Genomic DNA, 115,343 nt, shown 5'->3' with positions numbered 1-115,343 from the left:
TAAAAAAGCAAACTTTAATATTTTATAAAGATTTCTCTAACAAATCTTTAACACTTTCTTTACTTTACAAAGAACTTATCGCTTGCGGATATATATATGGTAGTAATACTAGTGTAGCATTAAACTTGGTGGATAAAGCAGATTTCTCACCAGAAGAGCTTTGTAAAATTAATCATCTTACGGCTTTATTGGTCGTGCATAATGCTTCTCAATCTTCAAACTCATTTATAGAAGACACTATTTCATTTTATAAAAAAATAAGCGCACATAAAAAAGGATTTCTAACTGAGGTAATAACGAGGAATCATACCACCGAAACTTTAGAAAAAATTATTCACAAGCGTATTCTAATAGATAATAACCTCATCGACAAAAGTTTTAATTTTTTTATAACTAATGCCTTGTTATTTATTGATGTGTTGGCTTATAAAGATTTTTTAATTGAAGGTACTATTTCTGAAGACGCCATAATTGAAAAGGAAAGTGCTATTGAAACCATTATTCTAAAAACTTTAAATGCCAAGTCGACAAAATCTAAATATGATTTGGGCTTAATTAACCTGTTCGAACAGTCTTTACGTTACCAACAAACAAAAAAACTTACTTACAGTCAGGCGATAGTTATCTTTAAAACCCCATTAGATAAACAATATCTTCTGGATTTAGCATGCATGGCAACATGGTCTGATAAAGACATAGACGACAACGAACGCTATTTTTTATTTCAACTATGTAAGAACCTCAATCTTAATAGCGAAGAGGTTATAAATGCAATGAAAACCATTACAGCCTTTTACACCGTTTATAAAAAGGATATTGTTTTATTGGGCTCTAAAAATATTGTAAAGTCCTTTTACAATAATTCCAGCATAATGGTGAAAAAGCTAATAACCAGAAATAGCAAGCGCTTATTAAAGGAATTATCTCAAAGTAAAGAGTTAATGCTTTTGTTAAGTAAATCGACCGTTAAAAATTTAACCAAAGAAGAGCAAAAGAAAGTTAACGAGCAATTACTTGATATTTTTAAAGCAATACCAAGTCTGGCTATTTTTTTATTACCTGGAGGTGCATTACTGTTACCATTGGTCATTAAATTTATCCCAAAACTATTACCATCTGCTTTCGATGATAATAGAATTGAAGATTAACGATTGCGAGATCTATTTGCTATGTAGTTATTAATAGCCTCTTTTGTAGTAAACCAATTTCTGCCCTCTTTATGCGCATCAATTTTACCTTGTCTTGCTAATAGGCTAACATATTCTTGACTATAGGCAACATCTGGCTCTTTAACAATATCTGAAATTACCCGATACTCCACATCATTATCTGGCAATGCTGTTAAATAAATGTTGGTTGTACGCTCAAGTGCTTGACACATAAGGAGCATAAGCTTACTGTAATTACCCTTATTAGCCTGATTTAAAGCTGCGTAGTATTTACTCCTGTCATTTTTTAAAATAATAGCAGGAGGAAAACCATGTTTCATAAGTAATAAATTCATGACTAATCGTACGGTACGACCATTACCATCGAAAAATGGATGAATATGTACAAACTGATGATGAAACACAGTAGCCATTTCAATACTATTTAATTGTAATGGATTAGTATTTACAAAATCTACTAATTCATCAAGTAATTGAGATACTTTTATAGCATTTGGAGGCACAAAATTTGCACCAGATATACGAACACCAGCATTTCTTAATCTGCCTGCAAAACCATCTTCTATGGTGCGTAAAACCAAACCATGTAAAGACAATATGTCTTTACTGTTTAATTTATAATCGGGCTTTACTAAAGTATATAAATAGTTAATAGCGTGCTCATGGTTTTTAGCTTCAAAATGCTCGCGAAGCGATTTACCTTTAATAGTAACACCTTCTTGTAAAACCATTTGGGTTTCCCGTAAACTAAGTGTATTGCCCTCGATACTGTTAGAGTTATAAGTCCATTCTATTAATAACGCCTCTCTAATCTTTAACAATGCAGCATTAGGAAACGGTCTTATTTTATTAAGGTGCAGCACCTTGTCTTCAAGACGTAAAAATGTACTGTTTAAATCTTCTCTGTATGTTGTATCTAAAACTTCCACTTAACAAAGATACAAATTTTTTGCAAAAAATCGGTTAACATAAAATAAATATCTATCCGATGTTAAGCTTATTCTAACCAATTTTTAAAGTCCTTAACGCGTTCTCTTGCCACAATAACCTCTTGCTCGTTATATGTATTAAGTTTTATTTGTAAACGGGAATTGGTATAACTTACCATATCTTTAATGGCTTGTATATTAACAAAAAACTTTCTGTTTATTCTATAAAATTGATCTGGTGCCAATTCTTTTTCAAGATTATCGAGTGTGGTATCTAACAAATAGTTTCTTCCTTCTTTTGTATATAAATATGTGCCTTTATTTTCACTGTAAAAGCATTCAATATCTTCTATATTTATAAGTTTTAAATGCTGACCAACCTTAACAGAAAACCGCTTTTTATAATCGCGTTCTATTGGGTTTACCAGCAGTTTTTTAATATCGTTAAAGTCAATAGTTACACTTTGCTTTTCGGGTAATCTGGTTTTAAATTTTAAAACTGCTTTTTCCAGCTCTTCATGATCTATTGGTTTTAATAAATAATCGATACTGTTAAGTTTAAAAGCCTGTAAAGCATACTCATCATAAGCGGTAGTAAATATTATAGCCGAAGTAATTTCTATAGCATCAAAAATCTCGAAAGACAATCCATCACTTAATTGTATGTCTAAAAATATTAAATCTGGATGCTCATGATTTTGAAACCATGCTATAGATTCTTCAACCGAATGTAACATGGTTTCGGCTTCAATTTCCAGCGCCTTTAGCATACGCTGTAAACGCCTTGCAGATGGTTTTTCGTCTTCTATTATTAATACTTTCATATTTTTACTTATCTATTGTTGACTACAGTCCAAATAACTCAGTTTACATTTCACTATTCACTAAAGAAACTATTCCCATCGTTTTTTATCATCGTCCATATACTTTTCCATTTGGCGTTTTTCCCAATCTTTTCCAAACAGCATATTCGAACCAAAAACTGCCACCCAATGAAAAAACAAACCAATGCCCCAAAAAATAGCCGTAGAAAAGGTGCCAAAACTAAAAAATGGCTCGTTAGATTTGCTTACTATCATAACAATAATAAAGATATTTACGCCTATGTAAACCATTAAATGCACATAAAAAGCCTTAATACTATCAACTCTTTTTTTGGCGCGTAAATAAGCTTCTTCTCTTTCAAATCGTTCAACCGAATTATCTTCATCCTGATAAGGTTCTATTTCGTAATTTTTCATGTGTGTTCTATTTAAATCGATTTATGCTTATTGCGTTCTTCTTCCATAAATTTTTCAATTTTACGTTGCTCCCAGTCACGACCTAAAACGCTATCATTTACAAATACCTTGTACGCATGGAAAGCGATACCAATTCCCCAACCAATGGCAGAGAACCAAAACCATTTAAACTCCCAATAGGTTCTGTAATTAATAAATATTAAAAAAGGAATAACTAAGCAATAGGATATTACATTATAATAAAATCCTTTTAGTTCTTCAACATGCTTTCTTGCTCTTACGTAGCTGTCGTCAAATTGTTTTTTTGGTAATTGTCTCATAACTGTTATTTGTTTTGTAAGCATTGGGATAGCAACATTAAACTTTGCTTTATCCTGTGTTATGCTTACTTTTTTGTTTGTTAATAATTGGTAGCGTTGCGTAATATTATTTAAGCCAACTCCACTACTCTTTTTTACAACCTGTTTGGTTTGCAAATTGTTTTCTACTATTAGGTTTCCCTCTTTTTCGTAAATTTTAATATGCAACGGTTTGCTTGCTGTTACAATATTATGCTTTACTGCATTTTCTAATAGTAATTGTAACGATAACGGCACGACCTTACTTTCGGGATTAATTGCCTGTTCTGGGATATCGAAAATAATACTGTCTTCGAACCTCATTTTTAATAAAGACATGTACGTTTTTGCAAATTGCAGTTCTTCGTCAACCGTTACTAAATCTTTGTTTTTTTGTTCCAATACATAACGATAGACTTTAGATAAGCTCGTGGTAAACTTCTGTGCGCTATCGGGATTTTCTTCTATTAAACTGGTTAATACATTTAAACTATTAAATAAAAAATGAGGGTCTAACTGGTTTTTTAATGCATCGAATTTCGCACTTGCCGTACCTGCTATTACTTTTTGCTCTTTTATTTTTCTTTTTTGATACCTGTTGTAAAAATAAATAACATGAAATATAACAACTATAGTCATGGTTATCCACAGACCAAACTGGTAGTTCGATAGTTTTTCGTTTGCAATAAAATAAGTAAAAGTATTACCGCTATAAACAACAGATGTAAATGCTCTTAACAAAAACAATCCAGAAAGTGTAATAACTACAGACCCGACAATGCCAATAACAATCCGTTTTAAACCATCGGTTTCTTTCCATTTTAACTTTTCAAGAAACCCAAAGTACCACATATTGCCAAATCCCAGAACGAAGGCATAAAGCTGGTAAAACCCGAAGTTAATTAAATAAGCTTCTGTAGATTTATCTTTATAATCATCAAAAAAAAAGGTACCAACTATAAAAACCAATGTTCCAATAATAAAGGAGACTATTACATTTTTTGCAGTGTTGTTCATAATATTAAATAAAGCTATTTATTTGTTACAGGATTTTATCATCTCTTCTGCACGCTCCTTTCCCCAATTAGGGTAGAATTGAGATTTTGGTTTAAAGTTAGCAAAAAGTTCTAAGGCTTTATTAAATTCCTTACAAAATGGTTTCGTGTCTTGTCCAAAATACCTGGCGCTTCCAATATTCCATTCGGCTTTATTTAACACCACTCGTGGATTTGTAGGATCTATTTTATACGCTTGCTCGTAAAACTGTGCCACTTTAGGCGCCAGTGTCATCCCATATTTCGCACCATCGCTTGCTACGTAAACCGTATGTAATAACGCCTGCATAACAAGAATTTCGGGATTGTTTTTAGAATTTGTGGTAGCATCGTTAATAAAATCCTGAGCGCGTTTTAATTGTGCATCTAAGGTTTTAGTGTCCTGCAATTTTGTAAAACCATCCAGGATTAAAATCTGCGCCGCATAATAGGATGGTAACCAATTGTCGGTTTCTGCACTGGCAATACGCTCGAAAAGATTTACGGCTTCTTCCGTTTTGTTTTCCTCCCACAGCGCAAATGCTTTTTGCATGCCTGTTTGATATTTGGTTTCGGTTTGCGCTTCAACTTGTGAGGTTAAAAGCATAATAATAAAAAGTGCTAATCTGTACATAATGGTTTGTTTTAAAGGTTAATATTTTGTGTAACATTTTTAGTATTTATAGTGAAAACTGCGTCATTCCAACTTGGTGGACCCATGGTACCACGTGCGTTGTTAGAACATCCGTAATCTTCTTTTGGGATACCTAAAAAATAGGTGTCGAATTTTTTGTTATCGTTTTCATCGTGAAATAATGAAATAGCATAATCACCAGCCTTAACATTTTTAAAAACAATACTTGCGCTATTTCCAGTTACCTTTTGCAGTTTTCCTGTTAGAGGTTTTTTTAAAAATTTAGCTTCGCTATCGTACAGACCAATAATTAAGGAACCTTCAATAACGTCTATATTAGAAATGTTTACTGTAATGTCGTGTTGCCCTGTTTGAGCTATTATATTTTGAAATGAAAATAAAAGTGCTAATACCAAAAGTGTACGTTTCATAGTAAGTGGTTTTTAATGTTACTACAAATATCCTTTACAAATACAGCTTTTTAAAAAGCGATGTACCCAATTGTCGATTTTTAATGCTGAAATGTAAATGTTTAAAATACGGCTGCATAAAACTGAAAAAAAATCCCAAACATTCCGCTTATTAAAAATTAAAAGCAAATAATTTTACTTAACTTTAAGCTGCTATTAATTTAACCCGAAAACCCGCAACAATGGATTTTACGCTTATCGTACAAACAGTTATTGGCATAACTATACTATTTCTAATACTTTTTAATGGGTATTTATACTTTAACGACATAGAAAACGACACCGTCAATTTTCTAATAAAAAAATGGGCTTATAATAAATACTTTTTTCTTACTACTGCTTGGGGTATTTTGGGTGGTCACTTTTTTTTAGGCACTCAAGTACCATTATTAGGACCAAACGCATGGCTTCCTGTAATTTTAGTTGTGGTGTTATTAATAGCATTACTTATTATTGGTTTAAGGCAAGACAAAGATTTTGTAATGAAACGTCGCATACAATTTCTCCTGCTTATTTTAGGAGCCGTTTACGGTCATTTTTTCTGGTCGCAACGTCATTTAGATTATTTAGATTTTTTTAATTAATGGCTATGCAAAACCTGGAAACCTATTTAGAAACCCATCCTAAACTTATACGCATTGTACAATACATCCTTATTGGTTTGTTTGTGGTGCTAATTGTTTTCGATATTATTTTGGCAGCTACAGATAATATTACCATTAGCGAAGTTATTAAAGGTGAAACCGAAAAAGCCTTTTTTGTCCTCACCTATTTTTGGGGCGTGGTTGCTATGAATTTATTTATAACCCGTAAAGGCAAAAAACGCATTCACGAAGTCGCAGGCACCATTATAATGTTGGTAATCGCTGCTATTATTTATTTCGCCAAATTAGGACCATTATTAATTGAGTGGGTTGCCGAAATTCCAAGCCGTCCAACCCAAAACGAAATACGTATAGCACATGGCATTTCTATGGCATTTGGAATGCTTATTGGCTATTTATTTTGGCGCCAGGATCATGTGGAATAGTGGTTAGCAATTTGTCCGTCTTAGCTTGTCGAAGACTTTTAAAATAAGTAGTTAAAGTAAAAACACTTACACAAGCTCAGTGAGAGATAACGCACTATTTGTATTTGTAACGCTTAGCGGAATATTTAGTTAAACATTAGCTAAAAAAAAGAAAACAAAAAATGAAAATAAAAAAATACAATATTATAAAACAGCTTATACTCGCAATAAGCTTCCTCTTGTTAGCCAATTGCAAAACCTATTTAGCACCAAGTTACGACCAGACTATTGTAGATAAATCTACCGAAGCCACCACCAAAACCTTTCAGTTTTTTGCTTCAATTGCTGGCGGAACCGACAAAACCAATTTTTTTAATCGTGAAGATACCTACAACGCACTTATTGGGCAGTTTGAAACCTTAAAACTCCTCGCCAAAGCACGACCAGTACCAAGCAATAAAACCACCCAAAACATAAACAAACTCTTAATAGAGAAAAACAAACCCACCAGCACAGACGATTACCCAAGTGCATTTGCTTTTAACCGTATTGTAGAAAATCTGGTAAAAATGAAAGAAACCGACCAGAAATCTGGATTAAAACCATTTGTAATACAAGCCTTTAAAGGTGAAATAACAATATTTCTCGACCAAGCCATAACCTACGAAAGCTTTTTAAAACGATAATTTTTTATGAATGCAACAACCGCCAACCTGTTAGACGATATTAAAAACGTCGCCTCCACTATATTAGAAAAAGACGTCGCTTTAGTAAAAGGCTTTAGCGAGCGCCAGGTAGAAGCCATTGCCAAGCAAACCCTGCTTATAAAAGGAGGTATTGCCACTGGCGAAATTGAAGACGACCTCATCGCTTTCTTCCTCGACGGGCTAAAGGCCATGGTAACCAATTTTGCAAACACCCTAAAAGGCATTTTAAAAGTAATTTTAGAAAAAATGTGGAATGGCATTGTAGCTGTACTTTACGAGGCTATTGGCTTGTTTCCTGTTTAAAAAAACAGGATTTTTCTCTGTTTTAAAAATACGTAATTTTACGTATTTGTTTTCTTACGTTTTTGGTTTAGATTGCATCTATATAAGATTAACGTTATTACTTAAAGCTCCTGTTTATGTTATCTTATATAATTAAATATTATTTTAAATAGATATTAGTATTAAATTAACCTAAACCATCCATCATGAAACTAAAACTACTATTTACTATTTTTATTTCAGTTACATATTCTATCTCAGCTCAAAATGTGCCGTCTTTTAAAATAACAGATAACCCAACAGAAGGTAAAATTTTTATTGCAGATTCAATAACTAAAGAAAACGGCAGAACTGTGCTTGATCATTACGAAACATTAAGCAATATTAGGATGAAAAGATTAGTGACCGCTAAAACAGAGCAACAAGATTCTTATAAAGAGGCACTATCTAAATTAAGTCAAAACGCTAGCAACCAATTAGACTTAACAGATTCTGAAATGAAAGCATTAGAAAAAACTTTAAAAAAGACAAAAGATTCAATTTCAAAATTAACACCAAAAATCGATTCGTTATCTAACGAGTATGTAAAAGAATATTTACAATATACTCCCTCTACTTATCTCACTTTTGGTCCTAAAAGAGCGAGAGCCGTTTTCGATATTCTTTATGATAATGGCGGAAAAAGATTTAAAATTCTAAATAATACAGGATTTAATATTGGCAATAATACTGGTTCTATTTACTCAGAGTTAGTAAGTGGTAACCTCTCCGTTTTAAGAGTTAGTTTGGGTACAATGATTTCAAGCAGCTCTACAGATAGCCTGGCAGTAGCTAAAGAAGAAGAAGCCTACCAGAGACTTGTTACCAATGGAGGTAATACCGTTTTAAGTTTCGAATATCCACTGGCATATATTCATTCCAGAAATAACCAATTTAATTTTGTTTCCAGAATTACAGCCAGAGGCACAGCCGATTTTCCAGAATTTGGTACAACCACAGAAGATTTTGCCGGAAGCGCAGCAATAGGCATTAATTTTTATGGAGATGCCGCCTTAACAAACAATAAATTAAGATTTTTTGGGACATTTAATTATAGCCAAATATATGGCACCAATGAATTTAATAATAATCTTGGCATTGAAAGTTCAGACTTTTCTTTTGGGCAATTAACATTAGGCTTAGTATTTAATGGTAACATTAAACTTTCCTTTATAATTACAACCTTAAGTTCTGAAGCCAGTTTAGAAAATAGAAATGTTATTGCTGGCGGACAAATACTGCATTAAATAACTATTTTTAAAAGCGTATTACAAAGCATTATAGAAAACTGCAGCATGGTATTGTAGCTATACTTTACGAAGCTATTGGATTATTTCCAGTTTAAAAAACAACCATTTTCTCTGTTTGAAAAATACGTAATTTTACGTATTTGTTTTCTTACAATTTTGAATTAGATTGCGAAATCCATTTTAATTGTAAAGTTAGTTAAGTTCAAAACAACAATAATGTTTTAACTGATAAAATTACATTACAGCAAATTTTTTTAAAAAACTATGAGTACACCTTTCGGCTCGGAAAAAATAATCACGCATAAAGTAAATGACGCTGAATTGAGTACTTTTTTAGTGGGTTTTGATATTAATGATGACGGAGAAATAGAGTATCGTTCGAAACCATTAATTAAAAAACTATCTGACGTAATTTATGAATTTGCTTTCGGCTTTCACGATGGAGAAGAAACTGCTAATAACGAAATATTAAGCAAACTGACTGAAGCAGCTAAATCAATATATAAAATTGATGCTTTCCAAAAAGTTAAAGACATATATGATAATGATGGTTCAATAGATGATGATGTAGAAGATAAATACTTAAGAAGAGGAGAATTTGGCGAATTAATATTACACCTACTTTTAAGAGATTTTCATAATTCCATTCCGTTATTATCTAAAATTTATTTCAAAGATTCTTTTGGGGCTACGGTTCACGGTTTCGATGCAATCCATATTGAGAAAAATTCAAAAACATTGTGGTTAGGAGAGTCAAAATTATATAAAAACGGGAAAGCTGGTATAAAAGCGCTTATACAAGATATTGATGAACACTTTAAGAGTGATTACCTGAATTCTGAGTTTCTAATAGTTTCTAAAAAATTAAAACATTTCGACAATATTCCAGAAAAGGATTATTGGTTGGACTTAATGAGCAAATCATCCAAATTAATTGACCAACTTGACTCTATAAACATTCCATTATTATGCACTTATGATTGTGAACTGTTTAATAAATATTCTGATGAAAATTGTGAGGATTTCAAAAAAGAATATTTAGCAGAAATGAATGAATTAAAACAATATTTTGATGATAATAACAAGCATCCTCTAAAAACAAAATTAAATATTATTTTAATTCTGTTCCCTGTTCAAAATAAAGTGGAATTAGTAAAAGGACTGCACAATAAGTTGTCTCTACTTCAAAAATTAGGAGAATGATTGACGAACTACTTTTAGCAATTCAGAGCAAAGAAAAATTTGATTTTGAGGAAACTTTTGAGGTTTACAAAAAATGTTCTCGACTAATTATCGACGACGAAACTTCTGCTCAAAAAATTATTGTGAATATTCTTGAAGAAAAAGAAAAATTTGAACCTGCATTAAACAATGTGCTTACCGACTTAATAGAAGCGGTCGGCTTTTACCCATATTTAGCTAAAGAAAATTTAGAATTAGATTCTACAGATTCGCTTATACGTCAGGTTTATCACCATTCCGACAACTTGGATAAATTTCTACACGAAGACCAAAAGCATCTTTTATCACTTTTAAACTCAGAAAAAAATGTTGTAGTTAGTGCGCCTACAAGTTTTGGCAAAAGCCTTTTAATCGAAGAATTTGTTGCATCAGATAAATTCAAAAATATAATTATTATTCAACCTACTCTGGCCTTGCTTGATGAGACAAGACGTAAGTTGAAGAAATATGATGAGAAATACAAGATAATAGTTCGAACCTCGCAAGAACCATCAACGGAAAAAGGAAATATCTATTTATTTACAGCCGAAAGAGTTAACGAATACAAGGAATTTCCTCACATTGATTTTATTATTATTGATGAGTTCTACAAATTGAGTTCGCAAAGAGATGATGAAAGAGCCGATTCATTAAACAATGCTCTTCATTATATTTTAAAAACTTTCAATAGTAAATTTTATTTATTAGGTCCAAATATTGATAATATTTCAGATGGATTTGTTGAAAAATATAATGCTGTTTTTTACAAAACTAAATCTTCGCTTGTTGATGTCAAGACAATCGACATTTACTCAAATCACAAAGAAAAATTCGACAAACCTCGAAAATTTAAAGAATATAAAGAGAAAGTTCTTTTTGATTTGCTTTTAGAGCATAAAAACAATCAATCCATTATTTATTGTTCATCGCCAAATAGAGTAAGATATTTATCTAATGAATTCTGTTCATATTTAATCGGTAAACTTGAAGATAATCAGAATAATGATTTCGACATTATACAATGGATAAATGAAAATATTTCAAAAGATTGGAGTTTGATTAAATTGCTTCAAAATAAAATTGGAATTCACGATGGTGCATTGCAAAAACATATAACATCTACGGTTATAGATTATTTTAATAAAGGAGAATTAAACTATCTCTTTTGCACCACAACAATTATTGAAGGCGTTAACACAAGTGCTAAAAACATAGTATTTTTCGATAAAACGAAAGGACTAAATACACTTATAGATTATTTTGACTATTCTAATATTAAAGGTCGAGCAGGTAGATTAATGATACATTATACTGGAACAATATTCAATTTCAATCCTGTTCCACCCAATGAACAAGTAATTATTGACATCCCATTTTTTGAACAAAATCCAAACTCTGATGAAGTGTTAATTAACTTGGAAGAGGATGAAGTTAAAAACCTTGATTCGGAACAATATGAAAGAATCAAACAAATTCCAACTGATGAAAAAGAAATCATTAAAAGAAATGGCGTTCAAGTTAACGGCCAAAGAAATATAATAGAAACCATTAGAGAAGATATAAAAACTAAATATGACCTAATAACTTGGACGAGAAACCCAAATTATGCACAACTCAATTATTGTCTGAACCTTGGATGGAAATTCTTAATGAAAAAAGGAGAATCAAAATCTCTTGGCATTGGAAGATTAGTTAATAAAACATTTAATTATGGCCTTCATCAAAGACTTGGTCGCTTAATAAGTTCAGATATTGAATACATAGTTGAGTGTGTAGAATATTATAATCAACACAAAGAAAATATTACTGATGAAATAATTAAGAATAAATTTTCTTTTGGCAAACGATATAATGATAAAACCGAATTAGAAATTATGGAGGAAGTTATTATGAATAACTTTCAAATTCAAAAACACTGGTTTCAATATAAAATTCCTAAATGGTTATCAGTAATCAATTCAATTCAAGAATTTGTATGTAACGAAAAAGGTATTAGAGCTGGTAATTATAGTTACTACACTAATTTAATTGAAAATGAATTTCTGAGAGAAAACCTTACAATTTTATCGGAATTTGGAATTCCAAGTTCTGCAATCCGTAAATTAGAAAAGCTAATTCCTTCTAATATAAAACAAGATGATGTAATAAAATTAATTAGAAATAATAAAATATATGATTCAGAAAGATTTATAAAGTATGAAAAAAATAAGTTAGAAGACGTATAGTGCTAATATTACGCACTTTAATATTATGATAATTCAACTTAAAATCATTCAACTGGTAACTTTAATCTTTAAAATAATTTGTCAAAAGAAACAAGACAGTATTAAGCTTATGTCAACACTAGAACAATATGCAAAAATAATTATAAAAAATTCCGAGGACTTTTTAGAAGTAAGTAAAGAGATTTCTATTTTTTCGGAAGACAAACTCCACTTGTTACCAAATCACTTTGATGATATTGTTAACTTATGTATGTTATGTTGCACAGGTAATTTAGAATTAGCTATTAATCTTAAAAACGCTACTAAAGCTGAAAGCGAATACGAAGAACGCTATCTTATAAAACAACTATATTTAATTGTTTACGAATTATCTACAACTTTAGATAAAAATTCTAAATCGATAAATAACTTACGTAATAATGACAATTTTATAGTATTACACAAAAAATTTAATAAAGAATTTAAAGCCTTTAAAAAAGAATATTCTTATCAGAATGAGTTACCAAAATTTAGAAACAATGCTGTAGCACATTTTAAACCTGACATACGGTATTACCATAAATTAATTGATGACATGTGTATTGATAAAAGTCTTGAAATGGCGCAAAGTTTTATGACTGTTTTATCTTCGCTTCAAAATGCTTTAACTCATTATTTTAATAACGTTATAAAGAATAATACTTCTAATAAAAAAAGCAAAATAGACTTTGCAAAGATGAGTCAAACAGAGAGCTTACAAGTTTTAAAAGACTTGAATAAAGGTGTATTTCCCTACAAATTATCCAACTGATTATCCGTTCCTTTTTCACTAATCGTCCAAAAGAAGCCTACAAAAAAGAACTGGTCTGCAGCTGGTTGTAAAGCGCGTCTGGCAAAATTATTATTTACATCTGGCGTATTGGCATATTGGTAACCGTTTATATTTTTTAAGCCCAAGACATTATTTACAGAGCAATAGAGAATTTTTTGTGGGCTTAATAAATAAGCCCAATTAAGACTTAAACTGTTATAACTTTTGGTTTTTGCATTTAAAAAACCGGCTTCGTTTGGGTTGGTGTAGGTTCTTCCAGAAGCAAAGGCATAGCTTAAACCTACCTGGCTTTTCCAATCGCTAATCCAGTATTTACCAACTACACTTAAATTGTGCGTGTTCGCAAAATTAGGCTGCGCTGCTGTTGGGTAGTTTTTATAATCGCGCTCAGTATCTAAATAGCTGTAACTTACCCAATAGTCTATATTTTTTATGCTTTTATTATCGCGATAAAAAAGGTCTAAACCTTTAGCAAAACCGCTTCCTAAGTTGTTATAATTACTATCAAAACCCGTAAACTGGGTATCGTACTTTACTAAATTATTGTAGTTTTTGTAATAGGTTTCGGCTCTAAAAAGTCTGCCGTCGTTATTATACTGGTAGTTTAAAATGTAATGCTGTGTTTGTTGTGCTTTTAAATCCTGCTCAAACTTTAAAATACTACTGTTTGGGTTTTGGTAAAAATCGCCATACGCTAAAGACACCTGGCTTTTTGCGCCTGTTTTATATGCCAGAGAGAGTCTTGGCGATACGGTTGCCTGGTTAAACAGTTCGCTGTATTCGGCACGCAAACCTGCTTTTAGCGCTAATTTGGTTGAGAAAATAATATCGGCTTCGGTAAACGCAGCAGTAATATTATTATTAAAACCGTAGTCTACAGATGGTACAAGTTCGTTTTGGAATGCTTCATTAAAATGGGTGGCAAAATATTCGGCACCAAAATGAAGTTTAAAACGGTTATTAAAGCTTTTACGCAGTTTCAGTTTGGCGTGTAACGAATTTTCGGTATCGTCTATGGCATTGGCATCAATAGCCATGTTGTTCTTAGCATGTGTAAAGCTTAAACCAGTATGTAATTTCCACTTTTTCTCTAAATTGGCACTATATGAACCGTTTAGATACAGGTTAGCATTTTTTAGTTTAAAACGTAATCCTTCTGGTAGATTTATATCTTCTTGTACGAGTTCAAAATTTGTAGCATCGAATGCAGAGTATAACTTAAGCAATCCGTTGTTGGTTTTGTATCTGTAAACCGCTTCACCAGAAATAGTTTCGAAGGGTTTTTTCCAATCGTTTCTATCTTTAAAAACGGCTAAATAAGGTGCCAAATTTATATACGAGGCATTTACACTAAACGAGCTTCGCTCCCACTTTTGGGTGTTACCAAGTGTTGCGCCAAGCGACATGATGCCAATATCGGTTTTATTTTGGTCGGGCTCGTCTATGGTATTTAATAGTAATACGCTGGATAAGGCTTGCCCAAATTCGGCACTGTAACCACCTGTAGAAAAGGTAATACCATCGAATAAAAATGGCGAATAGCGTCCGCGTGTTGGTGTGTTATTTGCAGAAGGTGTGTAAGGTGTAAACACACGAATACCATCGATAAAGATTTGGGTTTCTTCGGCTTCGCCTCCACGTACAAACAGTCTGCCATCTTCGGCAACCGTTGTCGTGCCTGGCAAGGTTTGTAATGCACCAACAAAATCGCCCAATGCACTGGCTGTGGTTACCACATCCATAGACGTTAGCGCAGAGACTTTACTATTATCGCCTGCTGAAAACGTGCCTGCCGAAAGCACCACAGCATCTAAAGCGCTAACATCTTCACGTAAAACAATGTTTAAGTTGTTTAATGTAGAACTATCACTTGTTATCTGGTAAGTTTCAAATGAAATAAAGGAAACGATTAAGGTTTGTGTGCCAGTTTCGTCGGTTTTAAATTGAAACACGCCTTGGGTGTTTGTAGTCGCACCATCGTAAGTACCTTCCAAATACACATTGGCACCTTCTATGGGATTGTTTTTGGCATCGGTAACTGTACCGCTAATGGTTTGTGCAGTAAGTTGAAAACTTAGTAATGTGATTAATATTGCGGTAAAAAACTTCATAATTGTTGGTTCTTTGTAATTGCTGGTTCAAAGATGCAACGGAAGCTTCTGTTTTAAAATTTGTTATTACCGAAGTGTGGTTTTCTTATGACGAATTGTTACTTGACTTAGTCTTGGTCTACCAACAGGCAGGTTGGTAATGCCGATAGCTAATCGGGTTTATTGTATGGTCTGATAATAAGTCGTGCAGCTTTATCGAAATTAATATAGTTATACGTCCAGTTAAAGAAGATAATAACACGGTTGCGAAAACCAACAAGCGACATTAAGTGAACAAACATCCAGATAAACCACGCAAAAAAGCCTGAAAACTTATAGTACTTTAAATCGACAACGGCTTTATTTCTTCCTATGGTTGCCATCGAACCTTTGTCTTTATAAACAAAAGGTTCCATAGGTTTCCCTGCAATTAATTTTAAAAGATTTTTACCCAATAATTTGCCTTGTTGTATGGCAGGCTGTGCAACTTGTGGATGCCCTTTTGGGAACGCTTCTGTTTCCATAAGGGCAATGTCTCCTAAAGCGAAAACATTATCAAAGCCTTCTACTTGGTTGAATTGGTTTACTTTGTAACGGTTGGAACGTTCTTGTAAAACCGAAGCATTTAAGCCATGTACAGGATCTCCAGTAACACCTGCTGCCCAAATAAGGGTTTCTGTAGCCAAAGTGAGTTTAGTATTTGTGGTTACCGTATTACCATCGTAATCGTTAACTATGGTATTACAATGCACTTTAACACCAAGATCTTTTAAAAACGCAGTTGCTTTTTCTGATGAATGTGTGCTCATAGGTGGCAACACACGATCACTACCTTCTAAAAGATAAATTTGCATCATGTTGGAATCTAAATCTCTGTAATCTTTTGGCAATACATTATTTTTAAGTTCTGCAATAGCTCCTGCCAATTCCACACCTGTTGGTCCTGCGCCAACAATAACAAAATTTAGTAAGGCTTCGCGTTCTTCTTTACTTGTGGCAATGGCTGCTTTTTCAAAATTTTGAAGAATTAAACTTCTAATATTTAAAGCTTGTGCCACCTCTTTCATTGGCATGCTGTAATGCTCTATTTTTTCATTTCCAAAATAATTGGTTTTGGTTCCTGTTGCCAGTACAAGATAATCGTAAGTAAGATTGCCAATACTTGTTTTTATGGTTTTTTGCGTTGCGTCTATGTGTTCTACTGTGGCTAAACGAAAAAAGGAATTTTTATGTTTTTTAAGAATTTTACGTAGTGGATAAGCAATAGAGTCTGGCTCTAATCCAGATGAAGAAACCTGATACAATAATGGCTGAAAAGTATGGTAGTTATTTCTGTCTAACAACACGACTTGTACCTTTTTATTTGCCAGTGATTTCGCAAGGTTTACACCAGCAAAACCACCACCAACAATAACAATTCTTGGGTGGTTACTTTTAGGGATATTCATAAAAAATAAGATTGAAATATGTTATACAAAGATACGCTATATTGCCACTAAAAGCTACAGTTTTACTTCTATAAATTACCACAAATGGAACCTTAATTTGCGTTAGGGATGGAAAGGTTTGTTTGAGCTCTTTTTTATTTTTCTTAAAAAAGCGAGCCTTGAGAGCCCGACTTTTTGCGATGCTGCAAGGTTTTAAAAACCTTGCTGTTATGAGAAAAAAGTAACGCCCAAAAATTTATTGTTTATTCTATGTAACATATCTTACATTTACACTACTTACATAGTAACCTAACCAAAAACATTGAATAAAGAATTAGAACATAGCTTTGTAGAATTGCTGGAGAAACACCAGAACATTGTGCACAAGGTATGCCGTTTGTACACGAATAATTACGACGCGCACAACGATTTGTTCCAGGAGATAACCATACAGTTATGGCGTGCGTACCCAAAATTTCGTGGCGACTCGAAGTTTAGTACCTGGATGTACAGGGTGGGCTTAAATACTGCGATTACATTATATAGAAAGTCGAAACGCACTATTAAAACATCAGAATTTGATGCGGTACAATTTAAAATTAGCGCAGTAGATTATGATGATACCGAAGAACAACAATTAAAGTTGTTGTACAGTGCTGTACACCAACTTAATGATATTGAAAAAGCACTTGTCTTTTTGTATTTAGAAGACAAAAACTATAGAGAAATTAGCGAAACAATGGGTATTACAGAGGTTAATGCTAGAGTGAAAATGAATAGAGTGAAAACTAAATTAAGAACCATTTTAAATCCGTAAGCGTATGGATGAATTAGAACTATTAAAGAAACACTGGCAAAAAGATGCTATAGCGGAAAAACAAATATCCTCTAAAGATATCTACCCAATGTTATGGAAAAAATCGTCTTCGATTGTTAAGACGTTATTTTATATAAGTATTGCAGAACTCATTTTTTGGGTTGCAATTACTTTTTTACCAAAGCTATCTGCTTCTTACAGAGCGCAAGTAGAGGCTACACAAATGAATGAAACCTTGTTAACCAGCTTAACCGTATTAAGCTTTGCTGTTATTATTGTGTTCATTTATTTACTGTATAAGGCTTACAAAAGCATATCGGTTACAGATAATGCTAAAAAGCTAATGGAGAGCATAATAAGCACCCGAAAAGTAATTAAATACTACGTTGGTTATAACCTTATTATGGCATTTGCTTCGATGATTTTAGGCTCTTATTATGCCACCAAAACCGACCCCAAATTAGGTGAGGTTATTACTAAATTAAGTACCAATGGTAAAATTGGGCTTGCCATAGGCATGTTACTTGTTACTGTTGTATTCGTGGTTATTATCTGGCTATTTTATAAATTAATTTACGGTATTTTATTAAAACGCCTTAACCGAAATTATAATGAGTTAAAGAAATTAGAGGTTTAATTATTAGCAGTTGGCAGTTGGCAGTTGGCAGTTATCGGTTATCGGTTATAAATAGTTGGTAATGTAGCTTTAATCACAGGTTGATTGTTTAATGAAAATTGTTCAATGATAATTGCTCAATGATAATTGCTCAACGAAAACACTAACTATCCAACCACTCACGTTGCTTGTTTAACGCTTCTTGTGCTTCTAATTCTTCCTGCGGAATAACCTTTAAAAATGATGGATGTTGCTCGATAGCATATTCAATTTTCTCAACAATACTTGCAATAGATTCGTTTTCGTAATCAATTTCTAAAGGCTTTTTAATTTCGAAAGACTGATAAACGTTTTTCTTTTTTACACGCAATCCTTTTTTATCGAAAGAGCGTCTAAATCCATCAATTACTATCGGCACAACAATAGGTCTATAATGTTTAATTATGTGCGCAGTTCCTTTTCTAATAGGCTTAAAAGGTGTTGTGGTACCTTGCGGAAAGGTAATAACCCAACCATCGTCCAAGGCTGTACTAATCATAGAAATATCACTCATTTTTACCTGCCTGTTTACATCTTGCCCTTTACTTCTCCAGGTACGCTCAATACTAATAGAGCCAACATAGGCTAAAATTTTAGGTAATATTCCAGAGCGCATGGTTTCTTTTGCGGCGACGTAATACATATTTAATTTGGGATTCCACAGGTAGCCAACATTTTTAATAGAATCGTCCCGACCACTTAAACTCGCATTAAACACATGAAACATGGCTACAACGTCTGCAAAATAAGTTTGGTGATTGGAAATAAATAAAACATTAGTATCTGGTAAATCCTTAATAATTTCGGAACCTTCAATTTGCAATTCGTTAAAACCCCGAAAGCGTCTGTGCGACAACACACCAAGAATTCTGATGAGCCATTTTTTTACAAATAATATATGTCCGAAAGGATTTCGTTTAAATAATCCCATAAATTTAAGTCTGCTTAGTATATACAAATGTAGGCAAATACAACTATTTTAGGGCAGAGTTTAACAAGTCTTTCACTTCACTTAGCATCATTGCTGTTGCTCCCCAAACCAAATGATTGTTTAAATTATATGCTGGAACGTTCACTTTTAATCCGTTAGAAGTGGTAACCAATTTCGTCGTTACATTTTTTTCGTTTAAAAAATCTTCAAGATTTATTTCAAGGATAGCTTCCACCTCTTTGTCTTCTTTTACCAAATGTGGCGTTTTATCTACATAACCAATAAATGGTTTTACATAAAAATTACTTGGCGGAATATACATTTGGGTGAGTTCCTTTAAAACGGTAATCTTATTCTGGTCCACGCCTATTTCTTCCTCTGTTTCTCGCAAAGCAGCTTGTTGTTCTGTTTCTTTTGTTTCTAATTTTCCGCCAGGAAAGCCTACTTGAGCAGAATGGACACCTTTATAGGTTTTTCTAAGAATAAGAATTAAGTGTGCTTCGTTATTAATATTAGGATAAAACAAGGCTAAGACTGCACTCTTTTTGGCTCTTTTTATACGTTCGGCTTGTAAAGTAACTAAATGTTCTCTGTAAGGAGGCGACATTTTAAATTGTGAGGTTTCGGCTGGCAGCGGTAAATTTTCTATTTTTACAATAGATTTTAAAAACGATTCAAATTTCATTTATGAGAATACTTCTAATACTTGGTATATTACTTTTATTTAATTGTGAAGATAAACAAACAAAAGTAAAAACTACCGACAAAAAAATAACTAAAACAGATACTTTAAAACCCAAACCTGAAGATAAAGTAGTAGAAATAGACAGTTCTAAACTGACATTAGAAGAACGTTACCTTCCTTTAAACGATGATAATGCTATGGACTTCTTTGCCGAATACGGCAAAGAGAATCCAGAAAATAAAGTGCGAATTTATACCAGATTTGGAAACATAGATTTACAACTTTTCGACAACACACAATACCACAGAGCTAATTTTATTTTTCTTACTAAAAACAAAATTTTTGATGGTACCCAGTTTCATCGTGTGGTAAAAAACTTTGTCATTCAAGGTGGCAACAGCGATGAGCGCGAGGTTGTTAAAAAACGCAGACGCATTGGCAGATATTTATTACCACCAGATGTAAGACATGGCTACAAACATAGACGTGGCATAATTTCTATACCAAGCGGTGAAATAGAAGATGCCTACAAATTAGCCTCGCCTTTCGAGTTTTTTATCACACAAACCAATCAGTTTCATCTCGATGGCGAATACACCGCTTTTGGCCGCGTAATTAAAGGTATGGACGTAGTAGATAAAATTGCAGAACAGGAAGTCGATACTGGAGATTGGCCTACACATAACATTTATATTAATAAAGTAGAGGTTTTAGATTAATATATAATATTTAATAGTAGTTGGCGGTGTTTAGTAGCTATTAACTAAAAATAGTGCAAGTAATTTTTAAAGCACGCAATCCACATTGTTTTTTCCATAGCCTTAGATCTACTCTGCAAATTCTAAAAAAAATTCAAAGCTAAACCGTTTTAATTGCCACTAAAAAACGATATCTTATTCCACTCTTTTAAACACATTAAAAAATGAAAAACATACCGCTTAAAAAACTTATTTTATTAAGCCTGCTAATTACAACATTTGCTTGTAAGCAAGACAAAAATCAAGATATTGAAACAGATACAAAAGCTATGAGCGATAATCCCTTATTAAAAGAATGGACAGGCCCTTACGAAGGTGTACCAGCTTTCGATACAATGAAAGTTGAGGATGTTAAAAGTGCCATAGAAATTGGTATGGCAAATGGTCTAAAAGATATAGAGGCAATAGCAAACAATCCAGAGCCGCCAACTTTTGAAAATACTATTGAAGCTATGGAACGTGCAGGAGAAAATTTAGATCGTGCATTTACTTATTATGGTATTTTTAGTAGTAATATGAGTTCTCCTGAGTTTAGAGATATTTCTAAAGCTTTAGCTCCGGAAATTTCAGAATACAATTCTAAAATCAGTCAGAACGAAAAATTATTTGCTCGTATAAAAGCGGTTTACGATGCTTCAAAACAAAAGCCATTAGCAGCAGACCAACAGCGTGTTGTAGATTTAATTTACAAGCGTTTTGAAATGAATGGTGCAGAATTAGACGAAGAAAAAAAGAAACGCTACGCCGAAATAAACAAGGAATTAGCATCACTTTACAGCGATTTTGCTAATAACGTGTTGCACGATGAAGAAAATTATATCACATATTTAACTGAAGATGAATTAGGAGGCTTGTCTGATGGTTTTATTAAATCGGCTGCAAAAATAGCAACCGATAATGGCGAAGATGGCAAATATGCCATTACCAATACGCGTTCTTCAATGGATCCATTTTTAACCTATTCTACAGAAAGAGATTTACGTGAAAAAGTCTGGGATAATTATTATTCGCGTGGCGATAATGGAGACGAGTTCGATAACAATCAGCTAATTGCACAAATTTTAAAATTGCGTCGTGAGCGTGTGGAGCTGTTAGGTTACAGTAATTATGCAGAGTGGCGTCTGCAGGATCGTATGGCAAAAACACCTGAAAATGCTATGAATTTAATGATGAAAGTCTGGCCTGCAGCTATTGGTCGTGTGGTTGAAGAAGTTGCAGATATGCAAGCCATTGCAGATAAAAATGGTGACGATATTAAAATAGAACCATGGGATTACAGGTACTATGCCGAAAAGGTAAGACAGGAAAAATATGATTTAGACAGTGACGAAGTAAAACAATATTTGCAGTTAGATAAATTAACTCAAGCCTTATTTTACACGGCTGAACAGTTATTTAACTACGAATTTAAACCCGTTGAAGAAGGTAGTGTACCCGTTTTTCATGAAGATGTAAAAGTTTGGGAGGTAACAGATAAAGCAGCCAATAAGTTAATAGGCTTGTGGTACTTAGATCCATTTGCGCGACAAGGAAAACGCTCTGGAGCTTGGGCTACTACATACAGAAGCCACACTACTTTTGATGGTCCTAAAACCGTATTAGCGTCTAACAATTCTAACTTTGTAAAGCCTGCACCTGGAGAAGCGGTTTTAGTGTCTTGGGATGATGCCGAAACCTTCTTTCACGAGTTTGGCCATGCGTTGCATTTCTTTTCGTCTAACGTAAAATATCCTACTCTTAATGGTGGCGTTCGTGATTATACAGAGTTTCAATCGCAATTATTAGAACGCTGGTTATCTACAGATAAAGTTATTAATCAGTTTTTAGTACACCATAAAACAGGTGAGCCCATTCCAAAAGCATTAGTAGAGAAAATTAAAAAAGCATCTACTTTTAATCAGGGCTTTGCCACAACAGAGTACTTAGCTTCTGCTTTAATGGATATGAAATTACACTTGGCAGACCCTAAAAATATAGATGTTGATGCTTTTGAGCGTGAAACTTTAGACGCCTTAAATATGCCAAGCCAATTACCAATGCGGCACAGGACACCACATTTTGGACACGTGTTTTCTGGCGAAGGTTATGCCACAGCTTACTATGGTTATATGTGGGCAGATGTACTTACAAGTGATGCCTCTGAGGCTTTTAAAGAGGCTCCTGGTGGTTTTTACGATAAAGCGGTTGCCAACAAATTAGTGAAATATTTATTTGCACCACGAAACGCTATGGATCCTGCAGAAGCCTACAGAAAATTTAGAGGTCGTGACGCAAAAATTGAAGCCTTAATGCGTGACCGTGGATTTCCTGTAACTACCGAGGAATAATTATATTTATTAGTAGCATTAAAAAAAACACCATTAGACTAACAATGTGTCGAAGAATTAGGTGTGCCATTTTACGCCCAACAATAAAATAAAATTTGCAGAAAAGATGAGTATTAAAATCGTGTTAATCTGAATAGAAGCTAAGTTCAATCGCCTTAATTAATGTAAATTGCAAACCTATTTAAAGGTAAAAGAATGCAAAACAATTCCATGCTAAAATATATAAAAGACGTATTAGAAAACATGCCAGATGGTTGGCTAAATCTAACAACCCACAGGTTAGACATTTACAACGAAAACCTGGCTAAAACTCAGTTTTTAGATGCGTTTACAGCCTTATATAATAACAATAATGCGCATGCATCTGCACTAAATATTTTACCAACGGCTTACGACTATATTAGATTGGGTCACCCGCTATCTTGTGTATTAGAATGGACCATTGGAAAATTAAACCAAATAAAAGCTGAAAACGTTATTAGTTTTTCTTCCCAAACCATTCCTGTTTTAGCCATTCTTAGAAACAATTTAATAGAAAATAAAAAAACTCAAATTTGTTTTACAGGACAATTACCTCACTTTTTTGATGCTGAAACACTAAAACAAATCTATGGTTACAATTTTACTTTAAAGCCTATTGAAAATACAGATGCTATTCCGGAATTTGACGGAAGCACTATTTATATTAATCAGCAAGATAATATAACCTTAGTCGATCTTGCTAATAACATCGATTTTTTCATCAATATTAATTCTAAATTCGGAAGCGTTTTAGTTGTAAATGGTGAGGAAAACGAATATTATGTTTCAGAAATTCAACATGTAAGACGACGAGAAACCATTGCAATGACACCCTTTAACTGTCTGTTAGTTTTAAACAAATTGGTTAATAATACTGCTTTCAATGCTAAAGAGGATGATGTAAAAATCAGCAAGGCTTCGGTTTTGGAGTCTATAAAGAAAATCACCGGAACACCAACCAAACCTATAGTAGGTTCGAGTGGGTTATCTGTGCAATATGCGATTATGATGGGATTAATTCATGACGCATTAGAAAATTATAAAGGAAAAGACATCAAGTTTATTGTACCACCTAATTGTTATGGCGGAACTAATGATCAGGCAAGACGTGTTGCTGCCTGCATAGATAATGTTGAAATAGTGGACTTACCAGTAGATGGTGATAATGATATGGTAAAAAGCATCGATAGTGTTTTAACCACCATCGCAAAACAAGATGCGATTCCTTACATCATTGCCGAAATACCTACTAACCCAAGAGTTGAAGTACCAAATCTTCAAAAATTGAAAGAGGTATTAAGCCAATCGCGCAAAACAGAAGCTGGCACAATTGCCATCGATCCTATATTTATTCTGGACCAAACGTTTTGCCCTAATATACAGTTTTTAGGAGCAGGCGAAATACTATCAACCGTTAGAACCATTTCCTATGCAAGTGGTTCGAAATTTCCAAGTGGAGGACAATGTACTGCTGGCTATTGTGTAGGCAACAGTAAAACTGAAGGGTTGATGCAAAAAATAGAGCAACATCTTCTACTCTGCGATAATGAGGCAACAAGCCTTCAATATAAAATATTAGCGAAGCAATTACCATCCATGACTCAAAGAATTAAGGATGCTTATATAAATACGCGAGAGTTTGTAACTTTTATACAGAAAACCTTACCAGAGGCGAAAATAAATTTTGTTTCAGAAGAACTTGCTAAGCAAGGTTTTACACCTTCTGTTTTTTCGTTAGATCTTCCCACCAAAGGGAAAACTGCGCAAGAAAAAGAAGCCTATAAAAGAGCTTTAAATCTTAAATTAATTAATTTAATGATTACCGAAATCCCTAATGAAAGTAAGTACTGCGTAAGCTACGGACAGTTAAAAGGGTGTTACTGGACAATACCTGCAACCTCAACGCAAGGCACAACTAAAGAAGGTGACAAAGATTATATTGTGCGTGCTTCATTGTCTCCCAACATAGATTTAGACCGTCATAAACAAGTGTTTTTAGATTTTGTGGAAAGTATTTAACTATGAATTAATCGTTAGATTATTTCATTTTAATAAATTCATTAATTTTTATATAAACTTGGTAATCGTAGTTTAAATTTTACGGCCAGAATACGTGTAATGATAACCACCAAGCCTGCGATAATAAATACAAAATTACCTTCTATTGGTAGACGTTTTATTATAAAATAAGCAATACCACCTAAAATACACGCAGTAGCATAAATTTCTTTTCTAAAAATTACAGGTATTTCGTTACACAAAATATCTCGAATTACACCTCCAAAACAGGCAGACATGGTGCCTAATGCGATGCAAATTATTGGGTGCAAGCCAGCCGAAATTCCTTTTTCGACACCTACTACTGTATATAAGCCAATACCAATAGTATCGAACAAAAATAACGACTTGCGTAAATAGTCTATACGACTTTTAAATAGAATTGCTAAAATGGTAGAAGCCAGTATTACGTAAACAAAAGTCATGTCTTTCATCCAGCTTACTGGTGTTTCTCCAATAAGCACATCCCTCAAGGTACCTCCACCGACTGCTGTTACAAAGGCAATAATTAAAATACCAAAGGCATCCATTTTTTTATTAAGAGCGACTAATACTCCAGAAATGGAGAAGGCAATGGTTCCTAAGATGTCGATGATGTAGAACATACTTTTTTTATTTGAGCTTTAAACGCTTTTTACGTTCTGCAACTACACTTAATTGATATTTTATTAGTATTTGCTATGGCAAAACATTGGTTCTCTTTCTTTACTTAATTAGATCCCAAAATAAATTTGGGATAAGCGATTCACACACGTTTTGCTATGCAAAACGTGGTTCTCTGCTTACATGTTTTGAGTATAGTAATTATAATCTTTAATTACTGTGTCTAAAAATACAATGGGTGTTTCAGTGGGTTCTATTGCCATTACTTCTTTTACTTTATTGCTTAATGAAATAACAACATTGTGGTTGCCTTTGCGCCTGGCATCATCATACAAATTTTTAATGGTTCGCATTTCGGCATCTTTAAATAAGGTGACCTGACTGTATTTAGGTACGTAGTTGGGCTCAATATCTCTAATAATGGTGTCGTTAATGGTAACTTTTCGTTTTTCGGAAATGACTGTGGTTTTTGCAGCTATATCACCTAAGCGTTGCCCATTCCCTTTCATTAGTATTAAAAAGGCTGCTAATCCTCCGGAAGTTAAAACCACATCAACTATACGTAAAATCCAGCGTACGAAATAGTTGGCGAAACTTGGTTTAGAACCATCTAAACGCACAACACGGGTTTTCATAGCGCTTTTTCCAATGGTTTGTCCGTTTCTAAATGTTTCCAGTAAAACATAATATAAAAAAGCTGGTAAAGACACTAACAAATAAATAGCCCAGGCATCTCCCATATCTAAGTCCAAAAGCACCAAAAGCATAATTGCCGAAAAGAGATAAGAGTAAATTATTAGAGTATCTATTATATATGCCCACATTCTATCCATTATGCCAGCAACATTTTGAACGATCCCAACATTTTGAGCGGTTTCTATTTGAAATTCTTTCATATTTTCTTTTCTTTGAAAGCCTAATAATATATAACATGCGCGAAGCTGCTTTCGTAAAGCAAAATAAAGATAAATGGTTAACATTTGAAAGTGTTCTGTCAAATAAAACAGTAATTGCTCCAGATGAACTTTCAAGTCTTTATGTTGAAATTACAGATCATCTTAGTTATGCGAAAACCTTTTATCCTAATAGTAATACCCAAATGTATTTAAACGGATTGGCTTCTGCAGCGCATCAAAAAATATACAAAACAAAAAAAGAGTCTAAAAACAGACTCATTACCTTCTTTTCTCACGAGTTTCCACTATTATTTAAACAACATCACCGCGAACTGTTAGTCTCATTTTTGGTCTTTTCATTATTTGTAATTATTGGTGCTTTTTCAGCAGCTAACGAAGGTGATTTTGTACGTGGTTTTCTTGGCGATGGTTATGTAAATATGACCTTGGAAAATATAGAAAAAGGTGACCCAATGGGTGTTTATAAAAAGCAAGGCGAATTTAATATGTTTTTGGGCATAACACTTAATAATATAAAAGTAGCCCTTATGGCCTTTGGATATGGCATTATGCTTGGTATTGGCTCTCTATTTATAATGATGCAAAACGGCATTATGCTTGGGAGTTTTCAATATTTCTTTTATGAACAAGGGTTGTTGTGGGAATCTGCCAGAACTATCTGGATTCATGGTACAATAGAGATTTCTGTTATCATTATTGCTGGTTGTGCTGGTTTGGTTTTAGGAAACGGTATTCTGTTCCCAGGAACTTATACGCGATTAGAATCGTTTACACGAAGTGTAAAAAACGGACTCAAAATTTTAATGAGTACCATTCCCTTTTTTATTATCGCAGGATTTTTAGAGGGTTTCGTAACACGACACACAGAAATGCCAGATTGGTTAGCCATATTTATAATTGTTAGTTCATTAGCGATTATCATTTTTTACTACGTAATTTACCCAATACAAGTCCATAAAAAAGAAACACTTAAAAATTTACAGGAAACACAAGATATTTAAACCCAAAGTCCATATGAAACAACTTATACAATTTAAAAAACAACGCGAACTAGGAGAAATGCTTAACGATGTTTTTGCCTTTTTACGTAATGAATACAAACCTTTTTTTACTCTTGTTTTACAAATTACATTACCTTATCTTATTCTATTCTTAGCTGGATTGGGTTTTGTGCTTTACACTTTTGGTGATTTTACAGATATTGCAATATATGGTGGCTCTTCTGCTTTGGAAAATGAAGAAATGAGTCTTTTAGTATTATTTGTGTCGGTGTTTGTATTAATAATTGCTGGTTTAATAATTTACGTATTAGCCTACTCTACAACGCTACACTATATTAAGTCGTACACCGAAAATAATGGTGTAATTAATGCAGACGCTATAAAACTGGACGTCAAACAATCGTTTTGGAGTTTTATTGGATTAGGTACACTTAAAATACTCGCTTTAGGCTTTGGTTTTATGCTCTGTTTTTTTCCTGGCATTTATTTAGTGGTACCAATGTCTGTAGTATTTTGCATCATGGTATTCGAGAAAAAAAGTGTTACCGACGCTTTTAGCGATAGTTTCAATTTTGTTAAAGACGAGTGGTGGATGACCTTTTTAGTTCTTTTTGTTGTAGGTATACTTGTTAGCATTATAGGAGGCGTAGTTAATCTTCCAGCTACCATTTATACGTATGCCAAAATGGGCATCTTTTCTGGAGAAATTGATCCAGCAGATAATCCTTTTAGTTTTTACAAAGACCCAATTTATATATTACTAAACTTAATAGGTTATGCCTTTAAGTTCTTTTTAAACTTTGTTAGCATTATAGTAGGTGTCTTTATTTATTTTAATATAAATGAAAAGAAAAACTTCTCAGGTACTTTCGAGCAGATTGAATCCATAGGAAAAACGGAAGTATAGCATGCACATACTAAGACTTCTTTTTCTATTTTTTTTTATAAGTAATAGTAGTTTTTCTCAGCAAGATTCGCTTGTTGTAGAAAAAACGGCGCCTTATATAGAAAAGCAAGATATTAAACAGGAAGATCTTAAAAAATACAAAAACAGAGATGCGTTTAATTATACCGAAAAACAAGCCAATGAAGATTCTTGGTGGGCAAAATTTAAACGCTGGTTAGGCAATGTGTTGCTACGTGCACTGGCTAAATTGTTTGGAATGGGCGCAGCCACAGGTATTCTTTGGTTTATGTTAAACATTTTACCATACATACTATTAGGTGTTTTAGTGTTTTTATTAATCAGGTTTTTCCTGAAAGTGAATAACAGAAACTTGTTTTATGGTGAACAAAATAAACCAATTATTCAGTTTACAGACGAAGAGCAGATTATTAAAAATGAAGACATAAATGCTCTTATTAACGAAGCTGTAAAACAAAATGATTATCGTTTAGCCATAAGATATTATTATTTATTATCGCTTAGAGTATTGACTGAAAACAATATAATAGACTGGCAACAACAAAAAACGAATGCCGATTATATTAAAGAAATTAAAACTAATACCATACAATCTCAATTTGAAAAAATAACCAGAATTTACGATTACGTGTGGTATGGTGAGTTTGAAATAGACGCGTTAAAATTCGAAAACTTAAAACTCAATTTTATAAACCTTAACAAACAAGTAAAACATTAATTTGGATAGAAAAGGTAAAATATACATTGCGTTTACAGCCTTAATTGTTGTGCTAATTATTATTTTAGAATATAATAAACCACAAGAGTTAAACTGGTTTCCAAGTTATGCAAAACACCATAAAATTCCATATGGCTCTTATGTTTTGCATGACCAGTTAGAGCGCCTTTTCACCAAAGATAATGTAATAGATATCGAGCGTCCTCCATTTGAGATTTTAGACGATGATACTGTAACTGGCACCTATTTCTTTTTAAACGGAAGCGTGGGCTTTGATAAGGCAGAACTTGATAGATTATTAAACTGGACCGCTCAAGGCAACACGCTCGCCATAGCCTCGGAAGAGCAATCGCAAAAACTGTTAGATACTTTAAATCTTAAAACTTCTGTAGTTAGTAATTTTAATAATTTCGATAATATTTTTAAGCTAAAGCTTAAAAATGAAACGTTAGGAAAAGGACAAGATTTCACCTTTAAAAAGGCGAATTATGTTAAGTATTTTAGTGCTATAGATACTTTAAAAACCGAGGTAATTGCTACAATTGCTAATGCTTCAGCAAATGATTCTATTAAAACGAAGCAACACATTAACGTTATTAAACAAGCTTTTGGTGATGGTGAGATTATTTTAAATTTGTTTCCGCAGGCCTATACCAATTATTTTATTTTAGAAGAACAGAATCAAAATTATACAGCTGGCTTGCTTTCATATTTAAATCCTGAAGAGCCTATTTATTTCGACAACCATTACAAATCAGGAAAAAAAATAGCGACATCTCCACTGTATGTCTTTTTAAAAGCTAAAGAGTTGCGTTGGGCTTACTATATTATGCTTATTGGTGCTTTATTTTATATTGTTTTTGAAGGTAAACGTAAACAGCGAGCTATTGCTGTAGTAAAACCATTAGAAAACCAAACGCTTAATTTTACACGGACAATTGCTAATATGTATTATGAAAACAGCAAACACAGCGACATTGCTGGACATAAAATTCAGCATTTTTTAGAATATATTAGAACTCACTTGCACCTAAATACAGACACCATAGATGACACTTTTTTAACTAATTTGGCGTCCAGAAGTAATAATACCGTTGAAGCCACAAAAACACTATTTCAACAAATTGAAGTAATACTTAATAATACCAACATCACTAAAGAAGCTTTAGTAAAGCTTAACGCTTCTATAGAAAATTTTAAAGCGAATAACACATGGAAAACCAAGATTTAGACTTTAATAACAGAATCCCACTTGAGGATTTAAAGAATGCAGTAGAAGCAATAAAAGCCGAGTTAGGCAAAGTTATTGTTGGGCAGCAAGAATTTATAGAACTATTAATTGTAGCCTTGCTTGCAGATGGTCATGTACTTATAGAAGGTGTGCCAGGTATTGCAAAAACAGTAACTGCAAAATTATTTGCCAAGGTTTTAAAAACCGATTTTAGCCGTATTCAATTTACTCCAGATTTAATGCCAAGTGATGTGTTGGGAACGTCGGTTTTAAATATGAAAACCTCAGAATTCGAATTCCATAAAGGACCTATTTTCTCGAATATTGTTTTAATAGACGAAATCAATCGTGCACCAGCAAAAACACAAGCCGCTTTGTTTGAAACTATGGAAGAGCGCCAAGCAACTATAGATGGAACCACATATCCTTTTCAAGCACCTTTTATGGTATTGGCCACTCAAAACCCAATTGAGCAGGAAGGTACTTATGCGCTGCCAGAAGCACAGTTAGATCGCTTTATTTTTAAAATAAAAGTAGACTATCCTACGCTTGAAGACGAGGTTAGAATAATACAAACGCATCATGATCGTAAAGGTGAAAAACCGCAATTGCTAATTGAGCCAATTTTAAATGCCGAAGAATTAGCGAATTATAAAACAAAAATTCAATCGGTTTTAGTTGAAGAGAAAATTATAAAATACATAGCAGAACTGGTGTCTAAAACCCGTAACCATCCACATTTATATTTAGGTGGTTCACCAAGAGCATCCATTGGTATATTAAATACAGCCAAAGCTTTTGCAGCGATTAACGGTCGTGATTTTGTAACGCCAGAAGATGTAAAAAAAGCATTAAAACCAATTTTAAATCACAGAATTATTTTAACGCCTGAACGTGAAATGGAAGGCATGACAACAGAAAATGTTGTGGATATGATTGTACAATCTGTAGAAGTGCCGAGATAATCTTAATAATTTAATTGAGATAAAATAAATGAAATTTATTAAATCGCTATACCTGCACAACGGTTTCTTTGTCTATTTGGCAAGTGCTTCAGTGTGTTTTTTATTATCGTATTGGATACCCATTTTGTTTCCAATAGCATGGATAATTACTATAGTGATTTCAGTTTTATTCTTAGTCGATTTACTACTACTCTATCGTTTTAAAAATCCTATTCAAGCACGGCGTTTACTTCCAGATAAATTTTCTAACAGCGACGAGAATCCTGTACCTATTACAATTACCAATTATTATCCTTTTAAAACAGGCATCTCGGTAATTGATGAGTTACCTGTACAGTTTCAAAAAAGAGATTTTGACTATAAGGCAACGTTGCAACCTAACGAGATTTTCGACTTTAATTACAGTGTAAGGCCTGTAGAACGAGGGGAATATTATTTTGGCCACTTAAATGTTTTTGCCTCTTCGTTATTACGCATTGTCAAGCGAAAATTTCAGTTTCAAAACGAGCAAATGGTAGCCGTCTACCCTTCTTTTATTCAGATGCAGAAATACGATTTTCTTGCAATGAGTAACAATTTAACTGCTTTTGGACTAAAGAAAATAAGACGTATAGGAAACACTTCAGAATTTGAACAAATAAAAGATTATATTCAAGGTGACGATTTTAGAACCGTAAACTGGAAAGCGACTGCCAAAACTGGTAAATTAATGGTAAACCAGTTTCAAGACGAAAAATCGCAACCCATATATTCTATAATCGATACGGGACGTGTAATGAAAATGCCTTTTAATGGTTTAAAATTACTTGATTATGCCATAAATTCTACCCTGGCATTTAGTAATGTGGCCTTAAAAAAGCATGATAAAGTGGGTATGCTAACCTTTTCTAAAACAGTAGATTCTTTTTTGCCAGCCGTACAAAAACTTACTTACCTTAACACTATTTTAGAACGTTTGTACAATATAGACACCCAATTTACAGATAGTGATTATGGTATACTCTATTCGCAAATTAAACGTAAAGTGTCGCATAGAAGTTTGTTGTTGTTGTATACCAATTTCGAACACATAAGTGCATTAAAGAGGCAATTACCTTATTTACAAGCCATTTCTAAAAAACATCTGTTAGTTGTGGTGCTCTTTAAAAATACCGAATTAGATACGCTTATATCTCAAGATGCAGAAGATTTACAAGCCATTTACCATAAAACAATTGCCGAGAAATTTTCTTTCGAAAAGCGATTAATGGTTAAGGAACTTCAAAAGCATGGTATACAAAGCATCCTTACAGCTCCCGAAAAACTTACGGTAAACACCATTAATAAATACCTTGAAATTAAAGCAAGAGGTTTATTGTAATTGGCGTTAACTGTATTTTATCTTAGGTTTTAGTATTTTAACCGCTAAAACTTCATTTATCTTTTAATTTTCTAATTTTTAATATATCTTGCTCTTGCTATTAATTAATTCAAATAAAACCCAATGAAACCTTTTAGCTATTTTCTTATTGCAATGGTTTTCTTGTTAAGTGTTCAAACATCAAACGCTCAAACAGTAAACAGCCCATGGACTACAAGTTTTGGTCCAAACGCAATTAATAATCCAGTTCGCGAACAGGAAGCTGGTTTAGGCCGTTTTAAAACCTGGAACTTAAATGCTGCTGGTTTTAGACTATCGGCAGGTCGCTTAATAAAAAATCGCATTAGTTTTGATGCTGTTGCTTCACTAAATAGTTTAGAAGAAAATTATCCTATGGAAGACACGCAAGACATAGAATTTCCATACATATCACTGGATGGTATGTTTAGGTATCAATTTACAAATGGTTTAAATATTATAGATCCTTATGCCACAATTGGTGGTGGTTACACGTGGTTAGATACTATTGGAGCTGGAACCATAAATGGTGGTATTGGTACCAACATCTGGATTGGCAATTCCTTTGGTTTTAATATACAATCCACTTATAAACATGCCTTCGAAGACTATGGCTTGAAACACTGGCAACATTCTGCCGGAATTATTTTCCGTTTTGGAGGAAAAGATACAGATAACGACGGTATTAATGACGATAAAGATGCGTGTCCAGAGTTATTTGGAACGTTTGAAACTAATGGTTGTCCAGATACAGATAAAGATGGTGTTATCGATTCTCAAGATTTATGTCCTAATGATTTTGGACCAGCAACTATGCGTGGTTGTCCAGACAATGATGGCGATGGCACACCAGATAAGTACGATAAATGCCCTAAAGTTCGCGGAGAAATTGAAGATGATGGTTGCCCGGTTTTCGATACCGATAAAGATGGCATTATAGACAGAAAAGATAAATGTCCTAAACAACCTGGACCTCCAGAAAATGCTGGTTGTCCTACACCACAACAAATACAACAACAAAACATTGCACAACGCCAACAACAAATTGAGCGTAACAATGCTATTAAAGCGCAAGTAAGTGCTGCTATAGAGGGTTTAGCTAAATCTATACGTTTTACAAATGGTAAGACAACACTAACGGCGTCAGACATGACTGTAATAGATGAGATTGCAAAAATTATGGTATTACAGCCTAATATGAAATTCCATATAGCAGGACATACAGATAATGTGGGCAGTAACGAAGTAAATATGACACTTTCTGAAAACAGAGCTATGGAAGTAAGAAAATATTTGATTTCTAAAGGCGTCAATGCCACAAATATTACTTCGCAAGGTTATGGTGAAGACAAACCTAAAGCAGATAATACTACTGAAGAAGGTAGATTTGCTAACAGGCGTGTGGAGATTTTTATAGTTAACTAACAGCTGGTCTCTTAAAAACAACAGTTGAGTACATTCTTTTAGTCTGTTTCTTAGTTAATTGTAATATTTGATATATCATTAACACCAAAAACATATTTAAATGAAAACACTTACAATTACTTTCGCCTTACTCCTTTCTTCTTTTTTGTTCTATGCGCAAGAAACCCAAACGTATGATATTACTGTAACTATAGATAATGTTAAAAATGACAACGGAAAAGTGCTGGTTTCACTTCATGATAAGTCTACTTTTATGACGCCCAAAAACATCCAGACCTCTGAAACTAAAATTGAAAACGGAAAAATTAAAGTAACATTTGAAGATGTCGTTCCAGGTACTTATGCTATTATGGCAATGCACGATGAAAACGATAATAAAGCCATGGATTTTGATACCAACGGAATGCCATTAGAAAATTATGGTATGTCTAACAATCCTATGAGTTTTGGACCTCCACAATATAGCGATGCTAAATTCGATTTAAAAAACGAGGATTTAGAAATGAATATAAGATTCTAAACAAATAAAAAAAAAGGCGACCAAATGGTCGCCTTTTTTTATTGCACTATATAAAAATTTAAATACTTTCTCCTAACCAGGCATTCATCATCCAAACTGTTTTTTCTTGTTCTGTTATAAAATCGCTCATCATCGCATTGGTACCCTCATCGTTTGCATCTCCAGATTTATCAAGAATTAAACGTTCCATTTCAAGCAATTCGGTTAAAGAATTTACTATCAACCTTACAGCCTCAACATCCTTAGATACGTTTTTCCCAACAGGTACTTTTGCTTGTTTAATATAATCGTCAAACGTATGTAATGGTGTCTCTCCTAAAGTAAGCACTCGCTCTGCTAACAAATCGACTTTTACATTAGCATCTGTGTAAAGCTCTTCGAACTTAACGTGTAAATCGAAAAAATTTTTACCTTTAATATTCCAGTGTATTCCTCTTAAATTTTGATAGTAAATTTGAAAATTTGCTAATAAGCCATTTAAGTCTTTAGCCAAATTTTTAGTTTTTTCAGTATTTAATCCTAAGCTATTTAAAGTCATAATATTGTGTTTTAATTAAAATTCTAAAACAAAAGTAGCCCGAAAATAAATGTTAATTATTATAAATTTTATTGATAGATTTTATATTTTTATAGTTTAAAACTATCGACATGACAATAACTCAATTATCTTACGTTTTGGCAGTTGCAGAACATCAAAATTTTACAAAAGCAGCAGAGAAGTGTTTTGTAACACAACCAACCTTAAGCATGCAAATTCAAAAACTCGAAGACCAATTAGATATCCTAATATTCGATCGAAGTAAAAAACCAATAGAACTAACAGAGGTTGGTAGAAAAATAGTTAGCCAAGCCAGAAATATAGTTAATGAATCTAATAGAATACAAGACATTGTAGACCAACAAAAAGGGTTTATAGGAGGTGAATTTAAATTAGGCATTATTCCAACAGTAATGCCCACTTTACTGCCCATGTTTTTAAAGACCTTTATTAAAAGGTATCCTAAAGTAAAACTTAGAATTGAAGAATTGACCACAGAGGAAATTATTACCAGAATAAACGATGGTAACTTAGATGCAGCTATTGCTGCCACGCCCTTAGAAAATGATACAATTAAGGAACGTGTACTCTATTTTGAACCTTTTGTAGCTTACATTCCGCAAAACCACCGTTTAAACAGCAAGAAAACTATTGATACTGCAGATTTAGACATTGATGACATGTTGTTATTAGAAGATGGTCATTGTTTTAGAGATGGTGTTATTAATTTATGTCGTGCGTTTAAAGATCATGTAGACGATAATTTTCAATTAGAAAGCGGTAGCATAGAAACTTTAATTAAACTCTCTAACGAGGGATTAGGCATGACCTTACTTCCTTATCTGCATACATTAGATATTAATGATAAAACTGTGGAGAATTTAAAATCTTTTACCGCACCTTCACCTGCAAGAGAGGTAAGTATTATTTATCATAAAAGTGAACTTAAAATGCAAATTATTGAAGCCCTTCAGGATGTGATTTCTGGTATTATTAGAGGAGCGATAGCGTTTCAAAATGTAGAAATAATTAGTCCGTTACCTAAATCTAAATAGATTTCAACCAAAAAAAAGCGACTATAAAGTCGCTTTTTTTTATTTATGATTTTAGGTAAATTAAACATTGATTTAAATTAGGGTTTTCATGCACTAAAGATTCTATATAAATCTTTATTTCTTCGATTTCGTAGGGTAATAATCGTTGAAGTGCTTTTTGAACCTCCTTACAAAACAAGTTAACATCAAAACTAACTTTATTTAATACAGTTTTGGTGTACTCGAACATTGCTCGTGCCATAATTAGTGTTGGGTTTAGTTATACAAAAGTAGATTTCAAGAATAGGCAAACGGTTTATAAATTCGATTAAATGTAGTGAAAATTTTAATTCAAAATGAACCGAATATAAAATTTAACAGTTAATTTATTCACAATTAACATAGATTAAAATCTGTTATCACCATCTAATAAATCTCCTAATCCTCCTAAAATACTGCCTTCTCCTTTGCTTTTCCCTCCTCTTGGTATGCTTGCTAACACACGACCAGCCAATCTACTAAACGGTAACGATTGTATGTAAACCGTTCCTGGGCCTTCTAGTTTAGCAAAAAATAAACCTTCACCTCCAAATACTGTGTTTTTAATACCTCCAATGAATTCTATATCGTAGTTTACGTTTTGCGTAAAGCCTATAATACAACCTGTATCTACACGTAGCGTCTCGCCTGCTTTTAGTTCTTTTTTAGCGGTGGTTCCACCTGCGTGGACAAAAGCCATACCATCTCCTTCTAATTTTTGCATTATAAAGCCTTCACCGCCAAACAAACCTCGACCAAGTTTTTTACTAAATTCTATACCTACACTTACTCCTTTGGCAGCGCATAAAAATGCATCTTTTTGGCATATAAATTTACCGTTAAACTCTGTTAAGTCAATTGGTATTATCTTCCCAGGATATGGAGAGGCAAAAGAGACATTGCGTTTACCGCTTAAATTATTATAGAAGGCAGTCATGAATAAACTTTCTCCTGTGAGAATGCGTTTTCCTGCTCCTAAAATTTTTCCTAAAAAGCCTTCGTCTTTTTTAGAGCCATCTCCAAAAATGGTTTCCATTTTTATACCATCGTCCATCATCATAAAGCTACCAGACTCTGCAATAACAACCTCTTGCGGGTCGAGTTCTATTTCGACATATTGCATTTCTTCTCCGTAAATCCTGTAATCTATTTCGTGTGCTGTCATAATATTCTGTTTATGAATTAAGTTTTTTTTATATGTTGTAGAAAATAAACAAAAGTTACACTTTTATTTTTTTTTAACTCTTAACGACCATTCAAAATTAAAAGTTGAAACAATTATACCGTTTTCGTCTGTACCAACAGATTGCATCCATACAGTTACACCTTCTCCTGTTTCAATAGTTTCTTTTAAAGCCTCATCTATTAAATACCCATCGTTACAGACAAATGTAATTCTTCCCGTTGCCTTTTTTGTAAATGTGGCGTTATTGGAAGTTACTAACATGGATACTTTTTTTCCGCTATCCTGAATTTTTGCCATCACTAATGCTCCAGTTACTAATTCTGCTGCCATACCTTGTACTGCCCAAAACATAGATTTAAATGGGTTTTGATTAATCCAACGGTGTTTAACAGATGCTGTACATGATTGCGCTGTTAATGCTGTAACTCTAATTCCAGATAGGTAAACCGATGGTAGTTTAAAAAGGTTAAAAGTGTTTATTTTACTTGGTGTAAGCTTCATATGGTTATTTAAATTTCGCCTAAATTATTGAAAATAATCGACAATTCAATATGTTAAAATATTGTTAAATTTTAGTACTATGCGTAACATAATACCTTTTTTTAGACATATATTTGTATAAGAAACTATTATATCCTTTTAACATGCAAGAAAATAACCACACCAACATTGCAACATTTATCCACTTATCAACCTTTTCAAGGTTTTTAATTCCTTTTGGAAATTTTATTGGCCCATTGGTTTTATGGATTACAAATAAAGATAAATCTCAATTTATAGATGTGCACGGCAAAGAAGCCATTAATTTTCAAATAAGCATTTTAGTATATACTATTGTTATTGGCTTATTAACCATTCCGTTTTTCGCTTTTAGTTTATTAAATGGTTTCGATGTTATGGATTTTAATCTTTTCGATGGTATTCAATTTAATATTAGCAAACCCACACCTCTATTTTATATTGGTGGATCATTAGGCTTTCTTGCTGTAATTGGTTTTATTTTAGAGATTGTCTTTATTATAAAAGCCAGTCTATCGGCCAGAGATGGCAAAATCTACGAATACCCATTAAGTATTAAATTTTTAAAATAAATATTCATCAATAATCAATCATAAAATGAACAGTTTAACACTATTAAATCGCTTGACAATATGAAGATAGAGAACACAAAAGCACAAATGCGTAAAGGTGTTTTAGAGTATTGCATCTTATCGGTCTTAAAAGACAAAGATGCTTATGTTGCCGAAATTTTAGGCACACTCAAAGACGCTAAGTTGCTTGTGGTAGAAGGGACTATTTACCCTTTACTAACACGACTAAAAAATGCAGGATTACTTAGCTACCGCTGGGAAGAAAGCACTTCTGGGCCACCAAGAAAATATTACGGCTTAACAGAAACAGGACAATTGTTTCTAAAAGAATTAACCACTACGTGGGACGAATTACAAACCGCAGTAAACATCGTTACACCATCAAAAAACAACACCAATGAATAAGACAGTCAACATAAATTTAGCAGGTATATTTTTTCATATAGATGAAGATGCGTACTTAAAATTGCAACGCTATCTTGAGGCTATAAAACGTTCATTTACAGATTCTCAAGGACGTTCTGAAATTATTGCTGATATAGAAGCGCGTATTGCCGAGCTATTTACAGAACGCATAATAAACGACAGACAGGTTATTGGCAATAAAGAAGTTGAAGAGGTTATTGCTATTATGGGACAACCTGAAGATTATCTTGTCGATGACGAAATCTTTGAAGACGAACCGCAACATAAAAACTATACGACTTCGCAAAGAAAATCTAAAAAATTATTTAGAGATACCGAAAACTCTTATGTAAGTGGTGTGTCTTCTGGATTAGGACACTATTTTGGAATCGATGCGCTTTGGATAAGAATCCTTTGGTTAGTATTAGTTTTTGGAGGTTTTGGTACAGGTATATTAATCTATATTTTACTTTGGATTTTAGTTCCGGAAGCAAAAACGACGTCGGAAAAAATAGTAATGACGGGCGAAAAAGTAACTATTTCTAACATCGAAAAAAAAATTAAAGACGGCTTTTCTCATGCTTCTGTAGATTTACAAAAAGCTGGAGATAAGTTAAAAGAAGGGTTTGAAAGTGCGAGTGACAGCATTTCAAATTCAGTAAAACATATAGACGTTAGTAAACAAGGTAGTAGAATTAAGTCAAGCTCACAAACGTTTTTCGATACGATTGCAGACATTTTTATGTTCTTTTTAAAGGTGTTTGCTAAGTTTATTGGACTAATATTAATGTTTACAGGAGCTACTGGTGCAATTGCTACAACTGTAGGGTTATTAATTAGTGCGTTTGGAGACTCAGACGCTGTAAGAATGAGTCCAGACTTTTTAGAATTAGCCAATACATCTGGAGTACCATTTGGTATTGTCGCTTTGTTAGGGTTTTTCGCATTGGTTATTCCGTTTCTAATGTTGTTCTATTTAGGGCTTAAAATTTTAATCAACAATTTAAAATCTATTGGTAATGTTGCAAAATTCACTTTACTTGGTGTGTGGCTACTTTCTATTATAGGCTTAGTATTCGTTGGTGTAAGACAAGGATTATCGTACAAGGACAAGGCTCAAGTGGTAAAAACCGAAAAGCTTTTAAATATAAAAGCGAACGATACTTTAACATTGTCTATGGAAGGTAACGATTATTACGCCGAAAATTTTAATAGATATTTCGATTCTTATTCTACTGGGTTTACTGAAAGTGGAGAGAAAGTTACCTATTCGCAAGGCATACGTTTAATTGTAAAATCTACAAAAGATAGTGTTGCAAAAATAAGAACCGTTGGCAGTGCAAAGGGTAACAGCTATAACACGGCAAAGGAAAGGGCAGAAAATATAGATTACAGTTATGTACTGGAAGGCAATTTACTTAAATTAAATAATCATTTTTTAATACCTAATAATAGTATTAAAAGGGATCAAAGAGTGGAAGTAACCTTGTATTTACCAGAAGGTAGTTTTTTAATAGCCGATAAAAACACTTATAAATACCACAGTAATCCTTCTGGTTATTACAACGATATTTTAGACCATGGCATGGAAGATCATTATTTAGAGGTAAAGAACAATGAACTGTATTGCAGTGATTGTCCTACAGAATCTGCGGATGATGACGATTTCACCATAGATGTAAATATAAATAACGACAATGCTAAACTAAAAATTAATACGGAAGGTATTGAAGCTTCTTCAAATAATAATGCCATTAAAATTGACGAAGATGGTGTTAATAGTAAAACTAACAATGTTGAAGTAAATATAGACGAAGACGGTATTAAAATAACTTCTGAAAAGGAAAAAGAATAGACAATATTAAATCATCAATCATCAAAAAAAACCAAAAATCATGATCACCATCGCAAAAATATTAATCAGCATAATAGTCTATATCTTAATGTAGCAACAGCAATTAAATAGTAACCAACCGTAAACCAACGCAAACTTTTAAAAGTTTGGGTTGGTTTTTGTTATATATTTGTTGTACAATTAATTTAAAGATTTCCGCTTTCTCGGAAAAATTATCTATGAAAACAAAATTACACTTATTATTTCTTACATGTTTAATTACCCTTTCTGGCTTTGCACAAAGTAGTGAAAAAGTAAAAGGCAGTAGAAATGTTACCACGCAAGTTACAGAGATCGAAGCATTTAACCGTTTAGTTATTGGTAACGATTTTAAAATTAACCTTAAGCAAGGCGTACTGCCTAATGTTGAAATTAGCACAGACGACAATTTGCACGAGCTAATAGATTTTAACGTCCAAGAAGGTAGCTTAAGTTTTAGAACCAACAAGGTTATTAGGTCAAGTAAAAAAATGGAAATTACAGTAACGTTTAGAGATTCTCTAAATATTATTGAATTAAAAGAAGATGCCGAATTAACCTCGCTAAGTACCTTAAAATTGAAAGATTTAATAGTTAGAACCAAAGAATCTTCAGAAGCGTATTTAACGGTTGAAGCAGAAACATTTGGTTACATAGCTGCAGGAAAGACTAAGGCAGAGTTAAACATAACTGCACAAGAAATCACAGTAGATTTAAGCGACAATAGCGATATTAAGGCATTACTAAATGCAGATAAAATAGAAATAGATATGTTGCAGCGTGCCGACGCAAGAATTGAAGGTGATACAAAAGAATTGATTATTAAAATGGATAATTCTACAGTTTTAAAAGCTGAAAAATTAACTGCTAAATTATGTAATTTAATTACAGAAGGTCGTGCAGATGCCCATATAGAAGCAAGTAAAGATTTAATTTTAGAGGCTTCCGGAGCGACAGAAACTTACATTTATGGTAATGCTAAAATTGAACTAAATAAATTTGAGGATGATGCTATTTTAAGAAAGAAATAAAAATCAGTTATCAGTTATCAGTTATCAGTTATCAAAACATAAAAAAATCCGAAACATAGCTTCGGATTTTTTAGTTTTTATTAAAAACCTTTATCTTCAAATAATCGAAAAGTATAATTAAATTGGTTATCAATTACATCAAACTCATAGGTATTCTTTTCTTTCTTTATTAAATATGGTTTACTTATGTATTTAATTAAAAACTCTTCCTTTATATATTCTGGTGTTGCAATAGCTTTTATATTATTTGAAATTATTAAAGAATCATTTAAAGTTATAAATCCTTTATAGTCTCTTATTTTATTAACTCTCATATAAACTTCATCTTCATATTTTAAACTAACTTTTTCATTGTTAGAAAATATAGAATACATTATAAATCCAATAAATAAGGTAATAAAAAAGCCACCAAATAGAATTAGGTCTTTAGCATTTTTACCAGTGATTTCATTATATTTCACATCAACAAAAGATTTGACTCTCAACTCTATTTTTCATTTTTTAAAACCCCAACCAGCGTTTGGATATATTCTACTAGCAACAATTTAAACCCTATGTTTTAGCTTGTTGTTCTCATTTAATTATATGTAGATGTACTAACTTCAAAAGTAGAATCTTTAGCTGCCAAATAACGTTCAGCATCCAATGCTGCCATACAACCTGTTCCAGCTGCTGTTACAGCTTGTCTGTAAACATGGTCTGCAGCATCACCACTTACAAAAACACCATCCACATTAGTTTTAGAGGTTCCTGGCTTTGCATTAATAATATATCCAGTTTCATCAAGATCTAAATAATCTTTAAAAATATCTGTATTTGGTTTGTGGCCAATAGCTACAAAAAATCCTGTAGCAGGAATGTCTTTTACTTCGTTTGTCTGGTTGTTTTTTACACGCACACCAGTTACTACTTGCCCATCTCCTAAAACTTCTTCAGTTTCAGTATTATATAAAATCTCGATATTTTCGGTATTTTTTACTCTCGCAGCCATAATTTTAGAGGCTCTAAACTCATCGCGTCTTACTAACATAGTTACTTTAGTACATAATTTAGATAGGTAATGTGCTTCTTCACAAGCACTGTCTCCTGCTCCAACAATTACAACTTCTTGATTTTTATAAAAGAAACCATCGCAAACCGCACATGCCGAAACACCACCTCCAAGTTTTAAGTATTTTTGCTCAGAGTCTAAACCTAAATATTTAGCACTTGCTCCGGTTGAAATAATAACGGTATCGCAGTGTATTTCTTTTTCCTCGTTCACCCACACTTTATGTACCTCTCCAGAAAAATCTACTTTGGTAATCCAACCATCTCTAACATCGGTTTCAAAGCGTTCTGCCTGTGCTTGTAATTCCATCATCATTGCTGGTCCAGTAATTCCCTCTGGATAACCTGGGAAATTCTCTACTTCATTAGTCGTGGTTAATTGTCCTCCTGGTTGTGTACCTTGATATAAAACTGGTTTCATATTCGCTCTGGCGGCATATATGGCTGCTGTATAGCCAGCAGGACCAGAACCTATAATAAGACACTTTACTTTTTCTATTGTATTAGTCATAAAATCGCTTTTTTAATAAGGCAAAAGTAAGTTATTTTTGAGTAAAAAATACGGATAAGTTATCAACAGCGGTTATAGATTTATAACAATTGTTTATTGCGGTGAAATATTGAAAGAGTCAAAAAAAAAAGTGTAAATTACACTTATATTTTAATTCTTAAACTTAACTTTATAAAAAAATTTGAAAATTAAATTTGAATGATGACGAGCATAGCAACCAATAAAAACGAAGTGATTTTATACTATAATTCTAACACCTCATTAGGCAAGCAAACATTACCCTATGTTGAGGATGCTGGAAAAGATATAAGAACAGTAGATATATCTAAAACAAAAGTAACTGGCACACAGTGGGCTGCAATAGCAGACGAGCTACAAATTAGCATAGCAGATTTAGTAAATAAGGAACACCCAGATTTTCAACAAAATTATAACGAGTCTACTAATTTGTCTCAAGACGATTGGATTAAAATATTAAACGCAAACCCAGAGAGTTTAAAATGTCCTATTCTTATTGTTGGTAATGTTTATCATTTAATAGAAACACCATCAAAAGTAGCGTCTTTATTAAAAGTAGAAGGCGAAAATATTGATGCACAAAATCCAGATTAACAATCTTAAACATATAATTATCCAACTCAAGTTTTTTTGCAACTAATGCATGCTTGACTACTAACAAAATTAATTTTCCCTCAACGAATTTCAATGGCAATTAACACGACCTTAAAACATGATTCTATAAGAGATTTAGTTCTCGAACTGTCTAAAGTTTTGAATACAGACCACGAAAAGGATAATAACGAGCTTTGCTTCGATTTGCCTAAAAAAATTGGTGACGGTTACTTTAGAGCTATTGAATTTGATTTTGGCGTTGGAATTATTTTAGCCGATTTTCTTTTAAAAGAAAAGATGACCTTGACTTTTGAAAAAGAAAAAATAAACCCATTAAAATTCTTTTTTAATCTCGATGCGCCTGTGAAGTTTTCTGGAAAAGAGAACAATACCAAATTAAACCGGTTAGAAAGTATTTTATTTAGCCCTGATAATTATGAGAATCAAAGCTTTCAATTTGAAAAAAATCAGCCAATCACATTTTTCTATGTACAAATAAACCGAAAATTGTTTGAAGCAAAAATTGAACAGTTTATAGGTGAAATTGATGAAAACTTAGAGGCACTTTTTAGAGATTTAAATGGTATTAATAAATTTTATTACAAGAGTTATTTTTCTCTTGATATTGCAGAATTAATAGAAGAGTTTAAAACCTGCGAGCTCACAGATTTTATGCAATCTGTTTTTTTAGAAGGCAAAACATATGAGGTCATTACAAAATATTTGCAACTCTATATAGAAAAAAATGTTGAGCATAATAACCATAAATTAATGAGGCAGTCTTCTATTACCAAAATAGAAAAAGCTGTTAATATTATAAAGAAAGAAGTAGATGTTAGACTCACTGTTAATGGTTTGGCTAAACGTGTGGGGCTAAATCAAAACACGTTACAAACAGGATTTCAGCAATTATTTTCGACCTCTGTTAACGAATACATACGAGACCATAAAATAGAATATGCTAAGGAACTTTTAGAAAATTCGGGCTTAAATATTACCGAAATAACTTATAAAATTGGCATAAATTCTCGAAGTTATTTTTCTAAACTTTTTAAAACCCGTTATGGATTAACTCCAAAACAATACATTACTCAATCTAGAAAAGGAAGTAACAAGTCTGCATAAAGCATTTAATTTTTCTTCTTTAACTCCCTATAAACACTGCTTTTTATTAAAGTTTTGAAACAAATTAACGCTTTTACGCATCAAAAAGCAACCAAAAGTGTTATACTATGTTTCAATTTTGTTAACCGATAAAGCAAAAAAAAAGTTCTTTTGTAGTAAAACCATTGACCATTAATTATATGGTTAAAATAAAATGATCACGCTATGAAAAACGTAACAACATTAAATACTTTTCCCAAACAAATTTTTAGATTAAAAGAATTATTAGGTGGTATTATAACGGAAGATTATGGAATTTATAAATTAGAGTTCAATAACACCTTTGGAAATGGTACCATTAAACATTATCCTTTAAGAGATGGGAATTCCGTTTTAGATTTTGATATTATTGTAAAGCAGGATTTAGTATTTAAAATTGGTGATAATGAAACCAACCTCTTGTATTTTGCCTATTGTACAGAAGGCATGTGCTATTTTAAGTCTGCTTTAAACGAAAAATACAATAGAATTGAGGAGCTTCGACCAAGTGTTATAGGTTGTTTCAAGGAAGACAGCAATCAACTAAATATTAAGAAAGATAAAAAATTTGTGTTCAACCTTATCGCTATAGACAAGGACAATTATTTTAATCGTTTTAGTAACAATGAAGATGAAAACTCAGGACAGCTTAAAAACTTACTTAAATCGTTCGAGATTTTAAATTCTCGTTTGTTTCAATGTACCTATAATTTAAAGATATCTGATTGTTTAAGAGTAGCAAGCACAACCTCACTGGATTGTTTGGTTTCGAATATTTTAAAAATAGAAAGTAGTCATCAAAAAGTTTTAGCGCTTCATATCAATCAATTTTTCAAAGAAGTAAATGAAGAGGTTTCCAGTGCTACATTGAGTAAATCTGAACTTCAGAAAGTTAGACAATTAACAGATTATATTACAGAATATCCAGAGGTACAGCATTCTATTGCCAGCTTATGTGGAAAAATATCCATGTCTCCAGCCAAATTACAAGAAGGCTTTAAGAGCATGCATGATACTACTGTTGCCGATTTTGTTAGAAATGTACGTATTGAAAAAGCCGAAAAATTACTGCTTGAAACCGATTTAAACATTTCAGAAATTGTCTATACTATTGGTTTGACGAGTAGAAGTTATTTTTGTAAAATCTTTAAAAAGAAATACGATTGTAGCCCTAAACGTTATCGGAAAATTATTAGAGCATCTACTAATACTAACTTTCAATCTCAAATTGTATAAAACGAAAAAGGATATCTTAAAAAGATATCCTTTTTTTAAATTAATTATTTAACCAACCGAAAATAATTAATTATCTTAAATCTTCTAAACCTTTGATAGTATTTAAACCGGTTTCGATTTTAGATTTTTGATTTTGCAAAATAGATTTTGTAGAAGATGGTAAACTTACATCTTCCATTACATCCTTATATTCGTCAATTGCTGCTTTTTCGCCTCTTATAGACTCTTCCAGCATGCTTTCTGCGTTATCTGCAGAAAATAAAGCTTTTGTATCCATCCATGCACGGTGCAAAGTACCTTTAACACTTCCGCCCTTGTCTACTTCTTGTCCAAAACTTCTAATTTCTGTTTTAAGTTCGTGTCCAAAATCGTAACGCTCCTGTGCTTTTTTATTAAAGTAACTCTTTAAACCAGCATGATCTGCATTTTCCGCAGCTTTTTTAAAACCTTTTTCTGCGTCGTACGTTCTTTCTAATAATTCGTTAAGTTTTTTTCCAACTTCTTCTGTGTAAGTTCCCATAATTTTTGTTTTTTGTTGTTAATATATACTGTAATGAAACTAAAAAATTCACTTCATCACTACTGTAAATATAACTTGTAAATAGGAGCTTATTTAGCTTGAAAAAATAGATTGTTTGCTCGAAAAATTACTAACGTTTTTAACATAAAACTTTGTTAACCAAAACGTTAAGATTTAACTAAAAAATCTGGAATAAATTGTGCTAACATCATGAGTAAAGCTTCTTCTGTTTTACTAAAATTATTATTTATTTGCTTTTTCGATGCCATGACATTAAAAGCCTTTTTTATAGCATTGTTTGTGTATTGCTCTGCAATTATAGGATGTACATAATATTTTCTACATACGTTTCGGGTGTTACCCAAAGCTTTTGCTGCAGCATCGTAAGCCAAAAGGATATTTTTCTCCTTGTCTTTTTTGTCTGAAGTTAGTCCTGAAAGAAATAGACTATCTAAAAATACTACCGATGCTGCCCAAGTTCTAAAATCCTTAGCAGTAAAGTGGGAATTGCAAATAGTATAAATATAGTCGTTTACCATACTACTATCTATAGTATGCTTAACTCCGTTTGCATCGTAATATTTAAATAATTCCCAACCTGGTAATTCTTGACATTTGTTAATTAAGTGCCTTAAACGCTTATTTCTTACACTTACAGAATGGGCTTTCCCTTTTTTACCAGTAAATTCAAACTTGATTTTATCTTTTGCAACATGCACATGTTTGCTTCTTAAAGTTGATAAACCATAGGTTTTGTTACGTTTTGCATATTGCTCGTTTCCAATTCTTATATGCGTTTCTTCCATAAGCTTTAAAACCAATGCCAGTGTTTTGGTTTTTGGCCAATTGGTTTGGTTTAAATCTTTGTCTATTTGCTTTCGAATACCTGGTAAAACTTTACCAAAACTTAACATTCTGTAAAACTTAGTCTGGTTTCTTATTTTGTTCCAAACCGGATGGTACCTATATTGTTTTCTTGCTTTTGCATCTCTACCAGTGGCTTGTAAATGTGTGTTTTCAAGGCTGGAAATATTAACGTCATCCCATGCAGGCGGTATGACCAAACCATCTATACGTTTAAGATCCTTTTTGTCTTTTAAGGGTTCACCATTATACTCGTAAATAAAGTGCTCTTTTTTTCGCCTTCTTTTAATTTTTAAGATGCGATTAGTGGCATAGATAAGATCCAGCTTCTCAATAGCAATTTCTGGAGCGCTCCAAAGCTCTTTTAAAAATTTATCGTTCTTAAAATTACTTTTTGCCATGTCTTAATTATCTATGCTTTTTAATATAATCTTGATACTCTTTAGACAATGAAGTTTTTTGATTGTCTGTTAACACCTTTCCCGCAAGTTGAAACACCTCATGTTCTTCCTCATCTAAATGATGCTCAACTTCATGCTGTAATTTTTTTGCAATTTTTAACCACCCTGAAGAATCGTAATCCATTTCTTCCAATTCGGCTAATAATTCATCAATTTCATGATGTTCTGCAATACTATGTCTTGCTTTTTCTTGTGTTAAATCATCGTCAATTAATGGTACGTAGAAAAAACGTTCTTCTCCGTCTTCATGTATTTCTAATTCATGTTTAACCGCCTTAAAAATCTCGTCTCTTTTTTTAGTATCTCCAGAGGTTTCCACTAACTTTTTTAATAAGTCGCGTTGTATTTCGTGATCTTTTCTTAGTGCTTCAAAAATATTCATATGTGTTGGTTTTATTAATATAATGTAAGAGTAAATATAGCAAATTAGAAAGCTCAATTTTAATTTCATAACTAAAATTAGTAATGCATTAACATAAAAAAATCGGCTTAAAGCCGATTTTTTTTGTCTGTAAATTGAAAACTAAAATTAGTCTTTATAAATTACTTTAGCATCTTGGATATTTGCTGTGGCATCATTCATTGTAGCAAAGTATCTGTTTTTTTGATTATATTTTCTATCTGGTCTCTCTCCAACAATATAATATCTAACATCCAATTCTGGTGCGTTTAATGTTACTTGATCCGAAACTCTCATTTTCTTATCTCCAATTTTAGTAGAAGTTGGCATTAATTCAGATATAACATATAAAGTAGAGCCCGTCGCTCTAATTTCTTTAATATCCATTTTATGTTCCATCCCTGTAACTTCAGATTCAACCATAAGAGTTTGTTCCATTTTTTCACCCATATCGTCTGGCATATCTACATCTAAATAAGGAACTTCTACTTCTGTTTCTTCCATTACGATAACAACTTTTGGCACTTTTACCATAGTGGTTTTCGTCCCTACGTTCACATCTGCCCAATCAACGTCGAATGTAGGTAATTGTCCTGCTTCTGTATCAATATCCACATCTACATCCATACCAGGAAGTTTTGTTTCTTTTTCTTGATCTACCTTACATCCCACTAAAATAATAGTTAAACATATAACGGCACTTAATAATAATTTTCTCATAATTTGTAATCTTTATAATTAGTTGATTTATGGTCAATATAAGGATATCAAATAGTTTTAATTGCCCCTATCCAATATAAAAATAGTTCTATGAAAACAAAAAAATCGGCTTAAAGCCGATTTTCATAAATTGTTATTTTTAAGTTTAGAATGCTACCTTGAAAATAATCGTTTTAGCAACACCACAGATCCTATTTTTCCAGCAACTTTAATTCCTGTTTGTATCCATTGTGCTGGCTGTAAACTTTCTTTCAAGTCACCCTGTACGGATTTTACTTCTTCTTTAGCTATTTGTCGCTCTAAATCCAGACGTTTTAAATCTATCTCGATATCTTTAAAATTATAATATACTTTTCTCATTATTTAAAAAATGTTTTAGAAAGTTCTTGTATAACTTTTGAATCGATAAAGCTTCTAAAGATAAAAAGTAGGAAAGCACATAAAATTAATATGACACCTACAATTACAAATCCTAAGGTATAATTATCTAACAAAGCACCAATATAAAAAGCAAGAGAAATAGCTAAAAAAACCATTCCCATTAAGAAAACACCACCTATTGCAACTGCCTTAAATATCATACTCACTGATATAGACAATTGTTGGAAGATTTTTAATTTATAAAAATCGTGCGATTTTCTTAAATATTCTTCAGATTTGTCGACTGCTTTGGAGGAAGCATCACTAATAGAATCAATTACAGACATATATTATGATGTTTTCTGTAATTTCTTATTTTTAGCTTTTAGTACTTCTAATTTCTTTTCTAAAGTAGTAATTACATCTTCAGCTTTATAACTTGCATTTTCTACAACAGACTCAATCTGTGATTCTAATGTAGCCTTTCCTGAAACTAACCCAGTGGCAATCTGATCTTTTAAATCAACCGCTCCAGTCGCTACTCTGTCTTTAGCTAAAAGCGCTTCGTCTGTTAATTTTCTTCTTGTATTACTACCTTTGTCTGGTGCAAATAATATTCCCAAAGTTGCTCCTATAGCAGAACCCAATAATAGGCCCAATGCTGTATTACTTGTATTACTCATAATTTTTTTTGTTTTAGTTGTTAATATTTGTTGTTGCTTAATATTTTTAAGACGTTAACTCTCTCACAAAGTTACAATATGCTTTCTAATTTAGTCTTAAAATTTACTTAAATGAAGTACTAAATCTTTGTTAATTCAATAATTAAAATGCTTTTTTTAAGAAATTTTATAGAAATTTATCAATGAAACATATAAATGATGAATAATATAACAACATATAATCCTTACAATGGTGCTCAATTAAATAAATATGAACTCTTTTCGAGCGAAAAAACACTATCGGTTTTAAATGCCGCCGAAAATACGTTTCATAATTGGAAATTAACACCAATAAAAAAACGCGCCAAATTAATTAGAAAAGTTGGAGATGTCTTAAATGAAAATTTAGAAAAGTACAGCGAGTTAATAACCTTAGAAATGGGTAAACCTATTACCCAGAGTCGTGCTGAAATTAAAAAGTGTATTTTGCTTTGTGATTTTTACGAAAAAAATGCAGCACGTTTTCTTGCCGATCAATTAATTGAAACCGAAGCTCAAGAAAGTTTTATCAGTTATGATCCCTTAGGTGTTATTTTAGCAGTTATGCCTTGGAACTATCCGTTTTGGCAGGTATTTAGATTTGCCATCCCAACACTAACTGCAGGTAATACGGGTTTACTTAAACATGCATCGAATGTTACAGGATGCGCCTTGGCCATTCAAGATGTTTTTGAGCAGGCAGGCTACCCTATAGGATGTTTTCAAACCCTTCTTTCAAATCATGATACTATTGAGGAACTTATTCAAAATGAAAAAATAAAAGCCGTATCACTAACTGGAAGCGAAAAAGCGGGTATTAGCATTGCTGGAACTGCAAGTAAGGTGTTAAAAAAATCGGTATTAGAATTAGGCGGAAATAACGCCTGTATTGTTCTAGACGATGCCGATTTAGATAAGTACCTGGATATCATGGTAAATGCGAGGTTCCAAAATTCTGGACAAAGTTGTATTGCGGCCAAGCGATTTATTGTTACAGAAGGTATTTACGAAACGTTTTTAAAGCGTTTTAAAGCTAAAGTTGAAAATTTAAAATACGACGACCCTTTAAAAGAATCAACCGATATAGCAACACAAGCCAGAGAAGATTTAGCCGAAGATTTACAGAAACAAATAAATGCATCTATTAAAATGGGAGCTAAAGTTCTTATTGGAAATAAAAAAGATAAAGCGTATTTTGCACCTACAATACTTACAGACGTTACCGAGGAAATGGCTGTATTTAAAGAGGAAACCTTTGGTCCTGTTGCGCCAATTATTAAAGCAAAAAACCTCGATCATGCAATTTCTATTGCAGCAAATAGCAAATTTGGCTTAGGCACCATGGTATTTACAAAAGATATAGAAAAGGCTAAACAAAAAATTATTGATGTTCCAGATGGCGCCTTTTTTATAAACGAATTAGTTAAGTCAGACCCAAGACTTCCATTTGGTGGCACTAAAGCATCTGGTTATGGTAGAGAGCTCTCTCAAGAAGGGATTCATGAATTTGTAAATATTAAAACAGTATATATTAATAAATAAAAACTAACATATTATTACTATGAGTTTAATTAAAGAAGAAGAAGAAGAAAAAAGAAGAGATTATATATTACAAAAAGATAAAACCACCAAAGGCGTATCTTCCTTTGTAATTATTGCATTAGTAATTTTAGTAATTGCGGTAATTGCTTCAGGACTATACTTTAAATGGTTTTAAAAACCACTTTAAAATAAAAAATCCAATCAAAAATTTTGATTGGATTTTTTTTGTCGGGGTGGCAGGATTCGAACCTGCGGCCTCCACGTCCCAAACGTGGCGCGATAACCGGGCTACGCTACACCCCGAAAACGATTATCTCATCTAAAAGCGTTAAATTTTAGAAGTGCAAATATACTTTACTTATTTAAATAACAAACTATTTTTATTGTAAATTGTAGAAAACATTTAAATCTAACAATGAAGACAAAAAAACTGACTTATCTTTTATTATTTTTAGTAACGCTTTCTGCATGTGCTCAAGATAAAAATCCTGTAAACAAAAAAAATTCGCACGAAGTTATTGTTCCAAATCTAACCAATCCTTGGGGATTTGTGTTTCTACCAGATAGTTCTATGTTAATTACAGAGAAAGAAGGCAAAATAATTCATTATAAAAATAAAATTAAAACAGAAATTAAGGGTTTGCCAGAAATATATGTTCGTGGTCAAGGTGGATTGTTAGATATTAATATTCATCCAGACTATAAAAATAATGGTTGGGTCTATTTCACTTATGCCTCACCAAAAGGTAAAAAAAAAGGAGGTAATACCGCTCTAATGCGAGCAAAAATTAGCAAAGATTCTTTAATTGAAAAGCAACTTCTATATAAGGCAACCCCTAATACCACCAAAGGGCAACATTTTGGATCACGCATTGTTTTCGATAAAGATGGCTATCTTTATTTTACCATTGGTGAGCGTGGTGAACGCGATGTCAACCCGCAGGACGTAACTCGTGATGGTGGTAAGGTTTATAGATTAAACGATGATGGTAGCATTCCAGAAGACAATCCTTTCGTTAATAATAAAAACGCAAAAAAAGCCATTTGGTCTTATGGACATCGCAACCCGCAAGGTATGGAATTACATCCCGAAACCCAAGAAATCTGGACACACGAACATGGTCCTAAAGGAGGAGACGAAATTAATATTATTACTAAAGGAAAAAATTACGGTTGGCCTGTAATAACCTATGGCAGAAATTATATTGGCACCAGTATTACAGATGAAACAAAAAAAGAAGGGATGGAGCAACCACTACATTATTGGACACCATCCATCGCGCCAAGCGGCATGGCCTTTATTTCCTCTAATAAATATGGTGATTGGAAAGGCAGCTTACTAGTTGGCTCCTTAAAGTTTAGCTACTTAGACCGTTGCGAATTAAAAAACGGAAAAGTAATTAAAGAGGAAAGACTTCTCGATACTATTGGCAGAGTGCGTTCCATAGAACAAGGACCAGACGGTTATATTTATGTTGGCGTGGAGAATTTGGGCATCGTTAAATTAATAAGGAATTAAAATTTATGAAACACATATTCTTCACTTTATACTTGTCTATCTTCATTCTTGCCTGTAACTCATCAGATAAAAAAACGGCAAATAAAAGTATGTCTTTGAGTCAGGAGTTTTCAGAAGGCAAACAAATTTATAACGACTTTTGCATGCAATGTCACATGGCCAATGGAGAAGGTGTACCAAAGGTGTTTCCACCATTAGCAAATTCCGATTATTTAGAAAATAAGAGAACCGAAAGCATAAAAGGCATAAAATACGGCATGTCTGGAGAGATTACCGTTAATGGTGTAAAGTACAATTCTGTAATGGCTGCACAAGGCTTAAGTGATGAAGAAGTTGCTCATGTAATGAACTATATTACAAACAGTTGGGGAAACAAAAACACATCGTTAATAACTGAGGAAGAAGTTTCAAAGATTGAACCTTAATCTTTTGTTTCAAATTCCTAAATTTGTGAGATTAAATTAAACACGTAATACATGTTAATAATAGGAATTGCTGGTGGTACTGGCTGTGGAAAAACAACAGTTGTAGAGCAAATAATGAATGAGTTACCAGAAGGCGAAGTTGGTGTTATTTCTCAAGATTCTTATTACAAAGACACGTCACATATGTCTTACGACGAGCGTGTTAAAATTAATTTTGACCACCCAAAATCCATAGATTTTAAATTACTAAGACAACATCTAACAGCGTTGAAAGCAGGAGAAAGTATTGAACAACCTGTCTATTCTTTTGTAGAACATAACCGGACTAAAGAAACAATTACCACGCATCCAAAACACGTGATGATTGTAGAAGGTATTCTTATTTTGAGCAAGCAAAAAATTCGAGACATGTTCGATATTAAAATTTTTGTGCACGCAGACAGCGACGAGCGATTAATACGCCGTGTAAGAAGAGATATTGCCGAACGTGGCAGAGATATAAACGAAGTTTTAACGCGTTATCAAGACACATTAAAGCCAATGCATCAACAATTTATAGAACCTATGAAAGAGTATGCAGATTTAATTATACCTAACAATAAATATAACACTGTCGCAGTTGATATTGTACGTACAATTATTAACGAAAAACTCACTTAATGCTTAAGTATTTTAAAAATATCTTTCTTATTATTTTTATAGCATTTGCTATATGGATGCTGTTTTTCGATGGGAATTCATTATTAATTCACAATGAACTAAATAACGAAATTGAAGCACTGGAAAATGAAAAAAAGTATTACAGAAAAGAAATAGTTAAAGACAATAAAGCCATTAAAGAGTTAAAAAAAGAAGAAGGTTTAGAAAAATTTGCACGGGAAGAATATTACATGAAACGTGATAACGAAGACATTTATATTATTGAATATCAAGACAGTTTAAAAGTGAGTGAAAATGAGTAAAAAACTATTTAACGATTTTGATAGTGTTTCTGCCAAAGCCTGGAAGCAAAAAATTCAGGTGGATTTAAAAGGTGCAGATTATAACGATACGTTAATCTGGAAGACGCCCGAAGATATTAATGTAAAACCCTTTTACCACGCCGAAGATTTTGAAAATAAATCGTTTTTTGAAGTCGATTCACAGCCATGGTTAATATGTCAATCCGTATTTGTTTTCGATGTTGTAAAATCGAATTTAAAAGCCATCGATGCCATTAATCGTGGTGCAGAAAGCTTGAAATTTATTATCCCAAATAAAGAGGTTTCCATTGCTGTTTTATTAAAAAATATAGATACTTCTGCTACTCCATTATATTTTGAACTGCAGTTTTTAGACTCAGATTATGTAAAACAACTTACGGCTATTTCCGCAGAGAGTAAAATTTATATACTTACAGATATTATTGGAAATCTTGCCAAATCTGGTAACTGGTTTAATAATATAAATAGCGATCATGAGCAATTAGATAAAATCACAACGTTTTCTAACCATACATTAAGTGTCGATTTAAGTTTATACCAAAACGCTGGAGCGACCATCGTGCAACAATTAGCATATAGTTTAGCACATGCAAACGAATATTTAAATTATTTTGAAAATAAAAAACCAATGGTTATCACTTTTAAAGTTTCGGTTGGTACAAATTATTTTTTCGAAATTGCAAAACTAAGAGCTTTAAGGGTATTGTGGAATACATTAGCCAGAGAATACAATATTATGGAAGATTGCCACATTATTGCCACACCAACAAAACGTAACAAAACACTTTACGATTACAACACCAACATGTTACGCACAACAACAGAATGTATGAGTGCAATTCTTGGTGGCGCAAACGCGGTTTGTAACTTGGCTTACGATACAATTTATCATAAAGACAACGAATTTGGAGAGCGTATTTCCAGAAATCAGTTGTTAATTATAAAACATGAAAGTTATTTTGATGCTGTAGAAAATGCTTCAGATGGTGCCTACTACATTGAAAGTTTAACACAACAACTTTCGGAAAAGGCTCTAACGCTGTTTAAAGACATAGAAAATAATGGCGGATTTCTTAAACAGCTAAAAGAAGGGTTAATTCAGAAAAAAATAAAAGAAAGTGCTGTAAAAGAAGAAGCACATTTTAATAACGGCGAAACAATTTTATTAGGAACCAATAAACATCCCAATAAAGAGGATAAAATGAAAGACCATTTAGAGCTTTATCCTTTTTTGAAAATGAACGCCAGAAAAACACTTATTGAACCTGTTTTAGAAAAACGATTAGCTGAAACTTTAGAACAAAACCGATTAAAAACAGAATAAATATTTTACAAATGAAAACAACTTTTAAACTTTTTACATTATTTATTTTAGTCACTTTTTCAAGTTGTGACAATGCTAAAAAAATGGAATATAAATATGCCGAAAGCCCTAAATTATTGGCTTGCGATTTCCCCAATGGCGATTTATTTAATGAAGCTGTCTATTCTTTTGAAAACGACATTATCAACCATTACGACAAGCAAAACAAAAATGTTACACGTGCGTATTCTAATTTTTTAAGTATGCGTTTAAGAAATAAGATGGATGTAAAAGAATTTGCAAGCGAACACAGTTTAAATCTTGCAAAAGCGCTAAAAACAGAGTCAGATTTGTGGACAACGAGTAATAATAATAATAATATCTCTTTAGACTACTCACACCCTATTATAGATTGTATTGCTAACAATATTAAAGACAAAGATGTTAAAACAACATATAACGCCTTATTAGCTACTAACAGTTTAAAGCCTGAATTAGTGCTACCGTTGTTAATAGGAAACTCAAGATCCATCCAAATAGATGGAGGCTTAAAATCTTATGTAGCACTCGATTTTTTCTATTCCAAATTACTTGATTTAAAATTAGAAGATTTAAAAAATCCAAATCCTGAAGAGCAACCAAACCCAGCAGAGCCTGCAATTAATGGTGTGGATATAAACAGAACGCCACAGCCAATAACTCCAGAACAAGATCCGCATGCGGGACATAATCACGATTAATGAGCAGAAAAAACCTTCAACATATCAACATAAAATCTGAGGCTAAAAACACAGGTTCAAAAAAAGCTAATACAACGTTAACAGCCGAAGATATTCCCGTAAAATCGAAGTATACTCAAGCCGATTTAGAAAACGTAGAGCACTTAGAATTCGTTGCCGGAATTGCTCCAAATTTACGTGGACCGTATTCAACCATGTATGTTCGCAGACCATGGACAATTAGGCAATATGCAGGATTTTCTACTGCCGAAGAAAGCAATGCGTTTTACCGTAGAAATCTCGAAGCAGGACAAAAAGGCCTCTCTGTTGCTTTCGATTTAGCCACACATCGAGGCTACGATAGTGATCATGAACGTGTGGTTGGTGACGTTGGTAAGGCAGGTGTTGCTATAGATAGTGTTGAAGATATGAAGGTGCTTTTCGACCAGATTCCGTTAGATAAAATGTCGGTTTCCATGACTATGAATGGTGCTGTATTACCCATTTTAGCCTTTTATATTGTGGCTGCCGAAGAGCAAGGTGTTAAGCCAGAAGCATTGGCTGGAACCATTCAAAACGATATTTTAAAGGAGTTTATGGTACGTAACACGTACATCTACCCTCCAACTCCATCGATGCAGATTATTTCGGATATTTTTGAATATACCAGTAAACACATGCCTAAATTTAATAGTATTAGTATTTCTGGGTACCACATGCAGGAAGCAGGTGCTACTTGCGATATTGAATTGGCATACACGCTTGCAGATGGCTTAGAATATATTAGAAAAGGTTTAGCCGCAGGAATGGATATCGACACATTTGCACCGCGTTTGTCTTTCTTTTGGGCCATTGGGATGAATCATTTTATGGAAATTGCTAAAATGAGAGCTGCCAGAATGTTATGGGCAAAATTAGTGAAACAGTTTAACCCTAAAAACCCGAAATCCTTGGCGTTGCGTACACATTGCCAAACCAGTGGCTGGAGCTTAACAGAGCAAGATCCTTTTAATAATGTAGCCCGAACCACGATTGAAGCTGCTGCTGCCGCCTTTGGTGGCACGCAAAGTTTACACACCAATGCCTTAGACGAGGCCATTGCACTACCAACAGATTTTTCGGCAAGAATTGCAAGAAACACACAAATATTTTTACAAGAAGAAACCCATATCACTAAAACTGTAGATCCTTGGGCTGGTAGTTATTATGTAGAAAAACTAACCCACGATATCACACAAAAAGCATGGTCGTTAATTGAAGAAGTTGAAGAACTTGGGGGCATGACCAAAGCCATAGAAGCTGGTATCCCGAAATTAAGAATTGAAGAAGCCGCTGCAAGAAAGCAAGCAAGAATAGATTCTGGCCAGGATATTATTGTTGGCGTTAATAATTATGTTTTAGACCAGGAAGATCCATTACATATTTTAGAAGTAGATAACCAAACCGTAAGAAAACAACAAATAGCTCGTTTGGAACACACTAAAGCCAATCGTGATAAGGAAAAAGTAAAGCAGGCATTAAACAATTTAACAGTAGCTGCTAAAACAGGTCAGGGAAATTTATTAGCTTTAGCAGTAATTGCAGCACGAGAACGTGCTACTTTAGGCGAAATTAGCGACGCTTTAGAAACTGTTTACGGCAGATATAAAGCGCAAATAAAATCATTTTCTGGAGTGTATAGTAAAGAGATAAAAAACGATAAGAGTTTTGAGAAAGCTAAACAATTAGCAGACCAGTTTGCAGAGCAAGATGGCAGAAGACCCAGAATTATGATTGCTAAAATGGGACAGGATGGTCATGATCGTGGTGCAAAAGTTGTGGCTACTGGCTATGCAGATGTTGGTTTCGATGTAGATATTGGCCCACTGTTTCAAACCCCAAAAGAGGCTGCCAAACAAGCGGTAGAAAACGATGTGCATATCTTAGGCGTGTCCTCTCTTGCTGCAGGACACAAAACCTTAGTACCACAGGTTATAGAGGAACTAAAAAACTATGGTCGTGAAGATATCATGGTGGTTGTTGGTGGTGTTATACCAAAACAAGATTACCAGTATTTATTCGATGCTGGTGCAATTGCCGTTTTTGGACCAGGTACTAAAATTAGTGACGCTGCGATTACACTTTTGGAGATTTTAATTGATTAGTTCTGGTTTTTACAATACTATTTTTTTATACAAATCAAATTTAAAACGATTTGTATCATAGAAGTTGCTACAATAAACATTATGAAAAACACTATCCCTTTATTACTTATTTTATTTTTTGGTCTTTCATATTCGCAAAATTCAAACAAAAAGGAAATGCTGTATGATGAAAATTGGAACTTGATAAAAATGGAGGAATTTAAAGAGAAAATAAAAGATAAAAAGTATGCTTATCGATTTGTTGAAAATGATACTGCATATCTTGGAAAAATTCTTCTTAAGGAAAAAACTGGGGAAATTACCGACAATGAAAGAACTTCACTTGTTAACTATTTGAGAAGTATTACTAAAATAGAAGTGGACTCTACTAAAAACATCGTTATAAATTTTTTCTTTAAACCCGAAGTTAAGCCAAATGGTTCGTGTATAGACCATTACACCTCTGATTATAAGTATAAAAAATATTTTAAAAAAAGTGGAAAGGATACTCAGTTTTTCATTACAGAAAAAGGTTATAATTACAAATCAAAAAATGTATTTGAAGACAAGGACAACTTTATAAGAGAATTATTTTTTAAGTATCATTTCACCTGTGGAAATTACATAATAATAAAAAACAATGGCAAATATTTAAGGAGATTTGGAGAATATAGACAGCACGAAATTATTGAAAAGATCAATTCCGAATGGGAAAAAATGTAGCTAATATCACGTTAGTTTGATTACAGCGAATTTAATAATACCAAAATAGTTGTTAGCTATCAAAACTTATTAAACAAGAAATACAAAACCTCTATTGAATTTTTTTCATACTTGTAACCTAAAACTAAGCGCTCTAACTTCGGAACAATTCTTGTTTCATTGCTTTTTATATCTCCTTAAACAATTTTTTCCTTAAATTGAAATTGAAAAATAACGACGACGATTATTAATAAACAATGAACTTAAATGTTATAAAACATACTAATCCATACGTTATAAGTTTACTTATATGTTTTAACTTTTGTTCTCTGTTTAAAAGTTTTGCCCAAGAAACTAATTTTCTAAAAGCGATAAAAAAGGATAGTGTTTTTATTAAAAAAGAATTTAATAAAGGGCAAAGGGCCTTAGAATTTAATGGCAACGATGGACCTTACATCATTAATGACACGTTATTATATAGCGTAAACACACAAAACAGACTTACAGTAACTCCTTTTTTTAACAGAGACTCTATAGCGGTTATAGTAGATAATAAGGCAAAAGATACCTTTTACATAGGCTTAGAGAAAGGATATACCACACCAAATACCGTTTACAGCAGTCATGATAAGGTGATGGTAATCTCGGATATCGAGGGCAATTTTAATGCCTTTTATAGTTTCCTGTATGCCAATAAAATAATTGACAAGAACTACAATTGGATTTACGGTAATGGGCATTTGGTTTTAGGTGGCGATTTTGTAGATAGAGGCACGAACGTTACACAAGTCTTATGGTTAATTTACAAGCTGGACCATCAAGCAAAAAAACAAAAAGGAACGGTACATTTTATTTTAGGTAATCATGAAATTCTTAACTTTTATGGCGACCACAGGTATAACGATAATAAATACATTAAGGTGGCACAAGAAATTAGCCAGATAGCAGATAAAAAAGAAGCCATTTCATACTTATACTCTAATGAGTCTGAATTAGGCAAATGGCTGGCCACAAAAAATGTGGTTGAAAAAATTGGCTCCTATCTGTTTGTACATGCTGGTTTAAGTACAGATATTTTAAGTTACAATATGGATTTAAAGGCAATAAATGAACGTATACGCTCCCGATTTAATGGTATTCAAGATCCTAAAGATAAAACTCTTAATTTTTTATATGGTGCAAAAGGTCCTTTTTGGTATCGCGGACTTGTAAGAAGCAGAATTCAATACGATAAAATAAAACTGTTTGAACTCGACAAAATTTTAAAGTATTACAATGCCGAAAAAATTGTAGTTGGCCACACACCTGTACCGGAAATCTCAACAGACTTTAATGGTAAAGTAATTAGAACAGATGTATTACATGGCTCCACAAAGTTTTCTGGTGAAACCAAAGGACTACTTATTGAGAAAGGAGTAGAATTTATTGTTGACGATACTGGTAATAAAACCCTTTTACAAAATAAACTATAGGCCATTAAAATGAGTGTCAAGAAAATGCAACCTGTCTTCTATCCACGATTTTAAATATGCATAATGTTCTTCGTTAGAGATTTCGTTTAAATGATTCTCTTTCCATATTAGATGCTCACGCTCATAAACCTTTTGGTTTGTAAACTTAGTATAGGTTTTATCTACTTTATCTAATAGCACATCAGTACTAAAAGCACTTGCTCTCAAGTCTGTCCATCTCTTCTTTAAAGCCTCTTTATAACCATTTGGGTTAAGCGCTATTAATCGATTAAAAAGCCCATTACCCAATACATCCTTGGTCATACGCTCGCGCTTTCCATCTTGAATAATACCCATAACGCCATCTAAATCCCAAGGTATAAAAAAGAAAGGTTCATCTTTATCGTACTTGCCAAGGTAGTAATTCTTGCCCATGTTATCTGTTGCTCTTACCATATTTATAAAAAGGTAATAATCGATAGCATTAGATAGTTTTACATGCTTTTCTATGTGTTGTAAAAACTCCTGATCTGTACCATTAACAACCAAATTTTGAAACGTTGCCAGGTTTTTAAACTCCGATGTATAGTTTATAAAAGGATATTCTGTACGCCAACCATTCCAGTGTGGGAAAAGATTATTAAACTCAGGCGATTTTGTAAAATCTGGTCCACCTTTGTATGAGTTTGCTTTATATAATTCGCCATAAATAGCATCATCAATATGCTTTTTTAACTTTAATTGCTTTCTGTCTACAGATTCAGATAATGCATAAAGCCCATAATATTCATTATTTTTAAAAACCTCAACATACTCCACTTCAAAACCGCTTTTAGCTTTAGGCTCTTTTTCGGCATAATAAGGTTGGTGTATTTTATTCCATATATTAGTTGAAAGCGTAGAGCGTAAGCGTAATGGTTCGTTATATAAACCATCAAGTATCCAATCGTCGTCGTTTCGCATACCTTTAAATTTAACATCTTTTTTTTCTTTAGAAATACTATCTGTCCAAAACTCTAAATCGAACGATTTTTTAGGAAAAGTCAACGATAAATTACCACGATGCCTCACTCCCATTGTGCTTTCTATAAATTCATTAGCATTAAAAAATGAAAAATAACCAGGTATTTTAGATTCATTATCCATAGCTGCACTATTTATGGTAATATGGATTAATGGCATTTTAGTAATATACAGCGTGTAATCGTCTCCATTAGTTACCGTATAGCTGTCTGTGTAAGACAGTGTATTAGCAGAATCTTTTATGGTAAAAACTTCATTAAATTTTAAACTTTTAATGATTTTACTATTGGATAATACAGAATCTAAATTCTTTTGGTGCCAAACAATAATTTTATTCTTTTTATCTATACCATAGCTGCCTTTGGCTGCGGTAATTTCCTGTGCAAAGCTAGTATCTCCGCAACATAAAAAACAAAAAGAAAGTAATGTAAATAATATATGTCTCATGGTGTCTGTAAACGCTATTAATTAAAATGTTAACCAAAATAACTGGTCTTAAGTTATTTATTAAATCAATTTCTATGCCTTAAATATATAAATGGCTTAATATCTAATCTCTCTAACAAAGATAAACATATAGTAGCTTCAAAAGCGTTCTATCTTAAGTTTAACCAACTGTTAACAACTTCATTTTAAAAACCCACTATTAATTGTATTTTTATAACTTTTAAAATCAAAATCATTTATGAATAAAATAAAAACCGATACCAGAAAGATAGAAGCTATTAGAAAAATTACATTTGCATTTCTAATTTTACTTTGTGGTTTTAATGCTTTCGCACAAAAGCAAGGGCAGATTTTTTGTGATGGTGATAAGAACGGAACATATTTCCCATTATTAGATTCAAAAAAATATATTATTTGGGGTAATACCTTTTATGTGGAAGAGATTATTGGAACCAAAACTAAAAATGGAAAAACCTATAAAGAATATTCTCAAACCTGGGAATCTGGAGATGTGGCAAACCTTTTATTAACAGAAAAAAATGGCAATATCCTTCAGTATATTGAAGAAAATGAGGAAGACAAACTAAGGTTACCTTATGATATTAAAGTAGGAAAATCCTGGAAAACAAATAAAGGATTAGTTGCTTATGAAATTACTTCACTTAAAGGAACACTTAAAACACCAGTTTGTAATTACAGTAATCTTTTAGTTTTAAAATCAAGTTTTCAAAATGGTGAATTTATATTTTATTATCAAAAAGGCTATGGTTATATAGGTGCAGCACAAGATGGTGAACTTATATCCTTTGTGGTGCCAAGAGATCCCAAAGAATTAATAGAAGAGTATAAAAACAAAACGAATTAGATAGTCTCTAAACATTAACCAACTGTTAACAACTTCCATTTTCTAAACCCATAAATAATTGTATTTTTACGACCGAACTTTTTTTATGTAGTTCACTATTAAAACCAAATCAATTAATGGGTAAAATAATTGCCATTGCCAATCAAAAAGGAGGAGTTGGAAAAACAACAACTTCCGTTAATCTTGCAGCTTCGTTAGGTGTTTTAGAAAAAAAAGTTTTACTTATAGATGCCGATCCGCAAGCGAATTCCACCTCAGGATTAGGTATAGATGTAGAAACTGTAGAGATTGGTACATATCAACTTTTAGAGCATAGTAATTCTGCTAAAGAAGCAATAGTATCGACCAGCACTCCTAATCTGGATATTATTCCTGCACACATAGATTTAGTAGCTGTAGAAATAGAACTGGTAGACAAAGAGTCTCGCGAATACATGTTAAAAAAAGCATTACAAGAGATAAAGGACGATTACGATTACATTTTAATTGACTGCGCACCATCTTTAGGCTTGCTAACTTTAAATGCGCTAACTGCTGCAGATGCTGTAATCATTCCTATTCAATGCGAGTATTTCGCACTTGAAGGTTTAGGAAAATTATTAAATACCATTAAAAGCGTACAAAAAATACATAATGCAGAGTTAGATATTGAAGGCTTATTATTAACCATGTACGATTCTCGTTTACGTCTCTCTAACCAGGTTGTGGAAGAAGTACAAAAGCATTTTAACGATATGGTTTTCGAGACCATTATACAGCGTAATGTAAAACTTAGTGAAGCACCAAGTTATGGCGAAAACATTATTAATTATGATGCCTCAAGCAAAGGTGCCGCAAATTATTTAAGTTTGGCAAAAGAAATTATTAATAAAAATTCCTAAACAATGGCGAAGGCAACAAAGAAACAAGCTTTAGGTAGAGGACTTTCGGCTTTATTAAAAGACCCGAGCAACGACATACAATCTGTAAAAGATAAGAACGCAGATAAAGTGATTGGTAATATTGTGGAATTAGAGTTGGGTAGCATAGAAATGAACCCGTTTCAACCACGTACCAGTTTTAATGAAGAAGCCCTTAGAGAATTAGCCTCTTCAATTAAAGAGTTAGGGGTTATACAGCCTATAACGGTAAGAAAATTAGGTTTTGAAAAATACCAGTTAGTTTCTGGAGAGCGTCGTTTTCGTGCGAGTAAATCCATTGGATTAGATACTATTCCTGCCTATATTCGTATTGCTAACGACCAGGAAAGTCTGGAAATGGCACTTGTTGAAAACATTCAACGCCAGGACTTAGATCCTATTGAAATTGCGCTGTCTTATCAACGTTTAATCGATGAGATTAATCTTACTCAAGAGCAAATGAGTGATCGTGTGGGCAAAAAACGTTCAACCATAGCCAACTATTTGCGTCTATTAAAACTGGATCCAATTATTCAAACAGGAATGCGTGATGGCTTTTTGTCTATGGGACATGGTCGTGCAATTATTAATATTGAAGATCAAACCGTACAATTAGATATTTACGAGAAAATTTTATCCAATAAATTATCGGTTCGTGAGACAGAAGCTTTAGTAAAAAACTACAACACTACAAACGAAGTAAAAATACCAGCGAAAACTGAAAAAGAAGAATTGCCAAAATTTGTTAAAAAAGGAATGGCTGCATTTTCAGAATACTTTGGGCATAAAATAGACGTTAAAGTATCCAGTAATGGTAAAGGAAAAATTACTATTCCGTTCCATTCTGAAGAAGATTTTAATAGAATTAAAAAGTTAGTCCAAGGTGACAAATAAATTTCTAATTATTGCTTGTTGTTTTCTTTTTTGTCTTTCTGCTTTAGCGCAAGAAAAAAGAGCCAAAAACGAAAACGAAAAAGCTAAACCTATAGAAAACGTACAGGAATTGGTTGTTGTACCAGCAGACACCTCTTTGGTACGCAAAGAAATAGACCCTTTGCGTCCAACAAAAGCCGCTTTCTATTCTGCCGTCTTACCTGGTTTAGGGCAGGCCTACAATAAAAAATACTGGAAAATTCCATTAGTTTATGCTGCTTTGGGTACAGGTATTTATTTTTATGTAGATAATAACAAGCAGTACAATCGTGTACGAGATGCATACAAACGTCGTTTAGCAGGATTTGAAGATGATGAATTTCAAGGTCGCTTAACAATCGAAGGATTGCAGGAAGCGCAAAAATCGTTTAGAAGAAATAAAGAATTATCTTTATTGATAACTGCTGGTTTATATGCTTTAAATATTATAGACGCCAATGTAGATGCGCACTTATTGCAATATAATGTAGATGATAATTTAAGCTTTAAACCACATTATCAAATCGATGAGTTCGATAACACAGGCAAAGTTGGATTAACCATGAGTTTTAAATTAGATTAGAATATTAACAAGATTTTCCGATGTCTCGGAAACTAAAATTTATAATGTTTGATGAAAATCGCTTTACTAGGCTATGGTAAAATGGGAAAAACAATCGAAGCTATTGCTTTACAACGTGGTCATGAGATTGTGTTAAAAACATCTGAAGCTGTAACTACAGGAATTGAAGTTGCAGATATTGCGATAGATTTTAGTGTTCCAGATGCTGCATTTCAAAATATCTCTAATTGTATAAATCATAATATTCCTGTTATTTCCGGAACCACTGGTTGGTTAGAAAAATACAATAACATTGTTGATTTATGTCATCAAAAAGAAGGTGCTTTTATCTATGCATCAAATTTTAGTTTAGGTGTTAATGTATTTTTCGAATTAAATAAAACATTAGCCAAAATGATGTCTGCCTTAAAAGACTACAAGGTTGATATCGAAGAAATCCATCATACCCAAAAATTAGACGCGCCAAGTGGTACAGCCATTACCCTCGCAAAAGATATTGTTGAAAACCACAACAGTTATAAATCCTGGCAATTAGATAGTGACGAAGAAAATGTACTTCCTATTACTGCAAAACGTATTGAACAGGTTCCTGGAACACATAATATTACCTACAAGAGTGAGATTGATACTATTAAGATAGAACACATTGCGCACAGTAGAGAAGGCTTTGCTTTAGGCGCTGTTGTTGCAGCCGAATGGCTCGTTGGAAAAACAGGAGTTTTTACAATGAAAGATGTGTTAAATATTGGTTAACTAAAAATAAAAATGTAACATTTGCTAATGGAAAACCTCCAATAGTAGATATTTAAAATAAAGATTATGACTGGAATACAATGGTTAATTTTTTTCTTGATTATTCAAATAATTCATGGTTTAGCCACTTGGAAATTATACATTAAAGCCGGACGCAAAGCTTGGGAAGCTTTTATTCCTGTTTATAATGCTGTTATTTTAATGAAAATAATTAACAGACCTTGGTGGTGGACTATCCTACTCTTTTTACCTATTGTTAACCTTATTATGTTTCCAGTAGTTTGGGTAGAAACTGCAAGAAGCTTTGGTAAAAATTCAAGATTAGATACCATACTTGCTATTATAACCTTTGGATTCTATAATTTTTATTTAAACTATGTTGCAGAGGTTAATTACATTGCAGACAGAAGTTTAAAACCAAGAAGCAGTGCTGGCGATTGGATTAGCTCCGTTTTGTTTGCCGTTGTTGCTGCTACTATTGTGCATACCTATTTTATTCAGCCATTTGTTATTCCTTCCTCTTCTTTAGAAAAAACACTTTTAGTTGGCGACTTTTTGTTTGTAAGTAAGTTTCATTATGGAGCGCGAGTACCTATGACGACTGTTGCCTTACCAATGGTACACGATTCCATTCCGAAAACTAAAATGAAATCGTATTTATTTAACGATAATTACGAAGAGCGCAATACCTCCTGGAAAAATAAATTACAACTCCCCTACATGCGATTGCCTGGTTTCGAAAAAATAACACGTAACGAAATTGTGGTATTTAATCAGCCAGCCGATACATTGCTGGATATGAACGATTTTAAACCAGACAGAAATTATTACAAACCTATTGATAAAAAAACAAACCTCGTTAAGCGTTGTGTTGGTGTAGCTGGAGATACTTTAGAACTAAAAGAGGGTTATGTATACATTAATGGTAAAAAGAATGTATTACCAGACAGAGCACGATTACAATTCTTTTACACGGTTAAAACAAATGGTGATATTAGACAATTATTTAATAAATATGAAATCACAGAAAGTAGCGGCTACGAGACCTATTACATAGAAAATAAGTATTTAGAAGATCCAAAACTACAAGATTTTATTAGCTCAAGTCAAGATATAGACTTAAAGATTATAAATAAGGATTCTGTTAAAACGGAAGTGTCTGGAAGAGTAACACCAAGGTTTTTTCAGCGTTTAAATATGTCTGTTGCTAAAACCAATTATATTGGTAATATGACGGAGGAGTTAGCTGCACAAGTCGCTAAAGATCCAAGTGTAATTTCTATAGAAAAAGTAAACTCTGAAACTACAGATACGCGTTTATTCCCACAGGATTCAGAATACAGTTTTACAGCCGATAATTTTGGACCTATCTACATCCCTAAAAAAGGAGAAACAATAGATTTAACGATTAAAAACTTCCCTTTGTACAAGCGTGTTATTGGAGAATACGAAAAAAACACCATAACTTCTCGAGGTAATCAGGTTTTAATTAATGGTGAAGTAGCAACAAACTACACCTTTAAACAAGACTATTACTGGATGATGGGAGATAACAGACAGAACTCTATCGATTCCAGATATTGGGGTTTTGTACCTTTCGATCATGTTGTTGGAAAACCTGTGTTAGTTTGGATGAGTTTCGACACCATTAAGAAAAAAATACGTTGGGATAGATTATTTACAACAGTTCATGGCAGTGGTAAAGCCACTTCTTTTTTAATACCTGTACTGTTATTAATTGGTGGTTTAATCGCATTTAATCGTTTTAGGAAGCGTAAGAAAAAGTCTGCTTAGCACGCTTTTATATATGAAATAGATTCCTCCTTCGCAGGAATGACAAAAGCAACAAATGAATATTCTAATCCACCCAACCTATTTCCCTACTATTGCTACTTTTATTGCTATAGTACATGCAAGCGAGGTGGTATTAGAAGTTCAGGATAATTATCAAAAACAAACCTATAGAAATCGTTGTTATATTTATGCGGCGAACGGGAAACTACAACTAAGTATTCCTGTAGTTTACAGCCAGAAGAACAGGCAAAAATACAGTGACGTTAAAATTGCCAACACTTATAATTGGCAAGATAACCATTGGAAATCTTTAGAATCTGCTTACAGAACCTCTCCATTTTTTGAGTTTTATGTAGATGAACTACGTCCGCTTTACACAGAGCATTTCGACACGCTTTTAGAATTTAATCTGAAATGTTTTGAGGTTATTTGCGAGTGTCTCCAGCTTGAGGTAAATGTTTTTAAAACCGAATCTTTTATAAAAGAACCTCAACACACTACAGACTTAAGAGGTTTGGTAAACGCTAAAAAGGAAACACCTGTAAAGGTTTTACCTTATACTCAGGTTTTTTATGGCAAATATGGATTTATAAATAACCTAAGTATTTTAGATTTACTTTTTAACGAAGGCACCAATGCGATTACTTATTTAGAATCGCAAAGTTTATTTTAAATGTTACAACACTTTATACATTACGGTATTCATTATTTGCTGCCTTTAGCAATAGCTTTAGTGTTTTATAAAACACAATGGAAAAAGGCTTATTTAATAATGATTTTAGGTATGCTTATAGATTTGGATCATTTATTAGCAACACCATTTTTTGAAGTGAACCGTTGTAGTATTAATTTTCACCCATTACACAGTTATTATTTAATTCCGTTGTATGTGTTTCTTATTTTTCCTAAGAAAACAAGATGGATTGGTTTAGGCTTAAGTATTCATATTTTAGCAGATGCTGTAGATTGCTGGATGATGAATTTATAATAATGATCACTGAAAATTGATGACTGACAACTAATAATTAAAGACTAACCTTAGTCATCACTGGATAATGGTCTGAATATTCTACATCGTAGGTTTTAAAACTATTAACTTGAAATGCTGGGTCAACCAATACAAAATCGATACGCATTGGAAAGAATTTAAAGTTGTAAGTACGCCCAAAACCATTTCCCGCAGCTTTAAACGTATCTTTTAAATCACCTTTAATATGTTTATAAACATAGGAAAATGCAGTATTATTAAAATCGCCACAAATAATCATTTTATAACGGCATTGCTTTTTATGAAGCAAAAATAATTCGGTTTGAAATTGCTGTATCTTAAAGGTTCGGCCAACACCATTAAAGAGCTTCTCGGATTCCTTTGTGGTTAAATTTTCAACTTTAGGATCTATGCGTAACGATTGCAAATGCACGTTATAAATTCTTATAGTATCTGTTCCCTTAACAATATCTGCAAAAATGGCATTGTTAAATGTGTTTGGAAATTCAATAGAACCAGAATTTACAATGGGATATTTTGAGAAAATGGCTTGACCGTACTTTTTATTCTCTCCCAAAAGCTTTTCATATTTATAATTATAAAAAGATAATTTTGTGCTTTCACGCGGATGGTATTCCTGCATAGACAATACATCTGGCGCTTCGGTTTTAATAAAATTAACCAATTTATCTTCGGTATCTTCCTCTGGAATCCACTTATAGAGATTAAACAATCTTACGTTGTAATTCATGACAGAGATATTATTTTTATCTTCTATCGTCTTTGATTCTGAAAACTTATATAAAGATCCAAACGAAAAATAACCAAGTGCTAAAACAATAAGTGACAGTAATAACTGCTTCTTTATTTTTACCAGCCAATACATAAAAAATAAGGTGTTTAATACAATTAACAGCGGTACACCTAAACCAAGAACAGAAAGGGCTGCGAAGGTTTTTGGAGGTAATAAGGGTAATAGGTAAGAGAGCAATAAAATAAACGCCACAACAGCGTTGCAGAAAAACATGCCTTTTTCAAAAAACTTTAGGTTTTTCATTATTAAACGTCTTATTTTCCTACTTTAAATAAAAACTCTTTTTCTGCTGCTGTTAAACTCTCGTAACCACTCTTACTAATCTTATCGAGAATAACATCTATTTTTTTCTGGTTATTAAACTCTTCAAATTCCCCTTTAGTGAATCCTCCAACTTTAGTTTTATCTTTATGTACCGTTTTAAGCTTTCCCTTTTTTCCAGATTTAAACCAGCCTGAAGCCGTATCTACTGTACGTTCAAAACCTTTTCCAATATCGTTTCCTTTAACTATTTGCTTGGCATAAATATAACCTAAAAGCGCTCCTCCTAAATGTGCTAGACTACCGCCTCCATTAGAACCAAAAAGCCCAATAACATCGAATAAAATAAGTACTGCACCAATGTGCCAGATTTTTATATTCCAATTAATTAAGCGCACTTCGTTGTTAGGCATATAAGTGCAAAGGAAAATAAACAACGCCCTAACCGCTGCACTCGCTCCTATTAAAGGAAAGTATTTGGTTGCAAAATAATCTGGAAAGAGATTAAAGAATAATAAATAAGCTAAACCTCCTGAAATGGCTCCTAAAAAGTAAATATTAATTGCCATTTTAGGTGAAAAAAGATTCATAAACAAGCGTCCGCAAAAATACAACCAAAGCATATTAAATGCTAAATGCAATAATTTATAATGCAAAAAAGAATAAGTTATAATTGCCCATGGCTGTAACAAAGCATCATAAAAATCTGGTGGCAAAACTAAATACGTTAAAACGCCTGTAATAAAGCGTTTAAAAATAAAGACAAACAGAAATATAGCCACATTAAACACTATGAGCTTTTCCAGTATGTTTAAATTGTTAAACTTGTATTTTAAACTTTCTATTTGGTTCATTTAATAAATTCTATACTTGTTAAACGAATTTTTTTTCCAATACCACATTATTAAAAAACCTATAACAGCACCACCAACGTGAGCCATATAGGCCGTATTACTTGGGCTAAAAAACGACTGACCAGTTAAAGCCGAAATAACATCTAATAGAATGATGCCTGGAATAAAATATTTTGCTTTTATTGGAATAGGAAGGAAGATAAGCATTAATTCTGCCTCAGGATTCATAACCCCAAAAGCTGCTAATATTCCCATAATACATCCAGAAGCACCAAGCATGCCTGTATTTGTAATAACATTCATATTAAATAATGCCGAAAAATTTGTTTCGGTTAATAAGCTTTGGCTAATATTATGTTCTGCTAACAACGGTAATAATTGTTTTTGTAATTGTGCTCCAGTGTAACTATTACCATCTCTAATATCGAAATTAACAATCTGGTCTATAAGGTTTTCAGATAAACCCAAATTAGAAATATCGCTCATTAAGGAATAATAATCGAAATAGTAATAACCCAATTGAAATAAAACAGCGCCAAGACCTGCAGCAAAATAAATAATTAAAAACTTTTTGCTACCCAAACGTTGCTCGACTGCGCTACCAAACATCCACAGTGCAAACATATTAAAAAGTAAGTGTGTAAAACCACCATGCATAAACATATGCGTAATAATCTGCCATGGTTTAAAAACATTACTTGTTGGAAAATGAAGGGCAAATAAGTTTCCAAATTGGTTTTCTCCAATAACAAGTGTTGCAACAAACATAATCACGTTAATGATCATTAAATGTTTTACTGTTTCGGTTATTTTTATCATAGTTTATGGCATCCCAAAAACATCAGGATTTTTTTAATTTTACACAAATTTTTTATCCAACTCATCTACCGTCATGGTTATAAATGTCGCTCTGTTAGTTGGTGAAGCATTGGGCTCCTTACACGCAAACAACGAATTTACCAAATGCTCCTGTTCTACAGTTGTTAAACTTTGTCCTGTTTTTATTGCTAAACTTTTAGCTAATGATTTTGCAAGCAAATCTGTAGCACTAAAGTTGCTGTCTGGCACCTCGTTTTCGACATCGCTAATTAATTGTTCTAAAATTATAGACACTTCACTCTCAGGTACGCTAACCGGAACTCCGGTGATTTCTACAAGTTCGTCTTTTATTGTTTGAAAAATAAAACCTGTATGCTCTAAATCGGTTTTAAGCTGATTGATAATTTCGATTTCCTGCGGTGAAAAATGCAACTGTAACGGAAACAACAGTTGTTGACTCATTGCTTCTTTTATTGTCATATTCTTCAGGAAATCTTCGTACAGCACACGTTGGTGCGCACGATGCTGATCGATTAATAGCAAACCAGATTTTATAGTGCTTATTATGTATTTATTATGAAATTGATAGGAGCTTTGCTTCTGCTCTACCTGATTGTCATTATTAAAAATGGAGGCATTTTTATGATCACTCTCAAAATGTACTTCGCCAAAATCACGTTGGTTTTCGTTACCCTTAGACTCTAAACCAACATACAAACCTTCCCAATTACCTGCTGTTTCTTTTCTGTACGAATTTGGATTGCTACTGCTTCTATTATCTGCCTCACTAAACGGATTAAAACTTCTATCTACTTCTATAGAAGGCATGCCTTTTTGTTTGTAGCTGTAAGGCGTATCGAGATTTGCATCGCGTTCAAAATCTAAAACTGGCGCAATGTTAAATTGCCCTAAACTGTGTTTTACTGCCGATCGCAAAATGGCATACAATGTATGCTCATCGTCAAATTTAATTTCAGTTTTGGTAGGATGGATATTTATATCTATGGTTTGTGGGTTTACTTTTAAATTTAAAAAATAGCTTGCGTGTGCTCCATCTTTTAATAAGCCTTCAAAAGCAGAACCAATAGCATGATTAAGATAGGCACTTTTTATAAATCTATCGTTAACAAAAAAGAACTGTTCGCCTCTGGTCTTCTTGGCAAATTCTGGTTTACCAACAAAACCCGATATCTTTAACACCTCTGTATCTTCTTCAACAGGTACTAACTTTTCGTTTGTTTTAGTACCAAAAATATTTACTATGCGTTGTCTATAATTACTTTCGGGCAGGTTAAACGTTTCACTTCTGTTATGAAACATAACGAAACTAATGTTAGGATGTGCCAGAGCCACACGATGAAACTCGTCTATAATATGGCGTGTTTCTACAGCATCCGACTTTAAAAAATTACGTCGTGCAGGAATATTAAAAAACAAATTTTTAACCGCAATCGATGAGCCTTTTGGTGTTACTACAACCTCTTGACTGTTAACTTGGCTACCTTCAATTTCAATACAGGTTCCAACATCTTCATTCTCCTGTTTCGTTTTTAACTCCACATGAGCAATTGCGGCAATACTTGCCAATGCTTCTCCTCTAAAACCTTTGGTATTGAGTTGAAACAAATCATCGGCAGACTTTATTTTTGAGGTAGCATGACGCTCGAAACTTAATCTGGCGTCTGTAACACTCATGCCTTTACCATCGTCTATAACCTGTACGAGGGTTTTTCCGGCATCTTTAATAATTAATTTTATGGATGTTGCACCAGCATCTATGGCGTTCTCTAACAATTCCTTAACTACAGAAGCTGGTCGTTGTACAACTTCGCCTGCAGCTATTTGGTTAGCAACATGATCTGGTAACAGTTGAATGATATCTGCCATTTACAACTTAGAAAAAAATATGGTGAGATCGAAATCGATTATAAATAAGAAAATGAAAATTAAAACAGCAACAATAATCCAAACGCGTTTATTAACCGCTCTATCTGGCTTGTTTTTGTACTCATCAACAGCTCTAACAAAGCGTTGTTTTAAGCCTCCAGAAGCTTCCAATGTTGTGCGTTCATCGTCAAATTTACCTTTCATAGTAAAGGGGCTCCCTTCGCCTTTGTAATAACGAGGCTTGTAATTGTATCGTTTATTTTGTTTAAGTTTTATAAATCCCATGACTACTATAATTTAAATTCCAGATAATACATTATTGCAATAATAATGCCTAATAGCACGAGCAATAAAGGCAAAGTAAATTTTCCTTTTTTTGCGCCCGTTTTTCTGGTTCTTTTCCACTCTGAGGTTACTTCCTGCTTAATATTTTTAGTTTGCAAATCCTTGTCTTCATCTTTAGAAAACCTGGAGTTGTAGCTAAATTTTTTATTTTTTCTTTGATTAAACACGGTGTAATTTAAGTCTGTTGAAATACACTCAAAAGTACTGAAAATACAAAAGAATTAATAGAATGAAGTATTAAAATTTGTTAACATCAGGCAGGAGTTTTAAAACTGAAAAGCTGAAGTTCTGCTAAGAGCTAACAGATGTAACTAATAGTTTTGCTAAAAAAAACACCTAAAACAAATGAAATAATGCTTTATTACAGCAATGATAACTAAGACTGAAACTAAAAAAAATACCAAATTACTGTTTACTCAACACAGCCATTTTAATGGCAGCTACAGCAGCTTCTGTTCCTTTATTGCCATGCTTTCCTCCAGAACGGTCAATAGCCTGTTGCATGTTATTATCTGTTAATACACAAAAAATAACAGGAACGTCATGCAAAACGTTTAAGTCTTTAATGCCTTGAGCTACGCCTTCGCAAACAAAATCGAAATGTTTAGTTTCGCCTTGTATAACGCTTCCTATGGCAATTACAGCATCCACTTTATGCTGTTGCATTCTTTTACAGCCATATATTAACTCAAAACTTCCAGGAACCTCCCAACGTTTAATATTTTCTGGTAATACATCATGCGCCAGTAAAGTATCGTAAGCGCCTTTATATAACCCTTCGGTGATGTTGTCGTTCCATTCTGAAACAACAATCCCAAACCGAAAATGCCTCGCGTTTGGGATTGATGCTTTATCGTATTCCGATAAATTATTATTTACTGTTGCCATATTCATTTCCCAAGGAAATGGGAATCTTTTCAATTAATCTCAACACATTAATAGTATTGAGAACAAAAAATTAATGTTACTATTTAATTAGACATTGCTTGGGCTTTTCCAATAAACACATCAACAGAAGTTGCTTCTGGTGCTGTTGGATAGTTTTCTTTAATGGTATTAAAATAACCTAAAGCTTCAGTCGCTCTCCCTAAATTTAGAGCAGTAATTCCTGCCTTATAATAGTATGTTGGTGCTGTTAATTGGTTAGACCTCATTTTGGCTGCTTTTAAATAGTAATCTAAAGCATTTTCCGGATCGTCTAACTGAATAAACGCATCGCCTATAGATCCTTTAGCCATTGGCCCAGCTGCTTGATCTTCACTTTCAAAAGCATCTAAATGCTTTATAGCGTTTTTATAATCTTTTAAATTTAAGTATGCCATTCCAGCATAGTAGTTTGCTAAATTTGATGCAGGTGTTCCGCTGTATTCTTCAATAATATCTAACATACCAAATTTACCTTCACCACCTTTTAATGACACCATGTATAACGAATCGCTCGATACACCATTAACTGCTTCATTAAATTGCTTTTGTGCAAAGTACATTTCGTTCATTCCTTCTGCACTTGCAGGTTCCTGCACTAATTTTTTATACCCTAAGTATCCTAAAACCAATGCTGCTACAACACCAATAATTATAAAAATATATTTTTGGTTCGCCGCAACAAAATCTTCAGTTTTAGAAGCCGTTTGGTCTAAGGTGTCAAATACCTCAGCAGTTGTTGAGTTTTCACCCAAGTCCTTATCGATAACTTCCTTTTCTTTTTCTGTTTTTGGTTTGTAACCTCTTTTCTTATAAGTTGCCATGTATCGTATTATTTATGCGTGGCAAAAATAAAATATTTCTTCATATATAAAAGCTTATTTATTTGTTATTTTGCAGTCTACATATATTTGTAAAAATAACTGCCACTTCTTTTGTGTAAATAGTCTATGATTTTAAAATCCCTTTCTTTACTTAATTACAAAAATTTTGAGAGTAAATCCTTTACTTTTAACGACACTATAAATTGTCTGGTTGGCAACAATGGCGTAGGAAAAACGAATATTCTGGATGCTATTTACCACCTTTCTTTTGGCAAAAGTTATTTTAACCCAATTGCGTCTCAAAACATTAAACATGATGAAGATTTTTTTGTGGTTAATGGCGATTATAATAAGGAAAATAAATTAGAAAAAATAGTAGTAAGCCTTAAACGCGGTCAAAAAAAAGTAATTAAACGCAATGGTAAGGCGTACGATAAGTTTAGCGAGCATATTGGTTTTTTGCCTTTGGTTATTATTTCGCCTGCAGACAGAGATTTAATTATAGAAGGTAGCGACACACGCCGAAAGTTTATAGACAGCGTGATTTCGCAAAGCGATAAAACCTATTTAGACGATTTAATTAAATACAACAGAGTGCTAGCGCAACGCAACAGTTTGCTTAAATACTTTGCGTTAAACAATACCTTTAATAACGATACCCTTGAAATTTACAATGGCCAGTTAACCAATTATGGCACAGCAATTTTTAATAAAAGAGCCGCTTTTTTAGATACATTTATTCCCATATTTAAGGCAAGATACCAAGCCATTAGTAATGGTAATGAGCATGTGGATTTAGTGTATAAAAGCGATTTATTCGATAAAGATTTAAATGTGCTTTTAGCAGAGGCTATTAACAAAGATAAAGCCATACAATACACGAGCGTTGGCGTACATAAAGACGATTTACTCTTTAATATAGATGCACATCCTATTAAAAAATTTGGAAGCCAAGGACAACAAAAATCGTTTTTAATAGCTTTAAAACTGGCGCAATTCGATTTTATAAAACAACAAAGTGGCGTTAATCCTATTTTGTTATTAGACGATATTTTCGATAAATTAGATGAAGAACGCGTAACCCAAATTATTAAATTAGTAGACGATGAAAACTTTGGTCAGTTATTTATTAGCGACACGCATGCCGAACGTACCGAGAATGCTGTAAAAAAAGTGCATCAGTCTTACGAGATTTTTAAATTATAAGCACCAAGCGAAGAATACAAATGAAACCAATTACCTTTTTACTATTATTTGCACTATTAACAAGCTGCTCTAAAAATCCTGAAACTTTTATAGAACATGTAGATGGGTATTGGGAAATTGAAAGCGTAACATTGGCCAATGGCGCCAAAAAAGAATATACCGTTAATTTAACGGTAGATTTTATTTCGGTTGATGATGACTTAAAAGGATTCCGGAAAAAAATGAGTCCGAAATTAGATGGCACCTTTGAAGCGTCTAATAATGCCGAAGCGCTTCAGTTAAAAATAGAAAACGACAGTTTAAATTTATATTACAACACAGCCTATGCTAAGTGGAAAGAAACTGTTTTATTTGCCAATACACAGCAATTAAAAATTATAAACCAGAATAACGACGTATATTTATACAAACGCTACAACCCTATTATAGTAGAGTAAATTTAACTATTAAAAGACTTCCGTTTACACAGAAGACAACTATGGCAAAACGCAATAACAACATATTAAACATACAGGACGCTTTACAGGACTTTGTAGAAACCAATAAATTAGATAAAGGATTAAACAAAGTAAATGTGCGCGATGCTTGGGCGAAATTAATGGGAAATGGCGTTAATAATTATACTACTGCTGTAGATTTAAAAAACGAAACTCTTTATGTACAATTAAGTTCCAGCACATTAAGAGAAGAATTAAGCTATGGTAAAGATAAAATTGTTACTATGCTAAATGAAGAATTAGGGAAAACAATTATTAAAAAAATTGTTTTAAGATAAGCGTCTTTATTCAATAAATTGATTTTATAAGTTTTTTATTGTTGGTAAAAAAACAAAATAACAGATTGTTAAATATAAAATAGTATCTTTGTTGCTTATTATAAATTAAATTTTTTTTAAAATGGCTCAAGGTACAGTAAAATTTTTCAATGATTCTAAAGGATTCGGTTTTATAACTGAAGAAGGATCAGACAAAGACCATTTCGTACACATCTCTGGTTTAATCGACGAAGTTCGTGAAGGAGATGCAGTAGAATTCGATCTTCAAGAAGGTCGTAAAGGTATGAACGCAGTAAACGTAAAAGTTATATAATTATATATTCAACTTACCTTTTTACAAAGAAAGCTCACTATTTATTTAGTGAGCTTTTTTTTTTGCTTTATATAAAACCCATAATAAATTGATAATTAGTAGGTAATGTAAATTAATGGTATCATATTTGCCACTAATTAAATAATTAATATTAAAATTTATTACAATGAGTAAAGGCACAGTAAAATTCTTCAATGACGCTAAAGGATTTGGTTTCATCACAGAAGAAGGTGTAGACAAAGACCATTTTGTACACATTTCGGGTTTAATTGACGAAGTTCGTGAAGGCGACGAAGTTGAATTCGATCTACAAGAAGGTAAAAAAGGATTAAACGCAGTTAACGTTAAAGTTATTTAATATATACTACATAATTTTTTTAAGCAAAAGCCCACTTTAAAAGTGGGTTTTTTTATTTATAATAGTTGCTGTAAACAGAAAGAAAAAAGAAAAAAAAAGAAAAACGCAACCAAAAGCGTTCGCTCCTGCATGTGTTACAGATGGCAATTAGACAAAAATTAATGATTAAAATATGTGTAAAATTGAAATACTTCTATTATAATAGGAATGTTATTGTGTAAACAGCGTATCGAAACGACCTTCTCGTATTTCAGTAATTTCTCCTGTAAATGGATTTATCACATCAAAAGAAAATGTTCCTGAAATAATATTTGTTGTAAAATTTAATTTAGTAATGGTTAGAGTTCCTGTATTATTAGAATTTGTTGTAATAAATTCAAATGGATTATTTTCATCTGAAAAACCTATGCCTCCCCAAACACTATTCTCTGTTATTTCAAATAAATTATATTCATTACCTTCAAATATTTCTTTATTTTCTGATCCAAAGTTTATTGAAGTAACATCTTGTAAAACATCCAATCCTTGAATCCCAAAATAATACTCTCCATTAACATTTTGGTAAAAGCAATTAAAATAACCACCACTTGTATCTATAAAGCTTTGTCCATTTATTTTACAGGCAAAAATGCCTGCTCCAGTTTGTGTTGCTGGTGGTAAGGCTTGGTTGTTATTATCGTCGTCGTTCTTTTTGCAACTTATTAATAATGTTACACAAAGGATTAGTACTACAAGGTTTTTCATGCTATTTTTATTAATGACGCATAAGTTAGTAAACTATTTTATAACTCTTAATACGTAACGCAACGTAGAAAATAAGTTTTTAAATTTTCAACATTTATCGATCAAAAAAACGCAACCAATGGTTGCGTTTTTATAACTGTCTGTTATTTTCATTGTATTACTCTTTCATTAACTTTATAACGTTTTTTGCGTGCTGCGACGAAATCGTCATAAAGTACAATCCAGAAGCTGCATGAGACAAATCGATAGTTTGCACCACATTAGTATTCGATAAATCTACGGTTTTAATAAAGCGACCGTTAATATCATGAATATCTGCTTTTATAAGATTAATTTGCCCTGTTTTCTTTAAGTTAAATAATCCGTTTGAAGGATTAGGGTATATATTAATTAAGTTAGTAATAGCATCAAACTCTGAAACTGATAGTGCGTATGCACAGTTATAAACAGTTAACTCATCTAGATACCAACCGTCACGACCATTACAGCCATCGGTTCCTAAATCGAATCTAAACTGAACAGTACCATTGGCAGTAACACCTAATGCCGATAAATTGATAACACTGGTTCCCCAACTTCCTTTGTTAGAACCTGGATCTGTACCTGTAAAAGCATTCTGGCTCTCCATTGGGTTGTCGTTTCCTACAGCAGCAGCATTTATAGAATCGTTGTATCCATTATGAATAAATGCTGTTAGTGGTACAATGGTCCAACTACCACCATCTACTTTATACTTTATGTTTCCACCATCCCAATTAGGTTCTGTAGCTACATAATGATTAAAAGCAAGTTCGTAAGTACCAGTCGTTACATTTGGCATAGTAATAACTGGGCTTTCTAATTGCATTATTCCGTTTTGAAAATCTGATGCACAATCACCTCCATACAATTCTCCAATGGGAGCATTTACGGCATAAATACCATTTCCTGTTCTGCCATTAGGTAATGTTGTTGCTAATTCCCAATCTCTTGACGTCCATGTAGAACCCGTTGGCACCTGACTAAAATTCCAGCCATCTGTTCCTGTTTCCCAATCTTCAAAATAAATAGGATTATTCATACCTGCATCGCACATTTCTGGAGCATCACCAATTATTGGAGTAAAACCGCATTGCGTAGGCTCTATACGTAACTCTACTGCCAACACCGCATTAATAACCTGTTGCACATCTGCAGCAGTAATAATCTCACCAGATGGTCCTACTGGTGTAATTGTTGTAGATAAGCCTTGTAGATTAATGCCTAATAAATCGTTTGCCGAAGCCTCTAACGCATCTGCTAAATCTATAAAATTACTTGTTGCTGTTAAATACTGACTTTGTGCACGCCAGAAAATATGTGCTGCTTTGGTAAACCCGATACCAGTTATTACCTGACCGTTGTAAGTACCACCATCTACTAATAAGGCGTAGGCATGGTTAGGTATTCCTGAATTTGAATGTACACCTCCAGAATCTCCTTCTCCACATCTGTAATTACCATCGGTCACTTTTCCTGGATCGCCTTGACATGGTGGGTTCCACATGTCTCTAATAGCACCTCCAAAAGCACTGGCATCCTCTCCTATTCTCCAGCGATCACTACTGTTACAAGCGGTTCTTAAGGCATTATTATCGTCGGCATCTTCGTAATTATTTAATATGTCTATGGTTTCTCCCCAAATATCTGAAAAGGACTCGTTCATAGCTCCAGATTGCCATTGGTAAATTAAGCCACTGGTAAATTGTGTATAGGCATGTCCCCATTCGTGAGCAATAACATCGTCTGCAGCAGTACCATTACAATAATTTGCAGTAGAACCATTCCAGTTTGCATTAGGACAAGAAATATTAGGATTGTTATTTATGGTACGCATTTGCGCATCTGCTCCATCGTAAGAAGCAAAACCGAAAGCATTATTAAAAAAGTAATACGTGTGACCAGAAGCTGCCACCTCGTTTTGTTGCCATATGGTTAAAGCACCTGGAAAAGCATCGCCTTCTTGCCAAGCAATATTGCCTGTGTTGTTTTCGTACACCACACGGTCTAAAGCGTGAGCGATACCTGTAAATTGCTCCACTATAGTTCCAGTATGTGCATTTACAAATACAAATTCTCTTACATCATTTTCGTTTCGTATTTCCACTTCGTAAACAAGAAAATTTGCACCTTTATAACCTTGTGCCAATCCTTTCTGGAATACATATAACTTACTGTCGTGTACAAATAATGCCTGGCCTGAATGATTTATGTCTTGATTTTTAATAACTGTTAATGCAATAGTGTTAGCTTCAGTTTTACCTAATGTTGGTGTGGCATTAAGCTTAATATCTGTAATATAATTACCATTTACAGCTGTTAATTTATTTTCGGTATTAAAATGAAATAATAATTTACCATCATAAACTGGTACGCCATTGTATTGCTGATTTAAAACCACACGTTGCAAGCCAACATTGTCAACTTCAATTTTATTTAATTTAAAATTACTGCTAACATCTTCAATCTTGTAAATTGCTTTATTAGTGTTTAAAAAACTAAACGCTTTGTCTGCAACAGTGTTGCCGTTTAGCTTTAAAGCATTTGCATTAGGGAATTTAATAAATTCGGGAACTTGAGTGTCTTTGTTAATGGTAATGTTAGCATTCGTTTTTTTCTGAAACGTTGTAATAGCTTTGTTTGTAGTTTGCGCTTGAACAAAACCTGTTAGTAAAAAACTTAGTGCAATTAGGGATTTAAAAATTTTCATAGTTATTTTTTTTCGATGCGCTAAAGTACTTGATAATCAGGTATAAAAAAAGCCTAACTCTGTTAAAATTAGGCTTAAAAGTATATTTTTATCGATTAACTGCTTAAAACATCTCTCTTCCAGAAAAATGAAAAGCACCTTCAATAGCAGCATTATCATCACTATCACTACCATGTACAGCATTTTCTCCAATAGAAGCAGCATATAATTTACGAATAGTACCTTCTGCAGCATCAGCAGGGTTTGTAGCGCCAATTAAGGTTCTAAAATCTTCTACTGCATTGTCTTTTTCTAAAATTGCAGCGACAATAGGTCCACGTGTCATGTACTCAACCAGCTCTCCAAAGAAAGGTCTTTCGTTATGTACAGCGTAAAATGCTTCAGCATCTGCTTTTGTCATTTGCGTTAATTTCATTGCTACGATTCTAAAACCAGAAGCATTAATTTTTTCTAAGATTGCGCCAATATATCCTTTCTCAACAGAATCAGGCTTAAGCATTGTAAATGTTCTATTTGTTGCCATTTTATTTTTTTAATTTGCTGCAAAAGTAGCATATTTCTATAGAAAAACAATATTATTCAATATTAAAAATTAGTATCTTCGTTGCCTATGAATACACAAGATATTTTGGAGATAAAAACGCTTTTGGCAACTCCTAAAAAAATTGCAATTATACCTCATAAAAACCCAGATGGTGATGCTATTGGCTCTACATTAGGCCTTTTACACTACTTACTACAATTAAATCATGAGGCTGTTGTAATTGCTCCAAACGATTTTCCAGAATTTTTAAAATGGCTTCCTAAAATAGAAACCATTAAAATTCATGAAACCGAAAAAGAAGCATGCGAGGCGTTTATAAATGATGCAGCTATTGTATTTACTTTAGATTTTAACGCCTTCCACAGAACAGGAAATATGGAAACTGTTTTATCTAACAGTAAGGCGACACATATAATGATTGATCATCACCAGCAACCAGACAATTATGCTAAATATATGTTTAGCGATGTATCTATGAGTTCTACCTGTGAGATGGTATATCATTTTTTAGATAAGCTCGATGCTTTAGATAAGATTAATGCAGATATCGCCACATGCCTTTACGTTGGGATTATGACAGATACTGGTTCGTTTAGATTTCGTTCCACCACCAGTACAACACATCGTATTATAGCAGCATTAATAGATAAAGGAGCAGACAATACACAAATACATAATAACGTTTATGATACTAACAGTTATAATCGCTTACAATTATTAGGCTGTGCGTTAAGTAATTTAAAAGTGTTACCAGAATATAAAACCGCTTATATTACTTTGTCTCAAGACGAGTTACAAAAATTAGATTATAAAAAAGGAGACACCGAAGGTTTTGTAAATTATGCTTTATCGTTAAACCAAACGGTTTTAGCTGCTATTTTTATTGAAGATAAAAAACAAGGTATTATTAAAATTTCTTTACGTTCTAAAGGCGATTTTTCTGTTAACGAGTTATCACGTGCCCATTTTGAAGGTGGTGGCCATACCAATGCAGCAGGAGGTAAAAGCGAAACATCGTTACAACAAACCGTTGAAAAATTTATTAGTATATTACCAGACTATAGTAACGCCCTAAATAATGAATAAAATAGTAATTCTACTTTGTGTTTTAATAAGCATACTATCTTGCAAAACACCAGAAGCCAGAAAGCCCGAAACTGTAAAGACGGGTTCTTTTATAGAAGAATCTGCTTTGCGTAATAAACAACTTTACGAAGCTGAAAAGGAAACGATACAAGCCTATATGGCTACAAAAGATAGTATCACATTTATAGCTTCAGAAAGTGGGTTTTGGTATACTAAAGACACTATTATTAGTGATATTTCGCAACAAACACCTAATTTTGGAGATGTTGTAAATTTCGATTTTAGTCTTTCAACTTTAAATGAAAGTCCAATTTATACGTCGGCAGAATTAAAAAACAGAAATTACGCCATGGACCAGGAAGAGTTGTTTACAGGCTTGCGCGAAGGTTTAAAACTCATGAGAGCTGGAGAAACGTTTACATTTATCTTTCCATCGCAAAAGGCTTATGGCTATTATGGCGACGAAAATAAAATAGGTAGCAATACACCTCTAATAAGTACAGTTACAATAAACTCAATAACCCAAAATAATTAATTTTTAAAATGAATAACATTAAACACACTATGAAAGTTTTAGTAATAGCATTATTGGTGAGTATGAGTGCCTCATCCTGCCAAGACCAGTATCCAGATTTAGAAGATGGATTATATGCAGAATTTAACACCAATAAAGGCACAATGATTGCTAAATTATACTACAAAAAAGCGCCTGTAACGGTTGCCAATTTTGTTGCTTTAGCAGAAGGTACACACCCGAAATTAGCCGATTCTTTAAAAGGAAAACCATTTTACGATGGTATTATTTTTCACAGAGTTATGGACAACTTCATGATTCAAGGTGGAGATCCTACAGGAACAGGAATGGGAAGTGCTGGCTATAAATTTTACAGTGAATTCGATTTAGAGTTAAGCCACAATAAAGCTGGAATTTTATCTATGGCTAATTCTGGTGGATATAATACTAATGGTTCTCAATTTTTTATTACTGAAGTACCAAAAACTAATTTAGATGGCTTTACAGCAGATGGCACATTAAAAAATTGTAATGGTCAACGCGTAAGTTGTCATCCTGTATTTGGAGAATTGGTACAAGGTTTAGAAGTACAAGATAGTATCTCTAATGTTGCGGTTTCTAAAGAAAGAAATACAATGAATAAACCCTTAGAAGATGTTGTTATTAAAAAATTAACCATCATTCGTAAAGGTAAAGATGCCAAAGCGTTTGATGCTGCAAAAGTTTTTACCGAACAAGAACCCTTATTACCAAAGCGTTTGGAGGATATGAGAAAGAAAGAAGAGGAAATGGCTAAAGAAAAATCTAAAGTAGTAGCCGAGGAATTTAAAAAAGCGAATGCAGACATGGATGGTGAAGTTTACGAATCGCCAACCGGAATGGTAATGATTACCAATAAAGCTGGAAATGGTAAAAAGCCAAATAGCTCAGATATGGTGTTAATTAAAACCAGTGCCTATTTTATGAATGGAAACTTGCTATATACAACTGATGCTGAAGTCGCAAAAAAAATGAATCAGTACGACGAGAAACAAGATAAAGCAGGAGCGTTTAAATCTTTCCCAATAATTTATAACGAATCTGCTGGTTTAGTTTCAGGTTTTAGAGAAGCCATGTTAAGAATGAATGTGGGAGACAAAGCACGTGTGTTTGTACCAAGTTATTTAGGTTATGGCGCAGCTGGACGTGCACCAAGAGTACCACCAAATACAGACTTGTATTTTGATATTGAAATAGTAGGTATTCAAAAATAATTTTGTGCCATTACAATAATTAAAGCCTTTCAAAATTAATTGAAAGGCTTTTTTGTTACTCGCTAAATCACCTTTGTAAATTGCAAACAAAAGGTTGACATATAAGGCTTTATACTTCAGGTGAGCGAATTAAAACGACAATTTATCAAAACCATTTATCACTCATTCTTAGACAGAGTATTGAAAAAGAACAACCAAAAATCTCTGCTTATTTATTATCATTTTTAAATTTTAACACAACTTAAAGTTAAGTTATATCAAGCTGTATTTTCGGCAAAAGCTTTAAATTGATTCATCCACTTTTGACTTTGCTCTTTAAATTTACTTGGAAAAAACTTAGCCATTAATTTAATTACAAATCCGTTAAACTTAATATATTCCACTTCCGATGTGTACTGTGTTGTATTCTCATCTATCTGTTTAAAACGCGTAGTCTGCGTATTGGTCATGTGGCTATGCTCGTAAAGCGCTGTTTTCTCAACAGGCAAATTAGATACTATTATGGTTTATAATAGCTCAATTCTTCTATTATCTTCAAAAACTATTTTAGCTTTAGCTCCTTTAGTATTGGGAGTCCTACTTAAATGTTCGATACTTTTAAATCCATCCTGCCATTCATGAAAATTACTTTCGCTTTCCCATACTGCTACTGTTTTATCAATAGGCAAATTTATAGTGACTATACAAGTGTATTTCATAATCAGGTTTATATTTACATAGGTTTTAGAGGATTTAAAAGCAAATTACTTTTTAGGAATATGCTTTAAAATCTCCAACACAAACTTCCAGTATTTCTGAGCTGATGAAATTTGTGCACGCTCGTCTGGGCTATGCGCACCTTTAATGTTTGGTCCAAAACTTATCATTTCCATATCTGGATAATTTTGTCCTAAAATACCACATTCTAATCCTGCATGACAAGCTGCTACATGGGCTTTTTCGCCATTCATCTTTTCATACAAGGTATCTAATACTTTTAAAATAGACGAGTCCATATTTGGTGTCCACCCAGGATAATCGCCAGACAATTCAACCTCGCAACCTGTGAGCTCAAACGTTGCACGCAGTGTATTTGCTAAATCCGTTTTAGAACTCTCAACCGATGAGCGCGTTAAACACCCAATTTTAATACCACCATTTTTTACGATTACTCGTGCCACATTATTTGATGTTTCTACCAAATCTGGAATGTCTGCACTCATACGATACACACCATTTAGCGCTGCATAAATGGCACGTGTTAAACCTTCCTGCACACCTAAATCCATCATTTTCTCTGGAGTATCCGTTTTAGAAATTACAATTTCTAAATCTGGTTCCATAGTTTTTAATTCGGTTTTAATAGCTTTTGCCAACAAACTCATTTCTGTAACAAATGCCTCTTCATGCATAGCATCGATAGCAACAATTGCCTTACTTTCTCTTGGAATAGCATTGCGTAAACTTCCGCCATCAATTTCGGATATTCGCAATCCAAAATTCTCGAAACCATCAAATAAAAGACGATTCATGATTTTATTTGCATTACCTAAGCCCTCGTGAATTTGCATTCCTGAGTGCCCACCTTGCAAACCTTTTACAACAATACTATAACCAATTTTAAATTCTGGAGTTTCCTCTTCCTTATAAGTTCTGGTAGCTGTAACATCTATACCACCAGCACAGCCCACTCCTATTTCATCGTCTTCTTCTGTATCTAAATTTAAAAGAATTTCCCCTGTTAAAAGCCCTCCTTTTAAACCCATAGCACCTGTCATCCCTGTTTCTTCATCTATTGTAAACAAAGCTTCAATTGCTGGATGTGCTATGTCTGTACTTTCTAAAATAGCCATAATAGTTGCCACACCTAAACCATTATCTGCACCTAAAGTAGTCCCTTTAGCGCGTACCCAATCGCCATCTACATACATTTCGATGCCTTGGGTATCGAAATCGAATTGTGTGTCTGCATTTTTTTGGTGTACCATATCTAAATGCGATTGCATAACAATAGTTACACGATCTTCCATGCCTTTGGTGGCTGGCTTTTTAATAATCACGTTTCCAACTTCATCTTCAATAGTTTCTAAACCTAATTTTCTTCCAAAATCCTTCATAAAAGCAATTACGCGTTCTTCTTTTTTAGAGGGTCTTGGCACAGCATTTAAATCGGCAAATTTATTCCACAATTGTTTTGGTTCTAACGTTCTTATTTCGGTATTCATGTTATATTTATTTTTATGAATTGCAAAAATACGAAAAAGACTGGTCGTGATATAAAAACCCGATCGGTCTAACAGAAAATTAACTATTTTTGAAGCATGCCAAAAAACAAAAAAATAATAATTGCCCTATCCATAATTCCTGCCTTTTTAATAGTAAAACTGCTGGCGCAATTTCCAGAGTATGTAGAAATTTATTATAGTGAAGGTTTGTATCCTATAACTTCAAAAATTTTTAGATACACTTTAGGCTGGCTACCTTTTTCTTTTGGTGACTTTATTTATAGTATTGGCATCCTTTTTATTTTACGCTGGCTAATAGTTAACAGCAAGCGTATGTTTAAAGATTTTAAGTATTGGTTAATTGATGTATGCTCAGCACTATCGATTATTTACATTGCGTTTCATTTGTTTTGGGCCATGAATTATTACAGATTACCGCTTCATAAAAACCTAAATTTAAAAGCAGATTACACCACTGAAGAATTAATTAAAGTCACCCAAAACCTCATTGAAAAATCGAACGCCATTCATTTAAAAATTACAAAAAACGATACTTTGAGGGTTGAATTTCCCTATTCTAAAGCCGAAGTGATTGCGATGGTTCCCAAAGGGTATTCAGCATTAGAAAAAACGTTTCCGCAGTTGGAATATAAAGGCACGAGCATAAAAAAATCACTACTTAGTTTGCCTTTAACCTATATGGGCTTTAGTGGTTATTTAAACCCATTAACCAACGAAGCTCAAGTTAACAGTATGATACCTGTTTATAAATTTCCAACGACTGCATCTCATGAAGTTGCCCACCAATTAGGCTATGCCGCAGAAAATGAAGCTAATTTTATAGGTTTTTTAGCAGCAACAACTAATGACGATATGTATTTTAAGTACTCTGGCTACACTTTTGGGTTACGCCATTGTTTGCATGAGGTCTACAGAAGAAACCCTGAGCAATATGAAGCACTTGTACAAACCATTAATTTAGGTATTTTAAAAAATTATCAAGAAGTTCGCGAATTTTGGGATAGCCATCGAAACCCAATTGAACCTCTATTTCAAACCACTTACAACACTTTTTTAGAGGCTAATAACCAAACAGGCGGAATGAAAAGTTACAGTTACGTGGTAGCCTTGCTTGTAAATTATCTGCAAGACAAAACACTTTAACAGCATTCGATTGCTCTAAAATCTTATGTAATGATTATCTTTAAAACTTAATCCTTTTTTTAAACTAACTCATGATTAAAAAATCTTTACTCTTTGTATTTCTTATGTGCCTTTTTAAGGTATCTGCACAAGAAAACATTCCAAAAAATGATGGTGTAAAAACTATAAATTCAAATTACACAGCTCTAACAAATGCCAAAATCCATATTTCTCCTACTCAAGTTATAGAGAATGGAACCTTGGTTTTTAAGGACGGTAAAATTACTTCGGTTGGTACAAATATTACCATTCCTAAAAATGCTGTAGTCACAAATTTATCTGGAAAAAGCATCTACCCTTCTTTTATAGATATCTACTCTACTTTTGGCGTTGAAAAACCAAAAGCCGCAGACGATAATTCGCGTCGCCCACAATACGACGCCGAACGCGAAGGATTTTACTGGAACGACCATATTAGAGCAGACCAAAATGCAATTGACCATTTTAAGTACAATGATAAAGATGCCGAAAAATTGCTGGAAGCTGGTTTTGGAGTGGTAAATACACACATTGATGATGGGATTGTTCGTGGTACAGGAACTTTAATTGCCCTAAACACCAATGGTACTAACGCAAACCGTATCCTTAAGGAACAATCCGGACAGTATTTAGGCACCAGTAAAAGTGCGACTTCCAGACAAGCCTATCCTACCTCTATAATGGGTGCATTTGCTTTACTTCGTCAGGTAAATATGGATGCAAAGTGGTATGCTTCAGGAGCCGCAAAAGAAACAGACAGGACATTAGAAGCCTTTAATAGAAATAAAAATCAGGTACAAATTATTGAAGCTGGTAGTAAAATGAATGCGTTGCGTCTGGACAAAATTGGAGATCAATTTAATACGCAATATGTTTTTGTAGGTGGAGGTGACGAATATGAATATATAAAAGATATTAAAGCCACTAACGGAACTTTTATTTTACCGCTCAATTTTCCAGATGCTTACGATATGGAAAACCCGTTTTTAGCCAATTCTGTTGAGTTAGCAGATTTGCGCGAATGGAATCAAAAGCCTTATAATCCAAAAATTTTAGCAGAAAACGCTGTAAATTTTGCTTTTTCAACTCATAAACTAAAAGAACCAAAAGAGTTTATGCCAAACCTCTTAAAAGCTATCGATGCTGGTTTATCTAAAGAAAAGGCATTAGCCGCTTTAACTACAATTCCTGCTCAAATTCTTGGAAAAAGTAATGAATTAGGAACTTTAAAAACAGGAGCTTATGCTAACTTTTTAGTAACTTCAGGAGACGTTTTCGATAAGGAAACCACAGTCTATCAAAATTGGGTGACAGGAGAAAAAAATGAATTAAAACCAATAAATCTTAAAGACATTCGTGGCGATTACGCTTTTAACTTAGGCAATACAAATTACGAATTAACAATAAAAGGAGAGATTGAAAAATTAAAGGCTGAGGTTAAAGCAAACGATAAAAAATTAGGATCTAAAATTAGTTTTAATGACGACTGGATGACCCTTACCTTTTCTACAATTGACACCACAAAACAAGATTTTATACGGTTAATAGCTAATGTAAAAAACACAAACGTTATTAACGGAAAAGCTATTTATCCAAACGGCAATGAAACGTCTTTTTTTGCTACTAAAAAAGAGGACTCTAAATCTCCCAAAGATGAAAAAGGCAATAGCAAAGATGGTGATGAGAAAGAGGAAGCTGAAGAAGATGCTGTAACGAAAGTCGATAAATTCTTTCCAGTTACCTATCCTAATATGGCTTACGGTTTTAAAACCTTGCCAAAACAAGAAACACTGTTGTTTAAAAATGCAACCGTTTGGACCAATGAGAAAGAAGGCATTTTAAAAAATACCGATGTCTTGATTAAAGATGGTAAAATTTCAAAAATAGGTCAAAACTTAAGTGCGAACAACGCAAAAGTAATAGACAGTAAAGGCAAACATTTAACCGCAGGAATTATAGACGAACATTCGCATATTGCCACGTCTTCGGTTAATGAAGCTGGACACAATTCTACAGCCGAAGTCACACAAGAAGATGTTATAAATCCAGAGGATATTAGTATTTACAGAAACCTTGCTGGTGGTGTTACTTCAATTCAAATATTACATGGTTCTGCGAATCCTATTGGTGGACGATCTGCAATTATTAAACTTAAATGGGGAGAAACGGCTAATAATTTAATTTATAAAAATGCACCTAAATTTATCAAATTTGCGTTAGGTGAAAACGTAAAACAAAGTAATTGGGGCGACAATAACCGTGTTCGTTTCCCACAAACAAGAATGGGTGTGGAACAGGTGTATACCGATTATTTTCAACGCGCAAAAGAATATGATGCAAAAAAGAAAAGCGGACAACCTTACCGAGAAGATGTAGAAATGGAAGTAATTGCCGAAATTTTAAATAAAGAACGCTTTATTAGTTGTCACTCTTACATACAAAGTGAAATTAACATGCTCATGAAAGTTGCAGAGCAATTTAACTTTAACATTAACACGTTTACACACATTTTAGAAGGTTATAAAGTTGCCGATAAAATGAAAGCACATGGTGTTGGAGGTTCTACTTTTAGCGATTGGTGGGCTTACAAATACGAGGTTAACGACGCCATCCCATTTAATGCTGCTATTATGCATAATGCAGGTGTAACAGTCGCAATTAATAGTGATGATGGAGAAATGTCAAGACGTTTAAATCAAGAAGCTGCGAAAGCTGTTAAATATGGAAATGTTAGTGAAGAAGATGCCTGGAAATTTGTCTCCCTTAATCCTGCGAAACTTTTACATATAGACGATCGCGTTGGGAGTATAAAGGTAGGAAAAGATGCAGATGTTGTATTATGGAGTGACCATCCACTGTCCGTTTATGCAAAAGCGGAACAAACCATTATTGAAGGTGCAACTTATTTTGATATTGACAGTGACGAGCAAATGCGTGAAGCCGTTAACAAAGAAAAAAATGAGCTAACAACATTGATGCTTCAGGCAAAAAATAAAGGTTTAAAAACAAAACCAATTGAAAAGAAAGAGAAAGCTCATTTTCATTGTGATAGTGAATTTTAACGTCCAGCTTTCAGTCTTAGTTTTCAGATTTAATAAAATATAAAAAAACAATTTTCAGATGAAAAATATAAAATATAAAATTCTTGTTTTTAGCTTACTGTTTTCAATAATCGCTATTGCGCAACAAACACCAGCTCCTAAACAAACTAATGCTATTTCTATTGAAGGTGCTACTGCACATTTAGGAAATGGCGAGGTCATTGAAAACGCACTCATCATGTTTAACGATGGTAAAATTACTTTTGTGGGAAGTGCCAATATGAAAATTGCGCGTCAGGGTGAGATAATACAAGCAAATGGCAAACATATTTATCCTGGATTTATAGCACCAAATTCTACTTTGGGCTTAGTAGAAGTAGATGCTGTGCGTGCCAGTAACGATGTGGATGAGGTTGGTGCCATGAATCCGCACATTAGGAGTTTAATTGCCTATAACACAGAATCTAAAGTTGTTGAGTCTATGCGCCCTAACGGTGTTTTAATGGGACAGATTACACCACGTGGCGGACGAATTTCCGGAACCTCATCTGTGGTACAATTTGATGCCTGGAATTGGGAAGATGCTGCAATAAAAGTAGACGACGGTATCCATATAAATTGGCCCAATGCTTTTTCTCGTGGTCGCTGGTGGTTGGGAGAACCGTCTATGTTAAAAGAAAATAAAGACTACACAAAAGAAGTTAATGAGTTAACCTCTTATTTTGCTGAAAGCAATGCTTACCAAGCAAGTAATAAATCGCCAAGACATTTACCTTTTGAATCCTTACAAGGTGCTATAGACGGATCTAAAAAATTATATGTCCACGTAGATGGCGAAAAAGAAATTACAGATGCTATAAATTTTATGAAAGAAAATAGCGTTAAACACCCTGTAATTGTTGGTGGTTACGAAGCGCATAAAGTTATTAGTTTATTAAAACAAAACAATATTCCTGTTTTATTACAACGTGTTCACAGTGTTCCAAATAGCGATGATGATGATTACGATTTACCCTTTAAGCTGGCAAACAAATTAGTTGAAGCAGATGTTTTAGTTGGGTTAGAAAACTCTGGAGGTATGGAGCGTATGAATGCAAGGAACATTCCTTTTTTAGCAGGAACCTGTGCTGCTTATGGTTTAGACAAAGCACAAGCTCTAAGCCTAATAACCTTAAACACTGCTAAAATTTTAGGTATTGACGATATGGTTGGTTCGCTTGAGGTTGGTAAAGATGCGACACTTTTTATAAGCGAAGGCGATGCGCTGGATATGCGTACAAATAAACTGGAAAAAGCGTATATTCAAGGACGCGATATTAGTTTAGAATCGCATCAAACCGAATTATATAAGCGCTACTCTAATAAATACAAAAACTAAATAGTATGAAAATTTTACTTTTCTTTTTATCCATTGGGTTTATAGGGTTTTCACAAGAAAAAGAAGTACCAAATAAAACGCAGCCTCTATTTTTATCGACTATTAACTTGGATAGCTCTTATGTAAGTAAGTACAATTTAAACGCTGTTTCAAATAATATTAAAACGGTATCTGCTATCCTATCGAATTCAGATAAAATAAACAGACGTAATTTCGTGACTTTAACTAAAAACATTAATAAAACCTATGACTTTTCGAATATAAGCGCTGTCTCTACTTTAAACTTAGAATTGGAAAATATTATGTTTACTGGAAATTTTTTCAACCCACAGGAAACGCATTTTTCAGCATTATATAAAGAGAAAAAGTGAGTCTTAGTTGTTGAGAACAATCAACTGTAAACTCACTTTTTAATTTCATTTAACCTAATTTATTCTACAAACTCTCCGTTTTCCGGCTTTGCAAAATCTTTAGCATCTATAGCAGAAGCAGATAATTTAATATCGCTAAAATTAGTTGTTGCTTTAGCTTCGGTTGGTTTATCGTCTTTATAACCATAACCTGTAATAGTTTTTGGTAATAACAACCCATTTACATCTTGCCACTCTCCATACTTTCTAAAATGCAATTCTTTTTTATCAATTCCAGGCACAAAAGAGACGGTGTAACCTAACCATTCCATTTTGTACGTTTCTGGGTTATAATACAATACGTAGCGGTCTTCTGGTGTTTCGCCAACTCCAGCATTGTACGTTACTTGAATTCCAGGATACGTTACACCCTCGAAAACCAAAGGCTCTGCTTCTGCGTAGTTAATACCATCGTCTGATAGTATAAAAGGCATTGCATAAAAGTAAAACATAAGGTTATAATAATATTTAGGTTGGTACCCTTCGTATTTTCCATCTGTTTTATTAACAAACCAGGCTTTATCTCCATCAAAACCAATAGTAGCTTTAGGGTTGTCTATTAAAGCTTCTCTATTGTCTAAGTTTGTTAATGTTACTTCTTTACCGTCTGGTTTATCCATAGTAAAAGAAAGCGATTTCATAGTTTTCCATTTATCTATGCCTCCATGAGCATTAAATACCTTAGTAAGGTTTTCTGGATAAACTGAAGTGGTTACGTCTAAAACTTCGTTTTTATAATCTGTAGTTTCAACAGTTTTAGTTGTTTTGTCTTGCTTGCATGCCATAACAACAAGCAACAAGGCAGTTGCAGTAATGTAATTTTTCATTGGTTATATTGATTTTGTTTTCCTGTTTGTCGGAAGACAAAGTTAATATTTACAAAAAAAGCTTCAGTATTAACTGAAGCTTTTTAACTTAACTTTATAATTCTTATTCTATAATTAATTTCTTAATAGTCTGTTTGTTGTTTTGCTTCAGTTTTACAAAATATAATCCTGCTTCTAAGTTTTTCACATTAAGCTGAAGTATTTCATCAATAACATTTTGCATCACTATTTTACCTTGAACATCAATAAGTTCTACAGAGGCATTTCCGTTTAAAGCAGTTTTTAATTTAATATTTACAATGTTTGATGCTGGATTAGGATAGATAGCAAAATCGTTGCTATTAAATTCTTCTACAGATAAACTTTGCTCGATAAATTCTGTCTCGAAAGTGTTTGTAATAACTGGTGCATTAAAGTCGAAATAAATTTCGGCTGTATTTGGTATAAGGGTTCCAATAGCATAACCTGCTGCTGGTTTAATTCTAAAGTACACATAACCATTGCTGCCATAATCGTCTTGCGATTGTGCTGGCAAATTAATATTATCGAATGTCCATGTTAACTGGTTTCCATTTTGAAGCATTACCACATCGTGCGTCGCTCTTATAAACTCTATTGTACCTATATCTAATAAACTATTTACCGTGTTTTCTATGCGTACTTTTATAGCTTCAGCTGTTCCTACATTTTGAAATCTAATAGTGTAATATAGATATTCGTCTGTTGTCACAAAATCGTCGTAAACAATTTCAGGACCATGCGATTCTGTAATATCGTTTGGATCGTAAGAACCAATAACTTCTTGAGTTATTACAGAAACATTATTATCTAAACCAATATCATTTGCGGTAGTGGTGTATACCGCAGAACTGGTTACAAATTCTCCTAAATTAACCGTTGGAGGTGTATATAATTGAAACCAAACCACTCTTGACTCTCCTGGTAAAAGATTAGTAAAATCTACTGAAGCTCCTGTCGCTGTTGGCGTAACAATTAAGCCACTGCCTAAAGGTGTTGCGCCCACATAATCTACAAGTGGATCGTGAATAAAAGTAACTGTACCAGAAGTAATGGTTGTAGAGCCTAGATTCTCTATTACTAAATCGTTCCAATAATTAAATCCTGGTCTTGGTGAACTAAAAGGAATTAAATAAACCGCAAGATCTTCGCATGGCATTTGTTGTGTAAGTGGAAAATCTATAGTTATGGTGTTGCCATTGGCAACGGTTACATTTTCGAACAACGCTGTAGGAATACTGAAACAATTTTGATAATCTGCTCCTATTTGGAAAGTAATATCGTAACTATTTGCTTCTACATCGTTTACAATGGTGAAGCTACCAGTGTTAGAATTTACAGTATTTACACTGCCATCGTCATTTACTTCGTAAGTAAAAAATCCGTTTGTAAACGGCGTGTCTGTACCATTAAATATACCATCGTTATTGTCATCTAAAAAGGCATTAACTTGTATAAAGCCAAAGTTACTTGCGCAAAACACATCAAAATCTATAGGATTATTTGTACAGCCAATAACAGAGCCATCAGACTCTATATAAATTGTTACTGTTGGGCCAGTTGTTGTAAAAGTTAATCCTGCTAAGTCTCCATCTGCATTAAGACCGTAAGGATTATCTGTATTTAGATTTGTACCATCGCTGTCTAAAACAATTAACTCGTCGAAATCATTTTCTGTCATCCCAGAGTTAAAAACAATGTACAGAGATGAACCATCATTACTTGAAAAATTATACTGTTGGGTTTCATTATTATCGTAGCAAAAGCTTGTGTTTACCGGTTGTCCAGAAGCACAATCTAAAATAACATTTGGGTCTGCTCTGGTTGTAAAGCTTGTTTCGGTACAGCCTGTTGCATTTCCATTAGGGTTGTAAGGTGTGATAGACACAAAATATTGTGTGCTATAATTTAATGTGCCGACATCGAAGGTTGAAATATTACCAGCATCTACCATGTCTAAAACATCATTTCCGCCAGAGGTTGTACCTATTGTAATAGTATAACCTGTTACATAACCCGAAGCTAATGTCCAGGCTAAGTCTGTGTTTTCGTTAACATCTACGGCTAAATCCTGAGGTGTCGTTAAAACAGCGTCGCAATTAGGAATCGCTGTAGTATCTAAACAACTTACCACATAAGCAATAGAAGTATAATTACCGTTTTGGCAACTGATACTTCCGTCTGAATCTACATAAATTGTAATAGTATCTCCTGAAGAAACAAAGGCTAAGTTTGTAACATCTCCAGAGTTTCCGTATGGTGTACCATTAAGATTTGTACCATCACTATCTAAAACAATCAACTCATCATAATTATTTTCTACTTGTCCTCCGTTAATCACAAGTTGTAATGGACTACCATCACTACTTGTGTAAGTATATTGTGTAGTTTCGTTATTATCGTAGCAAAATATATTGGTTACTGGCTGACCACATACTACTGTAACCGGACAGCTTCCTGTAATAATATCGAAAAACGATAAAGAAGAACAAGTATTATTTACAGCACTAACAGAAACTGTTATTGTTTGATTATTGTTTTGCGGACTGTAACTTGAAGCATTTTGAATAGCATTAATACCATTAGCAGCATCTGATGCACTCTCATAAAAAGTAACATTATGTGTGTTAGGATCGAGATTGACCAATATTTCTGGAATAGTTGTGGTTAAATCGTAAACCTGATTAGGGTTACAAGAGCTTAAATTATTTGCAGTGCCAATTACCGGATAAAAACCAACCTCAACAGTTGTAGAACCTGTATTGCTACAACCTGTAATGGTATTTGTTATAGTAACGCTATAATTTCCAGCCTGCATAACAGATATTGAAGGCGTGGTTTCACCTGTACTCCATTGGTAAACAGTATTTTGTTGTGGCGTTGTAAAAGGAGCTAAATCTAAAGTATCGCCAGAACATATTGTGTATAGTGCATCGAAAATAACAATAGGTTGTGGATTGATAACCAAACTAATGGTGGTTATGACGTAATCTCCTGTGGCAGTCTCTGTTACACCTGCATAGATAGTTGGTAGATTAGGATTGCTAATATAAGTTGTGGTGTTGGAGATAGCATTTGTTTGCGTTAATGCATCATCATAAACTTCGTAGTAAGCAATAGTATATTCACTTGCTGTAACATTACTAAGTATGTCTGGATTTGCCTGTGTTAAATCGAAAGTTACAGCTCCAGTTGCACTACCATCGCAGGCTTCTAAAGTTGCTGGATTAACAGGAAAGGGTGTGTAGTCTGTTATAAGCTGTAATTGGACAACATCAAAACAGCCGTTTACATTATTTTCTGAACGAACAAAAATTGTTTGCGTATTCTGGACGATGTTATTATATGTTGATTGTAAAGCATTAACATTATTTAAAGCATCTGTAATCGTTTCATGATAGCTTACGGAGTAGCCTGTATTGCCTGCAGTTACTTCATCATCTTTTAAAGTTAAGTCAAAAGAAGTAAAACCATCGTTATCTGGATCTGGAGCGATAAGTGGTGATGGTTGCGTAATTTGAAATTCACTTACATTTAAAAAAATTACAGTATTAGAACTAACATAAAAGCAACCACTATTAGCATTGTCCACTCTTAAATAGATAGTTTGAAAATACGGTGAGTTGATGTTTTCAAAAAAAGTTGGGTTTGTAATTGGGTTGACATTATTGTTGGCATCGTTTAAATTTTCAAAATATGAAACTGTTAAATTAGCATCACCATTAGTGATTTGACCTTCATATACAGTTAAGTCAAATATAGCAATGCCTTGACCGTAACTAACATCACAAGCAACCATGTCATAAGATTGAGTATTTATGTTCAACGTGTTAACCAATAAATTATACGTAACAACATTAGAAACACAGTTACCAGTGTAATCGGTTACCGTGGCATAAATGGTTTGTGGATTGCTAAAATTTGTAAAAGGGCTGGTTAACGCATTTGTTCCTGCATCTGCATCAGCTTGGGATAAATAGTGCAACACATAAAAACTATTAGGGTCTTGATTGCCTAAAATTTGTTGATTATTAATATCCAAATCAAAAGTTGCGAAACCATCGCCATCATCATCACAAACTTCAAGGTCTGCAGGAATATTTGCAATTGCTGCTTGATTAACCACTAAATCTAAAGTTGTGGTATTAGCATTCCCAGTGCTTAGTTCCTCAACCCTTACAAAAATGGTTTGCGGATTAGAAATATTGGTATAGATATTTGGTAATGGATTTGTATTAGTATCGGCATCCATTTGAGTTAAATAATACAGTACTGTGTGGTTATTTGGATTTAAAGTCCCTAAAATCTCTGCATTTTTAATGGTTAAATCGAATGACTCTATACCATCTTGCGTAGCATCATCACAAACTTCAAATGGCGATGGCTGGTTAATTCCTTGGGCAAAATTGTAAACTGAAAATAAAATTGCAAAAAAGAATAGTAGCTGTTTTTTCATAATGGTGGTGGTTAGTTTAGTTTGTTGATCTATAATATTATAACAACTAAAATATAATTATTCCTACCTTATTTAATGGAAGTATCATTATTTGTAGTTGTATACTAAAGATTTGAAATAACAAAAATAGTTACGTTAAAATGATGATTATTTTTATTATGCAACAAGGTATTTAGCGTAAATTTGTTTCAAGTATAAATATAAAACTTATTTATTTAAATGATTACTAAACAAATAAACAGCACTCAAAATGCATTAGTAAAACAACTTGTTTTGCTAAAAGAAAAGTCCCGCGAACGGAAAAAGTCTGGTTTATTTATAATTGAAGGTAGTCGTGAAATTGAATTGGCAATAAAAGGCAACTACACTTTAAAACGTGTTTTATTTTATGCGGAATTATTTTCTGCTGTAAACTTAAAACAACTAACCATTGGTCAAGCCGAAATTATTGAAATTAGTAAAGAAGTCTATCAAAAAATAGCCTATCGTGAAACCACTGAAGGTATTATTGCCATTGCCGAAAGCAAAAAAAACAGCATTGAAGATTTAAAATTCAACACTAAAAACCCACTTATTTTAGTCGCCGAAGCTCCCGAAAAACCAGGCAATATTGGTGCGCTTTTGCGTACTGCAGATGCTGCCAATGTAGATGCCGTGATTATTGCGAATCCTAAAACCGATTTGTATAACCCTAATATTATACGCTCCAGTGTTGGTTGCTTATTTACAAACCAGATTGCAAAAGAATCAACCGAGACAATCATTACTTTTCTAAAATCAAGAAACATTAATATTTACACGGCAATTCTTCAAGAGTCTCAAGACTATCATAAACAAGATTACACCAAACCAACCGCTATAATAGTTGGCACAGAAGCCACAGGATTGAGTGAAGCTTGGAGACAAGCAGCAACGCAAAATATCTCTATTCCTATGCAAGGTGTTATAGATTCAATGAATGTTTCGGTAGCTGCAGGCATCTTAATTTTTGAAGCGAAAAGACAACGTAATTTTAAGTAAAAACCTTCAAACTGTAGTCAATTCTACAATTAAAAATAATATGACATCCACCACACTATTCTATATTCTAATTGCAATAATAATTATCAGTTTTATTATTGATAAAATTTTAAATGCATTAAATGCCAAGCACTTTAATGATGCCATTCCACAGCCATTAAGCGATGTTTACGACAAAGAGGAATATAAAAAATCTCAAAACTACAAGAAAACAAACTATAGGTTTGCTTTAATAACTTCGGCTTTTTCGTTGGTTCTAACTTTAGGGTTTTTCTTTTTAGATGGCTTTGCATATATCGATGCTATAGCAAGACAAATAACCGATAACGAGATATTAATTACCCTTATTTTCTTCGGAATAATTATGCTTGGTAGTGATATTGTTACTACACCTTTTTCTTATTACAAAACCTTTGTTATTGAAGAAAAGTTTGGGTTTAATAAGACCACAAAAAAGCTATTTATTATAGATAAAATTAAAGGATGGTTTATGGGTATTATTGTTGGAGGTGGTATTCTGGCGCTGTTAACTTGGTTTTACCAAGTTGCAGGAGAGCAGTTTTGGTTATACGCATGGGTATTAATCGCTGTCTTTACTATGTTTATGAATCTCTTTTACTCACGCCTCATCGTACCAATATTTAATAAACAAACAGCTTTAGAAGCTGGTAGTTTACGAGATGCTATTTCTAATTATGCTCAAACAGTTGGGTTTAATTTAGATAAAATTTTTGTTATCGATGGTTCTAAACGTAGTACCAAAGCCAACGCCTACTTTTCTGGTTTTGGTAGCGAGAAACGTGTAACACTTTATGACACCTTAATAAACGATTTAGAAGAAGACGAAATAGTTGCCGTTTTAGCCCATGAAGTTGGGCATTATAAGAAAAAGCATATTGTTTTTAATTTACTAACTTCTGTCTTACTTGCTGGCTTTACGCTGTATATTTTATCGTTGTTAATTTCTAACCCTTTATTGTCGCAAGCTTTAGGTGTTGCTGAGCCAAGCTTTCATATTGGCTTAATTGCGTTTGGTGTACTCTACACGCCAATCTCGACGCTTACAGGTTTAATTATGAATTGGTTTTCAAGAAAATTTGAATACCAGGCAGACAACTACGCCAAAACCACTTATAAAGCCGAACCATTAATTACGTCGCTAAAGAAACTCTCTAAAAACAGTTTAAGTAATTTAACACCACATCCAGCTTATGTTTTTATGCATTACTCGCATCCTACATTGTTGGAACGTTTAAAAAATTTGCGTAAATAAATAACAATTGGGGTTACCCTATTTTTTATCTGAGATCGAGAAATAAACCAGTTTAATTTACTCCACCAAAAAATCAAAGTACTGATTTCTATATGGTTCGCCACGTAATGTAAAATGCCACCATTCCTGCGCGTAATTTCTAAACCCATTATCGAGCATTACTTTTTGTAAACGTTTTCTGTTTTTGCGTTGCTGCTTATTTAAATTGCTGTTTTTTACCCAGGATTCGCTACCAAAAAAGTCGTAAGGCGATCCCATATCCAGCTCTTCACCAGTTTCTAAATTAACAATAGTAACATCTAGAGTGCTGCCACTGCTATGTCTCGATTTTGAGGCAATATAGCCAGCTTTAAAGAGATTTTTTTTATCCACACGAGGATAGAATTGCTGTTTCATCAACGTATCGTTTTCTACTTTAGCCCAACGTACGAAATGGTTAACTGCACGCTGTGGTCTGTAGGCATCATAGATTTTAATAGATAAGTTTTCTTTAGCCAATTCTGCTTGTACTTTTTTTAAAGCTTCGGCAGTTTGTTTGGTCATAATAGCAACTTCTGCGTTGTAACCATCAATTATTTCTCCAACAAAATTATTTTCACTACAATACCGCAATTCAACTTTAATAGCAGGTATTTCTGATTTAGCATACACAAAACCTTCAGGTAACTGCGCAAAAGACAGCAAAGAAAATAATGTTAGCAAAAAGGGCAGTACATGACGCATATAAATGAAATTTATACGCTAATTTAGAGAAATATTTATTTATCTATGGTATTTCCTTGGCATCTTTATCTCATGGCTGCAATTTACATTTTTGCAGGCCTTATGCATTTTATTAAACCTAAAGCGTATTTACGTATAATGCCACGCTACTTGCCAAATCATAAATTATTGGTTAAACTTAGCGGCTTTGTAGAAATAGTATTAGGTATTGGCTTATGTATTCCTCTATTTAAAAATGCTTCCATTTATGGGATTATTGCGATGTTAGTTGTTTTTTTATTGGTACATTTTTACATGTTAAGTGGTAAAAAAGCAGCAGCTGGAATTCCAAAATGGATATTAATATTACGTATTCCATTGCAGTTTGGGCTCATGTATTGGGCATTTTGGTATCTTCAATTTTAAATAACAAATCATGTTTCCTTCTGAAGAAATAAAACTGAATTTACCTGATGCAGACATTACTTATTTTCCTAATTTCTTTTCTACTACAGAAGCTGAAACATTTTTCAATAGTATTTTACATGAAACCAATTGGCAACAGGATGATATTACCATCTATGGAAAAACATATGCACAACCACGATTAACAGCTTTGTTTGCTAATAATAACAAGCCTTACAGCTATTCTAATATTACTATGTATCCTGAAGCATTTACAGCTTCGCTTTTAAAAATAAAAGAAAAAGTGGAGACAAAAACCAATGTTATTTTTACAACCTGTTTGGCCAATTTATATCGTGATGGCAACGACAGCAATGGTTGGCATGCAGATAATGAAAAAGAATTAGGCAAACATCCTGTAATCGCTTCGGTTACGTTTGGTGCTGCCAGGTACTTTTATTTAAAACATAAAAAAGATAAAGCTTTGAAGCAGAAAATATTATTAGAAAACGGAAGTTTATTAATCATGCAAGGTAAGACACAAGAATATTGGCTGCATCAAATTGCAAAGACTAAAAAAGAAGTGAAACCAAGAATTAATTTAACCTTTCGCGTTATTTGTTAATTATAAGGCACAAAAAAACCAAAGTCCCTCAACTTTGGTTTTCTGTATTTGCAATTTGTATGTCTTAGGTTAGATTTAGGGTTACTATATCAACTAAAGCGATGCAAATATTAATTAATTAATCCATTGAACTAAAAGTATGTCTTGTAGTACATTTCAAATGTATGGTAGATTTTTCTTTTTGGATGTTTAAAAGCTTCGAATTTCGACGAAATACACAAAATTTTAACATTCATCGATTAAATAGATTAAAAAATCGATTAAAAACAACTTTTGTATATTTTAAAAAGTATCATATTTATAAAATTAGAGATATAAATTTGTTTTTAAAAGCGTGAAATGGCACTTATTTTGTATTACATTTATAAAAATATTAGATCATGAAAATTAAGTTTTTAATAATTTTTCTTTTTGCTGGCCATTTCGTTTTCGCTCAAGAAAAAAACTATACAGCCCAAGATATTGCTATTAATAAATTAATAGATGGCACATTACTGCTTCCAAATAACATAACAAAACCAAATTTAGTGATTATAATTGCTGGATCAGGCCCTACAGATCGCGATGGAAATCAAAATTTTTTAAAAGGCAATTCGCTTAAAAAACTTGCCGAAGGTCTTACAGCTAAAAATATTGCAACGTTTCGTTACGACAAGCGTATCGTTAAACAAATACGAAAAGGTAATGTTGACAAAAATATTATGTTCGATGATTTTGTAACAGATGCAAAAAATGTCATTTCTTATTTTAAAAAAACTGGAAACTATAATAAAATATACGTGGCAGGACACAGCCAAGGGAGTCTTGTTGGTATTCTTGCCGCAAAAGACACAGCAGATGGTTTTATTTCTCTAGCTGGTGCAGGGCAATCTATAGACAATGTAATAATTGAACAGGTGGAAAAAACGGCTCCTATGTTTTTAGACGATACTAAACGTATTTTTAAAGTGTTGGAAGATGGTAAAACCACAACAGAGTTTCCTCCTGCTTTGGCTTCAATTTTTAATTTAGATGTGCAGCCATTTATTGCTAATTGGATGTCTTATAATCCGCAAACAGAGATAAAAAAATTAGACATGCCAATATTAATTATTAATGGCACTAAAGATTTACAGGTTTCAGAAGCAGAAGCCAATTTACTTTATGAGGCAGCGCCAAACGCAACATTAAAAATTATTGATAAAATGAATCATGTATTGGTACCAATAGAAGGTGGAGATTTAGAAAACTCTAAATCATATAACGAAGCCTCAAGAACATTGGCACCAGAACTTTTTGATGCGATAGTGGCGTTTATAAATTAATAGGTTCAATACCTCTACAATAAATAAAAAACTCATCTTCGATGAGTTTTTTTATAAATAGAAAAAGCGCCCAAAAGGACGCTTTTTCATACTAACCAACCAAAAATATGATAATTACCACTCTTAATTTAAAGTAACCACACTCTAAAATAGTCGCTGTAGTAATTTCACTTTATATATTTCAATTAACGTGCCAAAACCCGTTTATAGTATTTTAAGCAGCTCTTTTTAAGATATATTTCACATTATTTAACATAAATAGAAAAAGCGTCTCTAAAAGACGCTTTTTCATACTAACCAACCAAAAATATGATAAATAACTACTCTTAATTTAAAGTAACCACACTCTAAAATAATCACTGTAGCTATTCGAAATATGTTATTCAATTAGCGTGCCAAACTCATTTTTAGGTTTTATAATAAAGAGTTAATTTCTAAACATAGAAAAGGCGCTTTAAAAAAGCGCCTTTTCTTTCTAACCAACCAAAAATATGATAACTACTTACTCTTAATTTAAAGTAACCACACTTTAAAATAGTCACTGTAAGCAATCTCTTTAAGCAATATTCAATTTGCGTGCCAAACTTTAATTGGTTCTTTTTTTTATCCTGTTTTAATTTGGTATTTTGCGGAAACTAATCAATTAAAATTATGGATACTACTCCTCTGTTTACTAACGATACTATAGTCTTTGGACTATTAATGTTAGCTTTAGGTTTTATTTTTTATACCGAATCTATAGAAACTGGCTTTTGGCCAAAGTTTTATAAAATTGTACCCGGTTTATTTATGGCTTATATGATTCCTGCGTTGTTTACAACAATAGGTCTTATTGCACCAGAATGGGAAACAATAAAGGAAAGTGGTGAAGTTGTTACAGGTAAATCTAACCTCTATTATGTTGCCAGTCGCTATTTATTACCTGCCGCGTTGGTATTAATGACTTTAAGTATTGATTTAAAAGGCGTGTTTAATTTAGGCTGGAAAGCTTTAATTATGTTTTTTACTGGTACCATAGGTATTGTTATTGGTGGTCCAATTGCTATTCTTTTAATCTCTATGGTATCCCCAGAAACTGTAGGAGGTGCTGGCCCAGATGCAGTATGGAGAGGATTATCGACACTAGCCGGAAGTTGGATTGGTGGTGGTGCAAATCAAACTGCCATGTTAGAAATTTATGGTTATAACCAAAAACTTTATGGCGGAATGGTATTTGTCGATATAGTCGTTGCAAACGTATGGATGGCAATTTTACTTATAGGTATTGGCAAAAGAGATCGTATAAACAAATGGTTAAAAGCAGACACTTCATCTATTGAGGCTTTAAAAGTTAAAGTCTCTACATTCTCAGAAAAAGTAAAACGCAATCCATCCTTAACCGATTTAATGATTATTGCAGCTATTGCCTTTGGCACTGTAAGTGTTGCACATCTTGTTGCCGATTTTCTTGCTCCGTTCTTTGAACGTATTGTTGCTGGTATTGAATCACCAACCACAAAAAACATCTTTACTTTTTTAGGCTCTAAATTCTTCTGGATGATCAGTATTGCAACCTTAATTGCCATATTATTATCTTTTACAAAAGCAAAAAACTATGAAGGTGCTGGAGCCAGTAAATACGGAAGTGTATTTATTTATATTCTGGTTGCATCAATTGGTATGAAAATGGACTTAACACTTATTTTCGACAATGTAGGATTAATTGCTGTTGGTGTTGTCTGGATGTCTATTCACGCATTACTTCTAATTGTTATGGCTAAACTAATTAAAGCACCTTACTTCTTTTTAGCAGTAGGTAGTCAAGCTAATGTTGGTGGTGCTGCCTCTGCTCCCATTGTAGCTTCGGCCTTTCACCCTTCTCTGGCAACAGTTGGTGTGTTATTAGCAGTCTTTGGTTATGCAGTAGGAACTATTGCCGCAATTGGCTGTACTGTTTTAATGCAATTAGCTGCTGCAGGTTAGCATATAATTAAATTTTGTAGCATATTTGCGCCATTAAAAACATAGAATAAAACTTATGCAAAAAATATTTATACTAATTAGTTTATGTTTTCTGTTTTCCTGCGGAAACTCTTCAGATAAATTAATTGTTAAGGGAGATGTTAAAGGGTTGAAAAAAGGCACTTTATACTTAAAAAAGGCTCAAGACACCGTTTTAATAACTGTGGACTCATTAGTTATTAACGGAAATTCTAATTTCGAATTACAGGCTGACCTTGAAAGTCCGGAAGTTTTTTATTTATACTTAGATAAATACAATAACGACGATAACAGAATTACTTTCTTTGCAGATAAAGGTATTACCGAAATTAACACAACTTTAAAACGTTTTAACTACGACGCTAAAATAAAAGGCTCTAAGCAACAAGAAACATTAGAAGAATATTTAAGCATGTCTTCAAAATTCAATAATAAAAACCTTGAATTATTAAAAGAGAACTTCGAGGCGATAAAAGCTAATGACACCACTTTAATTAACCAAACGGAAAAGACTTTTAAGAACCTTGAAAAGCGAAAGTATTTATATACTGTAAATTTTGCTATTAACAATAAAGATAGTGAAGTTGCTCCCTATTTAGCTTTAACCGAATTATATGATGCAAATATTAAATTGTTAAGCATGGTAAACGATTCGTTGACAACTCGAGTAAAAAACTCTAACTACGGAAAAGAATTACAGCAATTTGTAGATAAAATTAAAACTGATGAAGTAAAATAGTTTAAGTTTATCATTAAAAAAAGCACCCATTAACAAGTTTGTTAATGGGTGCTTTTTTTATAATATAAATACATCAAAAGATCTTATGCATACAAGCATTACAATATAGACTTTGCCCATCTTCTCCGAAAATTATAATAAAAAACCCTCAATCATATCAATGATTGAGGACTTTATAAGAGCCGATGGAGGGACTCGAACCCACGACCTGCTGATTACAAATCAGCTGCTCTAGCCAGCTGAGCTACATCGGCGAAACGAGTGCAAATATAATTTTGTAAACCATATCTGCAAACTTTTTTCTAATTTTTTTACAGTTTATTTATTCTGTCTATTAATTCGCGACCTTTAGTTTCTAATTCTGCGTTAATTGACTTATAATGCGCCTTATTGTTTTCTACATTTTTAGCATTAACTTTAGCTATTAAATCGTCGAAAACCTCTATTGCATCGTCAATAATCGCTTGACTTTTTTTAGTGTCTTTAGCTGTATTTGTATATTCCCAAACGTAAACTGCTTCAATAATGTCACCTAAAACATAATTAATGTCTTTTTTTAGGTCTCTTTTATTTGCCATAATATTTAAATTTATTTATGGCGCAAAAGTAAAGAATTAATTTGGAATATTGGATTGAAAGTTACGAACTGTTTTAAAGACAGATAAGGCTGAAACTACATAGGTCTTTAAATTAAAAATCGGAAAAAGTTTATACATAAACTTCTAATAGTTCGGCTTGGTTTGCAGCTATTGTAAAAGATTTTATTGCTGCTGGTAATAATATGGTTTCTCCTCTTTTTATAGTTTCAGAACCACCAGATGTAGTAACGGTTGCTTCTCCATCAACACATAAATAAATAATAAAAGAATCTAATGTATTTTTCTTTTCTATTGTATCATCATTAATTGGTAAAAAATTGGTTGTAAAATAAGGGCATTTTACCATTCTATTGGTCTTGTTTTTAGTTTTAGAATAGCTAATTCTAAAATTGTCTTGCATATTAAAATTAATAGCATCAATTGCTAAATCATTATGCAATTCGCGTGCGTTACCTTCGCTATCTACTCTATCCCAATCGTAGACCCTATAGGTGATATCACTGGTTTGCTGTATCTCTGCAAGCATAACTCCTGCTCCAATAGCATGAACACGACCAACATCTATAAAATAAGTGTCACTATTTTTTACTTTATCGAAGTTTAATATTTCTGTGAGCGATTTGTTTTCCAAGTGTTTGAGATAGGTTTTGGAATCTATTTTTTGATTAAATCCAACAATTAAATTAGCATCCTCATCGGCTTGCATGACATACCACATCTCAGTTTTTCCAAAGGAATTATGACGTTTTGCTGCTAATTCATCATTTGGATGTAGTTGAATTGACAAATCTTCTCTTGCGTCTATAAACTTTATTAACAGTGGAAATTTATCACCAAAAATTTTATAATTTTTAGTTCCTATTAATTGAGATGTATATTCTTTAAGTAATTGTCTTAGGGATTGATTTTTATATTTACCATTGGCCACAATAGAGGTGTCTCCTTCAACGTCGCTTACCTCCCAACTTTCGCCAATGTTTTCGAGCGGCGTTTCTTTATTTAAAATTGTTTTTAGCTTTTTTCCTCCCCAAATTTTTTCTTTTAAAATAGGTTTAAATTTAAGTGGGTAAAATTCTGTTTTCGACATACTATCCGGAATAACTTACAAAATTACGAGGCGTTTCGAATAACGTAACTTCTAAATCTAAATGTGATGCTAACTTTGCTTTTATCTTTTTATGAATAATTACAGCAATATTTTCTGCCGTAGGATTAAGGGTTGCAAATTCTTTAACTTCTAAGTTCAGATTTTTATGATCGAAAGCGTCTTCAACTTCAGTTTTAATTATCGTTTTCAATGTTTTTATATCTATCACAAAACCCGTTTCCCTATCAATTTCTCCAGTTACACTGGCAATTAGTTCGTAATTATGACCATGGTAATTTGGGTTATTGCATTTTCCAAAAACGGCATCATTTTTCGCATCACTCCAGTCTTTTCTGTAGAGCCTGTGTGCGGCGTTAAAATGTGCTTTTCTACTAACGGTTACTCTCATCTACAATATTTATAAAATTATAAAACTTATCGAAGATAATTTTAAACCAGGCAGTGTACAGTTCTGGCTGTTTATTAATATCTGTTTTAACGGCCTCTAAAGACATCCATTTCCATGCTTCAACCTCTTCTCTATTTATTTCTGGCAAACTATTGTAATACCCAACCATAATGTGATCTAATTCGTGCTCTGTTAAGCCATTATCAAAAGGTGCTTTATAGATAAAAGAAGTTTTTTCTTCTAAGTTAGTAACAAAGCCCATTTCCTCTTGTAAGCGACGTTTTCCTGCCTCTAAGTTGCTTTCTCCTTCGCGTTGGTGACTGCAGCAGGTATTGGTCCATAATCCCGGAGAATGGTACTTAGATAATGCACGTTGTTGGAGCATTAATTCATTATCCTTATTGAATACAAAAACAGAGAATGCGCGATGTAATACTCCTTTTTCGTGTGCTTCCATTTTAGGCATTAAGCCTATTTGTTCATCGTTTTTGTTTACTAAAATTACTTCTTCTTCTGCCATTTTATTTATTGAGGAAAACAAATTTACGAAATAGCATCTATAATTAAATCCTTTTAAGTTTATTTTAATATAGTCTTAGCCCATAAAAAAAGTGCTCTTAAAAAAGAGCACTTTAAATATTAAATTAATTGTAGCTTTCTAATTTTTAGTTACAATAAACATACTACGTCTATTTTGCTGGTGCTCTTCTTCGGTACATTTAACACCATTAGAGCAACGGTTAACTAATTGTGTTTCTCCATACCCTCTTCCCGAAATACGGCTTTTAGAGATGCCTCCTTTGTTTATTATCCAGTTTTTGGTCGACTTATTTCTTCGTTGCGATAGCGCTTCGTTATAAGCATCACGTCCTCTCGAATCGGTATGAGATTGAACATCAATACTAACTGAAGGATATTCGTTTAAGTAATTAATTACCTTTTGAAGCTCAACCTGAGCATCTGGGCGAATAAAAGACTTATCGAAATCAAAATAAATAGGATTTAAATCCAACAGTACAAATAAATCTGTTCCTACAGCGGCTACCTCTGCTTTTTCTGGCGTTAAATTAAGCTTTAAGGCTAAATCTAACTTTATCTCTGGATCAATTTCGTAAGTAAGTTCTTCCGGCTCATATCCCTCTTTGCTGGCTACGGCTTTGTATGTTCCTTTTTTACAATCTGAATTATATCCAAAGGCTCCATTTTGATCTGAAGTAAAGCGATAAACCTCTTTATTTTCTGAATTATAAACTATTACAGTAGCTTCTGGAATTACTTGATTAGTGTTTTTATCTACAACTGTACCAGATATTAACTGGTTACAAATGGCTCTTTGAAATCTGTAGATATCGTCATCTCCTTTACCGTTATATCGGTTGGAAGTTAAATATCCTACATTGGTAAATTCGTCTATAATAAACTCAAAATCATCTCGGGAGCTGTTAATTGGCTTTCCTATGTTTTGTACTTTTTTAATACTTCCTTCTAAATTAGCGTAGAAAATATCTAAACCTCCAAGCCCTTGATGACCGTCTGATGAGAAGTAAAGTGTACCATTATTACTTACGTAAGGGAAGTTTTCACGACCTTCGGTATTAATAACATCTCCTAAATTTTGAGGTTCTCCATAGCCACCATCTGCTAAAATATCGACAACAAACAAATCTGATTTACCTCTTGTTCCAGGCATATCTGATGCAAAATAAAGTTTTGTATTATCTAAACTTAAAGCTGGATGGGCTACATTATACTCGTCGTTATTAAACGGCATAGGTGTTATATTTGTCCACTGCCCAGCATCACTAAGGGTTGCTTTATAAATTTTTAAGCCTACTACTTTATCACTACTCTTTCTCTTTTTTCCGTTGAAATAATTATTACGGGTAAAATACATTGTTTTACCATCGTTGGTAAAAGAAGTAGAGGATTCGTGAAATTTTGTGTTTATGTTTTCTGAAAGTCTAACGGGTTTATCTGCATCGTCTTTTACATAAAACAAATCTAAGAATGGTTGCTCGTTCCATTTGTAAAGTCTTCCTTCTCCTCTTGAGGAGGCAAAAACAATCCCATCCTTATAAAAGGAAGTTCCAAAATCTGAAAAACGAGAATTCATATCCAGATTCTCTATAGTAAAGTTTCCTGATAACTTATCAATTGTGGTTAAGTAATCTGGTGACTCTAAAAACTTTTTTGATCTCGAATCGTTAGGTTTTAATACCGCAAACTTTTTTAAATATTTGTTAGCATCTTCATATTTACCTGTAGCCTTAAGTGCTTGCGCATACCTATAATAATACTCGAAATCTATTGCAGCATCTTGAGCCAATAATTCGCCATACCATTTAGCCGCTTCTTCCATTTCAACATTAAAATAATAGGCGTTGGCTAACTTTGCTAAAACATCTGGACTATTATTACCGTCTTTAACTAATTTAGACAGATCTCGAATAGCCTCTTTGTACTTTAAATTATTATATTCTTTATCTACAGTAGCATTAACTTTTCCGTCTTTTTGAGAAAAGCCGAAATTAAAGCTTAAAGTTAGTAATGCTATTATTACGTATATTCTATTTTTCATAATTACTTATTTCTAAAATTAGAAGAATCTTGGTGATAAAATTTTCTGGTTTTCGAAAATCTCGAAACGTAGAAAAACTTCAAAAGAACCTTGTTCAAATTGAGTCTTTCCTAAATCTGTAGTTTCTCTATCGTACGCCAGACCTAACATTAACCTGTCTGATAATTGGTAACCTACTAAGGCACTTACAGCTGCACTCCATCGGTAAGCAAGTCCTAATGTTAATTTTTCTTTAAGCAATGCGTTTACTGTTAAATCTGCCTGTAATGGCGCTCCTTGCACACCTTTAAATAATACTGCAGGTTTTAATTTTAAGTCTGCATTAACATCAAAAACATAACCACCAATAAGGTAAAGGTTTATTCTTTCTTTAGCTACAGATAAGGAAGATTCATCAAAATGTTTGGTTTCTAATAAATTTGGTGCAGATAAACCTACATACCATCTTTCTCCTTTTCTATAGTAAATACCAGCTCCTACATTAGGTGAAAATTTATTTTCAATATCTGACTGTAATAATTGATCGCCATTGTTATATGGACTTAATTCAGAATATGCCACATCTAACAAATGGCCTCCTCCTTTAACTCCAAACGATAATCGTCCTTCTTCTGATGTATTGACAGTGTATGAAAAATCAATATCGAAATAGGTTTCGTGTGTTGGCCCTATGTTATCGTTTATAATAGATAACCCTAAACCAACTTTCCTGTTTTCTCCAACTGGTGAATGTATATTAAAAGTTTGCGTGTCTGGTGCTCCATCTAAACCAACCCATTGTGTTCTATACAAACCTAACATACTAATAACTTCCCGAGAGCCAGCATATGCAGGATTGATACTCATTGTGTTGTACATATACTGTGTATACTGAGCGTCCTGTTGTGCAGTACTTTCTAAAGCAAAGATAGAACTGAAAAGGATTACTAAAATTAATATTCTATTTTTCATTATAAAAGGTATAATTTAATTTTGGAGGCAGAACAACTCTGCCTCCTTTATTGATTTAATTAGCGTTGAAGGTATAAGTAACCTGCTCTACTCTTATCTTCTGTTCCATTATTATAGTTAAGAATATAGAAGTAGGTACCTACTGGTAACAATTCGTCTTCTTGGATAGTAACTCTACCGTTAGATCTACCTGTAAAGTATTTTCCATTTTGTCCATATCCAGTTGTAGAGTAAACTTTAACTCCCCATCTGTTATAAATCTCAACAGTATTATTTGGGAATAACTCTATGTTTCTAATTACAAACACATCGTTATCTCCATCACCATTTGGTGTTACAGCATTAAAGATTTCTAAATCATCTTCAGATTGTGCCGCATTATTAACTTCTAAGTAATCTGGAAGACCGTTTCCGTTACTGTCAACAGCATCTCCTCCAAATCCAATTCCATCGTCATTAGGATCAGGGTTTTCATTTGTAGTTAAAATACCATCACCATCATCATCAACATCTAAGTAATCTGGAATACCATCTCCATCTGTATCGTTATCTGTAGGATCTGCATTTCCTGTTGGATCAACTTCTCCATCCGTAACATCAACATCTGTATAGTCTTCATTTATAGTGTCTACACCATCATTATCATCATCTGTATCCATCCAGTTCGGCATACCATCTCCATCGGTATCTCCTAATGGGAATTCTATACCGTTTGGTACGTTATCATTATCACAGTCTCCATTAAAGAATTCTAATGACTGTGGAAGCGTAACGCTATCTGTAAAGAAACTACAATTATCTAATGGGTCTGTACCATCATCTAATTCGTCTTCATTTGTTACACCATCTCCATCACAATCTAAAGATAAGTAAGGTTCCATTTGAACTTCTGTAACATCTGCTGGGTTATAATCACAAGGGTCTGCAGGGTCTGTACCGTTAGTTACCTCTACACTATCTAAAACTCCGTCACCATCTGAGTCTACATCACCATAAGTAATTGTTACTGTAGCTTCGTTAGAAACGTTCCCTTCATTATCTTCTATAGTATAAGTAATTGGTGTTGGGTTACCAATAAAACCAGCCTCTGGTGTAAACGTTAAGTTTCCACTGTCGTCTAACGTCCATGTACCTTCACCTGGTACAACTAACGTGTCGTTATAACCGTCACCATCACTATCTGTTGCTCCTGTTGTAGTTATAGACACTGTACTTGCTACAACAACACCATCGATATCGTTATCTGGACCATTACCATTGTCTGCAGTAACAATTACTGTCACGGCAGTTCCAATTGGATTGTCTAAACTAACGTCGTCTTCTGCTATTGGGTTAGAAGTATAAGTTATTGTTACCGTCGCTTCGTTAGATACATTACCATCATTATCTTCTATTGTATAAGTAATTGGTGTTGGATCTCCTGTAAAGCCTGGTTCTGGTGTAAACGTAATGTTTCCTGTTCCATCTACAATCCATGTTCCTTCGCCTGGTACAACTAATGTGTCATTATAACCATCGCCAGTCATATCTGTTGCTCCTGTTGTAGTAATACTTACTGTAGCAGGATTAATTGTCCCGTCTGCATCTGTATCTGGTCCATTACCATTATCTAATGGTACATTTACAGTTACAGCTGTATTGATAGTGTTATCTAAGCTCTCATCATCCTCTGCAATTGGAATAGATTGAACGGTTACTGTTATAGTTGCTATATTCGAATCGTTACCATCATTATCCTGAACCGTATAGTCAATTGGTGTTGCTACACCTGTAAAGGTTGGTTCTGGTGTAAAGGTTACTGTTCCGTCTCCGTTATCTGTATACGTACCTTCTCCTGGTACTGTAAAGGCATCCTGTTGTCCTGGTGTTGCAGGATCTAAGTCTACTGTCGTTACATCTATTGTACCGTTTGGATCTGTATCATTTCCTGTAATAGGGAATGTTACTGGTGTATCTGGTGTCGTACTCGCTATATCATCTACTGCTATTGGTGTACAACCGCCTGCATCTGTAAACGGATCACATGGATTGTTTGGATCACTCGTGTTACCCATTGGGTCTGCTGGTGTTGATGGATCATCAACGCCTGTAGTCTCCTCACAATCTGTTAAACCATCGCCATCACTATCGGTTGGGAATGGACAAGCTGCAACCGTTACTGTAATGGTAGCTATGTTTGAATCGTTTCCATCATTATCCTGAACCGTATAATCGATTGGTGTTGCTACACCTGTAAAGGTTGGTTCTGGTGTGAAGGTTACTGTGCCGTCTCCGTTATCTGTATACGTC

Annotated in this window: 117 protein-coding genes and 2 tRNA genes (1 of these 119 running past the window's edge); 68 read left to right on the top strand and 51 right to left on the bottom strand. The window is 33.2% G+C overall.

Annotated features, from left to right (window positions below; translation table 11 throughout):
• Positions 1-1,148 carry the 3' portion of an LETM1-related biofilm-associated protein gene (locus ACVC43_RS03800; RefSeq protein WP_452223239.1) on the top strand. Its footprint begins 25 nt before the window's first position, so 1,148 of the gene's 1,173 nt are visible here — the last part of the coding sequence; the start codon falls outside the window, past its left edge; the stop codon is at positions 1,146-1,148.
• On the opposite strand, the gene ACVC43_RS03795 is transcribed toward ACVC43_RS03800, so the two are convergent.
• The 6 genes from ACVC43_RS03795 to ACVC43_RS03770 all read right to left on the bottom strand — a co-directional run bounded on the left by ACVC43_RS03795 (position 1,145) and on the right by ACVC43_RS03770 (position 5,776).
• Complete coding sequence (locus tag ACVC43_RS03795; RefSeq protein WP_452223238.1) at positions 1,145-2,098, bottom strand: Fic family protein; 954 nt, start codon at positions 2,096-2,098, stop codon at positions 1,145-1,147. The genes ACVC43_RS03800 and ACVC43_RS03795 overlap by 4 nt on opposite strands.
• A 68-nt stretch (positions 2,099-2,166) precedes the next feature.
• Positions 2,167-2,922, bottom strand: coding sequence for a LytR/AlgR family response regulator transcription factor (locus ACVC43_RS03790; RefSeq protein ID WP_452223237.1), 756 nt, complete (start codon positions 2,920-2,922; stop codon positions 2,167-2,169).
• Positions 2,923-2,991: 69 nt separating this feature from the next.
• Positions 2,992-3,339: a 2TM domain-containing protein gene (locus tag ACVC43_RS03785; RefSeq protein ID WP_452223236.1), complete on the bottom strand. Its 348-nt coding sequence runs from the start codon at positions 3,337-3,339 to the stop codon at positions 2,992-2,994.
• An 11-nt stretch (positions 3,340-3,350) separates the two neighbouring features.
• Positions 3,351-4,694, bottom strand: a complete 1,344-nt coding sequence (locus ACVC43_RS03780; RefSeq protein ID WP_452223235.1) for a 2TM domain-containing protein — start codon at positions 4,692-4,694, stop codon at positions 3,351-3,353.
• 18 nt (positions 4,695-4,712) lie between these two features.
• On the bottom strand, positions 4,713-5,345 hold the full coding sequence (locus ACVC43_RS03775) for a tetratricopeptide repeat protein (RefSeq protein WP_452223234.1): 633 nt from the start codon (positions 5,343-5,345) through the stop codon (positions 4,713-4,715).
• Positions 5,346-5,356: 11 nt separating this feature from the next.
• On the bottom strand, positions 5,357-5,776 hold the full coding sequence (locus tag ACVC43_RS03770; RefSeq protein WP_452223233.1) for a DUF2141 domain-containing protein: 420 nt from the start codon (positions 5,774-5,776) through the stop codon (positions 5,357-5,359).
• 221 nt (positions 5,777-5,997) lie between these two features.
• Between ACVC43_RS03770 and ACVC43_RS03765 the strand changes: the two genes are divergently transcribed.
• The 8 genes from ACVC43_RS03765 to ACVC43_RS03730 all read left to right on the top strand — a co-directional run bounded on the left by ACVC43_RS03765 (position 5,998) and on the right by ACVC43_RS03730 (position 13,338).
• The gene (locus ACVC43_RS03765; RefSeq protein WP_452223232.1) at positions 5,998-6,399 is read left to right on the top strand and encodes a hypothetical protein; all 402 of its coding nucleotides are present in this window, start codon (positions 5,998-6,000) and stop codon (positions 6,397-6,399) included.
• Between the two features lie 5 nt (positions 6,400-6,404).
• Positions 6,405-6,845 (top strand): hypothetical protein, encoded by a 441-nt coding sequence (locus ACVC43_RS03760; protein ID WP_452223231.1) that lies wholly within the window; start codon positions 6,405-6,407, stop codon positions 6,843-6,845.
• Between the two features lie 161 nt (positions 6,846-7,006).
• Positions 7,007-7,510, top strand: coding sequence for a hypothetical protein (locus tag ACVC43_RS03755; protein WP_452223230.1), 504 nt, complete (start codon positions 7,007-7,009; stop codon positions 7,508-7,510).
• Positions 7,511-7,516: 6 nt separating this feature from the next.
• A complete protein-coding gene (locus ACVC43_RS03750; RefSeq protein WP_452223229.1) occupies positions 7,517-7,834 on the top strand; it encodes a hypothetical protein in 318 nt (105 codons plus the stop codon).
• Between the two features lie 185 nt (positions 7,835-8,019).
• Positions 8,020-9,099 carry a hypothetical protein gene (locus tag ACVC43_RS03745; protein WP_452223228.1) on the top strand — a complete coding sequence of 360 codons (1,080 nt, stop codon included), beginning with the start codon at positions 8,020-8,022 and terminating at the stop codon, positions 9,097-9,099.
• Between the two features lie 267 nt (positions 9,100-9,366).
• Positions 9,367-10,305 (top strand): HamA C-terminal domain-containing protein, encoded by a 939-nt coding sequence (locus tag ACVC43_RS03740; RefSeq protein WP_452223227.1) that lies wholly within the window; start codon positions 9,367-9,369, stop codon positions 10,303-10,305.
• Positions 10,302-12,548, top strand: coding sequence for a DEAD/DEAH box helicase (locus tag ACVC43_RS03735; protein ID WP_452223226.1), 2,247 nt, complete (start codon positions 10,302-10,304; stop codon positions 12,546-12,548). Before ACVC43_RS03740 ends, ACVC43_RS03735 begins: the two co-directional genes overlap by 4 nt.
• Before the next feature lie 109 nt (positions 12,549-12,657).
• Positions 12,658-13,338, top strand: coding sequence for a hypothetical protein (locus tag ACVC43_RS03730; protein WP_452223225.1), 681 nt, complete (start codon positions 12,658-12,660; stop codon positions 13,336-13,338).
• On the opposite strand, the gene ACVC43_RS03725 is transcribed toward ACVC43_RS03730, so the two are convergent.
• Both ACVC43_RS03725 and ACVC43_RS03720 read right to left on the bottom strand, forming a co-directional pair.
• A complete protein-coding gene (locus ACVC43_RS03725) occupies positions 13,320-15,470 on the bottom strand; it encodes a TonB-dependent receptor (RefSeq protein ID WP_452223224.1) in 2,151 nt (716 codons plus the stop codon). The two genes, ACVC43_RS03730 and ACVC43_RS03725, sit on opposite strands and share 19 nt — an antisense overlap.
• 149 nt (positions 15,471-15,619) lie before the next feature.
• Positions 15,620-16,897: an NAD(P)/FAD-dependent oxidoreductase gene (locus ACVC43_RS03720; RefSeq protein WP_452223223.1), complete on the bottom strand. Its 1,278-nt coding sequence runs from the start codon at positions 16,895-16,897 to the stop codon at positions 15,620-15,622.
• A 301-nt stretch (positions 16,898-17,198) separates the two neighbouring features.
• On the opposite strand from ACVC43_RS03720, the gene ACVC43_RS03715 reads away from it, so the two are divergent.
• Complete coding sequence (locus ACVC43_RS03715; RefSeq protein ID WP_452223222.1) at positions 17,199-17,693, top strand: RNA polymerase sigma factor; 495 nt, start codon at positions 17,199-17,201, stop codon at positions 17,691-17,693.
• Positions 17,694-17,697: 4 nt separating this feature from the next.
• Positions 17,698-18,330, top strand: coding sequence for a hypothetical protein (locus tag ACVC43_RS03710; protein ID WP_452223221.1), 633 nt, complete (start codon positions 17,698-17,700; stop codon positions 18,328-18,330).
• Between the two features lie 142 nt (positions 18,331-18,472).
• On the opposite strand, the gene ACVC43_RS03705 is transcribed toward ACVC43_RS03710, so the two are convergent.
• The gene (locus tag ACVC43_RS03705; RefSeq protein WP_452223220.1) at positions 18,473-19,279 is read right to left on the bottom strand and encodes a lysophospholipid acyltransferase family protein; all 807 of its coding nucleotides are present in this window, start codon (positions 19,277-19,279) and stop codon (positions 18,473-18,475) included.
• 43 nt (positions 19,280-19,322) lie between these two features.
• Positions 19,323-19,964, bottom strand: a complete 642-nt coding sequence (locus ACVC43_RS03700) for an NUDIX hydrolase (protein WP_452223219.1) — start codon at positions 19,962-19,964, stop codon at positions 19,323-19,325.
• 2 nt (positions 19,965-19,966) lie between these two features.
• Here ACVC43_RS03700 and ACVC43_RS03695 point away from each other — a divergent pair, with 2 nt between their 5' ends.
• From ACVC43_RS03695 to ACVC43_RS03685, 3 genes are all read left to right on the top strand, one after another.
• Positions 19,967-20,683, top strand: coding sequence for a peptidylprolyl isomerase (locus tag ACVC43_RS03695; RefSeq protein ID WP_452223218.1), 717 nt, complete (start codon positions 19,967-19,969; stop codon positions 20,681-20,683).
• Between the two features lie 203 nt (positions 20,684-20,886).
• On the top strand, positions 20,887-23,049 hold the full coding sequence (locus ACVC43_RS03690) for a M3 family metallopeptidase (RefSeq protein ID WP_452223217.1): 2,163 nt from the start codon (positions 20,887-20,889) through the stop codon (positions 23,047-23,049).
• Positions 23,050-23,244: 195 nt separating this feature from the next.
• A complete protein-coding gene (locus ACVC43_RS03685) occupies positions 23,245-25,089 on the top strand; it encodes a cystathionine beta-synthase (protein WP_452223216.1) in 1,845 nt (614 codons plus the stop codon).
• A 41-nt stretch (positions 25,090-25,130) separates the two neighbouring features.
• Here ACVC43_RS03685 and ACVC43_RS03680 read toward each other — a convergent pair whose 3' ends face one another.
• Positions 25,131-25,733, bottom strand: a complete 603-nt coding sequence (locus ACVC43_RS03680) for a trimeric intracellular cation channel family protein (RefSeq protein ID WP_452223215.1) — start codon at positions 25,731-25,733, stop codon at positions 25,131-25,133.
• 177 nt (positions 25,734-25,910) lie between these two features.
• Positions 25,911-26,627: an RDD family protein gene (locus tag ACVC43_RS03675; protein WP_452223214.1), complete on the bottom strand. Its 717-nt coding sequence runs from the start codon at positions 26,625-26,627 to the stop codon at positions 25,911-25,913.
• Between the two features lie 35 nt (positions 26,628-26,662).
• Here ACVC43_RS03675 and ACVC43_RS03670 point away from each other — a divergent pair, with 35 nt between their 5' ends.
• From ACVC43_RS03670 to ACVC43_RS03635, 8 genes are all read left to right on the top strand, one after another.
• Positions 26,663-27,649, top strand: a complete 987-nt coding sequence (locus ACVC43_RS03670) for a stage II sporulation protein M (RefSeq protein ID WP_452223213.1) — start codon at positions 26,663-26,665, stop codon at positions 27,647-27,649.
• A 13-nt stretch (positions 27,650-27,662) separates the two neighbouring features.
• Positions 27,663-28,556: a hypothetical protein gene (locus ACVC43_RS03665; protein WP_452223212.1), complete on the top strand. Its 894-nt coding sequence runs from the start codon at positions 27,663-27,665 to the stop codon at positions 28,554-28,556.
• Between the two features lies 1 nt (position 28,557).
• Positions 28,558-29,292 carry a DUF4129 domain-containing protein gene (locus ACVC43_RS03660; protein ID WP_452223211.1) on the top strand — a complete coding sequence of 245 codons (735 nt, stop codon included), beginning with the start codon at positions 28,558-28,560 and terminating at the stop codon, positions 29,290-29,292.
• A 1-nt stretch (position 29,293) separates the two neighbouring features.
• Positions 29,294-30,523 (top strand): DUF4350 domain-containing protein, encoded by a 1,230-nt coding sequence (locus tag ACVC43_RS03655; protein ID WP_452223210.1) that lies wholly within the window; start codon positions 29,294-29,296, stop codon positions 30,521-30,523.
• Positions 30,505-31,488: an AAA family ATPase gene (locus ACVC43_RS03650; protein ID WP_452223209.1), complete on the top strand. Its 984-nt coding sequence runs from the start codon at positions 30,505-30,507 to the stop codon at positions 31,486-31,488. The genes ACVC43_RS03655 and ACVC43_RS03650 overlap by 19 nt, the downstream gene beginning before the upstream one ends.
• Positions 31,489-31,516: 28 nt before the next feature.
• Complete coding sequence (locus tag ACVC43_RS03645; protein WP_452223208.1) at positions 31,517-32,848, top strand: DUF58 domain-containing protein; 1,332 nt, start codon at positions 31,517-31,519, stop codon at positions 32,846-32,848.
• Positions 32,849-32,971: 123 nt separating this feature from the next.
• Entirely contained in the window at positions 32,972-34,291 is a 1,320-nt protein-coding gene (locus ACVC43_RS03640; RefSeq protein ID WP_452223207.1) for an OmpA family protein, read from the top strand.
• Between the two features lie 100 nt (positions 34,292-34,391).
• The gene (locus ACVC43_RS03635; protein ID WP_452223206.1) at positions 34,392-34,811 is read left to right on the top strand and encodes a DUF2141 domain-containing protein; all 420 of its coding nucleotides are present in this window, start codon (positions 34,392-34,394) and stop codon (positions 34,809-34,811) included.
• Between the two features lie 58 nt (positions 34,812-34,869).
• On the opposite strand, the gene ACVC43_RS03630 is transcribed toward ACVC43_RS03635, so the two are convergent.
• Positions 34,870-35,349, bottom strand: coding sequence for a Dps family protein (locus ACVC43_RS03630; RefSeq protein ID WP_452223205.1), 480 nt, complete (start codon positions 35,347-35,349; stop codon positions 34,870-34,872).
• 110 nt (positions 35,350-35,459) lie between these two features.
• Here ACVC43_RS03630 and ACVC43_RS03625 point away from each other — a divergent pair, with 110 nt between their 5' ends.
• Entirely contained in the window at positions 35,460-36,404 is a 945-nt protein-coding gene (locus tag ACVC43_RS03625; protein WP_452223204.1) for a LysR family transcriptional regulator, read from the top strand.
• A gap of 43 nt (positions 36,405-36,447) precedes the next feature.
• Here ACVC43_RS03625 and ACVC43_RS03620 read toward each other — a convergent pair whose 3' ends face one another.
• From ACVC43_RS03620 to ACVC43_RS03610, 3 genes are all read right to left on the bottom strand, one after another.
• Complete coding sequence (locus ACVC43_RS03620) at positions 36,448-36,645, bottom strand: hypothetical protein (protein ID WP_452223203.1); 198 nt, start codon at positions 36,643-36,645, stop codon at positions 36,448-36,450.
• Positions 36,646-36,789: 144 nt separating this feature from the next.
• Entirely contained in the window at positions 36,790-37,587 is a 798-nt protein-coding gene (locus ACVC43_RS03615; protein ID WP_452223202.1) for a TIGR00266 family protein, read from the bottom strand.
• Positions 37,588-37,650: 63 nt separating this feature from the next.
• Complete coding sequence (locus tag ACVC43_RS03610; protein WP_452223201.1) at positions 37,651-38,109, bottom strand: DUF4442 domain-containing protein; 459 nt, start codon at positions 38,107-38,109, stop codon at positions 37,651-37,653.
• A gap of 143 nt (positions 38,110-38,252) precedes the next feature.
• Between ACVC43_RS03610 and ACVC43_RS03605 the strand changes: the two genes are divergently transcribed.
• The 4 genes from ACVC43_RS03605 to ACVC43_RS03590 all read left to right on the top strand — a co-directional run bounded on the left by ACVC43_RS03605 (position 38,253) and on the right by ACVC43_RS03590 (position 42,008).
• Positions 38,253-38,699, top strand: a complete 447-nt coding sequence (locus ACVC43_RS03605) for a DUF4870 domain-containing protein (RefSeq protein WP_452223200.1) — start codon at positions 38,253-38,255, stop codon at positions 38,697-38,699.
• Positions 38,700-38,759: 60 nt separating this feature from the next.
• The gene (locus tag ACVC43_RS03600; protein ID WP_452223199.1) at positions 38,760-39,104 is read left to right on the top strand and encodes a PadR family transcriptional regulator; all 345 of its coding nucleotides are present in this window, start codon (positions 38,760-38,762) and stop codon (positions 39,102-39,104) included.
• On the top strand, positions 39,097-40,959 hold the full coding sequence (locus ACVC43_RS03595; RefSeq protein ID WP_452223198.1) for a PspC domain-containing protein: 1,863 nt from the start codon (positions 39,097-39,099) through the stop codon (positions 40,957-40,959). Before ACVC43_RS03600 ends, ACVC43_RS03595 begins: the two co-directional genes overlap by 8 nt.
• A 218-nt stretch (positions 40,960-41,177) precedes the next feature.
• A complete protein-coding gene (locus tag ACVC43_RS03590; RefSeq protein ID WP_452223197.1) occupies positions 41,178-42,008 on the top strand; it encodes a GIN domain-containing protein in 831 nt (276 codons plus the stop codon).
• An 80-nt stretch (positions 42,009-42,088) separates the two neighbouring features.
• Here ACVC43_RS03590 and ACVC43_RS03585 read toward each other — a convergent pair whose 3' ends face one another.
• Positions 42,089-42,469 carry a hypothetical protein gene (locus ACVC43_RS03585; RefSeq protein ID WP_452223196.1) on the bottom strand — a complete coding sequence of 127 codons (381 nt, stop codon included), beginning with the start codon at positions 42,467-42,469 and terminating at the stop codon, positions 42,089-42,091.
• Positions 42,470-42,585: 116 nt separating this feature from the next.
• A complete protein-coding gene (gene trxB, locus ACVC43_RS03580; RefSeq protein ID WP_452223195.1) occupies positions 42,586-43,569 on the bottom strand; it encodes a thioredoxin-disulfide reductase in 984 nt (327 codons plus the stop codon).
• Positions 43,570-43,767: 198 nt separating this feature from the next.
• On the opposite strand from trxB, the gene ACVC43_RS03575 reads away from it, so the two are divergent.
• The 3 genes from ACVC43_RS03575 (at position 43,768) to ACVC43_RS03565 (ending at position 46,560) form a co-directional block, all read left to right on the top strand.
• Positions 43,768-44,181, top strand: coding sequence for an arsenate reductase family protein (locus tag ACVC43_RS03575; protein ID WP_452223194.1), 414 nt, complete (start codon positions 43,768-43,770; stop codon positions 44,179-44,181).
• Between the two features lie 93 nt (positions 44,182-44,274).
• A complete protein-coding gene (locus tag ACVC43_RS03570) occupies positions 44,275-45,306 on the top strand; it encodes a helix-turn-helix transcriptional regulator (RefSeq protein WP_452223193.1) in 1,032 nt (343 codons plus the stop codon).
• Positions 45,307-45,510: 204 nt separating this feature from the next.
• Positions 45,511-46,560, top strand: a complete 1,050-nt coding sequence (locus ACVC43_RS03565; RefSeq protein WP_452223192.1) for a helix-turn-helix domain-containing protein — start codon at positions 45,511-45,513, stop codon at positions 46,558-46,560.
• Between the two features lie 70 nt (positions 46,561-46,630).
• Here the strand turns inward: ACVC43_RS03565 and ACVC43_RS03560 are convergent, their stop codons facing one another.
• The 7 genes from ACVC43_RS03560 to ACVC43_RS03530 all read right to left on the bottom strand — a co-directional run bounded on the left by ACVC43_RS03560 (position 46,631) and on the right by ACVC43_RS03530 (position 50,568).
• On the bottom strand, positions 46,631-47,080 hold the full coding sequence (locus tag ACVC43_RS03560) for a ferritin-like domain-containing protein (protein ID WP_452223191.1): 450 nt from the start codon (positions 47,078-47,080) through the stop codon (positions 46,631-46,633).
• 167 nt (positions 47,081-47,247) lie between these two features.
• Positions 47,248-48,345, bottom strand: coding sequence for a DNA topoisomerase IB (locus ACVC43_RS03555; RefSeq protein ID WP_452223190.1), 1,098 nt, complete (start codon positions 48,343-48,345; stop codon positions 47,248-47,250).
• Between the two features lie 7 nt (positions 48,346-48,352).
• Positions 48,353-48,787, bottom strand: coding sequence for a hemerythrin domain-containing protein (locus tag ACVC43_RS03550; protein ID WP_452223189.1), 435 nt, complete (start codon positions 48,785-48,787; stop codon positions 48,353-48,355).
• A gap of 147 nt (positions 48,788-48,934) precedes the next feature.
• Positions 48,935-49,525 carry a hypothetical protein gene (locus ACVC43_RS03545; RefSeq protein WP_452223188.1) on the bottom strand — a complete coding sequence of 197 codons (591 nt, stop codon included), beginning with the start codon at positions 49,523-49,525 and terminating at the stop codon, positions 48,935-48,937.
• Between the two features lie 153 nt (positions 49,526-49,678).
• Complete coding sequence (locus ACVC43_RS03540) at positions 49,679-49,885, bottom strand: hypothetical protein (protein WP_452223187.1); 207 nt, start codon at positions 49,883-49,885, stop codon at positions 49,679-49,681.
• On the bottom strand, positions 49,885-50,232 hold the full coding sequence (locus ACVC43_RS03535) for a hypothetical protein (RefSeq protein ID WP_452223186.1): 348 nt from the start codon (positions 50,230-50,232) through the stop codon (positions 49,885-49,887). The genes ACVC43_RS03540 and ACVC43_RS03535 overlap by 1 nt, the downstream gene beginning before the upstream one ends.
• 3 nt (positions 50,233-50,235) lie before the next feature.
• Entirely contained in the window at positions 50,236-50,568 is a 333-nt protein-coding gene (locus tag ACVC43_RS03530; protein WP_452223185.1) for a YtxH domain-containing protein, read from the bottom strand.
• 195 nt (positions 50,569-50,763) lie between these two features.
• Between ACVC43_RS03530 and ACVC43_RS03525 the strand changes: the two genes are divergently transcribed.
• Positions 50,764-52,128 carry an NAD-dependent succinate-semialdehyde dehydrogenase gene (locus ACVC43_RS03525; RefSeq protein ID WP_452223184.1) on the top strand — a complete coding sequence of 455 codons (1,365 nt, stop codon included), beginning with the start codon at positions 50,764-50,766 and terminating at the stop codon, positions 52,126-52,128.
• A 19-nt stretch (positions 52,129-52,147) separates the two neighbouring features.
• Complete coding sequence (locus ACVC43_RS03520) at positions 52,148-52,303, top strand: hypothetical protein (protein ID WP_452223183.1); 156 nt, start codon at positions 52,148-52,150, stop codon at positions 52,301-52,303.
• A gap of 53 nt (positions 52,304-52,356) precedes the next feature.
• Here ACVC43_RS03520 and ACVC43_RS03515 read toward each other — a convergent pair.
• A tRNA-Pro gene (locus ACVC43_RS03515) sits at positions 52,357-52,431 on the bottom strand.
• 112 nt (positions 52,432-52,543) lie between these two features.
• Here ACVC43_RS03515 and ACVC43_RS03510 point away from each other — a divergent pair.
• From ACVC43_RS03510 to ACVC43_RS03470, 9 genes are all read left to right on the top strand, one after another.
• Entirely contained in the window at positions 52,544-53,647 is a 1,104-nt protein-coding gene (locus tag ACVC43_RS03510; RefSeq protein WP_452223182.1) for a PQQ-dependent sugar dehydrogenase, read from the top strand.
• Between the two features lie 5 nt (positions 53,648-53,652).
• Entirely contained in the window at positions 53,653-54,072 is a 420-nt protein-coding gene (locus ACVC43_RS03505) for a c-type cytochrome (protein WP_452223181.1), read from the top strand.
• A gap of 51 nt (positions 54,073-54,123) precedes the next feature.
• Positions 54,124-54,732, top strand: a complete 609-nt coding sequence (gene udk, locus ACVC43_RS03500) for a uridine kinase (RefSeq protein WP_452223180.1) — start codon at positions 54,124-54,126, stop codon at positions 54,730-54,732.
• Positions 54,732-55,034 carry an FtsB family cell division protein gene (locus tag ACVC43_RS03495; protein WP_452223179.1) on the top strand — a complete coding sequence of 101 codons (303 nt, stop codon included), beginning with the start codon at positions 54,732-54,734 and terminating at the stop codon, positions 55,032-55,034. Before udk ends, ACVC43_RS03495 begins: the two co-directional genes overlap by 1 nt.
• Positions 55,027-56,379 carry a methylmalonyl-CoA mutase subunit beta gene (locus ACVC43_RS03490; protein ID WP_452223178.1) on the top strand — a complete coding sequence of 451 codons (1,353 nt, stop codon included), beginning with the start codon at positions 55,027-55,029 and terminating at the stop codon, positions 56,377-56,379. Before ACVC43_RS03495 ends, ACVC43_RS03490 begins: the two co-directional genes overlap by 8 nt.
• Before the next feature lie 11 nt (positions 56,380-56,390).
• Positions 56,391-57,098 (top strand): hypothetical protein, encoded by a 708-nt coding sequence (locus ACVC43_RS03485; RefSeq protein ID WP_452223177.1) that lies wholly within the window; start codon positions 56,391-56,393, stop codon positions 57,096-57,098.
• Entirely contained in the window at positions 57,098-59,221 is a 2,124-nt protein-coding gene (gene scpA, locus ACVC43_RS03480; protein ID WP_452223176.1) for a methylmalonyl-CoA mutase, read from the top strand. Before ACVC43_RS03485 ends, scpA begins: the two co-directional genes overlap by 1 nt.
• An 81-nt stretch (positions 59,222-59,302) precedes the next feature.
• On the top strand, positions 59,303-59,923 hold the full coding sequence (locus ACVC43_RS03475) for a hypothetical protein (protein ID WP_452223175.1): 621 nt from the start codon (positions 59,303-59,305) through the stop codon (positions 59,921-59,923).
• A gap of 236 nt (positions 59,924-60,159) precedes the next feature.
• Positions 60,160-61,374 carry a metallophosphoesterase gene (locus ACVC43_RS03470; protein ID WP_452223174.1) on the top strand — a complete coding sequence of 405 codons (1,215 nt, stop codon included), beginning with the start codon at positions 60,160-60,162 and terminating at the stop codon, positions 61,372-61,374.
• Here the strand turns inward: ACVC43_RS03470 and ACVC43_RS03465 are convergent.
• The gene (locus tag ACVC43_RS03465) at positions 61,369-62,823 is read right to left on the bottom strand and encodes a CotH kinase family protein (RefSeq protein WP_452223173.1); all 1,455 of its coding nucleotides are present in this window, start codon (positions 62,821-62,823) and stop codon (positions 61,369-61,371) included. The genes ACVC43_RS03470 and ACVC43_RS03465 overlap by 6 nt on opposite strands.
• A gap of 238 nt (positions 62,824-63,061) precedes the next feature.
• Between ACVC43_RS03465 and ACVC43_RS03460 the strand changes: the two genes are divergently transcribed.
• The 8 genes from ACVC43_RS03460 (at position 63,062) to ACVC43_RS03425 (ending at position 69,617) form a co-directional block, all read left to right on the top strand.
• Positions 63,062-63,688 carry a hypothetical protein gene (locus tag ACVC43_RS03460; RefSeq protein WP_452223172.1) on the top strand — a complete coding sequence of 209 codons (627 nt, stop codon included), beginning with the start codon at positions 63,062-63,064 and terminating at the stop codon, positions 63,686-63,688.
• A gap of 116 nt (positions 63,689-63,804) precedes the next feature.
• On the top strand, positions 63,805-64,569 hold the full coding sequence (locus ACVC43_RS03455; protein WP_452223171.1) for a ParA family protein: 765 nt from the start codon (positions 63,805-63,807) through the stop codon (positions 64,567-64,569).
• Between the two features lie 3 nt (positions 64,570-64,572).
• Positions 64,573-65,481 carry a ParB/RepB/Spo0J family partition protein gene (locus ACVC43_RS03450; RefSeq protein WP_452223170.1) on the top strand — a complete coding sequence of 303 codons (909 nt, stop codon included), beginning with the start codon at positions 64,573-64,575 and terminating at the stop codon, positions 65,479-65,481.
• Positions 65,471-66,082, top strand: coding sequence for a DUF5683 domain-containing protein (locus ACVC43_RS03445; protein WP_452223169.1), 612 nt, complete (start codon positions 65,471-65,473; stop codon positions 66,080-66,082). The genes ACVC43_RS03450 and ACVC43_RS03445 overlap by 11 nt, the downstream gene beginning before the upstream one ends.
• Before the next feature lie 51 nt (positions 66,083-66,133).
• Positions 66,134-66,835 (top strand): 4-hydroxy-tetrahydrodipicolinate reductase, encoded by a 702-nt coding sequence (gene dapB / locus ACVC43_RS03440; protein WP_452223244.1) that lies wholly within the window; start codon positions 66,134-66,136, stop codon positions 66,833-66,835.
• A 66-nt stretch (positions 66,836-66,901) separates the two neighbouring features.
• A complete protein-coding gene (lepB, locus tag ACVC43_RS03435; RefSeq protein WP_452223168.1) occupies positions 66,902-68,629 on the top strand; it encodes a signal peptidase I in 1,728 nt (575 codons plus the stop codon).
• Positions 68,630-68,684: 55 nt separating this feature from the next.
• Positions 68,685-69,302 (top strand): WbqC family protein, encoded by a 618-nt coding sequence (locus ACVC43_RS03430; protein ID WP_452223167.1) that lies wholly within the window; start codon positions 68,685-68,687, stop codon positions 69,300-69,302.
• Positions 69,303-69,617: a DUF6122 family protein gene (locus ACVC43_RS03425; RefSeq protein WP_452223166.1), complete on the top strand. Its 315-nt coding sequence runs from the start codon at positions 69,303-69,305 to the stop codon at positions 69,615-69,617. It begins immediately after the preceding gene.
• Positions 69,618-69,654: 37 nt separating this feature from the next.
• Here the strand turns inward: ACVC43_RS03425 and ACVC43_RS03420 are convergent, their stop codons facing one another.
• From ACVC43_RS03420 to ACVC43_RS03390, 7 genes are all read right to left on the bottom strand, one after another.
• A complete protein-coding gene (locus ACVC43_RS03420) occupies positions 69,655-70,674 on the bottom strand; it encodes an endonuclease/exonuclease/phosphatase family protein (protein ID WP_452223165.1) in 1,020 nt (339 codons plus the stop codon).
• 11 nt (positions 70,675-70,685) lie between these two features.
• Positions 70,686-71,546 (bottom strand): rhomboid family intramembrane serine protease, encoded by an 861-nt coding sequence (locus tag ACVC43_RS03415; RefSeq protein ID WP_452223164.1) that lies wholly within the window; start codon positions 71,544-71,546, stop codon positions 70,686-70,688.
• Positions 71,547-72,365, bottom strand: coding sequence for a rhomboid family intramembrane serine protease (locus ACVC43_RS03410; RefSeq protein WP_452223163.1), 819 nt, complete (start codon positions 72,363-72,365; stop codon positions 71,547-71,549).
• Positions 72,366-72,404: 39 nt separating this feature from the next.
• Positions 72,405-74,252, bottom strand: coding sequence for a DNA mismatch repair endonuclease MutL (gene mutL, locus ACVC43_RS03405; protein WP_452223162.1), 1,848 nt, complete (start codon positions 74,250-74,252; stop codon positions 72,405-72,407).
• A complete protein-coding gene (locus tag ACVC43_RS03400; RefSeq protein WP_452223161.1) occupies positions 74,253-74,537 on the bottom strand; it encodes a riboflavin synthase subunit beta in 285 nt (94 codons plus the stop codon).
• Between the two features lie 465 nt (positions 74,538-75,002).
• On the bottom strand, positions 75,003-75,485 hold the full coding sequence (gene ribH, locus ACVC43_RS03395) for a 6,7-dimethyl-8-ribityllumazine synthase (RefSeq protein WP_452223243.1): 483 nt from the start codon (positions 75,483-75,485) through the stop codon (positions 75,003-75,005).
• Positions 75,486-75,568: 83 nt separating this feature from the next.
• Positions 75,569-76,345, bottom strand: coding sequence for a tetratricopeptide repeat protein (locus ACVC43_RS03390; protein ID WP_452223160.1), 777 nt, complete (start codon positions 76,343-76,345; stop codon positions 75,569-75,571).
• 126 nt (positions 76,346-76,471) lie between these two features.
• Between ACVC43_RS03390 and recF the strand changes: the two genes are divergently transcribed.
• The 5 genes from recF (at position 76,472) to ACVC43_RS03365 (ending at position 78,997) form a co-directional block, all read left to right on the top strand.
• Positions 76,472-77,551, top strand: a complete 1,080-nt coding sequence (recF, locus tag ACVC43_RS03385) for a DNA replication/repair protein RecF (RefSeq protein ID WP_452223159.1) — start codon at positions 76,472-76,474, stop codon at positions 77,549-77,551.
• Positions 77,552-77,571: 20 nt separating this feature from the next.
• Entirely contained in the window at positions 77,572-77,988 is a 417-nt protein-coding gene (locus ACVC43_RS03380) for a hypothetical protein (RefSeq protein WP_452223158.1), read from the top strand.
• Positions 77,989-78,029: 41 nt separating this feature from the next.
• Positions 78,030-78,326 (top strand): DUF721 domain-containing protein, encoded by a 297-nt coding sequence (locus ACVC43_RS03375; protein ID WP_452223157.1) that lies wholly within the window; start codon positions 78,030-78,032, stop codon positions 78,324-78,326.
• A 121-nt stretch (positions 78,327-78,447) separates the two neighbouring features.
• Entirely contained in the window at positions 78,448-78,639 is a 192-nt protein-coding gene (locus ACVC43_RS03370; protein WP_013870486.1) for a cold-shock protein, read from the top strand.
• A 166-nt stretch (positions 78,640-78,805) separates the two neighbouring features.
• Positions 78,806-78,997, top strand: coding sequence for a cold-shock protein (locus ACVC43_RS03365; RefSeq protein ID WP_452223156.1), 192 nt, complete (start codon positions 78,806-78,808; stop codon positions 78,995-78,997).
• A 210-nt stretch (positions 78,998-79,207) separates the two neighbouring features.
• Here the strand turns inward: ACVC43_RS03365 and ACVC43_RS03360 are convergent, their stop codons facing one another.
• The 3 genes from ACVC43_RS03360 to ACVC43_RS03350 all read right to left on the bottom strand — a co-directional run bounded on the left by ACVC43_RS03360 (position 79,208) and on the right by ACVC43_RS03350 (position 82,992).
• A complete protein-coding gene (locus tag ACVC43_RS03360) occupies positions 79,208-79,741 on the bottom strand; it encodes a hypothetical protein (protein ID WP_452223155.1) in 534 nt (177 codons plus the stop codon).
• Between the two features lie 157 nt (positions 79,742-79,898).
• Positions 79,899-82,469: a M4 family metallopeptidase gene (locus tag ACVC43_RS03355; protein ID WP_452223154.1), complete on the bottom strand. Its 2,571-nt coding sequence runs from the start codon at positions 82,467-82,469 to the stop codon at positions 79,899-79,901.
• A 103-nt stretch (positions 82,470-82,572) separates the two neighbouring features.
• Entirely contained in the window at positions 82,573-82,992 is a 420-nt protein-coding gene (locus ACVC43_RS03350; protein ID WP_452223153.1) for a nucleoside-diphosphate kinase, read from the bottom strand.
• A gap of 87 nt (positions 82,993-83,079) precedes the next feature.
• Here ACVC43_RS03350 and ACVC43_RS03345 point away from each other — a divergent pair, with 87 nt between their 5' ends.
• Genes ACVC43_RS03345 through ACVC43_RS03335 form a run of 3 tightly spaced genes read left to right on the top strand, consistent with a single transcriptional unit; the run spans position 83,080 to position 85,866 of the window.
• The gene (locus ACVC43_RS03345) at positions 83,080-84,099 is read left to right on the top strand and encodes a DHH family phosphoesterase (protein WP_452223152.1); all 1,020 of its coding nucleotides are present in this window, start codon (positions 83,080-83,082) and stop codon (positions 84,097-84,099) included.
• Complete coding sequence (gene gldI / locus ACVC43_RS03340; RefSeq protein ID WP_452223151.1) at positions 84,092-84,634, top strand: gliding motility-associated peptidyl-prolyl isomerase GldI; 543 nt, start codon at positions 84,092-84,094, stop codon at positions 84,632-84,634. The genes ACVC43_RS03345 and gldI overlap by 8 nt, the downstream gene beginning before the upstream one ends.
• 8 nt (positions 84,635-84,642) lie before the next feature.
• Positions 84,643-85,866, top strand: coding sequence for a peptidylprolyl isomerase (locus ACVC43_RS03335; protein WP_452223150.1), 1,224 nt, complete (start codon positions 84,643-84,645; stop codon positions 85,864-85,866).
• A gap of 257 nt (positions 85,867-86,123) precedes the next feature.
• On the opposite strand, the gene ACVC43_RS03330 is transcribed toward ACVC43_RS03335, so the two are convergent.
• Genes ACVC43_RS03330 through ACVC43_RS03320 form a run of 3 tightly spaced genes read right to left on the bottom strand, consistent with a single transcriptional unit; the run spans position 86,124 to position 88,070 of the window.
• Positions 86,124-86,354: a hypothetical protein gene (locus ACVC43_RS03330; protein WP_452223149.1), complete on the bottom strand. Its 231-nt coding sequence runs from the start codon at positions 86,352-86,354 to the stop codon at positions 86,124-86,126.
• Between the two features lie 18 nt (positions 86,355-86,372).
• Positions 86,373-86,564: a hypothetical protein gene (locus tag ACVC43_RS03325; protein WP_452223148.1), complete on the bottom strand. Its 192-nt coding sequence runs from the start codon at positions 86,562-86,564 to the stop codon at positions 86,373-86,375.
• 45 nt (positions 86,565-86,609) lie between these two features.
• Entirely contained in the window at positions 86,610-88,070 is a 1,461-nt protein-coding gene (locus ACVC43_RS03320) for an aminoacyl-histidine dipeptidase (protein WP_452223147.1), read from the bottom strand.
• A 96-nt stretch (positions 88,071-88,166) separates the two neighbouring features.
• Here ACVC43_RS03320 and ACVC43_RS03315 point away from each other — a divergent pair, with 96 nt between their 5' ends.
• From ACVC43_RS03315 to ACVC43_RS03300, 4 genes are all read left to right on the top strand, one after another.
• Positions 88,167-89,234 carry a DUF3810 domain-containing protein gene (locus ACVC43_RS03315; RefSeq protein ID WP_452223146.1) on the top strand — a complete coding sequence of 356 codons (1,068 nt, stop codon included), beginning with the start codon at positions 88,167-88,169 and terminating at the stop codon, positions 89,232-89,234.
• A 71-nt stretch (positions 89,235-89,305) separates the two neighbouring features.
• Positions 89,306-92,314, top strand: a complete 3,009-nt coding sequence (locus ACVC43_RS03310) for an amidohydrolase family protein (protein WP_452223145.1) — start codon at positions 89,306-89,308, stop codon at positions 92,312-92,314.
• Positions 92,315-92,372: 58 nt separating this feature from the next.
• Positions 92,373-93,671 carry an amidohydrolase family protein gene (locus ACVC43_RS03305; protein WP_452223144.1) on the top strand — a complete coding sequence of 433 codons (1,299 nt, stop codon included), beginning with the start codon at positions 92,373-92,375 and terminating at the stop codon, positions 93,669-93,671.
• Between the two features lie 5 nt (positions 93,672-93,676).
• Positions 93,677-94,042 carry a hypothetical protein gene (locus ACVC43_RS03300; RefSeq protein ID WP_452223143.1) on the top strand — a complete coding sequence of 122 codons (366 nt, stop codon included), beginning with the start codon at positions 93,677-93,679 and terminating at the stop codon, positions 94,040-94,042.
• A gap of 59 nt (positions 94,043-94,101) precedes the next feature.
• On the opposite strand, the gene ACVC43_RS03295 is transcribed toward ACVC43_RS03300, so the two are convergent.
• Together ACVC43_RS03295 and ACVC43_RS03290 are read right to left on the bottom strand one after the other, a co-directional pair.
• Positions 94,102-94,908 (bottom strand): DUF6503 family protein, encoded by an 807-nt coding sequence (locus ACVC43_RS03295; RefSeq protein WP_452223142.1) that lies wholly within the window; start codon positions 94,906-94,908, stop codon positions 94,102-94,104.
• 103 nt (positions 94,909-95,011) lie between these two features.
• A complete protein-coding gene (locus tag ACVC43_RS03290; RefSeq protein WP_452223141.1) occupies positions 95,012-99,382 on the bottom strand; it encodes a T9SS type A sorting domain-containing protein in 4,371 nt (1,456 codons plus the stop codon).
• Between the two features lie 219 nt (positions 99,383-99,601).
• Between ACVC43_RS03290 and ACVC43_RS03285 the strand changes: the two genes are divergently transcribed.
• Both ACVC43_RS03285 and ACVC43_RS03280 read left to right on the top strand, forming a co-directional pair.
• Complete coding sequence (locus tag ACVC43_RS03285; protein ID WP_452223140.1) at positions 99,602-100,402, top strand: TrmH family RNA methyltransferase; 801 nt, start codon at positions 99,602-99,604, stop codon at positions 100,400-100,402.
• A 40-nt stretch (positions 100,403-100,442) separates the two neighbouring features.
• Positions 100,443-101,675, top strand: coding sequence for a M48 family metallopeptidase (locus ACVC43_RS03280; protein WP_452223242.1), 1,233 nt, complete (start codon positions 100,443-100,445; stop codon positions 101,673-101,675).
• A 57-nt stretch (positions 101,676-101,732) separates the two neighbouring features.
• Here the strand turns inward: ACVC43_RS03280 and ACVC43_RS03275 are convergent, their stop codons facing one another.
• A complete protein-coding gene (locus tag ACVC43_RS03275) occupies positions 101,733-102,398 on the bottom strand; it encodes a M15 family metallopeptidase (RefSeq protein WP_452223139.1) in 666 nt (221 codons plus the stop codon).
• A gap of 45 nt (positions 102,399-102,443) precedes the next feature.
• Here ACVC43_RS03275 and ACVC43_RS03270 point away from each other — a divergent pair, with 45 nt between their 5' ends.
• The 5 genes from ACVC43_RS03270 to ACVC43_RS03250 all read left to right on the top strand — a co-directional run bounded on the left by ACVC43_RS03270 (position 102,444) and on the right by ACVC43_RS03250 (position 107,430).
• Positions 102,444-102,803 carry a DoxX family protein gene (locus ACVC43_RS03270; RefSeq protein ID WP_452223138.1) on the top strand — a complete coding sequence of 120 codons (360 nt, stop codon included), beginning with the start codon at positions 102,444-102,446 and terminating at the stop codon, positions 102,801-102,803.
• A 10-nt stretch (positions 102,804-102,813) separates the two neighbouring features.
• The gene (locus ACVC43_RS03265) at positions 102,814-103,407 is read left to right on the top strand and encodes an alpha-ketoglutarate-dependent dioxygenase AlkB family protein (protein WP_452223137.1); all 594 of its coding nucleotides are present in this window, start codon (positions 102,814-102,816) and stop codon (positions 103,405-103,407) included.
• A gap of 380 nt (positions 103,408-103,787) precedes the next feature.
• Positions 103,788-104,711: an alpha/beta hydrolase gene (locus ACVC43_RS03260; RefSeq protein ID WP_452223136.1), complete on the top strand. Its 924-nt coding sequence runs from the start codon at positions 103,788-103,790 to the stop codon at positions 104,709-104,711.
• 651 nt (positions 104,712-105,362) lie between these two features.
• A complete protein-coding gene (locus tag ACVC43_RS03255) occupies positions 105,363-106,673 on the top strand; it encodes a DUF819 family protein (RefSeq protein ID WP_452223135.1) in 1,311 nt (436 codons plus the stop codon).
• A 55-nt stretch (positions 106,674-106,728) separates the two neighbouring features.
• A complete protein-coding gene (locus tag ACVC43_RS03250) occupies positions 106,729-107,430 on the top strand; it encodes a DUF4369 domain-containing protein (protein WP_452223134.1) in 702 nt (233 codons plus the stop codon).
• Positions 107,431-107,610: 180 nt separating this feature from the next.
• Here ACVC43_RS03250 and ACVC43_RS03245 read toward each other — a convergent pair.
• From ACVC43_RS03245 to ACVC43_RS03210, 8 genes are all read right to left on the bottom strand, one after another.
• Positions 107,611-107,684, bottom strand: a tRNA-Thr gene (locus ACVC43_RS03245).
• A 57-nt stretch (positions 107,685-107,741) separates the two neighbouring features.
• Positions 107,742-108,008: a hypothetical protein gene (locus tag ACVC43_RS03240; protein ID WP_452223133.1), complete on the bottom strand. Its 267-nt coding sequence runs from the start codon at positions 108,006-108,008 to the stop codon at positions 107,742-107,744.
• Positions 108,009-108,138: 130 nt separating this feature from the next.
• Entirely contained in the window at positions 108,139-109,116 is a 978-nt protein-coding gene (locus ACVC43_RS03235; RefSeq protein WP_452223132.1) for a type I phosphomannose isomerase catalytic subunit, read from the bottom strand.
• 1 nt (position 109,117) lies between these two features.
• Positions 109,118-109,525, bottom strand: coding sequence for a 6-pyruvoyl trahydropterin synthase family protein (locus tag ACVC43_RS03230; RefSeq protein ID WP_452223131.1), 408 nt, complete (start codon positions 109,523-109,525; stop codon positions 109,118-109,120).
• Positions 109,509-110,045: an isopentenyl-diphosphate Delta-isomerase gene (gene idi / locus ACVC43_RS03225; protein ID WP_452223130.1), complete on the bottom strand. Its 537-nt coding sequence runs from the start codon at positions 110,043-110,045 to the stop codon at positions 109,509-109,511. The genes ACVC43_RS03230 and idi overlap by 17 nt, the downstream gene beginning before the upstream one ends.
• 138 nt (positions 110,046-110,183) lie before the next feature.
• Positions 110,184-112,103 carry an OmpA family protein gene (locus ACVC43_RS03220; protein ID WP_452223129.1) on the bottom strand — a complete coding sequence of 640 codons (1,920 nt, stop codon included), beginning with the start codon at positions 112,101-112,103 and terminating at the stop codon, positions 110,184-110,186.
• Positions 112,104-112,121: 18 nt separating this feature from the next.
• Entirely contained in the window at positions 112,122-113,054 is a 933-nt protein-coding gene (locus ACVC43_RS03215) for a PorP/SprF family type IX secretion system membrane protein (RefSeq protein ID WP_452223128.1), read from the bottom strand.
• A gap of 59 nt (positions 113,055-113,113) precedes the next feature.
• On the bottom strand, positions 113,114-115,343 hold a 2,230-nt coding region (locus ACVC43_RS03210), incomplete at its 5' end, for a tandem-95 repeat protein (protein WP_452223127.1).

It is taken from the genome of Lacinutrix chionoecetis, assembly GCF_053604665.1.
The sequence above is the reverse complement of the archived record's forward strand: the minus strand, read 5'-3'. Positions and strand labels throughout refer to the sequence as shown.

What these genes read in the sequence shown, in the direction of transcription:
- ACVC43_RS03255 (WP_452223135.1), top strand. Translation starts at nt 105,363, where the DNA reads ATGGATACTACTCCTCTGTTTACTAACGATACTATAGTCTTTGGACTA.
- ACVC43_RS03285 (WP_452223140.1), top strand. Translation starts at nt 99,602, where the DNA reads ATGATTACTAAACAAATAAACAGCACTCAAAATGCATTAGTAAAACAA.
- ACVC43_RS03575 (WP_452223194.1), top strand. Translation starts at nt 43,768, where the DNA reads ATGATGACGAGCATAGCAACCAATAAAAACGAAGTGATTTTATACTAT.
- ACVC43_RS03660 (WP_452223211.1), top strand. Translation starts at nt 28,558, where the DNA reads ATGCACATACTAAGACTTCTTTTTCTATTTTTTTTTATAAGTAATAGT.
- ACVC43_RS03355 (WP_452223154.1), bottom strand. Translation starts at nt 82,469, where the DNA reads ATGAAAATTTTTAAATCCCTAATTGCACTAAGTTTTTTACTAACAGGT.
- ACVC43_RS03710 (WP_452223221.1), top strand. Translation starts at nt 17,698, where the DNA reads ATGGATGAATTAGAACTATTAAAGAAACACTGGCAAAAAGATGCTATA.
- ACVC43_RS03755 (WP_452223230.1), top strand. Translation starts at nt 7,007, where the DNA reads ATGAAAATAAAAAAATACAATATTATAAAACAGCTTATACTCGCAATA.
- ACVC43_RS03695 (WP_452223218.1), top strand. Translation starts at nt 19,967, where the DNA reads ATGAGAATACTTCTAATACTTGGTATATTACTTTTATTTAATTGTGAA.
- ACVC43_RS03400 (WP_452223161.1), bottom strand. Translation starts at nt 74,537, where the DNA reads ATGGGATTTATAAAACTTAAACAAAATAAACGATACAATTACAAGCCT.
- ACVC43_RS03350 (WP_452223153.1), bottom strand. Translation starts at nt 82,992, where the DNA reads ATGGCAACAAATAGAACATTTACAATGCTTAAGCCTGATTCTGTTGAG.
- ACVC43_RS03780 (WP_452223235.1), bottom strand. Translation starts at nt 4,694, where the DNA reads ATGAACAACACTGCAAAAAATGTAATAGTCTCCTTTATTATTGGAACA.
- ACVC43_RS03370 (WP_013870486.1), top strand. Translation starts at nt 78,448, where the DNA reads ATGGCTCAAGGTACAGTAAAATTTTTCAATGATTCTAAAGGATTCGGT.
- ACVC43_RS03560 (WP_452223191.1), bottom strand. Translation starts at nt 47,080, where the DNA reads ATGGGAACTTACACAGAAGAAGTTGGAAAAAAACTTAACGAATTATTA.
- dapB (WP_452223244.1), top strand. Translation starts at nt 66,134, where the DNA reads ATGAAAATCGCTTTACTAGGCTATGGTAAAATGGGAAAAACAATCGAA.
- ACVC43_RS03520 (WP_452223183.1), top strand. Translation starts at nt 52,148, where the DNA reads ATGAGTTTAATTAAAGAAGAAGAAGAAGAAAAAAGAAGAGATTATATA.
- idi (WP_452223130.1), bottom strand. Translation starts at nt 110,045, where the DNA reads ATGGCAGAAGAAGAAGTAATTTTAGTAAACAAAAACGATGAACAAATA.
- ACVC43_RS03250 (WP_452223134.1), top strand. Translation starts at nt 106,729, where the DNA reads ATGCAAAAAATATTTATACTAATTAGTTTATGTTTTCTGTTTTCCTGC.
- ACVC43_RS03230 (WP_452223131.1), bottom strand. Translation starts at nt 109,525, where the DNA reads ATGAGAGTAACCGTTAGTAGAAAAGCACATTTTAACGCCGCACACAGG.
- ACVC43_RS03665 (WP_452223212.1), top strand. Translation starts at nt 27,663, where the DNA reads ATGAAACAACTTATACAATTTAAAAAACAACGCGAACTAGGAGAAATG.
- ACVC43_RS03380 (WP_452223158.1), top strand. Translation starts at nt 77,572, where the DNA reads ATGAAACCAATTACCTTTTTACTATTATTTGCACTATTAACAAGCTGC.
- ACVC43_RS03485 (WP_452223177.1), top strand. Translation starts at nt 56,391, where the DNA reads ATGAAAACAACTTTTAAACTTTTTACATTATTTATTTTAGTCACTTTT.
- ACVC43_RS03685 (WP_452223216.1), top strand. Translation starts at nt 23,245, where the DNA reads ATGCAAAACAATTCCATGCTAAAATATATAAAAGACGTATTAGAAAAC.
- ACVC43_RS03420 (WP_452223165.1), bottom strand. Translation starts at nt 70,674, where the DNA reads ATGAAAAACCTAAAGTTTTTTGAAAAAGGCATGTTTTTCTGCAACGCT.
- ACVC43_RS03760 (WP_452223231.1), top strand. Translation starts at nt 6,405, where the DNA reads ATGCAAAACCTGGAAACCTATTTAGAAACCCATCCTAAACTTATACGC.
- ACVC43_RS03785 (WP_452223236.1), bottom strand. Translation starts at nt 3,339, where the DNA reads ATGAAAAATTACGAAATAGAACCTTATCAGGATGAAGATAATTCGGTT.
- ACVC43_RS03300 (WP_452223143.1), top strand. Translation starts at nt 93,677, where the DNA reads ATGAAAATTTTACTTTTCTTTTTATCCATTGGGTTTATAGGGTTTTCA.
- ACVC43_RS03265 (WP_452223137.1), top strand. Translation starts at nt 102,814, where the DNA reads ATGTTTCCTTCTGAAGAAATAAAACTGAATTTACCTGATGCAGACATT.
- ACVC43_RS03430 (WP_452223167.1), top strand. Translation starts at nt 68,685, where the DNA reads ATGAATATTCTAATCCACCCAACCTATTTCCCTACTATTGCTACTTTT.
- mutL (WP_452223162.1), bottom strand. Translation starts at nt 74,252, where the DNA reads ATGGCAGATATCATTCAACTGTTACCAGATCATGTTGCTAACCAAATA.
- ACVC43_RS03650 (WP_452223209.1), top strand. Translation starts at nt 30,505, where the DNA reads ATGGAAAACCAAGATTTAGACTTTAATAACAGAATCCCACTTGAGGAT.
- ACVC43_RS03725 (WP_452223224.1), bottom strand. Translation starts at nt 15,470, where the DNA reads ATGAAGTTTTTTACCGCAATATTAATCACATTACTAAGTTTTCAACTT.
- ACVC43_RS03550 (WP_452223189.1), bottom strand. Translation starts at nt 48,787, where the DNA reads ATGAATATTTTTGAAGCACTAAGAAAAGATCACGAAATACAACGCGAC.
- ACVC43_RS03630 (WP_452223205.1), bottom strand. Translation starts at nt 35,349, where the DNA reads ATGACTTTAAATAGCTTAGGATTAAATACTGAAAAAACTAAAAATTTG.
- ACVC43_RS03275 (WP_452223139.1), bottom strand. Translation starts at nt 102,398, where the DNA reads ATGCGTCATGTACTGCCCTTTTTGCTAACATTATTTTCTTTGCTGTCT.
- ACVC43_RS03290 (WP_452223141.1), bottom strand. Translation starts at nt 99,382, where the DNA reads ATGAAAAAACAGCTACTATTCTTTTTTGCAATTTTATTTTCAGTTTAC.
- ACVC43_RS03635 (WP_452223206.1), top strand. Translation starts at nt 34,392, where the DNA reads ATGAAAACACTTACAATTACTTTCGCCTTACTCCTTTCTTCTTTTTTG.
- scpA (WP_452223176.1), top strand. Translation starts at nt 57,098, where the DNA reads ATGAGCAGAAAAAACCTTCAACATATCAACATAAAATCTGAGGCTAAA.
- gldI (WP_452223151.1), top strand. Translation starts at nt 84,092, where the DNA reads ATGAATAAAATAGTAATTCTACTTTGTGTTTTAATAAGCATACTATCT.
- ACVC43_RS03220 (WP_452223129.1), bottom strand. Translation starts at nt 112,103, where the DNA reads ATGAAAAATAGAATATACGTAATAATAGCATTACTAACTTTAAGCTTT.
- ACVC43_RS03615 (WP_452223202.1), bottom strand. Translation starts at nt 37,587, where the DNA reads ATGACAGCACACGAAATAGATTACAGGATTTACGGAGAAGAAATGCAA.
- ACVC43_RS03730 (WP_452223225.1), top strand. Translation starts at nt 12,658, where the DNA reads ATGTCAACACTAGAACAATATGCAAAAATAATTATAAAAAATTCCGAG.
- ACVC43_RS03790 (WP_452223237.1), bottom strand. Translation starts at nt 2,922, where the DNA reads ATGAAAGTATTAATAATAGAAGACGAAAAACCATCTGCAAGGCGTTTA.
- ACVC43_RS03295 (WP_452223142.1), bottom strand. Translation starts at nt 94,908, where the DNA reads ATGAAAAATTACATTACTGCAACTGCCTTGTTGCTTGTTGTTATGGCA.
- ACVC43_RS03470 (WP_452223174.1), top strand. Translation starts at nt 60,160, where the DNA reads ATGAACTTAAATGTTATAAAACATACTAATCCATACGTTATAAGTTTA.
- ACVC43_RS03305 (WP_452223144.1), top strand. Translation starts at nt 92,373, where the DNA reads ATGAAAAATATAAAATATAAAATTCTTGTTTTTAGCTTACTGTTTTCA.
- ACVC43_RS03460 (WP_452223172.1), top strand. Translation starts at nt 63,062, where the DNA reads ATGAATAAAATAAAAACCGATACCAGAAAGATAGAAGCTATTAGAAAA.
- recF (WP_452223159.1), top strand. Translation starts at nt 76,472, where the DNA reads ATGATTTTAAAATCCCTTTCTTTACTTAATTACAAAAATTTTGAGAGT.
- ACVC43_RS03595 (WP_452223198.1), top strand. Translation starts at nt 39,097, where the DNA reads ATGAATAAGACAGTCAACATAAATTTAGCAGGTATATTTTTTCATATA.
- ACVC43_RS03345 (WP_452223152.1), top strand. Translation starts at nt 83,080, where the DNA reads ATGAATACACAAGATATTTTGGAGATAAAAACGCTTTTGGCAACTCCT.
- ACVC43_RS03740 (WP_452223227.1), top strand. Translation starts at nt 9,367, where the DNA reads ATGAGTACACCTTTCGGCTCGGAAAAAATAATCACGCATAAAGTAAAT.
- ACVC43_RS03475 (WP_452223175.1), top strand. Translation starts at nt 59,303, where the DNA reads ATGAAAAACACTATCCCTTTATTACTTATTTTATTTTTTGGTCTTTCA.
- ACVC43_RS03455 (WP_452223171.1), top strand. Translation starts at nt 63,805, where the DNA reads ATGGGTAAAATAATTGCCATTGCCAATCAAAAAGGAGGAGTTGGAAAA.
- ACVC43_RS03310 (WP_452223145.1), top strand. Translation starts at nt 89,306, where the DNA reads ATGATTAAAAAATCTTTACTCTTTGTATTTCTTATGTGCCTTTTTAAG.
- ACVC43_RS03600 (WP_452223199.1), top strand. Translation starts at nt 38,760, where the DNA reads ATGAAGATAGAGAACACAAAAGCACAAATGCGTAAAGGTGTTTTAGAG.
- ACVC43_RS03700 (WP_452223219.1), bottom strand. Translation starts at nt 19,964, where the DNA reads ATGAAATTTGAATCGTTTTTAAAATCTATTGTAAAAATAGAAAATTTA.
- ACVC43_RS03450 (WP_452223170.1), top strand. Translation starts at nt 64,573, where the DNA reads ATGGCGAAGGCAACAAAGAAACAAGCTTTAGGTAGAGGACTTTCGGCT.
- lepB (WP_452223168.1), top strand. Translation starts at nt 66,902, where the DNA reads ATGACTGGAATACAATGGTTAATTTTTTTCTTGATTATTCAAATAATT.
- ACVC43_RS03690 (WP_452223217.1), top strand. Translation starts at nt 20,887, where the DNA reads ATGAAAAACATACCGCTTAAAAAACTTATTTTATTAAGCCTGCTAATT.
- ACVC43_RS03775 (WP_452223234.1), bottom strand. Translation starts at nt 5,345, where the DNA reads ATGTACAGATTAGCACTTTTTATTATTATGCTTTTAACCTCACAAGTT.
- ACVC43_RS03675 (WP_452223214.1), bottom strand. Translation starts at nt 26,627, where the DNA reads ATGAAAGAATTTCAAATAGAAACCGCTCAAAATGTTGGGATCGTTCAA.
- ACVC43_RS03625 (WP_452223204.1), top strand. Translation starts at nt 35,460, where the DNA reads ATGACAATAACTCAATTATCTTACGTTTTGGCAGTTGCAGAACATCAA.
- ACVC43_RS03215 (WP_452223128.1), bottom strand. Translation starts at nt 113,054, where the DNA reads ATGAAAAATAGAATATTAATTTTAGTAATCCTTTTCAGTTCTATCTTT.
- ACVC43_RS03545 (WP_452223188.1), bottom strand. Translation starts at nt 49,525, where the DNA reads ATGAGAAAATTATTATTAAGTGCCGTTATATGTTTAACTATTATTTTA.
- ACVC43_RS03235 (WP_452223132.1), bottom strand. Translation starts at nt 109,116, where the DNA reads ATGTCGAAAACAGAATTTTACCCACTTAAATTTAAACCTATTTTAAAA.
- ACVC43_RS03540 (WP_452223187.1), bottom strand. Translation starts at nt 49,885, where the DNA reads ATGAGAAAAGTATATTATAATTTTAAAGATATCGAGATAGATTTAAAA.
- ACVC43_RS03645 (WP_452223208.1), top strand. Translation starts at nt 31,517, where the DNA reads ATGAAATTTATTAAATCGCTATACCTGCACAACGGTTTCTTTGTCTAT.
- ACVC43_RS03365 (WP_452223156.1), top strand. Translation starts at nt 78,806, where the DNA reads ATGAGTAAAGGCACAGTAAAATTCTTCAATGACGCTAAAGGATTTGGT.
- udk (WP_452223180.1), top strand. Translation starts at nt 54,124, where the DNA reads ATGTTAATAATAGGAATTGCTGGTGGTACTGGCTGTGGAAAAACAACA.
- ACVC43_RS03605 (WP_452223200.1), top strand. Translation starts at nt 38,253, where the DNA reads ATGCAAGAAAATAACCACACCAACATTGCAACATTTATCCACTTATCA.
- ACVC43_RS03335 (WP_452223150.1), top strand. Translation starts at nt 84,643, where the DNA reads ATGAATAACATTAAACACACTATGAAAGTTTTAGTAATAGCATTATTG.
- ACVC43_RS03260 (WP_452223136.1), top strand. Translation starts at nt 103,788, where the DNA reads ATGAAAATTAAGTTTTTAATAATTTTTCTTTTTGCTGGCCATTTCGTT.
- ACVC43_RS03640 (WP_452223207.1), top strand. Translation starts at nt 32,972, where the DNA reads ATGAAACCTTTTAGCTATTTTCTTATTGCAATGGTTTTCTTGTTAAGT.
- ACVC43_RS03510 (WP_452223182.1), top strand. Translation starts at nt 52,544, where the DNA reads ATGAAGACAAAAAAACTGACTTATCTTTTATTATTTTTAGTAACGCTT.
- ACVC43_RS03240 (WP_452223133.1), bottom strand. Translation starts at nt 108,008, where the DNA reads ATGGCAAATAAAAGAGACCTAAAAAAAGACATTAATTATGTTTTAGGT.
- ACVC43_RS03750 (WP_452223229.1), top strand. Translation starts at nt 7,517, where the DNA reads ATGAATGCAACAACCGCCAACCTGTTAGACGATATTAAAAACGTCGCC.
- ACVC43_RS03770 (WP_452223233.1), bottom strand. Translation starts at nt 5,776, where the DNA reads ATGAAACGTACACTTTTGGTATTAGCACTTTTATTTTCATTTCAAAAT.
- ACVC43_RS03505 (WP_452223181.1), top strand. Translation starts at nt 53,653, where the DNA reads ATGAAACACATATTCTTCACTTTATACTTGTCTATCTTCATTCTTGCC.
- ACVC43_RS03620 (WP_452223203.1), bottom strand. Translation starts at nt 36,645, where the DNA reads ATGGCACGAGCAATGTTCGAGTACACCAAAACTGTATTAAATAAAGTT.
- ACVC43_RS03670 (WP_452223213.1), top strand. Translation starts at nt 26,663, where the DNA reads ATGCGCGAAGCTGCTTTCGTAAAGCAAAATAAAGATAAATGGTTAACA.
- ribH (WP_452223243.1), bottom strand. Translation starts at nt 75,485, where the DNA reads ATGGCAACAGTAAATAATAATTTATCGGAATACGATAAAGCATCAATC.
- ACVC43_RS03375 (WP_452223157.1), top strand. Translation starts at nt 78,030, where the DNA reads ATGGCAAAACGCAATAACAACATATTAAACATACAGGACGCTTTACAG.
- ACVC43_RS03415 (WP_452223164.1), bottom strand. Translation starts at nt 71,546, where the DNA reads ATGAACCAAATAGAAAGTTTAAAATACAAGTTTAACAATTTAAACATA.
- ACVC43_RS03680 (WP_452223215.1), bottom strand. Translation starts at nt 25,733, where the DNA reads ATGTTCTACATCATCGACATCTTAGGAACCATTGCCTTCTCCATTTCT.
- ACVC43_RS03390 (WP_452223160.1), bottom strand. Translation starts at nt 76,345, where the DNA reads ATGGCAACTTATAAGAAAAGAGGTTACAAACCAAAAACAGAAAAAGAA.
- ACVC43_RS03465 (WP_452223173.1), bottom strand. Translation starts at nt 62,823, where the DNA reads ATGAGACATATATTATTTACATTACTTTCTTTTTGTTTTTTATGTTGC.
- ACVC43_RS03530 (WP_452223185.1), bottom strand. Translation starts at nt 50,568, where the DNA reads ATGAGTAATACAAGTAATACAGCATTGGGCCTATTATTGGGTTCTGCT.
- ACVC43_RS03705 (WP_452223220.1), bottom strand. Translation starts at nt 19,279, where the DNA reads ATGGGATTATTTAAACGAAATCCTTTCGGACATATATTATTTGTAAAA.
- ACVC43_RS03735 (WP_452223226.1), top strand. Translation starts at nt 10,302, where the DNA reads ATGATTGACGAACTACTTTTAGCAATTCAGAGCAAAGAAAAATTTGAT.
- ACVC43_RS03570 (WP_452223193.1), top strand. Translation starts at nt 44,275, where the DNA reads ATGGCAATTAACACGACCTTAAAACATGATTCTATAAGAGATTTAGTT.
- ACVC43_RS03490 (WP_452223178.1), top strand. Translation starts at nt 55,027, where the DNA reads ATGAGTAAAAAACTATTTAACGATTTTGATAGTGTTTCTGCCAAAGCC.
- ACVC43_RS03555 (WP_452223190.1), bottom strand. Translation starts at nt 48,345, where the DNA reads ATGGCAAAAAGTAATTTTAAGAACGATAAATTTTTAAAAGAGCTTTGG.
- ACVC43_RS03565 (WP_452223192.1), top strand. Translation starts at nt 45,511, where the DNA reads ATGAAAAACGTAACAACATTAAATACTTTTCCCAAACAAATTTTTAGA.
- ACVC43_RS03320 (WP_452223147.1), bottom strand. Translation starts at nt 88,070, where the DNA reads ATGAATACCGAAATAAGAACGTTAGAACCAAAACAATTGTGGAATAAA.
- ACVC43_RS03610 (WP_452223201.1), bottom strand. Translation starts at nt 38,109, where the DNA reads ATGAAGCTTACACCAAGTAAAATAAACACTTTTAACCTTTTTAAACTA.
- ACVC43_RS03720 (WP_452223223.1), bottom strand. Translation starts at nt 16,897, where the DNA reads ATGAATATCCCTAAAAGTAACCACCCAAGAATTGTTATTGTTGGTGGT.
- trxB (WP_452223195.1), bottom strand. Translation starts at nt 43,569, where the DNA reads ATGACTAATACAATAGAAAAAGTAAAGTGTCTTATTATAGGTTCTGGT.
- ACVC43_RS03495 (WP_452223179.1), top strand. Translation starts at nt 54,732, where the DNA reads ATGCTTAAGTATTTTAAAAATATCTTTCTTATTATTTTTATAGCATTT.
- ACVC43_RS03360 (WP_452223155.1), bottom strand. Translation starts at nt 79,741, where the DNA reads ATGAAAAACCTTGTAGTACTAATCCTTTGTGTAACATTATTAATAAGT.
- ACVC43_RS03525 (WP_452223184.1), top strand. Translation starts at nt 50,764, where the DNA reads ATGATGAATAATATAACAACATATAATCCTTACAATGGTGCTCAATTA.
- ACVC43_RS03765 (WP_452223232.1), top strand. Translation starts at nt 5,998, where the DNA reads ATGGATTTTACGCTTATCGTACAAACAGTTATTGGCATAACTATACTA.
- ACVC43_RS03590 (WP_452223197.1), top strand. Translation starts at nt 41,178, where the DNA reads ATGAAAACAAAATTACACTTATTATTTCTTACATGTTTAATTACCCTT.
- ACVC43_RS03325 (WP_452223148.1), bottom strand. Translation starts at nt 86,564, where the DNA reads ATGAAATACACTTGTATAGTCACTATAAATTTGCCTATTGATAAAACA.
- ACVC43_RS03745 (WP_452223228.1), top strand. Translation starts at nt 8,020, where the DNA reads ATGAAACTAAAACTACTATTTACTATTTTTATTTCAGTTACATATTCT.
- ACVC43_RS03315 (WP_452223146.1), top strand. Translation starts at nt 88,167, where the DNA reads ATGCCAAAAAACAAAAAAATAATAATTGCCCTATCCATAATTCCTGCC.
- ACVC43_RS03425 (WP_452223166.1), top strand. Translation starts at nt 69,303, where the DNA reads ATGTTACAACACTTTATACATTACGGTATTCATTATTTGCTGCCTTTA.
- ACVC43_RS03280 (WP_452223242.1), top strand. Translation starts at nt 100,443, where the DNA reads ATGACATCCACCACACTATTCTATATTCTAATTGCAATAATAATTATC.
- ACVC43_RS03535 (WP_452223186.1), bottom strand. Translation starts at nt 50,232, where the DNA reads ATGTCTGTAATTGATTCTATTAGTGATGCTTCCTCCAAAGCAGTCGAC.
- ACVC43_RS03410 (WP_452223163.1), bottom strand. Translation starts at nt 72,365, where the DNA reads ATGATAAAAATAACCGAAACAGTAAAACATTTAATGATCATTAACGTG.
- ACVC43_RS03270 (WP_452223138.1), top strand. Translation starts at nt 102,444, where the DNA reads ATGGTATTTCCTTGGCATCTTTATCTCATGGCTGCAATTTACATTTTT.